The organism is Rhodococcus sp. IEGM 27, from assembly GCF_033142305.1.
Classification (GTDB): Bacteria; Actinomycetota; Actinomycetes; order Mycobacteriales; family Mycobacteriaceae; genus Rhodococcus_F; species Rhodococcus_F oxybenzonivorans.
In genome coordinates this window covers 744,958-846,885 of record NZ_JAWLSG010000003.1, presented here as the reverse complement: position 1 = coordinate 846,885, position 101,928 = coordinate 744,958, and the positions used below count along the sequence as shown (strand labels likewise).

Below are 101,928 nucleotides of genomic sequence, written 5' to 3'. Positions count from 1 at the left end.
ACAACTTCAACCCGTCTAAAATCTGTCTCGCATCTACGTAGACACCCGTGTCTCACATCAACGTAGACAGCACAAACCGCGAGGGGTTAAGAAGTACTCACAGGGGTGTCCTCTCCCAGCAGCGGCGGCGCGCTGCGGTACCTCGCCGGAGTGGCACTGAGCCGGATCGGGTTCGCCACCTGTCGTACCGGTGTGTCCCGGCGTGGATCGTCGATCTCGACCACCGGATTCAGGCCGAGCCGCTCGGCCAGCGCGACGGCATCGGCGATGTCGTTGAGCGGCCCGCACGGGATACCCTGCGCGGTCAGCTTCTCGAACCATTCATCGGCAGATCCTGCGGACAGCGCTTCGGTGAGGTCCCGGACCAATTCTTTGCGGTGCGCCACCCGTTGCGTGTTGGTGGCGTACCGCTCGTCGTCGGCGAGGTGCGGAACTCCGAGAACCTGTACCAAAGAGGTGAATTGGCGGTTGTTGCCCACCGCGAGCACGAGCGGGCGGTCTCCGGTGTCGAAGACCTCGTACGGCGCGATGCTGGGATGCCGGTTGCCCATGGCCTGCGGAACGACACCCGCGCCCACATACCCGGACGTCTGGTTCACGAGGGCGGACAGCAACGACGACAGCAGGTTCACCTCGACCCGCTGTCCCTCGCCGGTCCGGTCACGGTGACGCAACGCAGCCAGGATCCCGACCGCGGCGTGCAGCCCGGTGATGACGTCGACGACGGCCACCCCAACCTTGGTCGGGACGCCGGGTTCGGGACCGGTGATGCTCATCAACCCGCCGACTGCCTGGATGAGCAGGTCGTAGCCGGGCAGGTTGTTGTGCCCACCGAACCCCGTCACCGAGCAGTAGACGACGTCGGGATTGGAATCCCGCACCGCGTCGTAGCCGAGGCCGAGGCGGTCCATCGTGCCGGGCAGGAAGTTCTCCACCACGACATCCGCTCGGGCGACGAGTTCCCGCGCCTGCTGCAGGTCGGTGGGGTTGCGCAAGTCCCACGCGACGGACTGCTTGTTGCGGTTCACCGATTGAAAGTAGGTCGACTCCTCACCCACCCACGGCGGCCCCCACTGCCGGGTGTCGTCCCCGACGCCCGCACGCTCGACCTTCACCACCTCGGCGCCGAGATCGGCGAGAAGCATCGTGGCGTACGGTCCGGCCAGCACCCGGCCGAAATCGGCGATCAGCAGACCGTCCAGCGAAGCACGCCGACCCGACTCGAGCGACCCGCTCACCTGAACGCGGCCTCGCCCGTCAACGCCTTCCCGATGGTGAGTTGGTGCACCTCGGACGTACCCTCGTAGGTGAGTACGGACTCGAGGTTGTTGGCATGCCGAATGACGGGGTACTCCAACGTGATTCCATTGGCACCGAGAATGGTGCGGCATTCGCGGGCGATGGCGATGGCCTCGCGGACGCTGTTCAGCTTGCCGGTGCTCACCTGTTCGGGCCGGACCTCGCCGCGGTCCTTGAGACGTCCGAGATGGTAAGCGAGCAGGTGACCCTTGCCGACCTCGAGCGCCATGTCCGCGATCTTCACCTGAGTGATCTGATAGGCGGCCAACGACTTGTCGAACACCTGACGGTCCTGGGCGTAGGAGATGGCGGTCTCGAGGCAGTCGCGGGCGGCACCCATCGCACCGAAGATGATGCCGAATCGGGCCTCGTTGAGGCAGCCGAGCGGACCGGACAGCCCCTTGGCCTCCAGCAGCATTGCGGAAGCGGGCAGCCGGACGTCCTCGAGCACGAGTTCCGAGGTGACGGACGCCCGCAGCGACATCTTGTGCTTGATCTCCGGCGCCGAGAAGCCGGGGGTATCGGTGGGCACGACGAATCCGCGAATGCCGTCGTCGGTGCGCGCCCACACGACCGCGACGTCCGCGACGGACCCGTTGGTGATCCACATCTTCGTGCCGTTGAGAATCCAGTCCTCACCGTCCCGCTTGGCATTGGTGCGCATGCCTGCGGGGTTGGAGCCGAAGTCGGGCTCGGTGAGGCCGAAGCAACCGATCGCCTGGCCGGCGGCCATGCGGGGCAGCCACTCCTGCTTCTGGTCCTCGCTGCCGTAGTGGTGAATCGCGTACATCGCCAGCGAGCCCTGCACCGATACCAGGCTCCGGATTCCGGAGTCGACGGCCTCGAGTTCGAGGCAGGCCAGACCGTAGGCGGTGGCGCTCATACCGGCGCAGCCGTACCCCTCGAGGTGCATACCCAGCACGCCGAGCTCACCGAGGCCTTCCGCCAGCTCGCGCACCGGCAGCGCCCCGGCCTCGAACCACTCCCCGATGTGGGGGCGGATGCGCTCGTCGGCGAAGCGGCGCACGGTGTCGCGGATCACGATCTCCTCGGTGTCGAGGAGGGAGTCGAGAGCGAAGAGCTGGGACAGGGACTGCGGGTCGGACATGGTTCCTCCACGGGGCCGGTGGGGCTGGTGTGCAAACGTTCGCGAGAACGATTGCACAAACGATTTCGTCACGTAGACTAGGGCGCGTTCCCGCTTGCCGTCAACCACGCGGCAGGCCGTAGCCCCACCCCCGAGCGCGAGGATTGCCTGTGAACTTGCCGGACCGCCCGACACGCACGTCCGGGCGTCCGCCGACCCTGCGAGAGATCGCGGAACGCGCCGGGGTCCACGTATCGACGGCGTCCCGCGTGCTCAGGCAGCCCGAACCCGCGGACGGCTGGTCGGAGGCCGCGCTACGGGTCCGCGAGGTGGCGGTCGAACTCGGCTACCAGCCGAATTTGTGGGCCGCCAGCCTGCGGACGCGCAAGACCACCACCCTCGGGGTCGTCATGCCGCGACTCACCGACGGCGTGGTCGCGACCATGTTCCAGGGCATCGAGGAGACTGCTACGGCCGCAGGATATTCGGTGCTGTTGTCCAGCCCGCCGGACGATCTCGATGCCCAGCGCAAAGCCATCGAGTTCCTCGTCAGCAGGCAGGTGGACGGGCTGCTGCTCAGCAGCCTGCACAGCCCCGGACAGGAGTTCGTCGAATCGCTGTCGGTGGGTGCTCTGCCGATGCTCCAACTCAACCGGCATGCCGACGTCGGCCTGCCGTTCGTGGCCGGTGACGACCACCGGGGCGGATACCTCGCCGGCCGGCACCTCCTCGATCGGGGTTTCACCGACGTCGCCGTCATCGCGGGGCCCGAACACGCCAGCACCTCCCGCGGCCGGGTGGCAGGGTTCCGCGACGCGCTGGCCGAAGACGGGATCACACTGCCCGCGAACCGCCTCGTCCGCTCGGACTTCGACGTGTCGGGTGGCGTCGAAGCCGCCGGCATCCTACTCGACCGCGACGCACGTCCCGACGCGATTTTCACCGTCAGCGACACCATCGCCATCGGTGTTCTGGGTGTCGCCCGCGACCTCGGTCTGCGCATACCGGACGACCTCGCACTGGTCGGCTACAACGACATTCCGGTGGTCGCCCAGCTACCGGTGCCGCTGACGACGGTGCGATCACCGGCCCGTCTCATCGGGGCGACAGGCGTGCGTCACCTGCTGTCGCTGATCGCCGGTCACGACGTGGAGTCGGTGCAACTTCCCGTCGAACTCGTCGAGAGGGCGTCGACCAGGCGGTGATCAGAGTGCCGCTCTCAGTTCCCTTTTGAGCAACTTGCCGCTTTGATTGCGAGGCAGTTCGTCGACGAAGACCACCTGCTTCGGCACCTTGAACGGCGCGATGCGCTCCTTGACGTGCGCGATGAGCCCGTCGGGTGTCACTCCGGCAGCGTTCTCCCGCAGCACCACCACCGCGGTGATCGCCTCGATCCATTTGTCGTCCGGCGTCCCGATGACGGCCACCTCCGCCACGTCCGGATGCGTGTAGACGGCGTCCTCGACCTCCCGTGAGGCCACGAGAATGCCGCCGGTGTTGATGACATCCTTGATGCGGTCGACCACGGTGATATAGCCGTCCGCGTCGCGCGTGACCAGGTCACCCGAGTGAAACCAGCCGTCGCGGAACGCCTCCGCGGTGGCGTCGGGGTTGTCCCAGTACCCCAGGCACAGCTGGGGTGAACGGTAGAGCACCTCACCGGGGGTGCCGTCCGGGACGTCGTTGCCGTCCGGATCCACCACCCGCGTCTCGACGAAGAACACCGCCTTGCCACACGACGACGGCCGATCCTCATGTTCCTCCGGTTGCAGCACCGTGGCCAGCGGACCGATCTCGGACTGCCCGAAACAGTTGTAGAAGCCGAGGTCGGGGTAGCGTTCACGCAGCCTGTTCAGCACCGTCACCGGCATGATCGACGCGCCGTACTGCGCCTTCTTCAGCGAGGACAGGTCGCGTGTCTCGAGATCCGGATGTCCGGCGAGCGGCACCCACACCGTCGGGGCGAGAAACAGCGATCCGATGCGATCGGCCTCGATTCGCCGCAGAATCTCCGGGATGTCCGGAGCCTGCATGAGATTCACCGAAGCTCCCACCGACAGGTAGGGCAACATGAAGACGTGCATGCCCGCCGAGTGATAGAGCGGCATGCAGATCAACGGATTGTCGCGGTCGTTCAGCGCGAGCGCGATCACGGAAGACACGTACTCGCACACGAGGCCACCATGAGTCATCATGGCGCCCTTCGGCTTCGATGTCGTGCCCGACGTGTACAGCAATTGGGCCAGGTCGGTAGAGGCGACCGGCTCCGCGAGGACGGGTACGTCACCGGAACTGCTGTGGGACAGCAAGGAACCCTCGGCGTCGCGCAGGGGTACGACGTGGCGCAGGTCGAGCCCATCGCGGACGGAGTCGAGTGTTCCTGCCAGCGCCGGGTCCACCAGTGCCGCACTGCTGCCGGACTGCGACACCAGGTAGGTCAGCTCGTCACCCTTCAGTGCGTAGTTGACGGGTACGTGCACCAGACCGGCACGCGAACAGGCGAGAAACCCGATGACGTAGGCATCCGAATTGGTGCCGTACGCGGCGACGCGGTCCCCCGTCCGAAGCCCGAGGGACCGCAGGTACGCGGCGGCCCTGCTCACCGCGTCGTCGAGTTCGCGGTACGTCCATGTTCGCTCCTCGAAGAGCAGAGCCGTTCGGTCGGGGAACTTGGCCGCCGAGCGCCGGAGCACTCCGTCGACGGTATCGGTACGCGGATCCAGACTCATGCCCGAAGGTTATAGGACGTCCAACTATGCCGCCAGAGGTTTCACCATGCCGACGCCTACTTCTCCTGCCACTGCGGCGCCCGCTTCTCCACGAACGCCTGCATGCCTTCCTGCGCGTCACACGTGACGGCATTGGCCGCCATCGTGTCGGCCATCGCCTCGTACGCCTGATTCTGCGGCAATTCGATCTGCCGGTAGAAGGCCTGCTTGCCGATTTTCACCGTCAGTGGACTGGCCTGCGTGATCTTCCGGGCGAGGGCAGTGGTCTCGTCCGCGAGCTTCGCGGCGGGGACAACGATATTGACCAACCCCCAGTCGGCGGCCGTCGCCGCGTCGATCGTGTCGCCGGTGAGGAGCATTTGCAGCGCCCGCTTCCGCCCGATCGTGCGGCTGAGCGCCACCATCGGAGTCGAGCAGAACAGCCCGATCTTCACACCCGGAGTCCCGAACACAGCGTCCGACGACGCCACCACGAGGTCGCACGACGCGGCCAGCTGACAGCCCGCCGCGACAGCGGCGCCCTGCACCGACGCGATCACCGGCTGCGGGATGTCCTGAACCGTCTGCATCATTTCCACGCAGGTGTCGAAAATGGCCTGCTCATCCTCGAGGGTGCGACCGATCATCTCCTTCAGGTCGTGTCCCGCGGAGAAGACCGGTCCTTCAGCCCTGATGACGACGACACGGGTGGTGTCGTCGCCGCCCAGTTTCCGGAGCGCTGCGGTGACCTCCCGCATCGCCTCGGACGACAGCGGATTGCGCTGTTCGGGCCGATTCAGGGTGAGGAACGCGACGCCGGTGTCCGGCTCGACGGTGGTGTCCACGAAGTTCTGGGTCATGCCTACTGCCTACCACCTGCCGGCAGAATACGACCGCGGACGTCACCGAAGCCGATGCGACTGCCGTTCGGACCCGGTGCGGTGGCGGAGATGACGATCTCGTCGCCGTCCTCGAGGAAGGTACGGGTCTCGTCGCCGACCTGGACCGGTTCCTTGCCACCCCAGGTGAGTTCGATGAAGGCACCGCGCTGATTCTTCTCGGGACCCGAGATGGTGCCCGACGCGAACAGATCACCGGTACTGGCGGCGGCACCGTTGACAGTGGTGTGTGCGAGCATCTGCGCAGGCGACCAGTACATCTGCGCGTACGGCGGCCGCGACACGACGTGCCCGTTCCACTCGACGGTCAGATTGATGTCGAGGCCCCACTTCTCCTCGCCGCGCAGGTACGGTAGCGGCTCGGGATCCTGGGTCGGGGTGTCGATGCGAGCGGCCTCGAGGGCGAGCAGCGGCACCACCCACGGCGAGATGGAGGTGGCGAAGCTCTTGCCGAGAAACGGGCCGAGCGGCACGTACTCCCACGCCTGGATGTCGCGGGCCGACCAGTCGTTGACGACCACGGCGCCGAACACGTGCTGCGCGAACTGGTCCGGGGTGATGGTCTCCCCCAGCTTCGTCGGGACGCCGACGAGGAAACCCATCTCCGCCTCGATATCGAGGCGGAGGGACGGACCGAAGTCGGGGGCGTCCTGAGCCGGGGCTTTGCGTTGCCCGCACGGCCGGATGACGTCGGTGCCCGACACGACGACGGTGCTCGACCGACCGTGGTAGCCGACCGGCAGGTGCTTCCAGTTGGGCATCAGCGGCTCGGAGTCGGGCCGGAACAGCCGTCCGAGATTCGTGGCATGGTTCTCGGACGCGTAGAAGTCGACGTAGTCCGCCACGTCCACCGGCAGATGCATGGTGACCTCGTCGACCGCGAACACGGCAGCCGCGTCGACGTCTCCCTGCGCCAGTTCGGTGATCTGCCGGCGGACCTCTACCCAACGGTCCCTGCCCTGCGCCATGAAGGAATTGAGGGTCGGCTGCGCGAAGACGTCGTCGCCGAGCGCGACGGCGAGATCCACGACGGAATCCCCCACCCGCACGCCGACCCGTGGGGCCGAGCCGGCGGTCGAGAACACGCCGTACGGCAGGTTGTCGATCCCGAAAAGCGAATCGTCGGGGATGTCGAGCGTGGTCATGCGGAGGTTCCCTGTTCTGTGGAGAGGACGGATGACGGAACGAGCTGCAGCTCGACGAGGTCTTCGAGCGGCTCGAGGACGCTGCAGGTTCCGAAGGAACGGAACGAGGAGCGCACGGCTTCGACCACGTCGTCGGAGAGGTCACCGAGCTCCTGCGCGAGAAGTGCGCCGTCGCGTTCGGCGAGTGTCGCGGCGAGTTGGGTGACCGTGGCGCCGCCGAGTGCGTGCCTGGTGGCGAGTAGCACGTTGAGGAAGCCGTGCTGCTCGAACCCAGTGTCCGGGTCCGTGTTCCGCACGGCATGGTGCAGTCCGGCCGTCGCTTTGAAAGGGACCCCGGTCGCGACCACGGTGTGGATGGCGGCGGCGAGTTCACCTTCGTCCGGGTAGGCCTCCGCAACGACACCGCCTGTACGGAACTTGGCCGAGACCGCCGTACCCACGAGTGCGGCCAGCACTTCACGACGCCTCTCGTCGCGTGGAATCTCGACGAACACATCGAGTCCGGCCGTCAAGGTCTCGAGGGCCTGCACTGCGGTCATGAAGTCCGCGGCCGACTGCTCCGCCGGAACCGCGATTTCGAGGGCGACTGGGGTGACTCCCTCCACCGCGGCAATGCGCGTGAGCGCGGCCTCGAGAGTGGCAGGGCCGCCCGGCAGAGTAAGACTCACGTCGAGCTCGGCCGGGGAGAGTTCGTTCACCCGGGACGCCGGAAAGACGAACGGGCCGACCAGGTCTGCGTACGGTGATGTCCGGTGACGTGCGTGCGCGGGGATGGCATCGGGCAAGGGCGCATTGCCGGGGGGAAACAGGGCGGCGTCGTCGCACAGACCAGTGAAGAGCGCGGGAATGCCGGTCACTGCGCCGGCCCCCGTCCCGCCCAGGTCCAGGCGTAGCCCGAATCCTCGCACGCCAGCGCTCCTTCACCGAGCTCGAGGGGCCGGAAGGTGTCCACCATGACCGCGAGTTCGTCGAAGAACTCGGCCCCGATGCTGCGTTCGTAAGCACCGGGTTGCGGACCGTGGGCATGCCCGCCGGGATGGACTGAGATGGAACCCTGTCCGATGCCGGAACCCTTGCGGGCCTCGTAGTCGCCGCCGCAGTAGAACATGATTTCGTCCGAGTCCACGTTGGAGTGGTAGTACGGCACCGGAATCGACAGGGGGTGATAGTCGACCTTGCGGGGCACGAAGTTACAGATGACGAAGTTGTTGCCCTCGAACGCCTGATGCGCCGGCGGCGGCTGGTGCACGCGCCCGGTGATGGGTTCGTAGTCGGAGATGTTGAAGGTGTACGGGTAGAGGCAACCGTCCCACCCGATCACGTCGAACGGATGTTTGGCGTACACCATCCGGGTGCCGACGATGCCGTGCGAGGTGCGGTGCTTGACGAGCACCTCGACGTCGGTGCCCTCGGCCTGCAATGTCTCGCCGGGACCGTGGAGGTCGCGTTCACAATATGGTGCGTGCTCGAGCAGCTGCCCGAACCGAGACAGGTACCGCTTCGGCGGGACGATGTGACTGTTGGCCTCGATTGCGTAGGCGCGCAACGGGTCCGGACCGGTCGGAATCCACCGATGGGTGGTCGACATCGGGATCAGGACGTAGTCGCCCTGCTTCGCCTCGAGCGCACCGAAAACTGTTTCCACTGTGGCCGCGCCGGATTCGACGTACACCATCTCGTCGCCGAGAGCGTTGCGGTAGAGCGGCGATTCCTTGCCGGCGACGACATACGAGATGCGCACGTCACCGTTGCCGAGGATCAACCGACGTCCGGTTACGGCGTCGGTTCCCGCCCATACCGACTCCGGGAAGAGGTCGTGAAGCTTCAGGTGCCTCGGCGAGAGCGGATGGTTGGGCGTGGTTGTCTGGTCTGGCAGCTCCCACACCGTGGCGTCGACGATCGCCGAGGGAATGTGCCGGTGGTACAGCAGCGACGAATCGGAGGAGAAACCCTCCTCACCCATCAACTCCTCGAAGTAGAGCTGACCGTCCTCGTCACGGTGCTGCGTGTGCCGCTTCGGCGGGATGTTGCCCGCCTGCCGATAGAACGCCATGACCGGCCTCCTCGATGTGTCGTCGCTTAGTAAACACATTAACTAGTTTGAGGGCGTGATGGCAAGCACAGACCGATAACGACGCCGGGAAGGATCTAGTTGCGTCCGCGAACGTCGAACTGGCTACGGTTGGTGATCAGCTTGTCGAGCAGCATGACAAGGATGCGCTGCTCAGGTTCGGTGAGCACGCTCGCCCACGCATGTTCGCGCTCGTTCTGCTCACGATAGATCTCCCCGATCTCCCGGCGACCGCGCTCGGTGAGCGACAGCTGCACCGATCGGCCGTCCCGCTCATCGGGTGTTCGTTCCATCAGACCGGCGCCGACCAGGGACTTCGTGAGATTGGAGACCGCAGCCCGACTCATGCCGGTGAGCTCGGCCGCACTCTTCGCATCGATCGGCCCGGCCAGCCAGGTGACGAACATCAGCCGGAACGACGACCACGACAGCCCTCGCGGACGGTGGATCGACGACTCGAGGTCGTAGGTCACCACATTGGACGCTCGGTTCAGCGTGAGCAGAACCTGCGTCGCCAGTTGGTGCGTCGAACCGTACTCGGTGCTCAGACGTCGGTTGGCCAGCTCGATGAACGACCAGAAGTCGAGGCGCTCGGGCACCTCGACAGGCACCGGCGCAGCGTCATCGGTCATAAGGAAACCCTATCGCGACCGGGTGGCGGGCCGACTGCCTGCCACCTCACATTTAGTATATCTATTAACCAACTGCGCCCGTGAGTACTTATTAACACTCGGTGGTTAAGAAGTACTCACAGGCGGCGGAGCCGCAGCACTCAGCGCTGGTAGCCCCTACGCATGTCGTCGACGATGCGCGGCCTGTCAAGCGTGGAGGGCTCGAGTTCGCGCGGGGGTCGGTCGCGGGAAAAGACCGCGGACGCCGCGAGAGTGGGGCCGTCCAGGAATCGCAGTTCGGGCGCGTCCGACGGGAGGCGTAGCGACGGCGCCTCGGACTCCGGGGAGGCGAGGACGAACCCCCAGTCGCCGAAGCTGGGCACCAGTACGTGGTACGGCGTGACACTCAGGCCCGCCGACGCGACCGTAGAGGTGGTCCGCCAGAACGCGTCCGGTGTCGAATAGGGGCTCCCCGCTTGCACGACCATCAGGCCGCCGGGTTCGAGCGCTCGGGCCGCGAGCCCGTAGAACTCGGTGGAGTACAGGCGTCCGAGTGCCGGGGTGTCGGGATCCGGAAGATCGACGATGACGGCGTCGAAGCCGGTGACGGGTGGATCCCGCAGCCACCGGAAGGCGTCGTCGATCACGACGTGCACGCGGGGATCCTGCAGTGCACCCTTGTTGAGGTCGGCGAGGCGGGTGGTGGCGAGTTCGATTACGGCGGGGTCGAGTTCTACTTGCACGATCTCTCGCACACCGTTCAGCCGCAATACTTCGCGGGCGGCGAGACCGTCACCCCCGCCGAGGATCAGCACCCTCTCCGGGTTGCGGGCCATCGCCGGGTAGACGAGGGATTCGGTGTAGCGGTGCTCGTCGGCGCTCGAGAATTGGAGGTCGCCGTCGAGGAACAGACGCACGTCGCCGCCGCGTTCGGTGATGACGATTTCCTGGTACTGCGACCGTTCGGCAGCCACCACCGGGTCGGTGTACAGCCGTTGCCGTGATGTGGTTTCGATATTGTCGGCGCGCATCAGCAACACGGCGATACCTGCGGCCGCCACGAGCAGCGCGACCACCGCGAGCAGTCGAGTGCGCACGCTCAGCTGCCACCTCAACAGGATCAGCGCCACGACCGCAGCCGCCACGAGATTGATGATCCCGGTGATGGCGGCGCCGCGGATCATGCCGGCGATCGGAAGTAGGACGAACGGCCACAGCAATCCCCCGACGAGTGCGCCCGCGTAGTCGGCGGCGTTCAGGTCGGCCAGCACCTTGCCCGTCGTTTCGGCGTCGTTGTCGCTCCGCCCCGACTGCAGCAGAGTCATCAGCAGCGGCACTTCGGCGCCCACCAGGACACCGATGATCGCTGTGGCGAGGACGAGAACCACTGCGCTGGAACCGAAGAACGTGAACGTCACATACAGCGTGACTGCGCTGAATCCCCCGGCGAGGCCCAACACGATCTCCACGGCGACGAACGACACGGCGGCGTGGGAGAGCAGAGGTTTGGCCGCGAGAGCGCCCACACCCAGGGCTGCCACGAATCCGGCAACGATCAGGGAGGTCTGGGTGATGCCGCCGCCGGTGAGGCTGATCGAGAGGGTGAGCAATGCCAGTTCGTAGATCAAACCGCAGGCTGCACAGGCGGCGACCGCCGCGAGCAGGAGGACGCGGGAACGTCCGTCGAGCGCCCGCTTCGCTTCGGACTGTGCCGCCACCGTGGTCATCGGTTCAGGTGAGCGCGGCGGCGTTGACGAGCCCGATGGCGACGAGCGACGTTCCGACCGCCCACGCGGCACCACACATCTTCGGGTTGCCGACCAGTTCGACGAGCTGCCCCGGCAGTAGACGGTTCATGAGACGCAGCGCGATCACCTGCAGGAGTACCCCGAACAGACCGTAGACCGCGGAATCGGCGAGACCCTGGGCGAACCCGTCGTCGCTCGTGAGGATGGCCGCGACGACGATGACGGTGAGAGCAAGGTGGTTGGACGCGAGCAGGATGGCCGCATTCGGGTTCTTGTCGATGTACACCTGGTGCCGGAGGTTGCCGGGTGTCGCCAGGTCGAGAACCAGGAAGCCGACCCCGAGGACGGCGATCCCGACCACGAAGTACGCCAGGGTTCCGAGCATCCCGACTACGAGGAGCCCGGCGTCGACGGTGCCGATTTCGGTGGCTGCGGCCGTATAGGTGATGTTCACGCACTACTCCCGAGTTGTAAGTCGATGGTCATTTGGCATCGCCGGATCCGCCACTGCCGCCCGCGCCGCCGGCCGGTGAGCCGGGGTTGAATCCCGGCCCCAGGTAGGCGAATCCACCGCTTCGGTATCGGCCGTCGATGTCTTCGACGCGGATGAGGCTGCCGCCGCCCGGAGCCCCGCTGACGGTGACGATGTCGTCGTCGTAGCGCAGGTACTCGCTGCCACCGTCGGCTTTGCGGGCGGCCGGCGCTTCTTCGCTGACAATTTTCGACACCGTAGTTCCGATGGGATCCTTGGACGTGTACGTCCTGGCGTCGCCGGAGGTGTTCTGGAGCGCGTACGTGTCTCCGATGAAATCGCGGATGTTGCCGCCGCAAGCGGTGAGCACCAGCATCACGAGTAGGAGCGGGGCGATCAGCGCCCGCCTGGCGTTGCGTGTCATGGCTGCCACCTGCTCCGCGTCTCCACGATTACCCCGTCCTTCTCGCCCGGATACAGGTGCCAGGTCTGCCAGGCCCACCCGCCCGCGTGCCCGGACTGTGCGGTCAGGGCCGTCAACGCGGTGGGGTCGCCGGGGAACGATCCGCAGATCCACCCGTCCGCCTCGGTGGCCTGACGGCGCAACCAGTCTGCAGTTTCTTCGAGGTGGACGCGGTCGACCGTCCGGGTGTCGGACCTGAAGTGGTATCCACTCGCCCTCTCGGACACGGGCAGCGGCTGCCCACCGGCCCGCACCGCATCACACGACACCTGCTCGGTGATGTGGTGCCCGCCGAGAGAGGCTCTGACCGCGTGTGACGCACCGAGCACACCGAGGACGACGGAGTCGTCGCCGTTCACGACGGTGAGTTGTGCCAGCGGAACCGGTATTTCGGCGTTCACGACGAGACCGAGTGCGCGGGCCGTCACATCCCGTGACTCGACGTCCAGGATGTGCAACGTCATTGCGGTGGACCCGAATGGATGACGGTGAGCTCACTGCGGGTGACGGCGCGGCCTGTGGATACCTCCCACGACTGCGTCCGGGCCCAGCGCTCGAACGACAGCAGTCCGGTCTTGTCGGCGGTCTCGTAGTCCGCGTAGTCGACGATGCCGCTGGGCGCCGTCCCGGTAGTGCCTTCCGCGGTGAACGAGGCAGTACCCCGCTCGATCTGCCGGTGCACCCGGTCGTCGAGGATGACGTCACCGTTCGGCTCGAGTCCGGTGCCTTCACGCCGCATCCACAGCGTCATCTCGAGGTTGCCCTCGTCGTTCTCGACGGTCAGCCACCGCTGCCCGGTCGAGCCGTCGAGAAGGTGTTCGTGCCAGATGTATCCCTCTTCGTCGAGGGTGATCGTGCCGCGCACCACGTGGTCGATGCCGGCGTACGTGATGATGTCGCCGACACCGATCTTGTACGGGTCGTACACCTCGGGGTAGTCGGCGAGCGGATCGACGCGGGCTGGGGGCGCAGACTTCTTGCCTGTCCGGCTCCGCAGAATCAGCACGATGCCGACGATCACGACAACGATCAGCAGCAACAACAGCAGCTTGGTCAACGGTCTCTCCTGGCTCGGCGGCTCCGGCACGTGAGGCCCGTGACCGGCCCCCACCGGTGTGTCACCTTACTGTGCGACGCCTCCTCCGGTCTTCCCCCAGCGCAGGACGTACCGATTGCACAAGCGATCGAGCAAAGGTTAGCCTAACCGAATGTCCGAGGGGTTCTTCCAAGGCTCGACCGACAGTGAGGGAATACATGGCCATCCCGCCGATTGCGACGTACCCGATTCCGGATGTTTCCGAAGTACCCGAATCGAAAGCCTCCTGGCGTCTCGACCCTCGACGGTCCGCACTGCTCATCCACGACATGCAGAACTACTTCATCGACGCCTACGACGTGCACGCGGAGCCGATGTCGACCGCGCTCGCCAACATGATCCGGATTCGCGAAGCCTGCTCGCTTGCAGGGATTCCCGTCGTCTACACGATGCAACCGGGCGACCAGCACCCCTCACGACGTGGCATTCTCGCCGATTTCTGGGGCCCCGGACTTTCGTCGGGCCGCGACACCGAGGTGATCGAACCGCTGGCACCACGCGCCGGCGACATCCAGGTGACGAAGTGGCGGTATTCGGCATTTCAGCGCACCGACCTCCGGCAGTTGCTGGGCCACCACGGTCGTGATCAGCTGATCGTCACCGGCGTCTACACGCACATGGGGTGCATGCTCAGTGCGGCCGAGGCTTTCATGTCGGACGTCCAACCCTTCCTCGTTTCCGACGCGACCGCGGATTTCAGTCGCGAAGAGCATCTGATGGCATTGACGTACGCGTCCAAGCGATGCGGCTCGGTGCTCACCACCGACGCCCTGGTATCCGCGCTCGCCCCCCTCGAAGTCGGCTGACCACCGCAGAGGTCGCAATCCGGAAATACCACGCCGACAACTACCAGGAGCACCGTCAGATGTCCCTCTCGATATCGTCGCCGTCCGCCGCGGAAACTGCGGAGGGCAGTACAGCACTGTGCCTGACCGCTGCTCAATGTGAGTTGTGGGTCGGGCATCAGCTCGACGAGACCGGATCGGCCTACACCACAGCCGAGTACGTCGACATCGACGGAACCGTGGACATCGGGGCGCTGACGAGGGCCGTACGCACGGTGATCGACGAAGCCGAGGTGCTGTCGGTTCGGTTCGACGCCGAGCCGGATGCCGAACCCGTCGACGTACTGCAGCTGCACGATCACAGTCCCGAGGTCGAAACCTTGGAGCTGAGCCGGGACGCCGCCCTCGAGTGGATGCGGGCGGATGTCCGCCGACCGCTCGACCTCCTCTCGGCCCGTCCGCTGTTGCGCACTGCCGTCATCCGCGTGGACACCGGTGCTCTCTGGTATCTGCGGGCCCCACACGTTCTTCTCGACGCGTACGGCTATTCGCTTCTCACGCGACGGGTCGCGGCCCTCTACACCGCTTTCCACCAGGGCACCGATCCACGGCCGGCCCGATTTCCCACACTGCGTGATCACGTCGAGCAGGCCCGGCAACTCGACTCCGCACTACCCGAACCGCAGCCGCGAGCAAGCACTTCCGTCACCTTCACCGACACCACCCGCCGCCCGACTGCGGATCCGCACCGCGTCGCACTCACACTCGGGCCGGACGTGTCGACCGGCTTGCGCGACTCCGCCTCTGCGCACGGCGCCACGTGGGCGGACGCGGTCTACGCTGCGGCCGCCGGCTACCTCGCCGCCCACACCGGCGCCGACGAGGTGACTCTCCGGGTCCCGTTGCTCGCGCGCACAGGCGTGGAACTCGCGTCGCCGGTCACCGCGACGAACGTCGTGCCGCTCCGCGTCTCACTCGGCGGGCGCCCTACCTTCGGCGACGTGATCGCCAGGACGACGGCCGAGCTGACGAAAGCGCGCCCGTTCCAGCGGGTCCGGAACACCCATCGGAGTGCAGTCGGCGGGCCGGTGGTCAACGTCAAACCCTTCGACGCGACACTACGTTTCGGCCCGTCGCGCGGTGTGATCCATCAGGTGGCCACCGGGCCGGTGGACGACGTGGTGATCTCGGTGACCGGCGCAGGTGACCACCTCGCCCTCGAATGGGCCGGAAATCCGCTGGTATACAGCGCAGACGAGATACGGGTCCACCTGCACCGGTTCGCGCAGTACCTCGAGCGACTCTCGTCCGCGCCCGGGCCGGTAGTGACAGTAGACCTCTGCGCCGACGACGAGTGGGCGCTGTGGCAGTCGTCGGCCGGACTGCACCGGACTCAGCAGGCCGATGCCGATGCCGATGCCGATGCCGAAACGATCGTCTCCACGTTCCTTGCGCAGGCCGGCCGTCACGCGGATCGTCGGGCGGTGAACGAGCTGACCTACCGGGCACTCGCCTGCCGCAGTGGGATTCTCGCGCGTCGACTTCAGGACGCAGGCGCCGGCCGCGGCACCGTGGTGGCCGTCAGCCTGCCGATGGGCACCGAACTGATCGTCGCGATCCTTGCTGTCCTGCGGTGCGGTGCGACCTACCTGCCCATCGATCCCTCGTCACCGGCAGAACGCGTCCGCTTCATCCTCGAAGACGCCGAACCGACTCTGGCCATCGGCTCCACCGAACTGCTGGGCCACCTCCCCCGTATCGACCACCACGTCACCGAGACCGAACCTTCGACCTACCCGGACAGCAGGGTTCGCGCCGGCGACATCGCGTACATCATCTACACGTCCGGCTCCACCGGTGTGCCCAAGGGAGTTCCCATCCCGCACCGCAACGTGATGCGCCTGTTCGCGGCCTCCCGTGAGTGGTTCACCTTCACCGCCGACGACTGCTGGCCACTGCTGCACTCGTATGCCTTCGACTTCTCCGTGTGGGAGATGTGGGGAGCCCTGCTCCACGGCGGGCGTCTCGTCACCGTCCCGGAGGATGTCGTCACCTCGCCCGCGGACCTCGCGGCGCTGCTGGTCGACGAGGGTGTCACCGTGCTGAACCAGACACCGTCGGCCTTCGGCCATCTGGTCGATGCACTGGACGCCGAGGGTGCGCGGGAGCGACTTCGCCTGCGCTACGTCGTCTTCGGCGGGGAGGCACTCGATCCCGCCGTACTGCGTTCCTGGTTCGCCGCGGGTTCGCCTGGTGACACCGAACTGATAAACATGTACGGCATCACCGAGACCACAGTGCATGTCACGGCAGCTCGGGTCACCACTCCAGATTCCCTCGACATCGGGGTTCCCCTCCGTGATCTGCGCACCTACGTCCTCGGACCGGGGCTGCGTCCGGTACCGCCGGGCATCACCGGAGAAATCTATGTGTCGGGGCCCGGTGTGTCGCCGGGGTATCTCGGCCGTCGCGGGCTGACCGCGAGCAGGTTCGTCGCCGACCCGTTCGTGCCGGGCGGGGAACGGATGTACCGCACAGGCGATCTCGCGCGCTACGACGCCACCGGCTCCCTCGACTACCGCGGCCGGATCGACGACCAGATCCAATTGCGTGGGTACCGCGTCGAACTCGGCGAGATCACGGCCGCGATGACCGCGGTGTCCGGGGTGCGTGCCGCCGTCGCCACGGTCTATGCACCGAAGGCCGGGGACGACAGGATCGTCGGGTATGTCGTGCCCGAACCCGGGACCGATCCGGACGACATCGAGGACGTGGTGCGGGGGCACCTGATACGCACGCTCCCCGGGTACATGACACCGTCCACGTTGATGCTTCTCGATCGGTTGCCGCTGACGTCCCACGGCAAGGTCGACAAGGCAGCACTGCCCGTCCCGCGCTGGCGTGGGGCATCCGCCGACGGTCCCCGCACGGACACCGAACACCGCATCCTTCCCCTGTTCACCGCTGTGCTCGGGGCCGAGCAGATCGGCATTCACGACGACTTCTTCACGCTGGGCGGCAACTCCCTGCTGGCGGCCGCGCTGGTGTCGTCGATCGGTGCGGAACTCGGTGTCGCGCTGCGTGTCGCGACGATCTTCGACAATCCCACCGTGGCCGCAGTGGCCGCGCGCGTCGACGAGACCGGGAGAACGGGCACCGCTTCCGGCCCTTTCGCGCGGACCATTCCCGAGGGCACGGCTGTGCCGTTGTCTCCTGCCCAGGAACGGCTCTGGTTCCTCGACAGCGCCGCGGGCGGCGGAACGTATCTTCTCGGCCTGGCAGTGGACTTCGACGTCGCGCCGGACTCCGACGCGCTCACCCTTGCACTCGCTGACGTCGTCACGAGGCATCAGTCGCTGCGTACGGTCTTTCCCCTCGTCGACTCCGTTCCGCATCAGGTTGTGCTGCCCGCCGAGCAGTCACAGGTCCGCCTCGAACGCGTCGGCAACATCGGCAACATCGAAGCCCACATCTCGGCAATCACCACGGTGGGCCTCGGACTGGCCGAGCAACCGCCGCTGCGTGCCGTCCTATACGAACCGCAGCACACCCTCGTCCTGTTGATCCATCACATCATCGGGGACGAGTGGTCGCAGTCGAAACTGCTCGGCGACCTGGCCTTCGCCTACAACGCCCGCCGCGCCGGCCGCCCGCCGGTGTTCGAACCTCTCCCCCTGCAGTATCCGGATGTCGCGGTCTGGCAGCGAGAACGTGCCTCCGGCGGCCGGCTCGACTACTGGGAGAAGCAACTGGCAGGGCTGCCACTGGAGCTCGGTTGGCGCACGGACCGTCCGCGCCCAGCGCTGCCGACCCATCGCGGCGCCAGCGTGCACCGCACCTTGCCGCCGTCGCTGCATGCCGCGATCGAAGCGCTCGCGACGGAACGGCGCGCCAGTTTCTTCATGATCGTCCACGCCGCCGTCGCGGTGCTGCTGGAGCGGCTCGGTGCCGGTGAAGACATCGCCCTGGGCGTCCCCGTCGCCGGCCGCAGCCACCCCGACCTCGACGGCATGGTGGGCTGCTTCGTCAACACCGTCGTCCTTCGCACCGATGTGTCGGGGGCTCCCACATTCGACGAGCTGCTCGACCGCGTGCGGAGGGTCGACCTCGAGGCGGTCGACCACTCCGACGTCCCCTTCAACCGCATCGTCGAACTGGTCAACCCGCCGCGGTCCAGCGCCCGCCATCCGCTCTTCCAGGTGATGCTGTCGCACTGGAAGGACGACGGTTCACCGCAGCGGTTCGACGGCACGGAATCGTCGGTGCGGATGCTCGACGCCACGTCCGCGAAATTCGACCTGGCACTTCGCTTCCAGGAACACGCCGGTCAGGGTGGGGTCGACGTGACCATCGAGTACTCCACCGAACTGTTCGACGACGCCACCGTCGATTCGCTGGCCGATCGCCTCGTCGTGGTGATCGAGCGACTCGTTGCCCGTCATGACGAATCCATCGCCAGACTCGACATCCTCACCGACGTCGAGCGTGCGCAGGTGCTCGGTACGTGGTCACACCGGGGCCACAGCATCGAGCCCCGCACGTTCGACGAGTACTTCTCCGCGCAGGTGGCCCGCACGCCGGACGCCGAGGCTCTCGCCGTGGGACGCGGTGTCCGGCCGGCGACGTCCCTTTCGTACGGCGAGCTCGACGCGCGCGCGAATATGCTTGCACGCCTTCTCATTGCGAGGGGCGCCGGACCGGGAGACGTGGTCGCCCTCGCGCTCGACCGATCAGCCGAGTTGATCGTCGCCGTTCTCGCCGTGCTGAAGAGCGGTGCCGCCTACCTACCGATCGACCCCACGTATCCGGCGGACCGGATCGCGCACATGCTCGCCGACGGCTCCCCGGTCGCCGTCGTCACCTCGTCCGTCGGGGTACCGGATCGCGGCGCGCTGGGCACCGGCGTTCCGCTGATCGACCTGGACGACCCCGAGGTTCGGACGCTTCTGTCCGCGCACCCCGCCGTACCTGTCACAGACCGTGATCGCATCCGGCCACTGCGACTCGATGATGCGGCATACCTGATCTATACGTCCGGTTCGACCGGTGTTCCGAAGGGCGTCGTGGTTCCGCATCGCGGTATCGCGGACCTGTTGTCGTTGCAGTCGGACGTGATCGGGATGGACTCCACTACCCGGGCACTGCACTTCTCCTCGATCAGTTTCGATCTCGCGTTCTGGCAGATCATGTGGGGTCTGCTGTCGGGCGGAACCCTGGTGGTCGCCACAGACGCAGACCGGGTCCCGGGTGAACCGCTCGCGCGCGTCATCCGCGACCACCGCGTGAACTTCGTGGGCGTCCCCCCATCTTTCGCGGCCGCGTTCCCGCCCGAGCATTCGATCCCCGACGGAGTCGACCTGATGCTCGGTGCCGAGAAACTCCCTGCCCAGCTGATCGAGCGGTATGCGCCCGGTCGGCGGCTGTTCAACGCCTACGGTCCCACCGAATGCACGGTCAATGCCACGCTGGCCCTGGTGCGGCCGGGACACGAGGGCCCGGTGCCGATCGGCGTCATCGATCCGGGTAAGCATGCGTACGTATTGGATTCCGGCTTGCGGCCGGTGCCACCCGGGGTATCCGGTGAGCTGTATCTTGCCGGAGCCAGCGTCACCCAGGGCTATCGTCACCAGAGCACCAGAACCGCCGAACGATTCGTCGCCGACCCGTTCGGAGACCCCGGCACCCGCATGTACCGGACATCGGACGTGGTGTGGTGGGGCCGGGACGGGCAGATCTACTTCACCGGCCGCGCCGACACGCAGGTCAAGGTGCGAGGGTTCCGCATCGAACTCAACGAGATCGAGTCCGTGCTCGCCGGCGACCCGGACGTCGAGCACGTCGTGGTCGTGGTGCGTGAGGACCGGCCCGGTGATCAACGTCTGGTCGCGTATGCCACGTCGGTTCCCGGCGGCCGCATCGACCCCGACCAACTGCACCGCCGTGCCGCCAGCCGCCTGCCCGACTACATGATTCCCGCGGCATTCATTGCGGTCGAGGAGTTTCCGACCCTCCCTAACGGCAAGCTCGACCAGTCGTCGCTGCCCGTCCCGCACCTGTCGTTGCAGGTGTCCGAACGCGGTCCCCGCACGGCACGCGAGGAAGTGCTGTGCCAGTTGTTCGCCGAGGCGCTCGGTCTCGAGCGAGTCGGTATCGACGACAGCTTCTTCGACCTCGGTGGCCACTCGCTGATGGCCGCGGGGCTGATGAGTGAGATCTCGAAACGGCTGTCCGTGACCGCGACGGTGGCGTCATTGTTCGCCGCGCCGACCGTCGCGCAACTCGCGGGCCGCCTCGACGACGATTCCGACGCCGACGCGCTCGCCGTCCTGCTGCCGTTCCGCACCGAGGGCTCGCGGCCGCCCGTGTTCTGCTTCCACCCGGCAGGCGGGATCAGCTGGGGGTATTCGGGACTGCTGCGGCACATCGACTCCGACTACCCGCTGTACGGGGTGCAGGCGTCGAACCTGTCGACCTCTTCACGCCCACCCGAGACCCTTCAGGACATGGCCGCCGAGTACCTCGAGCACATGCGCGCGGTGCGACCGACCGGGCCGTACCACCTCCTCGGTTGGTCGCTCGGTGGCGTGGTGGCACACGCCATCGCAGGCGCGCTTCAGGAGCAGGGTGACGAGCTGGGCATGCTGGTGATGCTCGACTCCTTCCCGTCCGACGCGTGGGCGTCCATGCCGACGGAGCAGGACGCGCTGGCCGCACTGCTGTACATGGTCGGGTACGACCCGGAACCGCTGCTCGCGGAGGGACTGACGAGGCAGCGGGTGATCGACATCCTTCGCGGCGAGGGCAGCGCACTCGCCGGCATCAACGAGCACACGCCCGCTGCGATGATCGACAACTTCGCCAACGCCGTGCGCCTCGAGTCCGAGCCCTCGCAGATCGTCGTCAATTCCGACCTGCTCTTCTTCACGGCAGCACGCAATCCCGCCACTGCGGCCACGCACCGACTCTGGGAGCCCTTCGTGAACGGCACGATCGTCAATCACGACCTCGACTGTGAGCACAAGGACATGACCCAACCCCGCTGGATCGGGGAGGTCGGCACGGTGGTGAACGAGGCACTGGCCGCGTTCCGCTCACACACCCCACAGACCCATCAAGTAAGAGAACAGGGAGATCGATGACAACGTCCGGAAGATATTGGCGCAGAGCCGGGATCGTGATGCTCGCGGCAACCGCTCTGCTCGCCGGTGCCTGCAGCGAGTCGACATCCGACTCGACCGACTCGGCGGCATCCGCCACCGGACAGGCCGATGCGTCGGCCTTCCCGGTGTCGATTTCGTCGGCACTGGGCACCGCCGAGATCACGGAAGCCCCCGAGCGTGTGATCACGCTCGGCTGGGGCAGCGAAGATGCCGCACTCTCGCTCGGCGTCGTTCCCGTCGCCGTCCAGAACATGAAGTCCGATACCGGAACCGATGACGGCCTCCTGCCGTGGTCGCGCGCACGCCTCGAGGAACTCGACCCGAACGCCGAGCCCACCCTGCTGACGGCGTCGAGCAAGGAGATGCCGTACGAGCAGATTGCATCGCTCGATCCCGATGTCATCCTCGCCGTGCACTCGGGACTGAACCAGGAGCAGTTCGACAAGCTGTCGGCCATCGCACCCACGGTGGCATATCCGGAACGGCGCTGGGCGACCAGCTGGGAAGACCAGATCACCACCGTCGGAAAGGCTCTCGGACGGTCCGCGCAGGCCGAGGAACTGGTCACGAAGACGCAGGAGACGCTGGCCGAGCAGAAGTCGCAGCATCCCGAGTTCGCCGGCAAGACCGTGACGTTCGGTAGCGGCACCGAGCCGGGCTCGTACAACTTCTATTTCGACACCGATCCGCGGCTCAAGATGCTCGCGAGCCTCGGGTTCACCGTCGACCCGCTCGCGCAGCAGCTTCGGGAGAAAAGCGATCAGACCAAGTTCGCGGCTCCGGTCAGCCTCGAACTGCTGCCCACGTACAACCCGGATGTTCTGCTCGCGTGGTATCTGTCGCCGGAGTTGCAGAACGAGGTGCAGTCGAACCCGCTGTTCGCCGGTCTGAAGTCGGTGCGCACCAACTCCTACATCGGTCTGACCGACCCGCCGCTGGTGTTCGCGTCGAGCTCCCCGAATGTCCTGAGCATGCCGTGGCTGCTCGAGAAGCTGGTTCCGCAGCTCTCGCAGGCCGCGAACAACGTCTCGACCAGCTAGTTTCTGCCCAGCGTCACTGTGCCGCCGCCGAGAGGTCTTCGGCGGCGGCACCGCTGTAGGTGCGCAGCCCTTTCAGGACGAGCGCCAGCACGGCGAGCACGGCGATGCCACCGGCTCCGTAGAGCAGGAACGCTTCCCGCGGCCCGACTGCGGCACCGACGGCACCGGCGACGAGTGCTCCGGCTGCCGAACCGGTGGAGATCTGCGCACCCCACACACCGGCGACGCGGCCCCGGTATTCCTCCGGCGTCTCGGTCTGGATCACGGCGTATCGAAGAATGTCGCCGACTACCCGCCCGAATCCGTGTGCTGCCAGGCCGAGGAACGTGACGGCGAACATCGGCACGGCGCCCACCCCAACCAGGCCTCCCGCTGCGATCATCGCGGCCGAGAACACCACGAGCCCGCCTCGACGGGCCGTCCCGGTCCAGCCGCTGGTGAGCGATCCGGTGAGAGCGCCCACGGCGGGGGCGCTGTAGAGGAATCCGGTTGCGGCGGGGCCGGTGTGGAGCACCTCGCTCGCATAGGCGGGTAGCAGAACGTTCCAACCCGTCAGCATCATCGCGCAGAAGCCCACGAGCAGCGTGCCGCCCACCACGGAATCCTTGGCGGCGTATGTGAACCCGCTGGCGATCGAACGCAGGGGACCCTCGGTGTTCTTGACAGGTGGTGGCAGCGAAGGCAACCGGGCGATGCAGTAGGCCGTGATCGCCGACGAGACAGCGGCGAGCACGTAATTGGTGCCCACCGACGTGGTCGCGATGATCACGCCACCGATCGCCGGCGACGCGACGGTGCCGAGGTCGGCCATGACCGTCATCAGTGCCCCAGCGGCCGCCATCTTGTCCTTCGGCAGCAGCGATGGGATCACGGCCATCAAAGCCGTCGACGAGATTCCGCCTGCCAGTCCCTCGATCACGCCACACAGGTAGATCACCCACAGCTGCGGCGTCGGCAGAAACGCGTTGACCGCCAGGATCGCGAAGGCGATACCCGCGCTGGCTCGCGCGAGGGCAATCACGGGTCGTCGGTCGTACCTGTCCGCGATCACTCCACCGAACAACGTTCCGATGAACACCGACGACCCCACGACGATGCTGGCCGCGCCGACCGAGAGTGTGGAACCGGTCATGTCGTACACCTGCAGCGGCACCGCCACGAGCAGCAGTCCGAGGCCGAAGATCGAAATGGTACGGGCAACGAAGATGTACCGGAATTCGCGACTCGTCCGTAGCGGTGTCAAGTCGATTGCGTACCTCGAGAATCCAGCCATCGTCATCCATTCACACTCGGTCGCAGCAGTTCGCCATTCCCGCTCGCGGACGCGACGAACTATGCTTAGGCTTCACTAACCCAGCAACCTACCCCATGTCGCCGAAGACGCTCAACGAGTCGAGTTCCGAGCGACGAACCGGAGGGAAACCCGTGAGCTCTGCCCCGAAGACCGCACTCAGCCGGAACCGAATTCGCGAGGACGTCGCCGACGTGCTCGGCGTTCCGGTGACCGAACTGGACGATTCGGCGAACCTCCTCGACGAGGGCATGGACTCGGTGCGCGTCATGGCGCTGGTGGAGCGGTGGCGGACGGCCGGGGCCTCCGTCGATCTCGTGGACCTCGTCGGCGAGCCGACCCTCGACGCCTGGTTCGACGTCACTGCGGCCCGATGAGTGCGCCCCGCCTCCCACTTGTTCTGCGGGTCGCCGACATTCGACCGGTCACCCCACGGATGACCTGCGTCCGGTTCGCCGGGACGGAGGTACTCGACTACGCCGCGGGATCGTGTGTACCCAACATCAAGTTGTGCTTTCCGCATCCCGTGCACGGACTACTGCTTCCCGATCCCGACGTGGACGGCCGCTACCAGTGGCCGGAGCCCGAGGGACGGCAACTGGTACGCACGTACACGGTGCGGCGGCTCAGCCAGGAGAACGCCGAGCTGGACGTGCATTTCGTCGACCACGGCGACGACGGTGTCGCGGCGCAATGGCTCCGGAGCGCCGCGCCCGGTGATCGACTGGGTGTCCTCGGCGGCGGCGGTAAATCGATCCGTCCCGCGCAGTGGTACCTGCTGGCGGGCGACGAGTCGGCACTTCCCGCCATCGCGGCCATCCTCGAGGAGCTGCCCGCCGATGCGTCGGGGCGGGTGCTGATCGACGTCGCCGACGAGCACGAGCGCCAGGATCTACGTCATCCGGCCGGAGTCGAGGTGGAATGGCTGTACCGCCGCGGCGGTGCCAGTCGCCTCGCCGACACCGTCCGTGCCGCTGTCCTGCCCGCCGACCGGTCCGCGATGTTCGCGTGGGTGGGTGCCGAATCCGCGACGGTCCGCGAACTCCGCCGATACCTGCGCACCGAGGTCGGGCTCGATCGGTCTCAGGTGCTGCTCATCGGGTACTGGCACCGCGGTATGTCCGAATCGGCGTACAAGGCGGCCGCCGACAACGACCGGGATCCGGCCGAGTCCTCGAGTCGGCCCGGCATTTCCCGGACGACCGCCTAGGCTTGACCCGGCTGGTCGGGTGTGCGGGTCGACCGGTGTCGACACGGGAGGACGCGAGGGGCAATGGCACACGAGACGAGCGGGTCCGGCAAGACGAGCGTGCTTCGGACACCACGCTTCTGGATCGCCCCACTGCTGCTGGTGTCGATCGTCATGTCGCTGTTGGCCGCGCTGTACATGGGCGGCATGCTCGACCCCACCAAGAACCTCGACCATTTCCCGATCGCGCTGGTCAACCAGGACGAGGGTGACACGCTGCCCGGCTCGACTCCGCCCGAGCAGCAGAACCTCGGCGACCAGATCGAGGCGGGGCTGATCGAGGGTGTCGACCCCGAGAAGGTGGAACTCCGGCGAATCGGAATCGCCGAGGCGCAGTCGAAACTCGACAACGGTGACCTCTACGGTGCCATCGTCATTCCGAGCGACTTCACGAAACGCACGTTCATCCTGGCTCAGGCGAGTGTGATTCCCGGTGACGTGGAGCGGCCCGTCATCACCATCTACACCAATCCGCGTGCAGGAACGATCAGCGCCAATCTGGTGTCGAACATCGGTCAGATGGCGATGGACAAAGCCAATCAGACGATGGGCGAGCAACTCACCGCCCAGGTGACGCAGCAACTCGCTGCCACCGCACCCGATGCCCAGCTGTCGGGCGCCAGCCGGCTCGTCCTCACCGACCCCATCGACGTCCGGACCGTCGCCCACAACCCGCTGCCCGAAGGCACCGGATACGGTCTGGCGGCGTTCTACTACGCCCTGCTCCTCGTCCTCGCAGGATTCACCGGCGCCACCATCGCGAGCACTCTCGTCGACGGCATGCTGGGATTCACCCCCACGGAGGTCGGGCCGCTGTACCTGCACAACGAGGCGGTGCCGATTTCGCGTTTCAATACCTTGCTGGTCAAGTGGGCCCTCATGACACTGCTCGCGGGAATCGTTTCCGGGCTGTACTTGTGGATCAGCTCGGCCCTGGGACTGCCGATCACGGACCCGCTGGCCCTGTGGGAGTACGGCGCTTTCGCCATCGCCGCTGTGGGTATCACGGCAATGTCGGTGATGGCCGCGTTCGGCAATCTCGGGCTACTCATCAATCTGATGATCTTCGTCGTCCTCGCGCTGCCCTCCTCGGGAGGAACCATCCCGCTCGAGGCTGCACCACGCTTGTACACCTGGCTCGGCGAATTCGAGCCGATGCACCAGATCTACATCGGGGTGCGCGCCATCCTGTTCTTCGGTGCGAAGGGCGACGCAGGACTCATCCATGCAGTGTGGATGACTGCCGGAGGTCTGCTCATCGGCCTGATCTTCGGGGCCGTCGTCACCCGTTTCTACGACCGTAAGGGACTGCATCGCCGCCACAAGGCACCGAACGCACCCGAAACGGTGGACGTGGCCGGATCATGATCAGGCGGACGAACTCGACCAATACGTTCCGAACTGTTCGTACCAGGGATGCAGGGCCGGCGCGGCCGCCAGGATCCTTTCGACGAACTGATCGGGATCGCCGAGTTCGGACACTCTGACTCCCCGAGCCTTGTAGTCGGCGAATGTGGAGTGAAGTCCGGCGATCACCTTGTCGGTTACCGACCGCTCGAACTCCTCGATGGTTGCCATCGGATGCGCCTCCTTCCGGCGAGAAGCATCTTGCCTCAGTGTACTGCCCTACCTGCGGGTTTCCTCGCTGCCGACGGGGGCGTCCCGGCCTGTCGGAGGTGGGGAGCAGACTGGGCCCGTGAGAGTGGTGATGGTTCCGGACGCCGACGGTGGTGCGACGACGATCCGCACCGATCCGGCCGGGGTTCCGCTCGAGTCGCCACGACATCACTCCGACGCCGCGACTGCGGTGGCCGACATCGAAGCCGCCGATCATCCCCGCTGGATCTGGGTCGGCACCGCGGCCGTCTACCCGTCGTTGCTACGGGCCGGAATACGGGTGGGGCGTTGTCACGACCTCGCCCTCACCCACGCGATCCTGAGCATGCGCGACGGGGTTCCGGCGCCGCCCGCCGAGGAACCGCTGACCGACGATCGTCTCGGCCTGTTCGACACCACACCGGTCGCCGATCCTGAACAGGTGGTCGCCGATTTCGCTGCACAACGGAAAACGATCGGCAGCGATTCCCGGCTGGATCTTCTGGTGGCGGCGGAGTCGGCGGGCGCGCTCGCCGCCGCGGAGATGGGCTTCGACGGATTACCCTTCTCTGCTCCCGCCCACGAGGCGTTCCTCGAAGCCGCGCTGGGACCGCGCCCCGTGGGGTACGACCTTCCCCAGCGCATCCAGACAGTGTCCGCCGAGATCGGTGCGGCGTTCGGCCGCAGCATCAACCCGGCGTCCCATGTGGAGGTAATCGACGCCTTCCGCCGCGAGGGCATCGAACTGGTGTCGACGCGCAAGCATCTGCTGCGCGAGATCGACCATCCCGCCGTGCCCCTTCTCCTGCATCACCGCGACCTGTCGAAGTTGTTCAGCACCAACGGCTGGCAGTGGCTCGACAGCTGGGTCCGCGACAACCGCTTCCGGCCGGTCTACGTGCCTGGTGGTGTGGTGTCCGGCCGCTGGGCGACTCGTGGTGGCGGGGCGCTGCAGATTCCGAAGCCGCTCCGGTCGAGCGTGATCGCCGACCCGGGTCACACCTTCGTCATCGCCGACGCCGGTCAGCTGGAGCCCCGCATTCTGGCGGCCATGTCGGGTGACCCGCGCATGGTGGCTGCGGCGGGCGCGGACGACCTGTATGCCCCGGTAGCCGCAGAGACGTTCGACGGTGACCGCGCCAAGGCCAAGGTGGCGATCCTCGGTGTTCTGTACGGTGCCACGGCCGGTGAGGCCCGTTCGCTACTCACCCTGCTGCGCACACGTTTCCCTGTCGCAGTCGAGTACGTGGAGAAGGCTGCCCGGGCAGGCGAACGGGGTGAGGTGGTGCATTCGTGGCTCGGCCGGGCCTGCCCACCGCCGGCACCCGATTTCTGGTCACACGGTGACGCCCGTTCGCGTGGGCGGTTCACGCGCAATTTCGTCGTGCAGGCCACCGCCGCCGAATGGGCGCTCTGTGTGCTGGCCGATCTGCGACGCCGGCTCGCCGACGATTCCGACAGCGAACTCGTCTTCTTCCAGCACGACGAGGTGATGGTGCACACCCGGAACCCGGAGACGGCTACCCGGCACGTTCTCGGAGCCGTCGAGGTGGCCACCCGCCTTCTCTTCGGTGACACCCGGGTGCGGTTCCCCATGGACGTGGCGGTGCGGGACTGCTACGGCGAGAGTTCTATCGAGCCCTGACCACACCAATTTCCGGTGTCGCCGACGGGCTACGCGTGGTGTACTGGGACCCATTGCTGGTGGGGGCGGCGAAGGAGAACCCATGACCAAGTTGGATTCGACGGGCGCGAGCACAAGCGGTGAGGCGCCGCGCAAATTTCGCTGGCCCGCGTTCACCATCGTGGCCATCGCGATCATCGCCTTCTTCGCGGGGGGATTCGGTGGGTCGTTCCAGGGAAAGCTGACCGAGGTTCAGAAGAACGACAACGCCGCCTACCTGTCGAGTACCGCAGAGTCGACCGTCGTCACCAACGAGTCGTCGAAGTTCCTCACAGTGGAGACGATCCCCGGCTTCGTGCTGTTTCATCGCGACTCGGCACTCACCGATCAGGACAAGGCTGCCATCGCGCAGGCCCGCGAGGACATCGCCACCGTCGAGGGCGTCGATGCGGAGGGGATGTCGCAACCCCAGTACTCCGAGGACGGCACCACAGCGTCGATTTTCGTTCCCCTCGTCGCAAAGGAGAACGGCACTGCCGTCGCCGGTGACGTGCTCGCCACCACGGAACAGGAGGTGCTCACCGCAGCCGAGAACGCGGCCGGCGGGCTCGAGGTGCTCCCCGCGGGACCCGGTGGTCTCCTCGTGGCCTTCATCGACGCGTTCGCCGGGCTCGACGGCGCCCTACTCGGTGCCGCCCTGCTCGTCGTCGTCCTGATCTTGCTGGTGGTGTATCGGTCCCCGGTGCTGTGGTTCTTCCCGCTCTTCTCGGCGCTACTCGCCCTGGGCATGGCGTCGATGGTGATCTACTTCCTCGCGAAGGCGGAGGTGCTCACGCTCACCGGTCAGAGCCAGGGCATTCTCTTCGTCCTGGTGATCGGTGCGGGCACCGACTATGCCCTGCTCTTGATCTCCCGGTATCGGGAGGAGCTCCATTTCTATCCCAGCCGCTTCGACGCGATGGCCAAGGCCTGGCGGGAGTCGGCTCCCGCCATCACGGCGTCCGCGGTCACCGTCATCCTGGGCCTGCTGTGCCTCACATTCTCAGAGCTCAATTCCAACAAGAGCCTCGGTCCCGTGGCTGCCATCGGCATCGTCTGCACGTATCTGGTGATGATGAGCTTCCTGCCGGTGGCTCTGGCCACCGCGGGTCGGTGGGTGTTCTGGCCACGCAAGCCTCGGGTGGACGAGGCAGCGGATCTCACCACGCACGGTCTGTGGGGCAAGATCGCCGCCCAGGTCGGCAGCAAGGACCGGCCGTTCTGGATCGGTACGACAGTGCTGTTGGCCGCACTGTTCCTGGTGGGCATCGGCAGTTTGAAGACGGAGGGGCTGACGTCCTCGGAGAGCTTCACCAACCGCCCGGACGCCGTCGTCGGACAGGAACTCTACGACTCCAAGTTCGATCCGGGCGCCGGCGCTCCGGCCGTCATCCTGACCAACGCCGCACAGACGCAGGCAGTCATCGACGCGGTCAGCGCTGTCGACGGGGTATCGAAGGAGCCCGGCGCCGTGTGTCCACAGGTCGACGTGGAGAAGCTGTCCGCATTGGTCAAGGCGAACCCCGAGGCGGTGGCGTCGGCCGCAGCAGGACAGACGGGCTGCCCGCCCGACTTCCTCACCGCGGCGCCGATCGACGGCCGCATGGTGGTCAACGCGACTCTCGCCGACTCGTACGATTCCCCGGAAGCCCTGGCGACCGTGGAGCGACTACGTGAGACGGTGCACGCCGTTCCCGGCGCCGACGGCTTGGTCGGTGGAGGCACCGCAACCACCCTCGACGTGCAGACGGCGTCCGTGCACGACCGGAACCTGATCATCCCCATCGTGCTCGTCGTCATCTTCCTGGTGCTGGCCGTGCTCCTGCGCGCACTGCTGGCACCGGTCATCCTCATCGCCACGGTGGTGTTGTCCTTCGCCGCGACTCTGGGCGTGTGCGGATTCTTCTTCACACACGTCTTCCACTTCGCCAACGCCGATCCGGCGTTCCCGCTGTTCGCGTTCGTGTTCCTCGTGGCACTGGGCATCGACTACAACATCTTCCTGATGACCCGTGTGCGCGAGGAAACCCAGGAGCACGGCACACGGTCGGGCGTGTTGCGCGGACTGGCGGTCACCGGTGGTGTGATCACCTCGGCCGGTGTCGTCCTCGCAGCAACGTTCGCGGTGCTGGGTGTGCTACCTCTGGTGTTCCTCGCCGAGGTCGGTTTCGCGGTGGCCTTCGGCGTCCTCCTCGACACGATCATCGTGCGCAGCATCCTCGTTCCCGCCCTCTCACACCACATCGGCAAGAAGATCTGGTGGCCGTCCGATTTGGCAAAGGCAAAGGACTAGGTTCCCGAAAGCGAAGGGCTAGAACGCCTCTGCGGTCCAGAGGTGGAAGAGGGCATACGCGCGCCACGGCCGCCACGCCTCGGCGAGAGCGGCAGCTTCGCTGCCCTTACCCACCCCGAGTGCCCGCCTGAGAACGAGATCGTCGGCAGGAAACGCGTCCGGGTCGCCGAGCACTCGCACCGTCAGATAGTCCGCCGTCCACGGTCCGATTCCGGGCAGCGCGAGTACACCGGCCCGGAACTTCGCCGGTTCGGTGTCGGCGTCGAGTGGCAACCCGTCCGCGGCGGCGTCCGCAAGCGCGTGCACGGTGCGTGCCCGGGCTCCGGTCAGACCGATCGCGGAACGCAACTCCTCCGGCGATCGATCGGCCAGTACCTCGGGTGCGGGAAACGCACGGAACTCGCCGTGCACCGGCCGCCCGTAGGCAGCGACCAACCGGGCACCGAACGTCCGCGCCGCGGCGAGCGACACCTGCTGGCCCAGCACGGTGAGGACTGCGGTCTCGAAGCCGTCGACGCTGCCCAGCCGCCGCAGCCCCGGTCGCGACGCCACCAGCGAAGCAAGTTCCGGGTGCCGGCTGAGTGCGGCGTCGATCGCGAGCGGGTCTGCGTCCAGATCGAGCCAGCGGCGCACGATATCGGTCAACTCCCCGACATCGGCGGAATGCGCCGGGACGATGCGGGTCTCGACATGCCGTTTCTCGGGGCGGACGACGACGGTGACCAGGGCGGGTCCGTGTGCGGCGTTCACCACGCGCGTGTGGGCGCCGGTGTCGGTATCGTGCCGCTCGAGACCGGCGATGGTGTGGGCCCGCAGTGCACTCCACAGCGGAGCGTGGGTGAAGGGGTCGCGGTAGGGCAGGAGAACCCTCACGCTGCAGCTTCCAACGTCAGTAGCAGGGACTTCGCTGCGGCCCCGCCCACGTACTGACCGAGGCTGCCGTCGCTGCGTACCACTCGGTGGCAGGGCACAACCACCGGCAGAGGGTTTGTCGCGCAGGCGGTTCCGACGGCCCGCACGGCCCGGGGACTGCCCGCAGCGGCCGCCACGGTGGCATAGCTCCACGTCTGGCCATAGTGGATCTCGGGTAGGTGGGTGAGCACCTCCCGCCGGAAGCCCTTGGCCAGGCGGAAGTCGAGCGGGACGTCGAACGACGTGCGTTGCCCCCGGAAGTACTCCTCGAGTTCGCGGGCCACCGCGTCCAGCCGGGCCGGCGCGCGGAGTATCCGGGGACTGATGCGCTCGGCGAGTCTCTGCAACACGGCATCGTGGCCCTCGCCGGCGAAGGCGACACGTACCAGGCCACGGTCGGTCGCCGCCAGGAGCAACGAACCGACAGGACTGTCCACGGTCCGGTACGCGACGTCGAGGAGTCCGGCGTCGGCGGCGGCGGCGGTGAGCCGGGTGCGGAGTCTTCGCTCGACATCGGAATCCGATACCGACAAGGCGTCGATGATGTCCGGAATGGTGTTCATCCTCTTTCTCCACTCACTCTGTCTCCCAGCATCGAGATCGAGCGGGACCTACGCAGGGCCGCAATACCGTCGGCCGCGGCGCGTCTGGCAGCGTCCGGCGAGTTGCCGAGGATCACTGCGATGTCGGCGTAGGGCAATCCTGCCAAGTAGCGGTAGGCCACGGCGGCGCGTTGTTTCATGGGCAAGGCGCCCACCGCCTCCCACAATTCGGGGTCGCTGCTTCCGGGCAGCCCGCGGTCGGTGGTCTGCTCGGGAACGTGATCTGTCGGAACGGCCCGGCGTTCCCGGGCCCGAATGTGATCGAGCGCCTTGCGGTGCGCGATGGTCACGAGCCAGGCCTCGACGTTACTTCCAGGCCGCAGATCCGGATACGCGCGCATGGCGGCGAGAAACGTGTCCGACCAGGCGTCTTCGGCGTCTATCGGCCCGACCACCGCCCGGCAGACCCGCAACACCGTGGGGCCGTGCTCGGCCACGATCTGCTCGAACGGAATCAGGCCCATCGGCTCAGCCGGATTCCCGCCCGTTCCGCCTCCTGGTTCAGCAGGAAACGCTTGCGGTCGAGCCCTCCCGCATACCCCGTGAGGCTGCCGTCGGTTCCGACGACCCGGTGGCACGGAACGATGATGCTGATCGGATTCTTGCCGTTCGCCGCGGCCACCGCCCGGATGGCCGTGGGACTGCCGAGCGCCTCCGCCAATTCGCGGTACGTCCACGTCTCCCCGTACGGGATGGTCCGCAGCGTGTCCCATACCCGCTGTTGAAACGGTGTGCCGCGGGCGGCGAGGGGCAGCGTGAACTCGGTGCGTCCACCGTCGAAGTACTCGGTGAGTTGTGTCGCGGCGGCTTCGAAACCGCCGTCGCCGCGCTCACCGAAAGTCGCGACTTCGGGCTGATGCCGATGTTCGGCCATGTAGATGCCGCTGAGAACCCCTTCCACGCTGACCAGCGTGAGGGGACCGATCGGGGAGTCGATGACGGTGTGCGCTGCTCGTTCGGCATTCACGGGAACAATCCTTCCAGGTGTGCTGACCTCTGACAGGTAGACGCCTGGGAACGCCGAAACGTGAGATTGTCCCGATGCCCCGTTCTCGCGGGCCCGTCGTGAGACGGCCCCGCGAGGGCATCAGGCAGGATGTGGGAATGGCTCTCGCATTCCCCAGCCCTGACGACCTCGTGCGCACCGCCACGGGTGTGGCCCGCTGGTCGATGGACACTGCTGGTTTCGCTGCCTCACTCCCCGATCGGGTCGCCGCGCTGCTCGACCGAGTGGAGGTGCTCATCACCCGGATCGAGACAATCAGCGAACGCGCCGAAATGGCCGTCGCCAAGGCGAACGAGGTAGCCGACCGAGCCGCGACCGTGGTCACCTCGAGCACGGAGTTGTCCACCTCGGCTCAGACCCTGATCGGCCTGTACGAGCCGCTCGCAACCAAGGCGGCGCCGATGGCTGCCCGGTTCGTCGAGGACCTGTCGGAGGACGAGATTCATGCGGCGATCGGGTTGGTGAATCATCTTCCCGAGCTGACACTGCGTATGGAGGGGTTGCTGCCCATCCTGGCCAGCCTCGACACGGTGTCCCCCGAGATCCACCTACTCCTCGAAGAAGTGCAGGGTGTGCGTCAGGCGATCCAGGGCGTTCCCGGCTTCAAGTTCTTCCGTAAGCGCGGCGAAGCGAAAGGGGACGACGAGGTCTGACGTCCGCTCAGGCTCGGTACCCGTCCGTTCCCGCGCGCCCGACGACGATCTTGGGCACCACCGCGCGGGACGACAGTCGCAGCAGCGCATCGACCAGTTCGACGATGTCGTTTACCTCGATCATCGACTCCGGCGGAATCTTGTCGTGGGTCCACGCGGACATATCGGTGTCGACGAACGCGGGAGCAAGGGCCGTAGCGGACACTCCGTTGCCCGACTCCTCCACGTTCAGTGTCTCGACCAGTGACATCAGGGCGGCCTTGGTGGCCCCGTAGACGGCCAGTCCCGCTTCGGCGTAGACGCCGGTGATCGAGGCCAGGGCGATGACCTTGGCGCCTTTCGCCGGATTCTCGGTCGCGGCGGTCCGGAGCATCGGCAGCGCCTGCTGCAGCAAGCTGAACGGGGCCCGCAGATTCACATCGACGCTCTTGGCGAAGCGGCGCATCGGAAACTCGCCGATCGGCCCGGCCGTCCCCACACCTGCGTTGAGCACCAACGCATTCAGTGAACCGAAGGTGTCGGCATGCGCCGTTACCACGCGGCCGGCAGAGGCGTCATCGGCGAGGTCGCCGGCCACGACGACCACCTCCTTCGCGCCGGCCGCGCGCAGCTCGTCTGCCACCACTTCGAGACGCTCGGCGTCACGAGCACTGAGGGTCAGACCGTAGCCTGCTTCGGCGAGGCGGGTGGCGATACCGCGACCGATTCCGCGCGACGCTCCCGTGATGAGTGCAGACCTGCTCATGCGGACTTCCCCTTCAGTGCGCGCAGTCCGGCGTCGACGAGCGCGGGCACCGCCTCACCAGCCTTGTCGAATCCCTCGGCTGCCGTGGCACCCGCGCGGTACCGGTGGTGGATACCCTGGGCAATGACAGCCAGTTTGAAATTGGCCAACGCCAGGTAAAAATTCCAATTCTTCAGTTCCCGACCGGACGCCACGGTGTACCGGTGGGCAAGGTCGTCAGCGGACGGCATCCGCGGACTCGTCCACGCCGCTGCTTCACCCAGCACGAGGTCGAAGGCTGGTGCGCGATAGACGCACATCAGCGCCACGTCGGTGAGAGGGTCGCCGAGAGTCGACAGTTCCCAGTCCACTACCGCCGCAACCTTGGTCACGTCCGCCGCCGACAGGATGGTGTTGTCGATCCGGTAGTCGCCATGCACGATCGACGACTCCGACCGATCGGGCACGGATTCCGCGAGAGCGGCGTGCAGACGATCGACGTCGGCCGAATCCTCGGTCTTGACCCTGGCCCACTGCCCCGCCCACAGCTTCACCTGCCGGGCGACATATCCGTCCGGGCGCCCGAACTCTCCCAGGCCGACGGCCTGATAGTCCACGTTGTGCAGGTCACCGATCACCCGGACCAACTCGTCCACACAGGAATCGATTTCGTTGTCGGACAGCGCATCGAACTCCGACTGGGTGCGGATCACCTGCCCCGTGACATGTTCGACAACGGTGAAAGGGGCCCCCATCACGCTGTTGTCCTCACACAGCGCCACCGTAGCTGCGACGGGAACGCTCGTGCCCTGCAGCGCCGACGTGACCCGGTATTCGCGGGCCACGTCGTGCGCGGACGGTGTGAGCCCCGCGGTGGGCGGCCTTCGCAGCACCCACCGCGAGGAGTCGTCGAAAATTGTGTAGGTGAGGTTGGATTTTCCGCCGGAGATCAGTTCGGCCCGCAGTTCGCCGTCGAGCGGAACCTGCATCTCTGTCAGGAACTTCTCCAGAGCAACGAGGTCGAGCCCGCGATGCTCGGTCATGCCCCCGCCTCCCGCGCCGCTTTCTTGGCAGCACCGATGACACGCTTGGCGATCGCCCAGCGATGCACCTCGGACGGGCCGTCGTACACCCGGAAGGGACGCACCTCACGAGAGAGCCGTGCGAGAGGCAGATCGCCGGATACTCCGAGACCGCCACACATCTGGATCGAGCGGTCGACGATCCGGAAGATCGCCTCTGCGGCATAGGTCTTGGCGATGGAAGTGGCGTTGCTCGCGTGCCCGCCCTGATCGAGTTCCCAGCACGCCTGTGTCAGCAACGCCCGAGTAGCGGCGATGTCGATCTCGTTGTCCGCGACCATCTTCTGGACCATGCCCAGATCGCCCAGCTTGCCGCCGAACCCTTCACGCCGAGCGACGTGGGCCACCGCGACATCGTGACCGCGCCGCGCCGCACCGAGCCAGCGCATGACGTGCGTCATCCGCGCCGGGCCGAGCCGCACCTGCGCGTAAGCGAATCCCTCGTCCACCTCACCGAGCACACCGCTGTCGGGTATGAACAGATCGTCGAAGAACACCTCGCAGTGGCCTCCGATCATGGACTTGTCGAGCGTGTCGATGTGCCGGCCCACTTTCAGACCGGGCACGTCGGCTGGGGTGAGGAACATGGTGGCACCACCGCGGTCGCCGGGCTGCCCCGACGTGCGCGCGAAAATGATGAAGAATCCGGCACCGTCGGCGCCGGTGATGAAGTACTTGTGCCCGTTGATCTTCCACCCACCGGGCACCTTCTCGGCCCTCGTGGTCAAAGCCGACGGATCGGACCCGGCGCCCGGGGAGGGCTCGGTCATGGCGAAAGCCGACCGCACGTCACCGTGGGCGAGGGGAGCGAGGAACTGCTCCTTCTGCTCCGCACTGGCGATATGCGCGAGCATGTGGACATTGCCCTCGTCGGGCGCGCCGATGTTGAGGGCGATAGGGCCGAACAGCGAGTAGCCGGCTTCCTCGAAGACCGGGGCGCGGTCCGTCATGTTCAACCCGTGTCCGCCGTATTCGACGGGAGCGTGCGGGGCGAAGACACCGGCCTCCTTGGCGGCCTTCTGCAGCTCGACTCGCAGGGTGTCGCCACCTGCCGCGGTGATGTCGCCGCCGTGTTCGTCCTCGACAGGCAGCACCACCTCACGGGTGAACGCCCTGGTCTTCTCGACCAGCACCGTCACCTCCGGCGCATAAGACAGATCGATCGCCACCACTACCTCCAGTCAAAACGAACACCGGGACCGACCGATCACTCGCTCGGTCGCACTGGCGTCGACCATCCCACAAGAACGCGACGTGGTCAAGACGTCAGTCGATGGCCCCTACCGTGCTACGAGCAATCACCAGATACCGTTCGACGATTTCGTCGGGCGACAACGGCCCGTCCTCGCGGTACCAGGTGGCGACCGAGACACACATCGTCACGACAGCGCGGCTCGCGTCCTCCGGGAAGGGTGTCCGGAACAGGCCGGCCGCGACGCCGTCGCGCACGATGTCGTCGACCAGTTGCTGCTGCTCGTCCCGCAGGGCAATGTAAGCCTGCCTGCTGTCGGGCTCCATGCTCCGCGTCTCCCGGGACGCAACGAAGGACTGTTCACGCCGATACATGTGAAAACGCAGCAGTGATTCGATCACCGCGTCGAATCGCTCGCCAGGAGTCGGCCCTGCCTCGGCGACGGCCGCGCGACTGCGGTCGAGCAGGTCACGCATCACCGCGTTGGTCAACCCCACGAGCAGTGCCTGCTTCGAGGGGTAGTGATGGTAAAGACCGGGTACGGACAGTCCGGCACGGGCCGCGATCTCACGAATCGAGGCGCCGTCGTACCCCTTCTCGACGAACGCAGCCAGGGCGGCCGCCAGAACCTTGGACAACCCCTGGTCCGTGTATTCGCGCCACGAACTACCGGCCTCCGTGCCGTTAACCGTCATGGGTCATACGGTAGAGCGTCCCCTCAGTAGTCGTCGTCCGAGTACACGATCAGCCCACGCAGGTTCTTCCCGTCGAGCATGTCCCGGTATCCGTCGTTGACCTGCTCGAGGCGATATGTCCGGGTTACCAACTCGTCGAGCTTCAGCGTTCCGTTGCGATAGAGGTCGAGGAGCGCCGGGATCTGCGACCTCGGGCCGACGCCGCCGAAGATGGCGCCCTGCAACCGCTTCTGCAGCAAGGTGAGCTCGAAGAGACTGAGGGTGACCTGCGTGTCTGCCGCGCTACCCATTCCCGTCACCACCACTTGGCCGCCCTTGCCGGTGATGCTCATCGCCGGCTGAATCATGTCGCCTTCGATCTCACCGACCGTGATGATCGTGACCTCGGCCATCCGCCCCCAGGTGATCTCGCCGATCGTCGGAGCCGCCTCTTCGAGCGACGCAAAGACGTGGGTGGCACCGAATTCCTTCGCCTTCTGCCGCTTGAACTCCACCGGATCGATGGCGACGACGAAACGCGCACCGGCACTGGCCGCGCCCTGCACCGAATTGATGCCGACACCACCGACGCCGATCACCACGACGGTGTCACCGACCTGCGTTCCACCGATCTGCGTGGCCGAGCCCCATCCGGTCGAGACGCCGCAGCCGAGGAGCGCCGCCTTGTCGAGAGGGATGTCGTTCTCGATCTTGATGACCGACGCCTCGCTCACCGTCACGTAGGGGCAGAAGGTGCCGAGCAGGCACATCTGCAGAACAGGCTCACCGCCCAGGGTGACCCGGAAGGTCTTGTCGGCGATCGCCTGCCCGGTGAGGAGACCGGCACCTTCGTCGCAGATGTTCTGCATGCCCTTCGCACAAGAACGGCACCGTCCGCACGCCGGGACGAAGGCGAGGACCACGTGGTCCCCTTCGGCAAGATTCGACACTCCTGGGCCCACCTTGGTCACCACGCCTGCGCCCTCGTGGCCGCCCAGGACCGGAAAGAAGGGCAGGGGGGTGGCCAAGCAAAATCAGCCGCGCATCGACGGCCCAGAAGGAAGGGGGGACCCGGCGACGCCCTGCTTCGGTACCGGGAGTTCACTAGACTCGAGCGAGGTCGCCCAGATCGACAGTCATTTCCGACAGAGAGCCAGGGACCACCCGATGATCCACGTCCGTCATTCCGCGGTAGCCGCCGTCCCCATCGACGTGGCGTTCACGTACATCGACGACTACAGGACGGTCCCCGACTGGATGTTCGGCGTGTCTGATTTCCGTCCCATCGGCGGTTTCGATCAGGGATTGGGCTCGACGTTCGATGCGGCGATCCACATCGGCCCGACCACGCTGCGGTCCCGCCTCGAGGTCACCGCCTGGGAGAAGGATCGGGTGATCACGTTGGCATCGCTCGACGGCGCGGCCAACTCGTCTACGTGGACGTTCGTGGCGCTCGGCCCGGACAAGACCGAACTCGGCGTCGACTTCGCGTACAAGCTCCCCGGAGGTTTGGCCGGCAAGGCCCTCGGGCTCATCGTCGAACCGTTCGTCGAGACGGCCGTGAAGAACACCGAGGCGACCTTGCGGCACAACCTCGAGGAGCTGTACGAGAAACGCGACGCCGACGGCAGCTAGCGGCCCGGCAGGAAAGCGAGCCGGCCGACCGTCGTTCCCTCGCCGAGTCGGGCGAGTCCGTCCGCTACCTCGCTGAGTCCGAGGCGTTCACTGATCATCGGCTTGATGTCACCGGCATCGGCCAACCGTGTCAGCTCTGCGTGGCACTCCCTGATCGCCGCGGGATCGTAGGCGTTGTAGAGACCCCAATGCAGTCCGATGATCGAGTAGTTCTTGATCAGCGCATGGTTGAGGCCGGGCGAGGGAATGGTGCCACTGGCGAAACCGATCACGACGATTCGCCCCTCGAACGCGATGCACTTCGTGGACTTGGCGTACGAGTCGCCACCCACCGGATCGAACACGACGTCCGCGCCCCGCCCCCCGGTGAAGTCCTTCACCGCGGCGACGAAGTCCTCACTGTGCCGGTCCACGACCAGATCGGCGCCGAGAGCCCGGGTGTACTCGGCCTTCTGAGGGCCGCCCACCACACCGATCACCTTTGCGCCGGCCGCCTTGCCCAACTGGACGGCCGCGCTACCCACTCCACCGGCTGCCGCCTGCACGAGAAGTGTCTCGCCCGCCCGCAGCTGTGTCCTGCGGTGCAGCGCGAACCACCCCGTCTGATACCCGATCGACAACGCCGACGCCTCCGCGTCGTCCAATGTGGCCGGTGCCGGGAAGGTCGTGGCCACCGACATCACGGCGAGCTCCGCGAAACCGCCGTTCGGCAGGCTGGGCATGCCGATCACCCGGTCACCGACCGCGAACTCGGTGACACCCTCGCCGAGCGCCACCACCTCGCCGCACAATTCCACCCCGGGAGTGAAAGGCAGCGGCGGCTTGATCTGGTACTCGCCGCGGCACAACAGCACGTCCGGGAAGTTGGCGGGAGCTGCAAGAACCTTGACCAGCAGCTCCCCGGACTTCGGCTCGAGGTCGGCGACGTCCTCGAAAGTGAGGACCTCCCTGGGTTGTCCTACTTCGTGCACACGCCATGCCTTCATCGATCAGTCCTTCGGTCCGCCGGCGACGTAGACGACCTGCCCGGAGACGAATCCGGCGCCTTCACTCGCGAAGAACGACGCGGTGTGGGCGATGTCCTCGGGCTGACCGACACGAGCGACAGGAATCTGTGACGCCGCGGCGGCTTTGAAATCCTCGAAGCTCATACCGACGCGCTCGGCCGTGGCGGCGGTCATCTCCGTCTCGATGAATCCGGGTGCAATCGCGTTCGCGGTGACGCCGAATTTGCCGAGCTCGAATGCCAGCGTCTTGGTGAAGCCCTGCATGCCTGCCTTGGCGGCAGAGTAGTTGGCCTGGCCACGGTTGCCGAGCGCCGACGTGCTGGACAGGTTGACGATGCGGCCGAACTTGGCGTCCACCATGTATTTCTGGACGGCACGTGACATCAGGAAGGCGCCACGCAGATGCACGTTCATCACGGCGTCCCAGTCGTCGACCGACATCTTGAACAGCAGGTTGTCGCGGGTGATCCCGGCGTTGTTGATCAGGATCGTCGGTGCGCCCAGTTCGGATGCCACGCGCTCGACCGCCGCCGTGACCGAGGCCTCGTCCGCCACATTGGCACCCACGGCGAGGGCCTCGCCGCCGGCCGACGTGATCGCGTCGACCGTCCCGGCACAGGCGGACTCGTCGAGGTCGAGGACGGCGACTGCATGTCCGTCGCTCGCCAGCCGCTGTGCGACGGCGGTGCCGATACCGCGGGCCGATCCGGTGACGATGGCGGTTCTACGGTCCTGGCTCACTTGTTTCCTCCATGGTGGTTGTTGCCGGTTGTCGAACGGTATTTACGCAGTTCTCGTCTTGCGATGGAAAGTTTGTGCACTTCGTCCGGACCGTCCGCGAGGCGCAGCGTCCGCATATGGGCATACATCATCGCCAAGGGGAAGTCATCGGTGACACCCGCGCCGCCGTGCACCTGGATCGACCGATCGATGATTTTCAGCGCAATATTTGGTGCCGCCACCTTGATCGCCGCGATCTCCGTGCGCGCCTCCTTGTTCCCGACGGTGTCCATCAAGTAGGCCGCCTTGAGCGTCAACAGGCGCACCATCTCGATCTCGATCCGGGCCTCGGCGATCCAGTCCTGAATATTGGCGTTGTCGCTGACCGGTTTCCCGAACGTCACCCGCGACGACGCCCGCCGGCACATCAGCTCGAGCGCCCGCTCGGCCATCCCGATCGCCCGCATGCAGTGGTGAATGCGTCCCGGGCCCAACCGGGCCTGGGCGATCGCGAAACCCTCCCCCTCCCCTTTCAGCACGTCCTTGCCCGGAACCCGCACGTCGGCGAAGTCGATTTCCGCATGCCCCTCCCGGTCCTGATATCCGAACACCGGCAGGCCCCGCATCACCGTGACACCGGGCGCATCGATCGGAACCACCATCATCGACTGCTGCCGGTGCGGCGCCGCCGACGGATCGGTCTTGCCCATCACGATCATTACCTTGCAGTTGCGATGCAAGGCATTGGACGCGAACCACTTCCGGCCGTTGAGCACGTAGTCGTCGCCGTCGCGGACCATCGACATCTCGATGTTCGTCGCATCCGAACTCGCCACCGCGGGCTCCGTCATCGCGAACGCGGACGCCATCGTCCCGTCCAGCAACGGCTTCAGATACTTCTCCTTGTGCTCATCGGTGCCGAACAGCGTGAGCACTTCCATGTTCCCGGTGTCGGGTGCGTTGCAATTGCACGCCTCAGACGCGAGATGGCTGCGGCCCATGATCTCCGCCAACGGTGCATACTCGAGGTTCGTCAGGCCCGGACCCCACTCCGGATGCGGATGAAATAGATTCCACAAACCCTGGCTACGCGCCTCCGCCTTCAACTCCTCGAGGATCGGCGGCTGGAAGTGCGGATCACCCGCGTCGCGCATCTGCTCGTCGTACACCCTCTCCGCGGGATACACGTGCGAGTCCATGAACTCCAGTAGATCGGTCTGATACTTCTTCGCGCGGTCGGATACGTCGAACACAGACATGCGAACTCCTCGTGGAGGTGGGTCAGGAAGTCTGGCCGAGTAGTGCGGCCTGATAGCGGCGCATTCCCCGGATCCATCGGTCGTAGTCGGCGCCCTTGTGTCGATACATCTCCAGCACCTCGGGGTGCGGAAGGATCAGGAACTGCTCCGCTTCGATTGCCGCGAGAGCACATTCGGCCACGTGTGCCGGTTCGAGTACCGCTCCGGCACTGGTGACAGCACGTGCAGCCGTGGCCGACAACGCAGCGTCGTCCGTCAACAACTTGGTGTTGACACCCATCGGGCACAGGCAACTGACGCGCACACCTTGATCGCCGTAGGTGACGGACAGCCACTCGGCGAAGCCCACGGCCGCATGTTTGCTCACCGAATAGGGCGCCGAGCCGATCTGCGTCAGGAGTCCGGCCGCCGAGGCCGTACTGACGAAGTATCCTTCGCCGCGCTCGACCCAGCCCGGTACCAGCAGACGCGCGGCCCGAATGTGCGCGCGGACGTTGACGTCCAGCGCGAGGTCCCACACTGCGTCGTCGAATTCGAGGTCGCTGCCTGCCGCCACACCTGCGTTCGCGAAGTAGAGGTCGACGGGACCGAATTCGCTTTCCGCTGCCGAGATGAGCGATGCGATCTGCGTCGTGTCCGATGCGTCGGCTCCCACCGCGATAGCGGCACCCGGACTGGTGGCGGTGATCCGGTCGACGACGGACTGCGCCGCCGCGGCGTCGAGGTCGGATACGACCACGCGGGCGCCTTCCGCGGCCAGCCGCTCCGCCAGAGCACCACCGATTCCGCCTCCGCCTCCGGTGACGATGGCAACTTTCTGCGCGATCTGCACGAGATTCCTCCCTCGGGGGACACGCTGATGAGCCCCAGTCTTCCACAGAACATATCTGAATCCGGTGTCGGATTCAGCTTTGCGGACCTGGTGTTGCCGTCACCGAGCCACGGTGTTCAGTCCCGATCGGGGAACCGCAGGCCGTTCGCCCAGATTCGGGTAGTGGTGAAGACGACGTCGTCGAATTCGATGGGGGTGCCTCCCGAGCCGTGCTCGTTTGCCACGAAGGCGCTGTAGGCCAGGCGGCTGACCATCCCGGACAGCGCCCGAGACGCCAGCATCGGATCCAGCTTCGTGTCGGCAATTCCGCGCGCCTGCAGTTCGGCGATGCCCCTGGCATTGCGGGCAATGAAGGCGTCGGCACGCTGCCGGCGCAGATCCGCGAATGCCGGGTCGATGTGAGCTACCTGCTCGAGGAGTCCCATGAGCTTGGCATTGCGACGATAAGCCTCGAGGTACGCACGATTACTGGCCTCGAGCACCGCGTACGGATCATCGGTGTCCTGCACCCGCTTCATTCCCGGGTGCATCATGTCTTCCTGCGCCGCCTCCAGGACAGCGGCGAACACCTGCTCCTTGTTGTCGAAGTAGGTGTAGAACGACCCCGTCGAGCACTGCGCTTCCTTGGTGATGTCGGTGAGCCGCGCGTCGAGGTACCCGGACCGCTCGAACACCGTGCGCGCTGCCGCCACCAGAGCCGCACGAGTACGTGCACCCCGAGGGGTCGCGGGCGGCTCCCGCAGCAGAGCGGTGGCCGCCATCGACGGGGCGGGTTGATCGTCCCAGTCTTCGTGGGCGGTGCGCGTGGTCATTTCCTACTTATACGCCAGCGCACCGACCCCGCCCAATCCGACGGTCAGGTGATCGTGATGCCGCCGTCCACCGCGATCGTTTGTCCCGTGACGTACGCGGCAGCGTCCGACGCCAGCCAGACCACGGTCGCAGCCAGCTCCTGCGGGTCACCGAGTCGGCCGAGCACCAGCCGCGGCCGCATCGATTCGAGGTACCCGTCCTGGTACTGGTCTGTCATCTCCGTCTCGAAAAATCCGGGGGCGATCGCGTTGACGCGGATCCCCTTGCGGGCACCCCACTGCTGCGCGAGGTCGCGAGTCAAACCGATCACCCCGGCCTTGCTCGCGGCGTACGCGGCCTGGGGCAGCCCCGCGGTGGTCAACCCGAGCACGCTCGCAATGTTGACGATGGCACTGCCCGGCTTCATTACCTTGCCGGCCGCCTGAGCCGCCCAATAGGAGCCGTTCAGGTTGATGTCGACGACCTGCCGGAACTGCTCGGGGGTTTCCCTCGTCGCGGGCACGGCGGTACCGACGCCTGCGTTGTTGATGAGCACGTCGACTCGACCGAACTGCTCCATGGCCTTGTCGATCATGTTCTGCGCTTGCGCCGGGTCCGCGATGTCCGTCGCCACACTGAGCGGCGTCCTCCCCGCAGCCCGCACCAGCTCCGCAGTCTTCTCCAGACGGTCCGTGCGCCGGGCGGCGAGCACCACATCGGCGCCCGCCTCCGCCGCAGCCTGCGCGAACGCAACCCCGAGACCCGAAGACGCACCTGTCACGACGACCACCCGGTCGGTCAAGCTGAACTTGTCGAGAACGGACATACGAAGCGACTCCTTTGTCGTCGGACTACGGGGTACGGGCTCAGAGGCCGAGGTCGCGGCCGATCAGTTCCTTCATGATCTCGTTGGAACCGGCCCAGATCTTGGTGACACGCGCATCCATCCACGCGCGGGCGGCGCGGTATTCCGTCATGAAGCCGTAGCCACCATGGAGCTGGACACAGTGGTCGAGGACCTCGTTCTGCACCTGTGCAGTCCACCACTTCGCCTTGGCCGCGTCCACGGCAGTCAGTTCGCCGGCGGCGTGGGCGGCGACACAGTTGTCGACGAAAGCCTGGGTCACCTCGACGCGCGTCACCAGATCGGCAAGAAGGAACTTGTTCCACTGCAACGATCCGATGGACTGACCGAACGCCTTGCGCTCCTTGGCGTACTGGATCGTCTCCTCGAGGATCGGCGCTGCGTGCGCAATGTTCGAGATGGCGGCACCGACGCGTTCCTGGGGAAGCATCTCCATCATGTGGATGAAGCCGCGGTCGATCTCGCCGATGATGTTGGTGGCCGGCACCCGAACGTTCTCGAAGAACAGCTCCGCCGTATCGGCCTCGTGCTGGCCGACCTTGTCGAGCTTGCGGCCGCGCTCGAAGCCCGCCATCCCGGTCTCGACAGCGAACAGGGTGATCCCCTTGGACTTCTTCTCCGGGCTCGTGCGTGCCGCGACGATCACCAGGTCGGCGTTGTAGCCGTTGGTAATGAAGGTCTTGGAACCGTTGATGATCCAGTCGTCGCCGTCCTTGACCGCGGTGGTCTTCAGCGCAGCCAAATCGGAACCGCCGGACGGCTCGGTCATCCCGATTGCGGTGAGTAGCTCGCCGGTGCAGAACTTCGGCAGCCAGCGCTGCTTCTGCTCCTCCGTGGTGAGCTGAACAAGGTAGGGCGCGACGACGTCGGCGTGAATCCCGAAGCTCGACGACACAGCAGCACTCGCACGTGAGAGCTCCTCGGCGAGAACAGCGTTGAACCGGTAGTCGCCGGCTTCGCTTCCGCCGTAGGCCTCGGGGACTTCGAGTCCCAGGAGGCCGTTACGGCCGGCCTCGAGCCAGATTTCGCGGTCGATGAAGCGCTGCTCGATGAGCTTGTCTGCTACCGGCAAGATGTTGCGGTTCACGAATTCGCGGGCGGACTCGCGGAACGCCTCGTGATCGGGGCCGTACAGGGTGCGTCGCATGACCAATCCTTCTGGGTTCGAACTCTTCGCTGTGTGACACTTCGGGCATGTAAGCGTCTGCTTATTTTCTAAGCGCTTGCTTATAGTGATACTGCGACACGGTATTGTCAACCGCCGCAGAGCCGAGGATGGAGAGAGTCATGAGCGAATCACCGAGTCAGGTGATCAGCCCCTCCAAGGCTGCCGCGCGCATCCGCGCTGCTGCTGTCGACGCCTTCGCCACCAATGGGTACGGCGGGACCACTACCCGCGAGATCGCGGCCCGGCTCGACATGAGCCCGGCAGCCATGTACCCGCATTACCGGTCCAAGGAAGAATTACTGTTCGCCATCAGCTACGAGGGGCACACCGCGGCCCTCGACGTCGTGACCGGTGCCGATCTACCGGACGAGCCGCCGTCGACCCGACTGAAGGCGCTGATCGGAGCCTTCGCCAGTTGGCAGGCCACCCATCACGCCCAGGCCCGTGTCGTCCAGTACGAACTCAACGCCCTCACCCCCGAGCACTATCGCGACGTCGTCAAACTTCGACGGGACATCACCCGCATCGTCCGGGCCGTCGTCGATGCCGGTGCCGCCACCGGCGAGTTCACCGTTCCGGACGGCGAAGGCGTCACTCTCGCACTCATGTCCCTGTGCGTCGATATCTGCCGATGGTTTCCGGCCGGCGCCTATACCGAACCCCACGTCGTAGCCGACCTCTACGCAGACCTTGCCATGCGCATGGTGGCAGCCAACTGACCCTTGCTCTCGCCTCACCCGGCGAGTACTATCGAACATAGGTTCGATTCGGGGGATTCGACGGTGGGGGCTTTCGGTGGATTCAGCAGCTGTGTCTACATTTCTGGCCGAGTTGCCGGAACTGGGCAGCGATATCGGTGATGCTGCGCGAATCGACCTACTCCGCACGTTGGAAGAACTGAAGGCCGCATGCGCGGGGGCACAGGCCCGTGTGACGGCCGACCTCGATGCCTCCATCCGCGCGTCCCGCGCCGATCAGGGAGTGCCCAGGAATCAGCAAGGGCGGGGCATCGCCAACCAAGTGGCGTTGGCACGGCGCGACTCCCCCTTTCGCGGTGGGCGCCATCTCGGAATGGCCACCGCGCTGGTCCACGAGATGCCTCGCACGCTCAGGCTGCTCGAGCAAGGAATCCTCAGTGAGTGGCGGGCCACCATCCTCGTCCGCGAAACCGCCTGTCTCACGCGGGAAGATCGCACTGCCCTCGACTTCCTGCTCTGTGCCGATTCCTCGACGCTCGACGGACTCGGCGACCAAGCCGTGTGCGCCAAGGTCCGGGCTGCCGCCGCGCGGATCGATGCGGAGGCGGTAGTTCGTCGAGCGCGGAAGGCCGTCTCCGATCGGCGCGTCACCTCACGACCGGCACCCGACACCATGGCCTACGTCAGCGCCCTCCTGCCAGTGGCGCAGGGAGTAGCCGTACATGCCACCCTCGCCCGCGATGCCGACGCGATCCTGGCCGCAGGCGATGCGCGAACCAGGTCGCAGATCATGGCCGACCTCCTGGTCTCCCGCGTCACCGGCAGCACCACCGCTGCCGAACGGCCCGTCATCACAGTGAACCTGGTGATCTCCGACCAAGCCCTTCTCGGCGGCGGATGCGAACCCGCTCACGTGCAAGGGTACGGTCCTGTTCCCGCAGCGCTTGCCAGGCAATGGGTTTCGGACGCCGCCCCCGCCGTGCCCGACTCGGAAGCGTTGTTGCGACGGGTGTACGCCAACCCGCAGTCGGGGGCGTTGACCGCCACGGAGTCGCAGGCACGGCGCTTCCCGACGGGACTGGCCAGGCTGATCGATCTCCGCGACAAAACTTGTCGAACGCCATGGTGTGACGCGCCGATACGACACCACGACCACATCCAGTCCCGGCATACCGGAGGCCCCACCACCGCACACAACGGTGCCGGGCTGTGTGCTGCGTGCAACTACGCCAAACAGGGGGTCGGGTGGAACGCCAGTGCGCACCAGCAACCCGGCAAGGCACACGAAATCGAACTGCGCACGCCCACCGGACACCTATACCGGTCAACGGCACCCCCGCTGCCCAGGCCGCTCCGAATCCGCGGAACCGAGGTCACCTCCCCGATCGAGCGCCTCATCATCCACTACCTTCACGCTGCCTGAACATCAGCAAGATTTGCAATCCGACCCCAACACACGCGTGCGGTAGCATCACCGCACGCGACCGTGGGGGTCCAGTCGAGCAGGGGGATGGGGAATGAGCAACACACTGCGTCTGGAAGATGACGCGATCGAAAGATGTGTGGGAATTTGCAACGCAATGGTCGAGCAGGTGGACCAGGCGATCAAGAACGCCGACCAGTTGAGGTTTGTTTCGGGCTTCGGGGGATTCGACTCCGCTCAACAGCTTCAAGCTCGCTACGACGAAAAGTTCAACGGTGGGGATGGCTCCGGTTCCGTGCGTGCACGGCTGAACGAATTCCGACTCGTCATCGAAACAATGCGGGACACATTCGCGGCAGGAGGCGAGGCCTTCGCTGAGACTGACTCGGCAATCGGACGCGCCTTGGCTGGAATTCAGGGAGAAATTGCTCTATGAAACTCGCCGCTCTCGCCTCGGCCGCACTCACGGCAACTCTTCTGTCAGGGTGCAGTGAGCCGCACGCCGACAGCCAAACGAACTCGGACACTCCTACTATGACGCGGGTTCCTAGGCACATCGACAAGTCGGATCGCCCGCAGGTCATCTTCGACCCCTGCCTCGATATCCCCGACTCTGCTCTCGTCCAAGCCGGATACGACCCGCAGAGTGAGTCGAACGCCGACTTCACGCCCGATTCTTACACATTCCTCGGTTGCGGCTACGACACTCAACAACGCCTGTACGTGATGAACGTTCTTTCGGGAAATATTACGTTCGCGGAGGAGCTCGAGAAAAAGCAAGGCCATTCCACGCCGATCGACATCAACGGACGTCGAGCGATCTTGATTTTCGATCCGAAGGTCAGCGATGCCTGCGACCTGAGCATGGAAACCTCATACGGCGTTGTGGGACTTACCCGCAGCGTGTTCAAAGGCAACGGTCAGCATGCTCCCGAATCCGAGTGGTGCGCCGGCCTCGAGGACACCGCCCGGATTTTTGAGCCGTTCATCCCGAAGGGGGACTGACCGATGGCGCCGCAGGATCCGCTCGCTTCTCTTTTCGATGCTCTCTTGCCGTCGGGTCCAGGGGCGGAGCACCGCACCAAGCTGCAGCATTCGGCGGATCAGCTCGGGTCGGAGGAGATCGATCCCCCGTACATCACCATGATGGAGAGCTTCGAGGGTTGGCAGCACGCGGAGATGTACGCGAAGACGCAGGAGATGGATCCGAGCGTCATAGGCGATCTCGCGCAGGCTTGTCACGCCATCGTCGGCTCTCTGCCTATCGGGTTCGGCTTCGCGCTTATCAAAAGCACGATTACCGAGAAGTGGGAGGGCGCAGCCGCCGACGCCGCCCTCGCCGCGACTGAGACCCTCGCGGGCGCGAGCGACAAACTCACCGCGGGTGTGCAGGCAATAGGGGTGAAGCTCGACATTCTGAGCAGCGCCGCGCAGGACGTGAAGAACTCGATTCCGGCACCGACGTCCGACCAACCTCTCAGCCTTCTTCCCTTGACACCAACTGTGGCGGCTACCCAGGAAGAAGCACGGGAAGCGGCGCGCGAAGAAGCTGTACGTAAGCTGCAGAACATCTACGTCCCCAACTATCAGGACGTAGGCACCAACGTGCCGGTGCTTCCTGCGCCGCACTCCCCATCAGGCGCAGCTGCTGACGGTGCGCGAATCCTCGGCGTGGACGGCGCGGGTTCTCCGGGTGCGACTGACCGATCTGTGCTGAATGGCGACGGAGGGTTCACGTCCGGCACCGGCGACTCCCCCGCGATCGGTGATGCCGCGACGGACGGACAACATAACGCCAATGACCCGGCGGCTACGTCTGCCGCCAGTGCCGAGGGTGCCGGACAGGGCGGAGGTACTGGATCCGGATCAGCAGGTACTGCGGCCCCGACTACCGCCGCGAACAGCCAGAACGCCGGGGCGGCCGGTTCGGGTGTGGGTGGTTCCGCAAATTCCGGCGGTGTCGGCGGCTACGGCGGAGGTTCGCGGTCGGGCAGCTCCGGACCGGGTAGTGGTGGCAGTGGCGCTGGCGGATCGAACACCCGCAAGCGCAATGACAAGCGGGACAACGAATCACAGGGAAGCTCCGTGGTATCGGGAAGCCCGATACCCCCTGGTGGTGCAGCGGCAGGAGCTGGTGCTGCGGCCGCCGCAGCTACGGCGACACCGGTGAAGCCGAGCATGAGCCGACCCGGAATGGGCATGGGTCCAGGCATGATGGGTGCCCCCGGACGGGTAGGCGGCAACGGTGATGGTGACACAGAACACCAAACCCCCAGCTACCTGATCAACGTCGACAACGGCAACGAATTGATTGGCAAACTCGATCCCGTAGCCCCGCCGGTCATCGGCGCATGAACTGGCAGCTGTCCTCGGCGCAGTTCATGTCTCTCTGGGAGGCAACGAATCTCGACAGAATGCCGTACCCGTTGTTGTATCGTTCGGCGGCTGCGACCGCGGACGGGTACGCCCGCCAACAGCGCGAACTGGACGAGTGGCGGCTCACCCTCCGCGAGCCGGAACTCGACGCCGCGATAGCTTCCCTACGGAACCCCGACATGTCGGTTACCGTCGTCGCCCCCTCCACCGAAGCCGACTCTGGGGTGCGGCGGAGGGGCAGCATCCGCGGCCGGGTTGCGGTCGTCGCCGAACAGTTGTGTGGTGCCCCCGGGCGCGGAGACATACGACTCGACTTGAACACCGCCACGGACAGCGCAAACCTCGACTGGCTCACTACCCGGTTGCTGCTCGACCTTCCCGACTGCACACCCGGACGAACTCCCTCGCTGACGGCACACCCCGACGACCTCGGCACCGGTGGCCACCGTTCCTCGGTGCTCCAGAATGCTCAGGCTTCGGACGGCGCATTACTGAGGCGACTGGTCACTCGACCACGGACGGGAATCGGATACATCTGCATCCGGGGACCACGTCGGGAGCTCGACGAGCCGGTGCTCGGTGAACTGACGTGGATCGATGTGGAAGCCGACGGACGATACCTCTACCACCAGCATCACGGCGTCCATCTGCGATCGGCGACCGTTGAGACCGTCCGCGAAGAGCTTGGGAAACGTCTGGGCAGTGCGCTGGCCGCACCTTCGCCGAGACGGCGCTGAGCGTTACTCTGGTCGCATGGCCGATCGGGACAGGGACGGAACAGGCAAACCCGTCAATGCGCGCCCCCGCGACGAACTCGGCCGCCCGCTGCCGCACGACGCCGAGGGTGTGCCCCGAATCCCGGATGACTTGCGGTTACCACCCGACGAGTCGATCACCGAAGCGCAACGCCTCCTGGACCACGGTATGCCCTTCCACGCCCATGAAGTTCTGGAAGGCACGTGGAAAATCGCGCCCGAGGATGAGCGGGAACTGTGGCAGGGACTGGCCCAGCTCGCCGTCGGATTGACGCATCTGATGCGCGGCAACAAGACCGGCGCCCGCTCACTTCTGCGCCAAGGTCACGACCGTATCCGGCATTACGAGGTCGAGGCACCGCACGGCCTCGACATCTCCGGGCTGCTGACGTGGTCCGAACACCTCACCGATGAGATCGATCGCGTCGACCCGCTGCCGGCGACGCCCGTCCCCCGATTGCGAATCCCCTGATGCCACTGCTCCCCATGTTCCCGCTGGGATCGGCGATACTGCCCGGCCAGCAGCTGCCGTTGCACGTCTTCGAACCGCGGTACCAGGAGTTGGTTCGCGACTGCCTCGCTTCACCTGACGGGCCCCGCTTCGGTGTCGTTCTGATCGCCCGCGGCCACGAGGTGGGTGGTGGTGACGTGCGCCATGATGTCGGGACCATCGCCCGCATCGAATCCCATGCCGTTGTCGGCGACGGGCGTTACGAGCTGTTCTGCCGGACCGAAGATCGCATCAAGGTGTCGAAGTGGCTGCCCGACAATCCTTATCCGATCGCCGAGGTCGATCTGTGGCCAGACGAGAACACCGGCACACAGACCGCCGACTACGAATTTCCGGCCCTCGTCGAGCGACTCGAGTTCCTGTACGGCCTGTTGCGACGGCTGGCGATCGCCACCGACAACGTCCCACCCGAGGTTCCCGTGGTCAGCGGTTTCCGAGGTGACCTGGGTGCGCGGCTCTACGAGCTGGCCACCTACATCCCGATGGGCGACGCCGATCGCCTCGAAATTCTCGCCGCTGCCGGCGCCGACGAACGGACAAGGGTGGTGTCCGAGGCCATCGAGAACGCCATCGAGATGGTGCAGTTCCGGCTGCTGTGATCCACCCCTCCCCGAGGGTGGTCAAGAGTGGTCCGGAGAGCGTGTACACTAGGAAATGCAACGCGGGGTGGAGCAGCTCGGTAGCTCGCTGGGCTCATAACCCAGAGGTCGCAGGTTCAAATCCTGTCCCCGCTACCACAGAGAACGGCCCCGGAGATTTCGATCTCCGGGGCCGTTTTTGCATGCGTACGCTCATGCCGCCCCATCCTCCCGAACTAGAACGTATTCTCGACGGGGAGACTCAGGAGGCGGCGTGCAGCTCGAAGACGTGGATCTTTACGACCCGGACACGTATGTGAACGGCGTGCCGCACGAGATGTTCGCCGCGCTTCGACGAGATGCACCGATCTATCGGCATTACGACCACAGCGGTCAACCGTTCTGGTGCGTCACCCGCCACGCAGACATCGTGGCAGTGAACCGGGATGCCACCACCTACTCGTCCTGGCGAGGCGCCACCTACATCGACGACCTCGACCCAGCGGATCTGGCCGGCCAGCAGTTGATGATGCTGAACATGGATCCGCCCGACCACACGGCATTGCGCAAAATCGTCAGCAAGGGCTTCACACCGCGGCGGATCGGTGAACTCCACGACATCCTCGCGCGCCGGGCCACCACGATCGTCGATGCGGTGATCGAACGGGGCGAATGCGACTTCGTCGTCGATGTGGCGTCAGAACTTCCGTTGCAGGCGATTGCCGACTTCCTGGGTGTACCGCAGGAGGATCGTAAGCTCATCTTCGACCTGACCAACCAGATGATCGGTTCGAGCGACCCGGAGTTCCATGGGGAGGCAGGTCAGGAGCGCGACGCCGCCGCTCAGATGTTCGCGTACAGCCAGTCGATGTTCGAGGACCGTCAGCAGCATCCGCGCGACGACATCGCGACCGCGTTGATCAAGGCCGACGTCCACGGTGAGAAACTCAGCGAACTCGATTTCAACATGTTCTTCATGCTGCTCGCGGTCGCCGGCAACGAGACGACCCGCAACGCCATCTCGCACACGCAGTTGGCCCTGATGGAACACCCCGACCAGCGCCGGAAGGTGCTCGACGACCCAGCCAAGCTCGACTCCCTCATCGAGGAGGGTCTGCGCTGGGCCACCCCGGTCATGCAGTTCCGGCGCACCGCGACCACCGACACCGTGCTCGGTGGTGTGGAGATCGCCGAGGGTGATCGAGTGGTGATCTGGCACATGTCCGGCAATCGCGACGAAGCGGTATTCGATGACCCCTATGCGTTCGACATCGACCGCTCCCCCAACCACCACGTTGCGTTCGGCGGCGGCGGTCACCATTTCTGTCTGGGCGCCAATCTCGCACGGGCCGAGATGAAGGTGATGCTCGCGGAAATTCTGCGTCGTATGCCCGACATGGAGCAGACCGAGCCCGCCCAGCGACTGCGATCCAACTTCATCAACGGCCTGAAACACCTGCCCGTCCAGTTCACGCCGGCAGCTCCTTCGTGACGGGGCACCGCGAAAACACCGCCCAGCCATAGCTATTCGACGGGCAGGCTGCGGCCTACCGGTTTTTCTGTCAGGCTGAGAGAGTGAACAACGTCGACGCAGTGGTCATCGGATCCGGCCCCAACGGCCTCGTCGCTGCCGCGACTCTGGCGGACGCAGGGTGGGATGTCGCAGTTGTCGAGGCACAGCCCACAGCTGGTGGCGCCGTGCGATCCGCGGAGCTCGTGCCCGGATACTGTTCCGACCTGTTCAGCGCCTTCTATCCGCTGTCCGCGGTCTCCCCTGCGATCCGCGGGCTCGACCTCGAGGCGCACGGGCTGCGGTGGAGTTACGCGCCCAAAGCCCTCGGACACGCCCGATCAGCGGACGACGAGGATGCGCCCGTCATTCATCCGGATCCCGCGGACACCGCCGCGGATCTCGAGCGCAGGCAGCCCGGTGACGGTGACGCGTGGATGCAGCTGGTCGCGCAATGGCACGACATCAAGGACCCGTTGATCAACACCTTGTTCAGCCCGTTTCCGCCCGTGCGTGGCCCGGGTCGTCTGCTGCGGCAGCTGGGCACTGCGGACACTCTGCGGCTGGCTCGGTTCCTCCTCCTTCCTGCCCGGCGGATGGCTCACGAGCTGTTCCGCAGCGAGGCTGCCCGCGTGCTGCTGCTCGGCAACGCGATGCACGCCGACGTTCCGCCCGACTCGGCCGGCAGCGGCGTCATGGGCTACATCCTGACGATGCTCGCCCAGGACCACGGCTACCCCGTGCCGATGGGTGGGGCGGGTGAGCTGGCAGCCGCCATGGTGCGGCGAGGAGAACGCGCCGGGGCGCAGTATCACTACAACGACGCCGTCACCGCCATCGACGTGCGCGCCGGGCGCGCCGTCGGCGTGCGAACGGCGTCGGGTGCACACTTCCTCGCACGCCGGGCTGTGGTCGCCGATGTCTCGGCACCGGCCCTCTACGGATCACTGCTCCCGGACGCCGCCGTCTCGTCTCGGCTGCGCGACGATCTCCGGCACTTCGAATGGGACACACCGGTTGTCAAGGTGAATTATGCTCTCTCACAAAAGATTCCTTGGCGTTCCGCCAGCCTTGCCGGGGCGGGCACCGTCCATCTCGGGGCCGGCGACGACGGACTCGTGCATTGGATGGCCGATCTGACCACCGGAATCGTTCCCGAGATTCCGTTCCTGCTGTTCGGTCAGATGACCACCTCGGATCCGACGAGATCACCAGAGGGCACCGAAAGTGCGTGGGCATATACGCATCTTCCGCGCGGCGTCAGCGACGACGCGTCCGCGGAATTGCTGGCACAGCGGGTGGACGACGTGCTCGAGGCGCACGCGCCCGGGTTCAAGGACATCGTCGTCGGGCGCGTCGTACAGAGACCCTCCGATCTGGAGGCGTCCAATGCCAACCTCGTCGGGGGCGCCGTGAACGGCGGGACTGCGCAGCTCCACCAGCAGCTGGTGTTTCGGCCAGGACCGGGCAATGCCCGCGCAGAGACGCCGATCAGCGGTCTCTACCTGGGCAGTTCCTCGGCTCACCCGGGCGGTGGCGTCCACGGCGTCTGCGGGCTGAATGCCGCCCACGCCGCGCTGAGTGCGGACGGTCCGCGCGGTTGGCTGCGACGGCGCACCTCGACCAGTGTCATCGACCTCTTGTCGAAGGGACCGAAAGGGAAACCCTTCGAGAAATGATCCCGCGCGTCCCGTGATTCACGCCTTGCCGAGCCCCCTTACCGTGCGATGATCTGAGTCGTCGAACTGGGACAACGAAGGGGCGTCATGCACCATCGAGAATCATCCTTCGCCGGTGTCGGTGGAGTCCGCATCGCCTACGACGTGTGGCTCCCGGACCGTCGCCCTCGCGGCGTGCTGGTCCTCTGCCACGGATTCGGCGAGCATGCCCGACGCTACGACCACGTGATCGAGCGGCTCGGCGAACTCGACCTCGCGATCTACACCCCCGATCATCGTGGACACGGACGATCGGGTGGCAAGCGAGTTCATCTGCGAGATTGGACCGAGTTCACCGACGACCTGCACCAGTTGTTCGGTATTGCATCCACCGACTGGCCCGGCACCGATCGTTTCCTCCTGGGCCACAGCATGGGAGGTGCCATCGCCCTGTCCTACGCGCTCGATCATCAGCAGGACTTGAAGGCCTTGATGCTGTCGGGGCCCGCCGTCGACATCACCAGCGGGACGCCGCGGGTGGTCGTCGAGATAGGCAAACTCGTGGGCCGGTTCCTTCCCGGGCTGCCGGTGGAGTCACTCGACGCGAAGCTCATTTCCCGCAATCCGGCTGTCGTGTCGGCCTACGAGGATGATCCGCTGGTGCATCACGGGAAGGTTCCTGCCGGCATCGCCCGCGGCATGATCGTCACCGCCGAGAAGCTGCCCGAGCGGCTGCCATCGTTGACCATTCCGCTCCTGCTCCAGCACGGCAAGGAGGACGGACTCGCCAGCGTCCGTGGTACCGAACTGATCGCCGAGTACGCCGGTTCCCCGGATCTGACGGTCGAGATCTACGAAAACCTCTACCACGAGGTGTACAACGAACCTGAGAACGAAGAGGTTCTCGACGACCTCGTGAACTGGTTGCGTCCCCGCGTTCAGAGCTGATCGCGCGCGTCCGCGGCAGGGGTGCACTGCACACCCGTTCGGGGGATGTCAGGATGGGCGGATGAAACGTCACGTCTCCGCCACTCTCGACATCGAGGTCACCGACGCCACCAGTCTCGAGTTCAAAATTGCGGTGGCGCGGAATCCGGCCTCCGAATTGTCGGAGTCGCTGACGTTCACTCTCGACGGCGACCGTATCGATGCACGGGAGATCTTGGCAGAGCACGGTACTCGCGTGCACCTGCTCGAGGTAGCGCCGGGATCACTGCACGTCGAGTACTCGGCTTCCGTTGCGGGCAAGGGTGACCCGCCGCCGGTCACCGACTACGACATCTCGAAGTACCTGCGGCCCAGTCGATATGCCGAGGCGGACAAGTTCTTCGGATTCACCGGTGGCGAGTTCGATCTATCCAAGCCGAGGGCCGAACTCGTGCAGGACATCACGAACTGGGTGGGGTCACGGTTGCTGTACCAAGGTGGATCGAGCAGATCCACCGACAGCGCGGTAGACACCATGCTTTCCGGCGCTGGGGTATGCCGTGACTTCGCACACCTCACCGTGGCGCTTCTGCGCGCCGTCACCATTCCTGCCCGCCTCGTGGCGGTGTACGCACCGGGGTGTGATCCGATGGATTTTCATGCCGTGGTCGAGGCGTTCGTCGACGAGCAATGGCGGGTGGTCGACCCAACGCAACTTGCCCCACGCGAGTCCCTGATGCGGATCGCGACGGGTCGCGACGCCGCCGACACGGCGTTTCTCGACAATCACGGCGGGGCCATCACTCTCGAGAACACGGTTGTCACCGCCGTGGTGGACGGCGAATTCCCCTCCGACGACTACCGCACTCCGACGTCACTCACCTGACGGTCAGGTTGCGTCCGAGAGCTTTTCGTTGAGAACGGCCAACTGAATCTTCTTGGCGTCGGCGTGCACCTGACGCCCGTGTTCGGTGACGTCCACGAACACGCCCCTCCGATCTGCTTCACACAAGGAACGGGCGACGAGGCCGGCTTTCTCGAGTCTGGCCACGCTGCGGGACAACGCGCTGGCGCTGAGGTACATCTCTGCGGCCAGGTCCTGCATGCGCGGCCGGTCACATGTGGCGTCCATGAGGCGGTCGAGCGTCTCGAAATCACTCATGCTCAAGCTGTGAGCGTGTTGCATCTCACGGTCCAACTCGCAGGCTATGTCGTTGTACCTGCTTGCAAGCAGCCTCCACGTGTCGCGCAGGTCTGCATTCGATCCCATGTCCGCATCCTAGCGCGCCACCGAATTAGATGCAAAGGAATTAAATGCAGACGAAATTAGTGCTTGCGCATTGATTGCATGTGCATCTACATTCCCTTCTGTGACTATCCTCGAGACCACCCCGCCGACCGAGCAGACCTGGACTCCCCGCCTCTGGGGCATCCTCGCCGTGCTGTGCCTCGTAATGTTTCTCGACGGTCTGGACGTGTCGATGGTGGGCGTCGCGCTGCCCTCCATCGGCACCGAACTAGGACTGTCGACCACCTCGCTGCAATGGATCATCAACGGCTACGTCCTGGGATTCGGCGGACTGCTCTTACTCGGTGGCCGCACCGCCGACCTGCTCGGGCGGCGTCGGGTGTTCCTGATCGCCCTCACCGTGTTCGCCATCGCGTCCCTGGTCGGCGGTCTCGTCGACAACGGCACGCTGCTCATCGCCAGCCGCTTCGTCAAGGGACTCGCCGCGGCGTTCACCGCGCCTACCGCGATGTCGATCCTCACGACGACGTTCAAGGAGGGCCCGGCGCGCAACCGGGCATTGTCGATCTTCTCGGTGTTCGGAGCAAGCGGCTACTCGTCCGGGCTGATCCTGGGTGGCCTCCTGACCAGCGCCGGCTGGCGTTGGACCTTCCTCATGCCCGTGCCGTTCGCAGTTCTCGCACTGGTGGCCGGCACCATCCTGATTCCACGCGACCGAGCAGCCGACACGGGCGGGCACGACGTGATCGGAGCAGCGACACTGGTGTCCGGGATGCTGCTCACCGTGTACACCGTCGTGTCGGCGCCGGCGCGCGGATGGTCGGAACCGCTCATTCTGGGGTCCTTCGCGCTGGCCGCAGCACTTCTCGCATCGTTCTTCGTGGTGGAGCAGCGGGTGGCACATCCACTGGTGCGGCTGAGCATCCTGCGGGTGGGAACGATCGTTCGGGCCAACCTCAGCATCGTCGCGCTGTTCGGCTCCTACCTGAGCTTCCAGTTCATGATGACGATCTTCCTGCAGTCGGTACTGGGCTGGTCGCCCCTGGAAATGGCCCTGGGCCTGCTCCCCGCCGGCGTGATCGTGGCCTTCGGATCGCCGTTCGTCGGACGGCTCATCGATGCGTTCGGCACGGCACGCATGATCATCGCCGCGCTGACGTCCCTGAGCCTGGGCTACCTGTGGTTCCTCTTCGCCGGTAGTGACGATCCGAACTACGTTTTCGCCATTCTGCCCAGTGTGATTCTGCTGGGGGTGGGATTCGCCTTCGGATTCACGTCGATCATGGCCCAGGCCACGTCGGGCGTCGACGACTCCGAGCAGGGCCTGGCGTCGGGACTGGTGCAGACCTCTGCACAGGTGGGTGCCGCACTCGTTCTGGCACTCACGACTGCGCTGGTCACCGCCGGCTCACATGCCGCGACCAGCATCAGCGGTACCGGCTTCCACCAGTTCCATTCGGGTCTGGTACTTGTCACCGGGGTCGCGCTGGCCGGCCTCCTGGTCACTGTCTCACCGTTGCTTCGCCGAGTAATCAACCCGGCGTAGCGGATTGGAGGCGGCGTTCGGCTCAGGCCGAGCGCTGCCCTCGATCGCGACAGTGCCCGGGCCGCAAAGTCGGTCGAGTCCGTTCGGCTGTTCAGCTCTCCAAACGGCGCTCGAGCTGCGCAATGATGTCGGCGGCGACCTCGGTGGGCGAACCACCCACGTCGACGACGATGGCGTTCTCGTCCGGTTCGATCGGCTCGAGCGTCGAAATCTGCGTGTCGAGGAGCGAAGCCGGCATGAAATGGTCGAGCCGGGTGGTCAGTCGCTGCCCGATCTGTTCTCTCGATCCGGCGAGATGGACGAACACGACCTGATCGCCGCGCAGCACGTCACGATAGCTGCGCTTGAGGGCCGAGCACGTGATGATTCCCGGGAGACCCTTGTCGGTGTGGTCCTTGATCCAGGCCGCGATCAGGTCGAGCCACGGCCACCGGTCTTCGTCGGTCAACGGCTGCCCGGACGCCATCTTCGCGACATTCGCCTGCGGATGCAGGGCGTCACCCTCCTGCAGGTCCCATCCCATGGCGCCGGCGATAATTCCGGCCACCGTGGACTTCCCCGACCCGGACACACCCATCAGTACCAGTACCGGAGTTGTCTTGTCGTTACGCGTCATTGGTCTGTCCCTCAGATGAATGCGCTCAGCGCGAGGACACCGGCCAGGCCGGTCACGGAAATGATGCACTCCATCACCGTCCATGTCTTCAGGTTCTGAACCACGGTGACTCCCAGATACTCCTTGACGAGCCAGAAGCCGGCGTCGTTGACGTGGGAAAGGAAGAGTGATCCGGAGCCGATGGCGAGAACCATCAACGACACGTGGGTGGACGTCAGTTCGGCAGCGACCGGGGCGAGAATCCCGGATGCGGTGACGGTCGCGACGGTGGCCGAGCCCGTGGCGACACGGATCAATACCGCGACCAGCCAGGCGAGGAACAGCACCGGAAGGGCGCTGCCCTTGATGGCCTCGGCGATCACATCGGCGATACCCGTGTCGATGAGAACCTGCTTGAATCCGCCGCCCGCTCCGACGATGAGGAGGATTCCCGCGATCGGGGGCAGCGAACTTTCGAGCGACGACGCAATGGCCTTGCGGTCCATACCGCCACCGCGGCCGAGCAGCGCCATCCCGGCGAGCACGGCCAGACCGAGGGCGACGACCGGGGTTCCGAGGAAGTCGAGCAGGTTCTTGGCGGCGGCCTCCGAATCGGGGGCGATGACGTCGGCGATGGCCTTACCCAGCATCAGGACGACGGGCAGCAGGATGGCGGCGAGGGTCGCTGCGAAACCGGGGCGTTGACGCTCGGCGGCTGCCTCGGCACCCTCGAGGTCCTCGGTGGTGACATACAGCTCGGGTACCGGCACGTCCACCCAGCGCGCCGCCAGCTTGCTGAAAAGCGGGCCGGCCACGATCACGGTCGGAATGGCCACGACAACACCGAGCGCGAGGGTGAGCCCCAGATTGGCGTTGAGGGCCGACACCGCGACGAGTGGTCCGGGGTGCGGTGGGACGAGGCCGTGCATGGCCGACAAACCGGCGAGGGTGGGGATGGCGATGCGCATCAACGACAGGCCCGACCGTCGAGCTACCAAGATGATCACCGGCATCAGCAGCACGAGGCCGATTTCGAAGAACATCGGTAATCCGATGACCGCGCCGACCAGAGCCATCATCCAGGGCAGTGTGCGTGGTCCGGAACGTCCGACGAGCGTGTCGACCACCCGATCTGCGCCACCGGAGTCGGCAAGCAATTTTCCGAACATTGCGCCGAACCCGATGAGGATGCCGACGCTTCCCATCGTCGCGCCGAAGCCCTCCACGAAGGCGGCCACCGAGTCCGTGGCTCCGAGCCCGGCGGCGATACCGACACCGACGGCACCGATCGCCAACGCGAGAAAGGGATGCAGCTTGAGCCAGGTGATCATCGCGATGATGGCGGCGACGCCGACGACGGCGGCCGTGATCAAGCGCGCGTCATGACCGGCGCTGTCCGCGGCGGCGAGTAGTGAAGCGGTACCCATCTGTTGCTCCCGGGTTATCGGTGGTGGACTCGACCCATGTTCGTGATGCCCGTCACTTTGCCTCATAAATCCTACGATTACAAGATGTCTAGCTATTACGTAGTACTTAGAAGCGAAGTTGGGCGTCAATGTGTGTTCAGGGCGGGCGACCATGGGAGCATCGGCGAATGACCAACTCAGACGCCGTCGAGTACCGGCAGTTGCACGAGACGGTGCTCGACCGGTTGGGAAGCGACATCGTGGCGGGTGTCGTCGCGCCCGGCACCCGCATCTCGGCCGACGACGTGGTGACGCAGTACTCCGTCTCCCGCACCGTGGTCCGGGAAGTGGTGCGCGTCCTCGAATCTCTGGGACTTCTCGCGGTGCGGCGCAGAGTAGGCATCACCGTCCTCGGTGAGGACCACTGGAACTCCCTCGACCCCAGCGTCATTCGATGGAAGCTGGCCGGGCCGCAGCGCTTCGAGCAACTGTCCAGCCTGAGCGAGTTGCGGTCGGGTATCGAGCCTCTCGCGGCCCGTCTCGCAGCAGAGCGCGCCACACCGGAACAGTGTGGCGCGCTGACAGCGGCAGTAATCGGCATGGCGTCCACCGCCCGGGCTGCGGACACCGACGCCTATCTCGGCCACGACTCCGACTTTCACCGGACGTTGCTGGCCGCCTCGGGCAATCCCTTACTGAGGGCGATGTCGCAGATCGTGGTGGAGGTTCTCGAGGGCAGGACCCGGCATTCGCTCATGCCGCACGTCGCCGAAGACGAGGCCATTGCACTCCACGGCGTCGTCGCTTCGTCCGTTCAGAGGGGCGATGCGGCTGCCGCGGAGGCGGCCATGCGGGCGATCGTCACCGAATCCGCCACCGCGATCGAAGAACTGAAGGACGACACCGAGCGCTGAATATCTACACCACCGGATCCGATTGCATGGCTTCGAGTTCCACACCCTTGGTCTCTTTGACCCAGCGGAGGACGAAGACGAGCGACAGCACCGCACACACGGCGTAGAAGCCGTAGGAGATGCCGAGCGAGAAGTCCTTCATCGACGGGAAGCTCACGGTGATCAGCCAGTTCGCCGCCCATTGTGCACCGGCAGCCAGGGACAGGGCCGCCGCCCGGATGCGGTTGGGGAAGGCCTCTCCGAGCAGGACCCAGACCACGGGTCCCCACGACATTCCGAAGGCCACCACGAAGAGGTTGGCGGCGATCAGCGCGATCGGCCCCTGCAGACCTGTGAGCTGGGGAGTTGTCACCCCGTTCACGACGGTGGTGGAGGCGGTGCCGAAGATGACGGCCATGGTCGCGAGTGTCACGGCCATGCCGGCCGAGCCGATGATGAGAAGCGGTCGACGGCCCACCCGGTCGATGTACGCGATCGCGATGAGAGTGGTCGCAATGTTGACCACCGAGGTGATGACGGTGATCTGCAGCGAACTGCCCTCGTCGAAACCGACCGCCTGCCACAGCACGCTCGAGTAGTAGAAGATCACGTTGATGCCGACGAACTGTTGAAAGACCGACAGACCGATCCCTATCCACACGATCGGCAGGAGACCGAACGCCGGCCCCTGCAGGTCCTTGATGGAGGGTTCGTTCTCGCGAGCAAGAGTGGCACGAATGCTCTCGACTTTGAGGTCGAGACCCTTCTCCCCGAGAAGCACTGCGAGAACGCCACGGGCCTCACCGAGACGACCCTGGGCAATCAGGTAGCGGGGCGATTCAGGGATGGTCAGCGACAGCAGTCCGTACGCGAGCGCGGGAATGCACATGGCGAGGAACATCCATCGCCAGGCTTCGAGTCCGAACCACAATTCCTCCTGGGACCCGCCGGCAAGGGCGGCCAGTGCGTAGTCGACGAGGAGCGAGACGAAGATGCCGGTGACGATCGCGAGCTGCTGCAGTGAACCCAGGCGTCCCCGCACTCGAGCCGGAGAAATTTCCGCGATGTATGCGGGGGCGATCACCGAGGCCAAGCCGACACCGAGGCCGCCCACGATGCGGAACACCACCAGGACTTCGACATCAGGGGCGAACCCCGTCCCCAGCGCGCTGAGCAGGAACATCACCGCGGCAGCCTGCATCGTGACGAGCCGTCCGTACCGGTCGGCGATGCGGCCGGCCACCATGGCGCCCGCGGCAGCACCCAGCAGGGCCGAAGCGATGGCGAAGCCGAGCAAGGCCGACTCGACCTGGAACTTGCCTTCGATCGCCGAGACCGCGCCGTTGATCACCGCGCTGTCGTATCCGAACAAGAGGCCGCCCAGGGCAGCGACAGCCGCGATCCGGAAGGGCACAGCCGTGCCCTCCCCTGTGTCGCCGGGCGGCACCGTTGCGCCGGGTGACAGAACGTTTTCGGTCATGGGACTCCTCGGGAGGAAGGGGGGTATGCGAGGCCGAGACCCGCCGCGCGGCGAAGGCGCACGCAGTAAATGTGGTGTGGACCACAGTAGGCAAGAAAGGCGCGAATCGTCAACCTATGAACATAGGAACCCGAAAATATCGAGCGTGATGTTCGGAAATGAATACTTCGAGTCAGGCAGGTAGTGCAGAACGCAAGCCCAGCGCGACGGCACCGAGCACCTGAGCCCGGGAGCCCAACTCGGCGACACGCACCTCGAGCGATCGCACTGCGCTGGGCACGGCGTAACGCGCCAGCACCTCACGAAGGGGACCAAGCAACAAATCGCCCGCAAGGGCGAGTTCCCCGCCGATGACGAGACGCTCAGGGTTGAGGAGGTTGCAGAGGCTCGCGGCGGCGACGCCGACATGCCTGCCGGTGTCGGCGAGCACCCTGACGCAGGCGGCATCACCGTTCTCAGCCATGGCGACGACGTCGGCGATGCTCAGGCCGGTGCCGCGGCTCGGCTCGAGCAGGGCGATGACGACGTGGGAGGCGACGAGCGTCTCGAGGCATCCTCGGTTGCCGCAACGGCATACCTGACCGAACTCGTCGAGAGTAACGTGGCCGATTTCGCCTGCGGTGCCGCCTCTTCCACGGTAGAGCCGGCCGTCGAGGACGAGGCCGGCGCCCACACCGTCGGACAGTTTGATGTATGCGAGATCGGTGGTTCCCCGGCCTGCGCCCCACATGTGCTCGGCCAATACACCGAGGTTGGCATCGTTGTCGACGTGGACGGCGATACCGAGATGATCGGACGCGATGGCGGCGGCGTCGACACCCACCCAGCCGGGGAGGATCGACGGGCCACCGACCTCACCGGTGTCGGTTTCGAGCGGCGCGGGCAGGCCCATGCCGACGGCCAGGACGGACGTGCGGCCGCAACCGAGACGATCGAGGGCAGCGTCGAGAAGGGTGCCCGCCTGCACCACGCCTTCTTCGGCGCGATGTCCGGCTGCGAGTTCGACTCTCTCCTCGGCCAGGACATCATGTGCCATGTCGGCGACTGCGACGGTGAGGTGCCGGTGGCCGAAGTCGATCCCGACCGCGAGCCCCATCTTCCGCGTCAGTCGCACCGCCCGACCGCGCTGGCCGGGGTGGTCGCCGTCAGGCACGGTGACCATTCCGGCCGCGGTCAGTTCCTTGACCATTCCGGCCGCGGTCAGTTCCTTGACCATGTTGGAGACGGTGGCGGGAGCTAAACCGGTGCGCCGGGCGATCTCGGCCTGGGTCAGCTCGCCCGACATCTGCAGGGCGCGCACCACTCGGTGCTGATTGGCGGACTTCAGCGAAGACTGCGAGCCCGGCCGTCCTGGATCACCGTTTTCCTTGTCTCGCACGACCTCACCGTACCGCGCGCGTTCTCGGCCTAACGAGCGAGTGCTGCCGCCTCACTGGCCAGCGCGCTGATCCGGTCCCAGTCCTTCTGCTTCACGGCGTCGGAAGGCGTGAGCCAGGATCCACCGACGCACCCGACGTTGGGCAGTGCCAGGTAGTCCCGCACATTCGAGGTCGACACCCCGCCGGTGGGGCAGAACCTGGCCGCGGGAACGGGCGAATGGATCGAGCCGAGGAACTTGGCACCCCCGGACGCCTCGGCCGGGAAGAACTTGAGTTCCCGGTAGCCGTGTTCGAGGAGGAACAACACCTCGGACACGGTCGCGGCACCGGGGAGGTGCGGCAGACCGGTGTCGGTCATCGCCTTCAGCAGCGACTCGGTGCTACCCGGCGACACCAGGAACTGGGCACCGGCTTCTGCTGCACGCGCCGCCTGGTCCGGTCCCACAATGGTGCCTGCACCCACGCAGATGTCCGGCACCTCGGTCGCGATCGCCTTGATGGCGTCGAGTGCACAGGATGTGCGCAGGGTCAGTTCGATCATGGGGATGCCGCCGGCCACCAGCGCGCGCGCCACCGGAACGGCATGTGCAACGTCGTCGATCACGACGACAGGGATGACCGGGACACGGTCGAGGAGAGAAGGACTAACAGTCACTGGAGTTGCTCCTTAAGCGGGTTGGGGATGAAAGACGCTGGCGCCCTGGGTGGCCGGCCCGACGGCGGCGCGGAGTCCTGCGAAGAGTTCACGCCCCGTGCCGACCCATTCGTCGACACCGAGCGCACGACCGGTCGCCGGACGGGCGGCCAGTTCTTCGTCGTCGAGATGCACGTTCACAGTTCCGGTCACGGCATCGACGGTCAGGAGGTCGCCGTCACGCACACGCGCGAGCGGTCCGTCTGCGGCCGCCTCCGGGGTGAGGTGAATAGCTGCCGGCACCTTTCCCGAAGCGCCGGACATCCGGCCGTCGGTGACTAATGCGACCCTCCGGCCCTGGTCCTGCAGGACACCGAGTACAGGTGTGAGCTTGTGCAACTCGGGCATGCCGTTGGCGCGTGGGCCCTGGTACCGGAGCACGGCCACGAAATCGCCCGTCAGCGTGCCCGCCTCGAACGCGGCGAGGAAGTCGAGCTGGTCGTCGAAGACCCTCGCCGGGGCGGTCACTACGCGGTGGTCCGGGTGGACGGCCGACGTCTTCATCACGCACGAGCCCAGATTTCCGGTGAGCATCTTGAGTCCACCGTTGACGTCGAACGGGTCTTCCGGTCCGCGCAACACGCTGGTGTCGAGGCTGATTCGCGTACCCGGCTGCCATTCGACGCCGTCCCCGGACAGCTTCGGCTCTTCCGTGTAACGGCGGAGTCCGGAACCGGCAACGGTCTTGACGTTCTCGTGCAGCAGGCCCGCATCGAGCATGGAGGAGACCACGTAGCCGAGGCCGCCGGCGGCGTGGAAGTGGTTCACGTCCGCCGAGCCGTTGGGGTAGATGCGGGCGAGCAAGGGCACGACCGCGGACAGCTCCGCCAGATCGTCCCAGGTCAGCGTGATTCCCGCGGCCCGGGCGATCGCGACGAGGTGCATGGTGTGGTTGGTCGATCCGCCGGTCGCGAGCAACGCGACGCAGCCGTTGACCACGGCACGCTCGTCCACGACCTCGCCGACCGGCGTGTAATCGTCGCCGAGTGCGGTGAGCCCGGTGACGCGCTTCCCCGCTTCGGACGTGAGGGCATCACGCAGCGGGGTACCGGGGTTCACGAAGCTCGATCCGGGCAGGTGCAGGCCCATGACCTCCATGAGGAGCTGGTTGGAGTTGGCCGTGCCGAAGAACGTGCAGGTGCCTGCGCCGTGGTAGCTGGCCGCCTCCGCGTCGAGCAGTTCCTCGCGTTCGGCCTTGCCCTCCGCGTAGAGCTGGCGAACGCGGGACTTCTCGTTGTTCGGCAGACCGGATGTCATCGGTCCGGCCGGAACGAAAATCGTTGGTAGATGCCCGAATCCCAGTGCGCCGATGAGCATTCCCGGCACGATCTTGTCGCACACGCCCAACATCAGCGCGCCGTCGAACATGTCGTGTGACAGTCCGATCGCCGTCGCCATCGCGATCACGTCACGGCTGAACAACGACAACTGCATGCCGTCGCGGCCCTGGGTGATGCCGTCGCACATCGCGGGAACACCACCGGCGAACTGGGCGATGCCACCGGCCTCCATGACCGCGGCCTTCAGCTGTCGCGGGAAATGCTCGAACGGCTGATGCGCCGACAGCATGTCGTTGTACGACGAGACGATCGCGATGTTGGGCTTGACGAAGCTGCGCAGCGCCTTCTTGTCGGCCGGGCCGGACGCGGCGAAGCCGTGCGCGAGGTTCGCGCAGGCCAGTTTGCCGCGCGCCGGTCCCTGGTCGCCCGCCTGCCGGATCCGGTTCAGGTAAGTCGTGCGCTCGGACCTGCTGCGTTCGATGATTCGCTCGGTGACGGCGGCGAGGACGGGGTGCACGTCGGCGGTCGGTGTGGGTGCGTCGGTCATGCGGGAACTCCTTCGTGCCAGGCGCGGCCGTCGCGCTCGATCAGGGTGGTCGCGTCGGTGGGTCCGTTGGTGCCGGCCGGGTAGCGGCGCGGGGCGCGCTCGGACTTCTCCCAGCCGACGAGGATCTGCTCGACCCACTCCCAGGCGGCCTCGACCTCGTCGCGGCGCATGAACAGGGTCGGGTTACCCCGGACCACGTCCATCAGCAGCCGCTCGTAGGCGTCGGGTGACGGACGCTTGAACGTTTCGATGTAGTTGAGGTCCAACGACACCGGCCGCAGGCGGATACCGCCGGGGCCGGGTTCCTTCGCCGTCATGTGCAGCCGCATGCCCTCGTGGGGCTGGAGCTGGATCACGAGACGGTTGGGTTCGCTGTGGCCTTCACTGCCGGGAAACATCGGGTGCGGGACGGGCTTGAACTGCACCACGATCTCCGAGCATCTGCGGTCCATCCGCTTGCCGGTGCGCAGGTAGAACGGCACACCGGCCCACCGCCAGTTCTGGATCTCGGCCTTCACGGCAATGAACGTCTCGGTGCGACTGTGGGGGTTCTCGACCTCGTCTCGGTAGCCGGGAACGGCCACACCCTCGGCCAGTCCGGGACCGTACTGTCCTGCGACGGTGCACCGTTCGACGTCGTCCGGGCTCATGGGCTTGAGAGCTTGCAGCACCTTCAGCTTTTCGTCGCGCACAGTCTCACGATCGACGTAGGTGGGGGGTTCCATCGCGACGAGGCACAGCAGCTGCAGCAGGTGGTTCTGCAGCATGTCGCGCAGCGCTCCGGCCGACTCGTAGTACCCCCCGCGACTCCCGACACCCAGCGATTCCGCGACATTGATCTGCACGTGGTCCACCGACGTGGAATTCCACAACGGCTCGAGAAACGTATTGGCGAAGCGAGTGACGAGGAGGTTCTGCACACTCTCCTTGCCGAGGTAGTGATCGATGCGGAAGATTTGCGATTCGTCGAATACGGCGCCGACCGCGTCGTTGACGGCGCGTGCCGAGGCAAGGTCGTGTCCGATCGGCTTCTCGAGTACCGCCCGGGACTGCGCACTCGCAAGGCCGTGCAACTGCAGGTTCTCGCAGATCGGCCCGAAGAGTCCCGGTGCGCATGCTAGATAGAAGACTCGGATGAACTCCTCCCGCCCCGCGAGACATTCGGTGATGCCCGTCCAGGTGTCGGGATCGGCGAGGTCGACGCTCACGTACTCGAGCCGACGGAGAAATCGGTCACACGTCTGCGCATCCAGTTGATCATTCGGGACGAACCGCGCGAGTTCCCCCCGGACCTTGTCCCGATAGCCCTCGGTGTCGAGGCCCGCTCGCGAGGCGCCGATCACCCGGGTCTCCGGTGGTAGCTGTCCGTCGCGATCGCGCAGGTAGAGCGCCGGAAGCAGCTTTCGGACGGCGAGGTCGCCTGTTCCGCCGAAGACGACGAAGTCGCAGGGATCCACCGTCTTGGCTGGAAAGACCGTGTTCGCAGGTGGCATGTCATTCTCCCTCTGAAAGCCGATGTGTGGGCCGTCACAGATGAGAGTAAGGCAACTTCGGCGCTCAATCAATACAGACTTAGGTCTTTTTAAGAACAAAGGCGCATCGCTTACGTTGTCAGTCGAGCGACCGGGTTGGTTGAATGGCCATATGCGGACGACGCCACGATCGACTACTTCCCCGGCGACGGGCGGCGACGTCTTCGCGCTCATCCGCGACGGCCAAGCAACCACCCGAACCGAGATCGGGAATCTCACCGGCCTGTCCCGCACGGCGGTGGCGGCCCGCGTCTCGACACTGCAGGCGTCCGGACTCGTCGTGGAACGAGAAGAAGGCGTCTCGACCGGCGGCCGGCCACCGGTCAAGCTCTCCTTCCACGTTCAGGCAGGGGTGGTGCTGTCCGCCGCGATCGGCCGGAGTCGCACCCAGCTCGCGATCTGCGACCTGGCCGGGGACGTCCTCGTCGTCGAGGACGTCGAGCAGGAAATCGGCACGAGCCCAGCGGAATTGATGCCGGTCATTGCGCAACGCCTGATCGCGCTCCGCGAGAGCCTGGGCGAGACGGCCCGCCGCGCCGTGGGAGTCGGGATCAGCCTGCCCGGCACCGTCGACATCGAGCGCGGGTGCAGCCTCAACTCACCGATGATGTCGGGGTGGGACGGGGTGCCGTTGCAACCATTTCTCGCCGAGGTGACCGATGCGCCCGTCTTCGTCGACAACGACGCCAACGTCATGGTTCTGGCGGAGCGGCGTGGAGAGCGCCGCGACTTCGCCGACATGCTCCTGATCAAGGCATCCACCGGCCTCGGCGCCGGGATCGTGTCCGGAGGAGCCCTTCAGCGGGGCGCTCTCGGCGCTGCCGGTGAAATCGGGCATACGAAAACCGCAGCGGCACAAGGTGTGGTGTGCCGCTGCGGCGACGTGGGATGTGTCGAGGCCGTTGCGGGTGGGTGGGCCTTGGTCCGTAACCTTCAGGGACAGGGACGCAACGTCACCCACATCCGTGACGTAATCACGCTGGCGCTCGCGGGCGACGCGGAGGCGCGGCGGATGATTCGGGAGAGCGGGCGTCAGATCGGCGAAGTGTTGTCCGGCGTGGTCAATCTCCTCAACCCGGAGGTCGTCATCGTCGGCGGCGACATGGCACAGGCCTACGACACTTTCGTCGCCGGACTTCGGGAAACCCTGTACGGCAACGCTATTGCCGTGGCCACCCAGCAGCTACAGATTCTGCCCTGGACGCACGGGGAGCTGTCCGGGGTGGTCGGTAGCGCCACCATGGCGCTCGACCACGTCCTCAGCGTGCGGGCCGTCGACCGGCTCCTCGCGCAACAACGATAGGGCGCTCCGCGCCTCGTGAGTGGTTGACGAGTCCCTGGACTCGTTAACCACTCACGGGCGGCGGAGCCGCCTACTTGACGTCGGAACCGTGCCGGGTGAGCGCGGTGATCTCGATGTTCATGTAGGGGAACAGCGGCAGATTCCACAGTATTTCGTGGAGTTCGTCGGCCGAATCGACGTCGAAGATGCTGATGTTGCTGTACTTTCCGACGATTCGCCAGATCTCCGGCCACTTACCGGAGCGCTGCAGCTCCTGAGAGTAGGCCTTCTCCTTGGCGATGGTCTCGTCCCGGATGTCCGGGTCGAGGTCGCGGGGAATGTTGACGTCCATCCGGACGTGAAAGAGTGCCATCGGGTGGTGTTCTCCTCAGTTCCTGGTCCAAGTCTTGACGGCATCCATGTTGAGCTCGACTCCGAGCCCGGGACCTTCGGGCAGATGCACCTTGCCGTCGCCGTACCGCAGTGGTTGCTGCAGCAGTTCTTCACTGAACAGCAGGGGTCCGAACAGTTCGGAACCGAAGTCGATGCCGGGTTCCGAGCAGGCGAAGTGAATGGACGCCGCTGTGCCGATCGGCCCCTCGATGGACGTGGCTCCGTGGCAGGCGATGCCGGCCGCCTTGGCGATGGCCACCACCTCGCGACTGCGCCTGAGGCCACCGCATTTGGTGGTTTTCACGGCGATGACGTCGGCCGCGCCGCGCCGCGCGACCTCGAGAGCATCGTGCGGCGTCTGGACGCTTTCGTCCGCCATCACGGGGACGGGGACGAGCCGGTTGAGTTCGGCGAGGACCTCGAGCTGTTGACCGGGGGTGGGCTGCTCGATCAGTTCGACGCCGCCTTCGACGAGGAGGGGCACGTACTTCAGCGCGGTGAGCCGGTCCCAGCGGGCATTGACGTCGATACGGACGCCGGCCTTGCCCTGCAGTGCCTGGGCGATCCGGACGACCCGGGCAGTGTCGACCTCCGGGTCGAGGGCGCCCATCTTGAGTTTGAAACTGAAGTGCCGCTTCGACTCGACGAGGCCGAGGGCCTCCTCGACGATCTCGTCGGCGGGAGCGGCGCCGAGAGCCCACGTGACCTCGACGCTGTCCCGGAAGGCTCCGCCGAGCAGCGTATGCACCGGCACACCGAGGCTGCGCGCCCAGGCGTCGTGCAATGCGACGTCGACGGCGGCCTTCGCGAAACGCGCGTTCGCGACCACCCTTTCGATGTCCGACATGATGCCCGTGATCTCGTCGACGCCCCGGCCCAGCAGGACCGGGACGAGGTAACGCTCGACGATCGCCTGCATCGTCTCCACCGATTCGCCGCCCCACCACGGGCCGCCCGGAACGACACCTTCGCCGTAGCCGGTCACGCCGCCCGCGGTGGTGACGGCGACGAGCAGCAGCGGCTGCGCCGTCATCGATGTGGTGGCGAACTTGTGGGGACGCACCAGCGGCACATCGAGGATCGTCGTTTCGACGGAAACGATAGACAGGTCGGTCATCGAATCACTCTCTCTACGGGTGGAACAGCTCACGCGGGGTCGAGCACGAAGTTGTAGGTGACGTAGTTCTTGCCGTCGTCACCGGTCTTCGGGTCGAGGATGAGCTCGGGCTTGGTGGCGGACGCGACGTCGCTGTCGATCCACTCGCCGCCCTTGAAATACAGCTGCGTGGTCACCGACTCCTTACCGGGAGCCGACACGATGAGATGCAGGTGCGCGGGACGCCACGGGTGACCGTTCTGCGCCTCGATGAACTGACCGGTCGGGCCGTCGGTCGGAATCTTGTAGGGCGCCGGCTGGATCGTGGTGATCTCGTAGCGGCCCTCCTCGTCGGCGATGATCGTGCCGCGCAGGTTCCACTCGGGCAGGTGCGGGGCGAACTGCGAGTAGTAGCCGTCGTTGTCGGCGTGCCACAGCTCGACCTTCGCGCCGGCGAGCCCGTTCCCCTCGAGGTCGGTGACCTGGCCGGAGAAGACCAGCGGGGTGATCTTCCTGTCTTCCTCGCGCATGGGCAGGGTGCAGGTGGCGGGCAGTTCCGGCGCACCGGCGATGTAGTACGGGCCCTCGATGCTGCCCTTGGTTCCCTTGCGGGTGCGGGCGAGAACCTCTTCGACGGAGTGCTCGATGAACACGTCGAGGAACAGCGGCCACTCCCCGCCCTCACCGACGTCGATGAGCCACTGCTTGAACACGCGGTACTCGGGGTAGGTGACGCCGTGCTTCAGGATCACGTCGTTGAGCGCGCCGAGGGCATCCTTGGCGATCGCCGCGAGCCGCTCCGGTGAGGTGTCGGCGCTGACGCGTTCGGACTTGAATTTGCCGGTGGCTGCGGAGCCGGAACCGGCGGCGGTGGGGCTCTCGGTGGTGGTCATCTGTTTCTCCTTGGGCTGGGAGGGAAGCGGATAAGGCTGATATCGAGTTGTGGGCGACACGGTGGGTGTTCACGCGCCGAGGTCTTGCGTTATGTACGCTGTGCGTACTAGTATCACGCTGTGCGTACACATCTACTGTGCGCGCAGTCACATTGAAATGTCAACCCCGACTTCCGTGCACCCTGACGAAACCGCTGGTGGAGGCCGCAATGCCCGAGAACGATCGCGACTACATCCAGAGCATCGAGCGTGGCTTCGCGGTGCTTCTGGCCTTCGATGCGCAGCGCCCCAACCCGACACTGGCCGAGCTCGCCACCGAAGCGGGGCTTTCGCGTCCCGCGGTCCGTCGAATCCTGCTCACCTTGCAGAAGCTCGGTTACGTCGCCGGCTCGGGAGGCCGGTGGTCGCTCACCCCCCGCGTGCTCAGCATCGGGCAGCACTACTCGGAGTCGCACGCCCTCATCGAGGCGGCGATGCCCCGACTGCTCGAGGTGGCGGAGAAGACTCAGGAGTCGGCCTCGCTGGGAGTGCTCGACGGGGCCGACGTGGTCTACGCAGCGCGCGTTCCCGTCCGCCGGATCATGAGCATCAACGTCTCGGTAGGCACCCGGGTCCCCGCGTACGCCACGTCGATGGGGCGCGCACTGCTCGCGTGGGCTCCCGCCGACGTCGTCGAACGCGTGGTCAGCGAGTCGACCTTCGCCAAACTCGGACCCGACACCATCGGCAGCGCCGCAGAGCTCGAACGTGAACTCACCAAGGTGCGTGAGCAAGGATTCGCGTTGACGTCCGAGGAGCTCGAAAAGGGACTCATCTCGCTGGCCGCCCCGGTCCGCGACGCGGCGGGCTCCGTCGTGGGCGTGGTGGCCTGCTCCACCTCCACTGCACGCAATACGCCCGCACAATTCCGGGAACAGGCCGTGCCGTGCGTCCTCGCCGCCGCGGCCGCCCTCAGCGCCGACATGGGGTTCGCGGGCTGACAGCTGCGGTCCGGCTACAGCGGGTCGAGCACGAATTCGCACGACATCTGGTGCGTTGCACCGGGCGGCGGCACCACCCGCGTCCCGAGCGAGCGGTAACCGCGCGCATGCACGATCACGTTGATGTGACCCACCTCGTTACCGCTTGGGACGCTGGAGAATTCGCACGGCGCGGGCTTGATGGTGGAGATGTCGAAGCGACCCCCGGCGCAGGTGACGACGATGCCGCGCAGGTTGTTGCGCAGAATCTCCACGGAGTACCCGGAATAGCATCCGTCGGCGTCCGCGTGCCACACCTCGAGCTCTGCCCCCGACAACGTTTCGCCGTCGCGCGACCGCACCACTCCCGTGATGCGCAGCGGAGTTCCGGGTTCACCGGGGAGTGCCGCGAGGTTTGCCTTCCAGGGCAGCACTCGCTGGGCGGGGAGGTAGAACTCCAGGTCGACGTGGTCGAGGCTTGCCCGGTCCACGTGCGGTGCGGACGTGGTCGACGTCGAGGTCATTATTAGATCCGATCACTCTCGTACGCTATGCGTACCACGAGAACGCTGTGCGGTCGCTTCCGAGTGTGCTTGTAGTCACACGGTTCGTCAACCCGCGGCCCGTTCACATCGGGGACGGGTGGGTCCGGTACATCCGTGGGATAATTACCCCGCCATCGGCGGACAACGACGTTTCGCCGCCCCGGTTCGCGCTTTGTGCCGGCCACGTCGCATCCTCGAGGATTACATCGATGAACACCCCTCCCCGCAGCATCACACTCCGCTTCCTCGCGGCCCCCACGGAGGTAGCAACCCTGGGCGGATCGATCCAGGGCGGACGCATCCTCGAGTGGATCGACAAGGCCGCCTACGCGTGCGCGGTCGGCTGGAGTGGCGGCTACTGCGTCACCGCCTATGTGGGAAACATCCGCTTCACCCGATCGATCGAGTCCGGTCACCTGGTGGAAGTTGAGGCGAGGCTGGTGCACACGGGCCGCTCGAGCATGCACATCCAGTGCACGGTGTCCTCCGCCGACCCGCGGACCGGTGAGTTCACCGAGGCCAGTAACTGTCTGGTGATCTTCGTGGCCGTCGATGATTCCGGTAAGCCGAAAAACGTCCCGGCGTGGCTGCCCGTCACCGCCGAGGACCACGCCGAAGCCGACGAGGCGATCATGCGGATCGGACTCCGCGCCGACATCGAAGAGGCGATGAGCAGGCAGGAATACACGGACAAGGGCACGGCACCCGTGTCGGTCATGAGATTTCTCGCAGCCCCCACCGACGTCAACTGGGGCGGCAAGACCCACGGTGGCACGGTGATGCGCTGGATCGACGAGGCCGCCTACCTCTGCGGTACCGCCTGGAGCGGCGGTCCGTGCGTCTCGGTGTACGCCGGTGGGGTCCGGTTCTACCGGCCGATCCAGATCGGTCACGTCGTCGAGGTCGATGCCCGACTGCTCCATACCGGGGCGCAGACCATGCACATCTCGGTGCACGTGCGATCAGGCGATCCGCGCACGGGTGAGATGAATCTGACCACCCACTGCCTCACCGTGGTCGCCGCGATCGGCGAGGTGGGCGCCGCAACCGCAGTGCGGCAATGGATTCCGCAATCCGATGAGGATCGCGGGCTCGAGGCCCACGCCCGGGAACTCATCGCGCTGCGGGCGCGCGCCCGGATCGGCGCCCTGTCGTAGCCAGGCCGAACGGCGACCGACCGGACGACGTCAGCCGCGCAGCACGTCCGACGGCGCCGCCCCGTACTTCTTCCGGAACGCCGCCGCGAACCGGCCGGTGTGGGTGAACCCCCACCGCATCGCGACATCGGACACCGTGGCCGAGGGGTCGGCGCAGAGCAGGTCGGCGTGGACACGATCGAGTCGCACGTCGAGCAGGTAGTCGCGGGGGCTCACCCCGACGTACTCCTGGAATCCCTCTTGAAGGCGGCGGACCCCGACACCCGCGATCTCGGCCATCTCGGCCGCCGTCCACGCCCGCGCGGGGTCGGCGTGGATCTCGTCGATGACCCGCTTGACGATGCGCGGCCGGGTACCGGCACCGGCCGTCTCGTCGTCCGGGATCGCTGCCAGGACGAGTGCCGTGGTGACCGCCCCCGACAGCTGCTCGGCGACGAGGGGGTTGGCGTAGACACCGTCCGAACGCAACATCTGATCGAGGAGTGAACGCACCAACGCCAGCCAACTGGCACCGTTCGCGCTGGTCAGATCGAATTGCGGGGGAAGTCGCAGCCCTGGTCGCGCCAGAATCCGCGCCATCTCCCTGTGGAGGTAGTCGCGGTCGACCCGCACCCCGATGATCGAGCAGTCCTTGCTCCAGTCGGTGATGAGCGTCGTGGTGTCGGGTGGACAAATGGTCCCCGACCCGGGTGCCGACGACACCTCGGTTTTCCCGGTCACCGACTCCAGGTGTCCCGACAACGGCACGTTCACCGCGTACGCACCCGGGTGATCCGACTGGATCGATACGTCGGCTCCCCACCCGATGTGGGTGATCTTCACCGGGCCCAGCTCCACGGCTTCCGCGACTGTATTGCCGGCGGTCTCTCTGCTCAGCGGGGTCAGGCGGTGCGGGAAGTAGACGTCCGACACCACGTGCGACGCCTCGTCCCAATCATCGGAACGGACGAACCTGGACGTGGTCGACATGGCACAAGTGTGACTGCGGACACCATCGATTGCAATTTCCGCCGTGATCCGAGTCACTGCGCAAAGTGGATCGGCACCTCGCACAGCGGATCGACGCGCGGTGGACCTGGTCGTACCTTCGTGTTCACCGCACCAGCGCCCCGACACGAAGGGAGGCTTCCGATCATGGAACAGCGCGAACTCCGGAACATTTTCGGACAGTTCGCCAGCGGAGTCACTGTCATCACATGCAGCAACTCCGACGGCGAACCGCACGGGGCCACCGTCACCGCCTTCACCGCCGTCTCCCTCGAGCCACGGCTGTGCCAGGTGACGCTGACCCGTAAGTCGAAGGCGTGCCGCTACCTCAGCAACGCGCCCTTCGCGGTGAACATCCTGGCCGCCGACCAGGTCGACACAGCACTGCATTTCGCCGGCCGGCCGCAGGAGCCGCAGCCGACGTGGACGGACGGCCCCACCGCCCCCGTCCTCTGCGGCTCGGCCGCCACGCTGTCGTGCGTGCCGTGGGCCGAGTACGACGGCGGCGACCATCTCATCTTCATCGGCGAGATCGTCGACGCTCAGACCACCGGAAAGGATCCGTTGCTGTTCTACCGCAGCACATTCCACGACCTCGGCGCCCCGTCGGCTTCGGCCGCCTGGAACGGTTCCATGGACGACCCGCACAGTGGCTGGTTCGACGCCACCACCTCGTTCACCCCGTTCCATCTCCACACCGTCTCCTGATTCCGATTCCCGAAGAAAGGCCATCTCGATGACCACCACCGAATCCGCCCCCGAGACCGCCGTCGACCGCACCAAGGTCAACGTCGCCGCCGACAGCGAGGTGAATCGCACGAAGAACTTCGCGTCGCGGCCGATGACCGGCGACGAGTACATCGAATCGTTGCGTGACGATCGTGAGATCTGGTTACACGGCGAGCGTGTCGAGGACGTCACCACACACCCGGCGTTCCGGAACCCCATTCGCATGACTGCCCGTCTCTACGACTCGATGCACACCGGTGAGCACGTCGACAAGGTCACCACCCCCACCGATACCGGCAACGGCGGCGTCACCATGCCGTTTTTCAAGGCGCCGACCTCGTCCGACGACCTCCTGAAGGAGCGCGACGCCATCGCTACCTGGGCGCGGATGACCTACGGATGGATGGGCCGCAGCCCCGACTACAAGGCGTCCTTCCTCGGAACCCTCCACGCGAACAAGGAGCTGTACTCGCCGTTCCAGGACAACGCCGAGCGCTGGTACAAGGAGTCGCAGGAGAAGGTCCTGTATTGGAACCACGCCATCATCAATCCTCCCGTGGACCGGCAGCTGCCTCCGGACGAGGTCGGCGACGTGTTCATGAAGGTGGAGAAGGAAACCGACGCAGGCATCATCGTCTCCGGTGCCAAGGTGGTCGCGACCGGTTCGGCTATCACCAACTACAACTTCATCGCCCACTACGGTCTGCCGATCAAGAAGAAGGAATTCGCGCTCATCTGCACGGTGCCGATGGACGCACCGGGCGTGAAGCTGATCTGCCGGTCCTCGTTCACCCAGAACGCCGCGGTGATGGGCACCCCGTTCGACTACCCGCTGTCGAGCCGGATGGACGAGAACGACACCATCTTCATCTTCGACAAGGTCCTCGTGCCGTGGGAAAACGTTTTCATGTACGGCGACGTCGACAAGATCAACGGCTTCTTCCCGCAGTCGGGCTTCCTGCCCCGCTTCACCTTTCAGGGCTGTACCCGCCTCGCCGTCAAGCTCGACTTCATCGCCGGCATGTTGATGAAGGCACTCGACGCCACGGGAGCGGGCGGCTTCAGAGGCGTGCAGACCCGCGTCGGTGAAGTGATCGGCTGGCGCAACCTGTTCTGGTCCCTCACCGAATCGATGGCACGCAACCCGGAGCCCTGGATCGGCGACACCGTCATCCCCAAGCTCGAATACGGCCTCACCTACCGCATGTTCATGATCCAGGGTTACCCCCGCATCAAGGAGATCATCGAGCAGGATGTGGCATCCGGGCTGATCTATCTGCCGTCGTCGGCCGCCGACTTCAAGAGTCCCGACGTGCGTCCGTACCTCGACAAGTACGTTCGCGGCTCGGACGGCATGACCGCGGTCGACCGCGTGAAAATCATGAAGGCGCTGTGGGATTCGATCGGCACCGAGTTCGGTGGCCGCCACGAACTCTACGAGCGGAATTACTCCGGCAACCACGAGAACGTCAAGGCGGAGCTGCTTTTCGCCGCCGAGAACCGTGGTGACGTCGCCTCCATGAAGGGCCTGGCCGAGCAGTGCCTGGCCGAGTACGACCTCGACGGCTGGACGGTGCCGGACCTCATCGGTAACGACGACGTCTCGTACTTCGGCAACAAGTAACTACACACGCGCGATCCCCGTCAGAAGCGCACGAGCTCTGACGGGGATTTGCCGTACCTGCGACGGTATGCAGCGGAGAACCGGCCGGCGTGGGTAAACCCCCACCGCGCAGCGATGTCGGAAACCGTGACACCTGGCTCCCGCGCCCTCAGATCGGCGTCGGCGCGGCTCAAGCGGATGTCGAGGAGGCATTCGGACGGGCTGCGCCCGACGTACTCGCGAAACCCTTCCTGCAGCCGGCGAACGCTGGTGCCCGCCAGCTGGGCCATGTCTGCCGCCGTCCACGCGCGGGCCGGGTCGTCGTTCAGGCCGTCGAGTACGCGCTTGACGATGCGGGGACGCGGCGCCGTCCTGTGCACGTCCTGATCCGGTGTGACTGCCAGGACGAAAGCTGCGGTGATGGCGCCGGCGAGCTGCGGTCCCACTACCGGATTGGCGAGCAGGTCGGATGGTTCACGCAGTTGCGCGGTCAGCGACCTCAACAGTCGGAACCAGCTGTTGCCCGAGGCGTCGGTGAGGTCGATCTGGGAGGGCAGCAGCAATTTCGGGCGCACGTCGGTGCCGAGTATCCGATCCGCTTCCCGTTCGAGGTATTCGCTGTCGAACTTGACGCCGAGCACCGAGCAATCCCCGCTCCACCGGCTGATCAAAGTGGGTTCGTTCGCCCGGAACACCGTCGCCTGGCCGGGCCGTGACACCACGTCGCCCACCGGGGAGCGCGACTCCAGGGAGCCGGAGAGCGGGATGTTGACCTCGTACGCGCCCGGGTAGTCGCAGGCGATCGATACGTCCGCACCCCAGCCCAGTCTGCCGAGGGTGACCGGCCCGAAATCGACGGTACGCATCGAGAGTTTCAGGGAGCCGTCCGGAGACAGGTCCGTCAACGTGTGCGGGAAGTACGCACCGGCCACCGCCCTCGACGCCGCGTCCCAGTCATGCGTCTCGGTAATCGTCGATGCCATCGCCTACACCTGCCTCGTCCACACGTCGTTCCGACCTCCATTGAAGCTGTGCCGTCCCGCTGAGTCGAGGATAACTGAGATACCAATCACAACTAGTCGCGCACATCGTCCAGCCGTCGCGCGAATCGGCTAGACGCGCCCGAGAGCCGGCCCCTACATTCTCCTTAACCCGCCGTTGCAGCGAAAGTTGTTATCGAACAAAGAGAATCACATGACTGCGACCCTTTCCTGGATCGACGAGATCACCATGACGGAACTCGAACGCAACCCTTACCCCGTGTACGAGCGGTTGCGTACCGAGGCTCCACTGGCGTACCTCCCGGTTCTCGGCTCCTACGTGGCGACCACTGCGGAGCTGTGCCGAGCCATCGCCACCAGCCCCGACTTCGAGGGGATCATCACCAAGGCAGGCGGCCGCACGTTCGGCCACCCCGCGGTGATCGGGGTCAACGGCGATATCCACCGCGACCTCCGCTCGATGGTCGACCCCGCTCTGCAGCCGTCGGAGGTGGACCGCTGGGTCGATTCACTCGTCCGCCCCATTGCCCGGCGTTACGTGGAGCAGTTCGAGAACCACGGGAAGGCCGACCTGGTGTCGCAGTACTGCGAGCCGGTGAGCGTGCGGGCATTGGGCGACCTGCTCGGCCTGAACGACGTCAGCTCGGACACGCTACGCGACTGGTTCCACCGGCTGTCGAACTCCTTCACGAATGCCGGCGTGGACGAGAACGGTGAGTTCACCAACCCGGAGGGCTTCATCCAGGGCGATGACGCGAAGGCCGAGATCCGGGCCATCGTGGACCCCCTGATCGACAACTGGATCGTCAATCCCGATGACAGCGCCATCTCCCACTGGCTGCACGACGGGATGCCCGAGGGACAGGTACGCGAGCGGGACTACATCTATCCCACACTCTTCGTCTTCCTGCTCGGCGCGATGCAGGAGCCCGGGCACGCAATGGCGTCGACCCTCGTCGGCCTGTTCAGCCGTCCGGAGCAGCTCGAGGCGGTGATCGACGAACCCGCGTTGATCCCGCGGGCCATCTCCGAGGGCATGCGCTGGACTTCCCCGATCTGGTCGGCGACGGCCCGCATCAGCACGAAGGACGTCACAGTCGGCGACGTCTTCCTGCCCGAGGGTTCGGTCGTTCTGATGTCCTACGGCTCCGCCAACCACGACGCCGAGGTGTACGACGCTCCGACGGAGTACGACATGACGCGCCCACCGCTGCCCCATCTGGCGTTCGGCGCCGGACAGCACGCCTGCGCCGGTATCTACTTCGCCAATCACGTGTGCCGCATCGGGCTCGAGGAGCTCTTCGAGGCAATCCCCAACCTCGAACGGGACACCGGCGCCGACGTCGAATTCTGGGGCTGGGGTTTCCGCGGCCCGACAGCACTGCACGCCACCTGGGAGGTATGACCATGACCCGCACCGAGACACACACCGTGTCCGTCGGCACCGACACAGTCCAGTGCGGTCCCGATCAGGCCATCCTCGACGCCTTTCTCCGCGGCGGCGTCTGGATGCCCAACTCGTGCAACCAGGGCACGTGCGGGACCTGCAAACTTCGGGTCGTGTCGGGTTCGGTGGATCATCGCCGATCTCCCGACAGCACACTGAGTGCGGCCGAGCGCGACGCCGGGTTCGCGCTGGCCTGCCAGGCTGCTCCCTGCGGTGACACGGTGGTGGAGCGGCTGGACTCGGCACCCGCGACGACCGTTCATGCCCTGCGGGATCTGGTAGGCACGGTCAGCGGAATCGAGGACATCGCCCGCGACACCCGGCGCTTACTCGTCACTCTCGACAGTCCGCTCGAGTTCTCGGCCGGGCAGTACGTGGAGTTACGGGTGCCGAGCTCGGATCAGGGGCGCCAGTACTCGATGGCGAACTCCCCCAGTGAGTCGAAAGTGCTCGAATTTCACATTCGCCGCCAAACCGGCGGGCTGGCCACCGACAACTGGATCTTCGGACCGTTGAGTGTGGGCGATCGGGTCGACATGGTGGGCCCGCTCGGCGACTTCTGCCTCGACACCGACGACGACGGGCCGATGATCCTGCTCGGCGGCGGAACCGGGCTCGCGCCGCTCAAATCGATAGCAGCCCAGGCACTCAGGGCTATACCCGACCGCACGGTTCATCTGTATCACGGCGTGCGCGAAAAAGCCGACCTCTACGACGTGGACCTGTTCCAGGAGTGGGAACGCGCGCACCCCGGCTTCCGCTACCGGCCATGCCTGAGTGACCAGACGTGGCCCGGTCGGACCGGCTACGTCACCGATGCATTCGTCGACGATTTCGATACCTGTCGCGGCTATTCCGGTTACCTGTGCGGGCCACCCGCCATGGTCGACGCCGGCGTCAAGGCGTTCAAGCGTCGGCGTATGGCTCCGCGGCGGATCTTCCGAGAGAAGTTCACCCCGGCCGTCTGATCGTCGCGCACACCGGGGTTGCCGGCCCCGGTGTGCGCATCGCGAACATGTCCTAGGCAGTACTCGGTAAATGCCTAGTGTGATGCAGCGCACAGGCTGCAAGAGTGGAATCCATTGCCGGACCCGGGCGCCCTCGCAGGGCGCAAGCCCCCGGAGATCTTGGAGGATCCCATGACTGAAACCCTGTACACAGCGCCGTCCGACGACGTTCGCGCCAAGCTGGCCGACGCACTGATCGAGGACGCGGAAACCGGACGCTACCAGGTGCGACGCAGCGTCTTCACCGACGAGGACCTGTTCGAACTCGAGATGAAGCACATCTTCGAGGGCAACTGGATCTACCTGGCCCACGAAAGCCAGATCCCGAACGTCGGCGACTACTTCACCACGTACATGGGCCGCCAGCCGATCGTCATCTCCCGGAACAAGGAGGGCGAACTCAACGCCCTGGTGAACGCGTGCAGCCACCGCGGCGCCATGCTCTGCCGGCGGAAGACGGACAACCGGACCACGTTCACCTGCCCGTTCCACGGCTGGACGTTCAACAACTCCGGCAAGCTCCTCAAGGTCAAGGACCCGCGTGAGGCCGGCTACCCGGAACAGTTCAACAAGGACGGTTCCCACGACCTCACCAAGGTTGCGCGGTTCGAGAACTACCGCGGATTCCTGTTCGGCAGCCTGAACCCCGATGTCCCGCCGCTCGAGGAACACCTCGGTGACACCACGAAGATCATCGACATGATCGTCGACCAGTCACCCGAGGGCCTCGAGGTGCTGCGCGGTGCGTCCACCTACACCTATGACGGCAACTGGAAACTGCAGACCGAGAACGGCGCCGACGGCTACCACGTGTCCGCCACCCACTGGAACTACGCCGCGACCACCTCGCGTCGTGAGTCGGGCGAATCCACCAACGCCACCAAGGCGATGGACGCCGGCAAGTGGTCGAAGCAGCAGGGCGGGTACTACTCGTTCGACAACGGTCACCTGCTGCTGTGGACCAAGTGGGCCGACCCCGCCAACCGGCCCCTCAACGAGCGTCGTGACGAACTCGTCGCCGAGTACGGCGAGGACCGCGCCGACTGGATGATCGGGGTGTCCCGCAACCTGTGCCTGTACCCGAATGTGTACCTGATGGACCAGTTCGGTTCGCAGATCCGGCATTTCCGTCCGATCTCCGTCGACAAGACCGAGGTCACCATCTACTGCATCGCCCCCAAGGGTGAGAGCCGGGCGGCACGTGCCGCCCGCATCCGCCAGTACGAAGACTTTTTCAACGCCACCGGCATGGCCACCCCGGACGATCTCGAGGAGTTCCGCTCCTGTCAGAAGACGTACCAGGCCGGTGCCGCACCGTTCAACGATCTCAGCCGCGGTGTCACCCACCAACTGCGGGGCCCCGACGAGGATGCAAAGAAGATCGGTATCAACCCCATCTCCAGTGGTGTGAAGACCGAGGACGAGGGCCTCTACCCGATCCAGCACGGCTACTGGGTGCAGGCGCTCACCAAGGCACTCGACGCCGACGCTGCCGCTGCTGCGAACAACCGCTGAGGGAGAAAAGTTACATGACTGCAGTAGCCGAAAACACCGTCACCCAGCACGATATCGAGCAGTTCCTCTACCGTGAGGCCCGCTACCTCGACGACCGTGAATTCGAGAAGTGGATCGAGTGTTATCACCCCGACTCCGAGTTCTGGATGCCGGCATGGGCCGACGACGGTGAACTGACCACCGACCCGATGACCGAAATCTCCCTGATCTACTACGCCAACCGCGGCGGCATCGAGGATCGGGTGTTCCGCATCAAGACGGACAGGTCGAGCGCGACGAGCCTGCCGGAACCGCGTACCGGTCACAACATCTCGAACGTCGAGGTGACCGAGCGCCGCGGCGAGGTCGTGGACGTCCGGTTCAACTGGTTCACCCTCTATTTCCGGTACAACACGGTCGACACGTACTTCGGGAATTCGTTCTACACCATCGACTTCTCCGGTGAGCAGCCTCTGATCCTGAAGAAGAAGGTCGTGCTCAAGAACGATTACATCCACCACGTGGTCGACATCTACCACATCTGACTTCTTCCCCATTCTTCGCGAATCGAGCTGTTCTTCATGACTTTCCAAGTTGCACTGAGTTTCGAGGACGGGATCACCCGCTTCATCAAGTGTGACGGCGACGAAACGGTCGCCGACGCGTCCTACCGCGCGCGCATCAACATCCCCCTCGACTGTCGAGACGGGGCGTGCGGCACCTGCAAGTCGCTCTGCGAATCCGGCACGTACGACGGCGGCGACTACATCGAGGAAGCACTCACCGACGACGAGGCGGAGCAGGGCTACTGCCTTCCGTGCCAGATGATGCCGGAAAGCGATCTGGTGCTGCAGATCCCGACGACCTCCGACGTCGCCAAGACCGCCGCAGGAACGTTCTCGTCGACGATCACGGAGATCCGCAGGTTCTCCGACACCACCATCGGGTTCACGATCGAGATCGCGAACCGCGAAGATCTGGTGTTCCTTCCCGGGCAGTACGTCAACATCACCGTGCCCGGGACCGAGGCAACGCGCTCGTACTCGTTCAGCACCGGGCCCACGTCCGAGGAACTGTCGTTTCTGGTCAAGATCACCGACGGCGGCCTGATGTCGGAATACCTGCGCGACCGCGCACAGGTCGGCGACACGCTCGAGTTCACCGGCCCGATGGGAAGCTTCTTCCTCCGCGAGCAGAAGCGTCGCGCCCTGTTACTCGCCGGCGGCACCGGGCTGGCCCCGCTGCTGTCGATCCTCGACAAGATGCGCACCGACGCCGCCGACCACCCCGTGCACCTGGTCTACGGAGTCTCGTCCGACGCGGACCTCGTGGAACTGGACAAGCTCGAGGCATACACGAAGTCGCTGCCGCAGTTCACATTCGACTACTGCGTATCGGATCCGGCGAGCAGCGCGCCGAACAAGGGATACGTCACCGGGCTGTTCGAGCCGGCGCATCTGAACGACGGTGATGTCGACGTGTACCTGTGCGGGCCGCCGCCCATGGTCGAAGCCGTCCGCGACCACCTGAAGTCGGAGGGGATCACGCCGGCAAACTTCTACTTCGAGAAGTTCAACAACGCGGCGACGCCCCACGGATCCGAGACACCCGCGCCGCGCCCGGCCGACACGCCCGAATCCGCTGTGCCCGGGTACGAGATCGGCGAGGAGCACCAGCCGCTGTCCGAGTCGGATGCGCAGTTCGACGCCCGCATGGCACTCGAGCTGGGCGCGCTCGAACTCACCATCGGCAGACTGACTCCGGAACAGCTGGGCGAGTACCGCATCCTCGCCGAAGCGTCCGGCGCCTCGATCGACCGGGACCACTTCACCGACGCCGACGCGTTCACCGACGCCAACTTCCGATTCCACGAGTTCCTGTTCCGCTGCACCGGCAACGAGGTGCTGCTCGAGGCGTACAACCGGCTCGAGGTCACCCAGCTGATGCGCAAGGTCCTCCGGAACTCCGGCTGGGTCGACGAGCACATCCCGCAAGAGCATCTCGACATCGTCGCCGCATTCGACAGGAGCGACCGCGACTCCGCGCGGAAACTGATCGTCGCGCACAGCGCACACGCGAAGGCCACCATGTGCCGCGCCATCGAGAACAGCACAGTCGCATGAGGCCGGCGTTCTACGCGAATCGGTTCGACGGCAGGGCCGTCACCGTCACCGGCGCCGCACAGGGAATCGGGCTGGCCGTCGCAACCCGGCTCGCCGACGAGGGCGCGTCCGTCGTCCTCGTCGACCGCGCCGAACTCGTCCACGACGTCGCCAAGGAACTGCGGGAGAAAGGGGCCGAGGCACACAGCATCACCGCGGACCTCGAACAGTTCACCGACGCGCAGGACGCGATCGACGAGGCCCGCGCCCAGCACGGCCGGATCGACGTGCTGATCAACAACGTCGGCGGAACGATCTGGGCCAAACCGTACGAGCACTACACGCCGGAACAGATCGCCGCGGAGGTGCAGCGGTCACTGTTCCCGACGCTGTGGACGTGCCGCGCGGCACTGCCGCACCTCATCGCGCAGCACAGCGGCACGATCGTCAACGTGTCGTCGGTTGCAACCCGCGGAGTCAATCGCGTGCCCTACGCAGCCGCGAAAGGCGGGGTCAACGCTCTCACCGCGTCGCTCGCGCTCGAGGCGGCACAGTACGGAATTCGCGTGGTGGCCACCGCTCCCGGAGGGACCGAGGCACCGGCGCGCCGCGTCCCACGCGGTCCCGGTACCGAATCCGAGCAAGAGAAGGCGTGGTACCAGCACATCGTCGACCAGACCGTCTCTTCGTCGCTGATGAAGCGGTACGGCACCCTCGACGAACAGGCCGCTGCGATCCTCTTCCTCGCCTCCGACGAGGCCTCCTACATCACCGGCTCGGTACTGCCCGTCGCCGGTGGCGATCTCGGCTAGCAGCCCCACATATCTCCACCGCCTCATCGGCGGGCAATCCGGCTCGCCGTCACACTTCCCGAGCGGAGATCATCATGAACCCGTCCACGACCGACAGCTGGGCAAGCCCTCGCCATCGCAGGGCCGTCACCTGGATCGTCACACTCGCGTCCATCGCCATCGTCTTCGACGGCTACGACCTCGTCGTCTACGGCACCATCCTCCCGATGTTGCTCGACGACCCCAGTCAACTCGGGGCGATCTCGCCGGCCCAGGCCGGCGCGCTCGGTTCCTACGCCCTCGTCGGTGTGATGGTCGGCGCGCTGGCGTCGGGCGCCATCGGCGACTATCTCGGCCGCCGCCGGATGATGCTGATCAACATCGTGTGGTTCTCCGTGGGTATGGGGCTCGCGGCGCTTGCCACGAGCATCACCACCTTCGGACTGCTCCGATTCTTCACCGGGATCGGTGTCGGTGGACTCGTCGCCACCGTGGGCGCGATGGTCGCCGAATTCGCGCCTCCCGGAAAACGCAATCTGTACAACGCCATCGTCTACAGCGGAGTACCCGCCGGCGGTGTACTCGCATCTCTGCTGGCCATAGTGCTCCGCGACGCGATCGGCTGGCGCGGCCTGTTCTGGATCGGCGCACTCCCGCTCGTCACGCTGCTGCCCCTGGCCCTCATGAAGCTGCCGGAGTCCCCGAAGTGGCTCGTCGCACGCGGGCACGAGGACAAGGCCCGCCGCATCTCCGAACACACGGGTATCCCCATGCCCGACGCAGAGGAGATCGCCCTCGAACACGCTTCGGTCGAGAAGGTCGGATTTGCGGCCCTCGCGACCCGACGGTATGCCTGGGCGACAGGACTTCTCGGTGTGATGAGCTTCTCCGGTCTCCTCCTCACCTACGGACTCAACACCTGGTTGCCGAAAATCATGGGAGACGCTGGCTTCAACGCCAAGGGGTCACTGTCCTTCCTGCTGGTCCTCAACGGCGGCGCCATCATCGGCGGTCTGATCGCCTCCAAGATCGCCGACGGTATCGGCCCTCAGCGCGTCGTGGCTACCACGTTCTTCCTCGCTGCGGTCGCGCTGGTGGTGCTCACCCTGGGATTCCCGCTCCCGGTGCTGCTCGCCTCGGTTGCGGTCGCCGGAGTGGGCACGATCGGAACTCAGGTGCTGATCTACGGTTTCGTGTCCAACTACTATTCGACCTCTGCCCGCGCTGCGGGAGTGGCATGGTGCGCCGGATTCGGCCGGTTGGGCGGGATCTTCGGACCCCTCATCGGCGGCGCACTCATCAGTGCAGGGATCAGCAGCCAGGTCGCATTCTCCGTGTTCGCGGGCATTGCCGTACTGGGCGCCTTCGTCACGTTCTTCGTACCGCGCGCACGAGTCGCCCTCCGCGCCGAGGTTGCGCCCGTCACCGCCTAAACGGTCCAGGTGTCGTGACCGGTCAGAAGCCGCTGGAGCGAGCCCTCGTCTACGGGATCCCTCTCGCGGGCGAGGTCGTTCTGCCTGCGTACCGCATCGTCGTAGGTGTCGCGCACAACGCTGCGGAATACGCCGGTCACCGTGTGGGTGAGGTCCTGGTCGGACAGCCGCGAGAGGGCGTACGCGTAGTCGGGATCATCGGCATGGGCGTCGTGCACGACGATCTCGTCACGGTCGACGTCGGCGGTCTCGACCACCTTCAGACCGAAACCGGCACGCACGACGCAGTATTCGCCAGCGTTCCCGAACACTATCGGTTCTCCGTGGGTCAATGGAATCAGCCGCTGCTCCGCACCCTCCTTGCGGAGCACGTCGAACGAGCCGTCGTTGAAAATCGGGCAGTCCTGAAAGATCTCCACGAACGACGTGCCCCGGTGCGCCGCGGCCGCACGCAGCACCTCGGTGAGGCCCTTGCGGTCGGAGTCCAGGGCGCGGGCCGCGAACGTCGCCTCGGCACCGAGCGCCAGGGACAACGTGTTGAACGGGTGGTCCACCGACCCCAGCGGGGTGGACTTGGTGACCTTCCCGACCTCCGAGGTCGGTGAGTACTGGCCCTTCGTGAGGCCATAGATCCGGTTGTTGAACAACAAGATCGTCAGATTCACGTTGCGCCGCAACGCGTGGATCAGGTGGTTGCCACCGATGGAGAGGGCGTCACCGTCACCGGTGACCACCCAAACCGACAGGTCCGGACGCGTAACCGCCAGCCCGGTCGCGATGGCCGGGGCACGGCCGTGGATCGAGTGCACGCCGTACGTGTCGAGGTAGTAGGGGAACCGGCTCGAACATCCGATGCCGGAGACGAACATCATGTTCTCGCGCTTCAGGCCGAGCTCCGGCAGGAAACTGCGGATCGTGGCCAGGATGACGTAGTCGCCACAGCCCGGACACCACCGCACCTCCTGGTCCGTGGTGAAGTCCTTGGCTTTCTGCGCTACATCGGTGTGTGGGACGTGCGCGGTCGCGCTGAGCCCGAGAGTCCTCCCGATGCGATTGATCATCTGGGTCACGCCGGTTCCTCCTGCCGGGGGCGGTTCGTCCGATAGGTGGCCGAAGCGAGCGCGTCGGAGGTCTTGGCCAGCTCCTGCTCGCGCAACGTTCCCGCCAGCGCCGCGTCGATCACCTTGTGTATTTCGTCGCTGAGGAACGCGAGACCCTGCACCTTGGTGACCGACTGCACATCGACGAGGTACCTCGACCGAAGAATCATCGCCAGCTGCCCCAGGTTCATTTCGGGTGCCACCACTGTGGGATAACTGCGAAGCACCGCACCGAGATTCGACGGCAAGGGGTTGAGGTGTCGCAGGTGCACCCGGGCAACCTTCTTCCCCTCCCGCCGGGCCCGGCGGCACGCCTCACCGATGGGACCGTACGAACTACCCCACCCGATCAACAGCAACTCCGCCTGACCGGACGGATCGTCGACCACCACATCCGGGACGGTGATGCCGTCGATCTTCGCCTGCCGCAGCCGGACCATGAGGTCGTGGTTGGCGGGATCGTAGGAGATGTCACCGCTGCCGTCGGCCTTCTCGAGCCCACCGATCCGGTGCTCGAGCCCGGTGGTGCCCGGCACCGCCATGGCGCGGGCCAGCGTCTCCGGGTCGCGCGCGTAGGGCGCGAACACCCCCTCCGGCGGAGGCACCTTCTCGTAGTCCACGTCGATAGGGTCCATGTCCGCCACATTCGGAACAGCCCACGGTTCACTGCCGTTCGCGATGGCACCGTCGGACAGCAGAAGCACCGGCGTGCGATAGGTGAGAGCTATCCGCGCGGCCTCGACGGCGGTGTCGAAGCAGTCGGCGGGTGACCGGGGCGCCAGCACCGCGACGGGCGATTCACCGTTGCGCCCGTACATCGCCTGCAGCAGATCCGACTGTTCCGTCTTGGTCGGCAGACCGGTCGACGGCCCACCGCGCTGCACGTCGATCACCAGCAACGGCACCTCCGTCATCACCGCCAGCCCGATCGCCTCACTCTTCAGCGCCAGGCCCGGCCCGGACGTGCTCGTCACCCCCAGCGCCCCGCCGATCGACGCCCCGAGGGCCGCCCCGATACCGGCGATCTCGTCCTCCGCCTGGAAGGTGGTGACACCCAGGTTTCGATGCTTGCTCAGCTCGTGCAGGATGTCCGACGCCGGAGTGATCGGGTACGTACCCAGGAACACCTCGCGCGAGGCCAGCTGCGCTGCCGTCACCACTCCGTAGGCCAGCGCGGTGTTGCCGGTCACCTGACGGTAGGTGCCCCGCGGCAGGGTCGCGGCCGAGACTTCGTAGGTGGTGGCGAAGGTTTCCGTCGTCTCCCCGTAATTCCACCCCGCCGTGAAGGCGAGGAGGTTACCCTCCGCAACCTGGGGTTTCGCCGCGAACTTGGTGCGCAGGAACTGCTCGATACTGCGTGTGGGCCGGTTGTACATCCACGAGAGCAATCCGAGCGCGAACATGTTTTTGGCCCGCTCACCGTCTTTTCGGCTCAGGCCCGCAGGTTGCACCGCGCCCACCGTCAGCGTCGTCATCGGGACCGGGTGCACCGTGTAGTCCGCGAGGGAATCGTCCTCGAGCGGACTGGCCGCATACCCGACCTTCGACAGGTTCCGCTTGGTGAACCCGTCCATGTCGACGATGATCATCCCGCCGCGCGGCAGGTCGGGCAGATTCGCCTTCAACGCGGCCGGGTTCATTGCCACCAGCACATCGGGGCGATCACCGGCGGTGAGAATGTCGTAGTCGGCGATCTGGATCTGGAACGACGACACCCCGGGCAATGTGCCCTGCGGAGCACGAATCTCGGCGGGGAAGTTCGGTTGCGTGGCGAGATCGTTGCCGAACGCCGCCGCCTCCGAGGTGAACCGGTCCCCGGTCAGCTGCATGCCGTCACCCGAATCGCCGGCAAAGCGGATGACCACCCGCTCCAGCTTGGTGGAGTTCGCGTCCGTCGTCATAAGTGCACCGGATCTCTCGACTGCTGCGTCCGTGTCGATCAGCTGCTTCTCACCTCACGTTACAAGCGTTCCGCCGTTCTGCCAGGCACCCGCCCGAAATCGCGTCGCGATACGGTGAGCCTTGTGAGTGACCCAGCCAACAGCGAACTCGTCGGCCGTTCGCGTGAGCTCGCAAGTCTCGAGGCTTTCCTGCACGGGGCGACTCCCGACATGCCGGCCGTCGTGCTGGTCGAAGGGGCCGCCGGCATCGGCAAGACCACCCTCGTCGAGGCGTTCCTTTCAGCGCACTCCGAGGTACCGACGCTTGCCGCAGTGTCTACGCCCTGGGCGACGGGGCACCCGTTCGGCGTGGTCGAGCAATTGCTGGGGTCCGCAGGTACCGCACGACATCCTCTGGGCGTCGCCCACGAGCTCGCCGCCGCGGTGACCGCACTTCCCGGGGGGAAGGTCGTGGTCGTGGTCGACGACGCACACTGGGCCGACCTCGAATCTTTGCAGGCCGTCACGTCGGCGACTCCTCTTCTCGACCGCCCTGCCATGCTGGTTCTGATCACGACGTCGGAACCGACCGCCGACGTCTCGCCCGACGTGCTCGAGCTCCTCGACAGACTTCACCGTCACCGGCTGTGCGTCCCGCCCCTCGATGCGTCCGACATTCGAACACTCGCGAACCGTATTGCGCACGTGGACCTTCCAGCTCCCGTAGCGCACCAGCTCACGCAGCACACGGCCGGAAATCCCCGACACGTCACGCAACTCCTGCACGAAGTGGATCCGGACGCCTGGTCCCACTGGCAACCCGTGCTGCCCGTCCCCCGGGCGGTCACCGCGTCGGTGCGCTCGCGGCTCACGGCGTGCTCGGCGCCCGCGCGCGCCCTGGTCGAATCGGCCTCCGTCCTCGTCGGTGATCCGCGTTTCGCCGATGCCGCCGAACTTGCGGACATCGCGAATCCCGTCGAAGCACTCGACGAGGCGCACCGAGCGGGACTGCTGACGATGGGCGAGCATCGCGGCGTCACCGTGCTGGTGTTCCCGTCGGCACTCACTCGGGCCGCCGTCTACCGGGACCTCGGCCCGATCCGTCTGCGCGACCTGCACGAGCACGCAGCACGCATCGTCGACGACGACAGTCAGCGCCTCGACCATCTGGCCGCCGCGTCGCCGTTTCCCGACCCCGATCTCGCCGATGAACTCGACCGCCACGCCGTCCACCGGGCCACGGTCGGGGCCTGGTCCGCCGTCGCGGACGCCCTGATCAAGTCGAGCCGTCTCAGCGCAGACCGACGAATGCGAGAGCAACGCCTCATCCGCGCCGTCGACGCCCTGGTCGGGACCGGAAATTTGCCGCAGGCGATCGCGTTCGCACCCGAGATCGAAAGCTTCCCCGCAAGCCCGCTCCGTGACGCCGTCCTCGGCTATCTGGCCATCCAGCGAGGCCGCCCCGCGGAGGCCGACCTGCTGCTCACGCAGTCGTGGTCTGCCTGCGACCCCGCCACGGATCCGGCGACCGCCGCACTGATCTGTCAGCGCCGGGTCCTCGACTCCCTGGCCCGGTGGCACGGGCCCGACCTCGTCCAGTGGGGTTCGCGGGCAGTGTCACTCGTCGACCCGAGCGATCCTTCGGCCGTGGAATCCGCGGCGATCATGGGCCTAGGACTGGCAGCTACGGGCAAGACAACCGAGGCGCGGGCCGCGTACGACCACCTGTCGGCCACAGTCGCACTGGGCGCCCAGTCCCAACGCTTCGAGATGGCCCGAGGGTGGCTCGACCTGGCGTTGGACGAACCGGAGGCCGCGCGGCAGGAACTCGAAAGTGCCGTGCCGACGGCATTCCGGATGGGGTCGGCCCGTATTTCGCTGTGGGCGCAGGCCTGGTTGGCACGCACCCAGTTCGCCCTCGGTGACTGGAGTGGGGCTGTGACCACCGTCGAACGTGCCGCGCGTCAGCTGGAGGATGTCGGGCTGGACCTACTTCGGCCACTCGTGCACTGGACGGGAGCGCAGACGCAGGCGCTGCGTGGCAATCGCGATGCCGCACAGCACCACCTCCGGCGGGCGGCCGCGAGCCTCCACGACTACCCGATCATGTTCCTACCTTCCTCACTGGCACGAGCCCAGTGCGCCGAAGTGGAAGCCGACTACCCCACGGTGATTCGCGCACTCGAACCCCTCACCCGGCTCCAGCCGCGGGAGGGCGTCGACGAACCCGGGTTCTGGCACTGGCCGGACGTCTACGCGAATGCGCTCGTCATGGTCGGGAGGGTGGACGACGCCGACACCTTCCTCATCCCCCACGAGGAACGGGCCGCAGCGCGACAGCACCGTTCCGCCCAGGCGCGGCTCGGCTATGCCCGCGGACGCATACTCGGTGCCCGCGGCGATATCGACGCCGCCCGAGCCGTCTTCGAGCAAGCACTGCAGCATCTCGACACGCTGCCCCTGCCCTACGACCGCGCCCGGGTCAACTTCGCGTACGGCCAGACCCTGCGACGGGCCGGTAAACGCCGTGAGGCCGATGCGGTGATCCAAGCCGCGCGGGAGGGATACTCGGCCCTCGGCGCAACGTCGTACGTGTTGCGGTGCGACCGCGAGATCAAGGCGGGCGGACTCAACCTCGAGCGCAGTCGTGTCTCACTCGCGGACCTGACGCCTCAGGAACAGGCGGTGACGGAACTCGTCGCAGGTGGTGCCAGCAACAAGGAGGCAGCGGGAGAACTGTTCCTGTCGGTCAAGACGGTGCAGTACCACCTGACACGGGTCTACGCGAAGCTCGGCGTTCGCTCCCGCAGCGAACTCGCGGCGCAGTTCCGCAACGACGGCTGAGGTCGGGCGGGAGCCGGAAACCACCCCAGGGTGCCTTTTCCCGGGCACCCGTTGCGCGAAGGCTGGCACCTGAGCGTCCTGACAGCCAGGCGCCCATCCGACCACAGGAGGTCTTCGAGATGAAGGACACGATCGACGCGGTCGAGGCCGACCGCGAGCTGAAAACCCGGCACCGCGCCATGTGGGCGCTCGGCGACTACCCGTCGCTGGCCGGCGAGGTGATCCCGGACCTCGGACCGGTGCTGGTGGCAGCGTGCGAGGTGCGGGCGGGCGACCACGTTCTGGATGTCGCAGCGGGATCGGGAAACGCCGCTATTCCTGCCGCGCTCGCAGGGGGACACGTCGTCGCCAGCGACCTCACCCCGGAACTTTTCGATGTGGGACGCCGGGAGGCTGCTGCGGCGGGGGCTGCTGTCGAATGGCAGCAAGCGGACGCCGAGGCACTGCCCTTCGACGACGAGGAGTTCGACGTCGTCATGTCCTGTGTGGGTGTCATGTTCGCGCCGCACCACCAGCAGAGCGCCGACGAGATCGTCCGTGTCTGTCGTCCGGGTGGAAGGATCGGACTGCTCAGCTGGACGCCGGAGGGTTTCATCGGTCAGATGTTCGCGACGATGAAACCGTATGCCCCTGCTCCCCCACCCGGCGCGCAACCCCCACCGCTCTGGGGTCGCGAGGAACACGTCCGGGCGTTGTTCGGCGACAGAGTCACCGATCTGACGTCGACGCGGCAGACATTGCACGTCGAGAAGTTTCCGACGCCCGAGGAGTTCCGCGACTATTTCAAGGAGCGTTACGGCCCCACGATCGCCGTGTACCGCAACATTGCCGGTGACCCGGAGCGGGTGGCCGCACTGGACGGTGAACTCGCCGACCTCGCGCGACGCCACTTCGACGGGACCGCCATGGAATGGGAGTACCTCCTGGTGACCGCGCGCAGACGGTGACCACCCCGGGACGGTAGGGTCGTCAACGGTGCGCCGGGAAGTCTGGTCGGCAAGTATTTTGTCGACCCGATTTCCAGGAGTGTGCCGTGAACGAATCCCAGACCCGATCGACGCTGTTTTCCCGCGGATCGTGGGCGGAGACCGCACGGATCTCGGACATCCTCCGCAAGGAAACGGTGGGCGGAGCGCTGCTCCTGATCGGCTCGGTCATCGCTCTGGTCTGGGCGAACTCGCCGTGGTCCGACGGGTACACGGCGCTGCGCGACACCACCGTGGGGCCGGCCTCACTGCACCTGAACCTCACGCTCGGGACGTGGGCCGCCGACGGTCTGCTCGCGATCTTCTTTTTCGTCGTGGGCCTCGAACTCAAGCGGGAGTTCGTGGCCGGCGACCTGCGTGATCCTCGCCGCGCCGCTCTTCCCATCGCCGCAGCCGTCGGTGGCATGGCCGTCCCCGCGCTGGTCTTCGTTCTGGTCAACGCCCGCACCGGCGAGGGGGCGCTCGCCGGCTGGGCGATTCCGACGGCCACCGACATCGCGTTCGCGGTGGCCGTCCTCGCCATCGTGAGCACTCACCTTCCGGCAGCCCTGCGCACCTTCCTCCTCACCCTCGCAGTCGTAGACGACCTGCTGGCCGTCACCGTGATCGCCGTCTTCTACACCGACGAGCTCGCGTTCGGTCCATTGCTTCTCGCGCTGATCCCACTGGCACTGTTCACCGTTGCCGTGCAACGACGCGTTCGCTCCTGGTGGATCCTGCTGCCCCTCGCCGCGGCCACGTGGATCCTCGTGCACGAGTCGGGGATTCACGCGACCGTGGCAGGCGTCCTCCTCGGCTTCGCCGTTCCCGTGATGCGCAGTGAGAAGGGCGGCGGTCCCGAGGCCGGACCCGGTCTGGCCGAACACTTCGAGCATCGAATTCGGCCCATCTCGGCGGGATTCGCAGTGCCACTGTTCGCCTTCTTCGCCGCAGGGGTCACCATCGGCGGATTCTCCGGACTGAGCACCTCGCTACGCGACCCGGTCGCGCTCGGTATCGTCGCCGGCCTGGTGATCGGCAAGGCGGTCGGAATCTTCGGCACCACCTACCTCATGTCGCGGTTCACCCGGGCGACCCTCGACTCCGGCCTCGCCTGGCTCGACGTCCTCGGAGTCGCCCTGCTCGGCGGCATCGGGTTCACCGTCTCCCTCCTCGTCGGCGACCTTGCCTTCGGCATGGACTCCCTGCGGGGTGATCACGTCAAGGTGGGCGTACTGACCGGATCGTTGACCGCCGCGGTCCTGGCCGCGGCGGTCCTGCGAATGCGCAACGGCGCTTACCGCACCATCGCGCTTGCGGAGAGCCGGGACGACGACGGCGACGGCATCCCCGACGTGTATCAGCGGTGACCGTCTGCCCCGGTAGTTCCGGTGGCCCCGGTAGTTCCGGGCTTCGTCTGCGCGTCGGATGAGCCGGTCTCCCCGACCGGACCAGCCGCGTATTCGGCCATCAGCCGGGTGATCTCGTCGCGATCGGCGAGTCCCGGAAGTCCCCACCCGTCCCGGTAACCGTAGAGCTCGGCGAGAGTAGTCGCGCGGCGGTTGCCGTCCGCGACCTCCACATCCGAAGCCGTGATCAGTCCGGGATGAGCGACTCCGCACGCCTCGGCCACCTTGAACACGTCCCGCCGCAGCGATCGGATGTAGTTGTCGGCCCGCACCGACTTCGCCTGGGCGTCGAGGCCGTGTTCCAGCCAGCTGCTCTGGGTGGCCACTCCCGTGGGGCATCGATCGGTGTGACATTTCTGGGCCTGGATGCAGCCGATTGCGAGCATCGGCTCGCGGGCAACGTTGATCATGTCGCAGCCCAGAGCCATCGCCACCACAGCGTTGTCGGGCAAGCCGAGTTTCCCGGAGCCGATGAACGTGACGCCGTCGGTGAGTCCCGCCTCGGCGAACATCGAGTACACCCGGGCGAATCCACTGCGGAACGGCAACGAGACCGCGTCGGAGAACACCAGCGGCGCCGCCCCCGTGCCTCCCTCGCCGCCGTCGATCGTCACGAAGTCGACGCCCCGGTCGGAGTGGGCCATCTCCTCGATCAGCGATTCCCAGAACCGGGAGTCTCCGACGGCCGACTTGATGCCCACCGGCAGTCCCGTCTCGGCGGCGACGAGTTCCACCCAGTCGAGCATGCTGTCGACGTCGTGGAACGCGGTGTGCCGTGAAGGACTGACACAGTCGCTGCCTTCCCGGACGCCGCGGATCTCGGCGATCTCGGCCGTGACCTTCGCGCCGGGCAACAGGCCACCGAGGCCCGGCTTCGCACCCTGGCTGAGTTTGATCTCGATGGCCCGTACCGGGGCGGAGTCGACGAGGGACATCAGTCGATCGAGATCGAACCGGCCGTCCTCGTCCCGGCACCCGAAGTAGGCGGTACCGATCTGGAACACCAGATCCGCACCGTTCCGGTGGTACCGAGACAGCCCGCCCTCACCGGTGTTCTGCAGGCAGTCCGCCGCCGTGGCACCGCGATTCAAGGCGGTGATCGCCGCCGACGACAGCGAGCCGAAACTCATCGCCGAGATGTTGACGAGTGAGTGTGGACGAAAGGCCTTGGCCCGGCCGCGTGCCGCACCCAGAACCTTGGCCGACGGAAGCTGAAGTGTGTCACCACCCCCGGGAACGGCTGACGGGGCGATGTCGGAAAACGTGCGGTGCTTGATGATGGTGTAGCCGTCGGTGAACTCGATGTCGTTGTCCGTGCCGAACCCGAACGTGTTGGTTTCCTTCTTCGACGACGCGTACACCCAGCGACGCTGATCGCGGGTGAAGGGACGCTCCTCGTCGTTGTTGGTCGTGATGTACTGCCGAAGCTCCGGCCCGAGCGACTCCAGCAGATATCTGCCGTGGCCCAGGACGGGAAAATTGCGCAGCAGAGCGTGCCGTCGCTGGAGCAGGTCATACGAGGCCACGGCGGCCAGCGCGGCGGCCGGGATCCCGAGGGCGTTCGACCACTTCATGAAGCCACCGTACGTCGCGGTCCGGGGGCTCCGTTGGCGATTTCGGTGTGGTCGCCGGCTTGCGGTGCCACCCTTGTCGGTATGAAACCTATTCGCCCCAGGAGTGATCGATACAGGAGTGATCGATAATGGCCCGGCCGGTACGCGTCGTCGTTCTCGGAGCGGGCTCGTGGGGAACTACTGTGGCCGGACTGGCGGCGCGGAACACACCGACCCTCTTGTGGGCGCGGAGCTCGGACACCGCCGACGAGATCAACACCGTCCACAGGAACTCCCGGTACCTCGGTGACCGCGTCCTCCCCGACTCGATGCGCGCCACCGCCGACCTCGTCGAGGCAGCGCAGGAGGCAGACGTCCTCGTCGTCGGGGTGCCCTCACATGCCGTCCGCGGCACCCTCTCGCAGATCGCCAACGAGGTGCGCGCGTGGGTACCGGTGCTGTCGCTGGCCAAGGGACTCGAGCCCGGCACCCGGTTGCGTCCCACCGAGGTGATTGCGGAATGCCTCCCCGGCCATCCCGTCGGGCTCCTCGCGGGGCCGAACATCGCTCGCGAGATCGTCGACGGACTTGCCGCTGCTTCCGTCGTGGCTACCCAGGACGTTCGAGTGGCCACCGCCCTGCAGCCACTGTTCGCGTCCCCCGTCTTCCGCGTCTACCGCAACACCGACGTGCTCGGGTGCGAGCTCGGTGGCGTGCTCAAGAACATCGTGGCCATCGCGTCGGGCATGGCCGACGGACTCGACGTCGGCGACAACACGCGGGCCATGGTGCTCGCCCGAGGGCTGGCCGAGATGACGAGGCTCGGCGAGGCGATGGGCGCCAACCCGCGAACCTTCGCCGGCCTCACCGGTGTCGGTGACCTGATCGCGACGTGCATGAGCCCCAGTTCCCGTAACCGCCGGGTGGGCGAAGCGCTGGCCCGCGGGCTGACCGTGGAGGAGGCCGTCGCCCAACTCGGCCAGGTCGCGGAGGGTGTCAAGACCGCACCGACCGTCATGGAACTCGCCCGTGACCACGGCGTGGACATGCCTATCGCCGCCGAGGTGGAAGCCGTGGTGGCGGGGCGACAGACGGCGGAAGGTGCCTACCGCGGCCTGCGCAAGGTCGCCGCGGGCAGTGAGCACGAGGTCGCGTGACGAGCGGGGCACCCGATCACGCCCCGACCGGACGGAGAATCCACCAGCCCCCGAGCAGGAGACATCCGATGTTGACCAGCAGGAAGAGACCCACCCAGACGATGCCGGGAACGCGGGTGAGCCGCGCCAGCTGATCGGCGTCGGAGTCGGGGGCGGCCCGCCGTGCCCGACTCCGCTGTAGCTCGATGACCGGCCGCGGCGACGCCACCAGCATGAAGGACGTGATCAGGTAGGCAGCCGCCACTTGTTGTTGCTCCGTGCCGAGCCAGACCAATCCGAACAGGAGGGCCCCGACGACGGTGAGGGAGAACAGCCCGTAGAGGTTCCGAACCAGGATCAGCATGGCGGCGAGTGCCACCACCCCGATCCAGAGCACCGCGACGGCATGACGGGTACCGAGCACCCAAGCTGCGCCGAGGCCGAGGACCGCGGGACCCACATACCCCGCAAAGGTCATGAGAACGACGCCGAGTCCTGTGGGCTTGCCCGACGAGATCGCGACCCCGGACGTATCCGAGTGCAGCCGGACACCTTTCAGTCGTCTACCGAAAAGCAGCGCGACCACGAGATGCGCACCCTCGTGGATGATCGTCACCACGTTGCGCGTGATGCGCCAGGCGTGGGGCTCGAGAACGAGCACCACAGCGACCACTGCCACCACCTGGACGATCCATGTCGCCGGGGTGGGGCTGATCGCGCTCACGCGCTCCCACAGCGATCGAATACCGTCTACACCCGCCGCGTCGTATGCGGCGGCCCCGCTCACTCGAGTCATCGGCGCCGAGTGTACGGAGGAGCGGCGTGGCCCGAGGCGCAGGATCGTTCGCAAGGCTACGGTCACGAGTAGGTAAACATGCGGAGACCTGCGGTAGGGCTGGCCTAGGCTCGATAGTTGCCCGCGATCGACCCGGCGGGTACGAGTGCGGATGGATCGGGGTGTCCAGATGCGGATCGCGGATGTATTGCGGAGCAAGGGTACGGCGGTAGCGACGGTCGACGCCGATACGTCGGTGAGCAGCGTCGTCGACGAGCTCGCCCAGCACAATGTCGGCGCGCTGGTGGTGCTCGAGAAGGGCTCGCTGGTCGGCATCGTGACCGAGCGCGACGTCGTGCGCAAGATTCACGAACGTGGACCCGACGTGCTGAAGGCACGGGTCGCGGACATCATGAGCACCTCGGTGTTCACCTGTCTGCCCACCGACAGTGTGGACAGCCTCGCCGAGACCATGACCGAGCGCCGGATCCGGCACCTGCCCGTGGTGGTGGAGGGGCAGCTCGTAGGCATCGTCAGCATCGGTGACGTGGTGAAGAGCCGGATCGGCGAGCTGCAGAGCGAACGCGACCAGCTCGAGCACTACATCGATCAGGGCTGACCTCTCCAACTCCCGCTAGCGTCGTATTCGACTCTCTAGCGATGAGCCTAGAAACCGGTAGATTGCACTACCGATCTCTCAGTCGCTCTGGCCGCGCAGATACCGGCCGAAATGCGGGACGGTGAACCCGATCGATCCGCGCTCGGCCGAATAGATCAGTCCCTTCTTGATCAGCCCGTCCCGGGCGGGTGACAACGAGGCCGGTTTACGACCGAGTTCGGCGGCGATCGCCGCTGTCGCGACGGGGCCGTCGTCGCCGGCGAGATCCGCCATCGCCCGCATGTACTCGCGTTCGGCCGGGGTCGCGCGCTCGTAGCGGGAACCGAAGAACCCCACCGCGAGTTCCTCTTCCGCGGTCGGTGCCGCCACCCGCACGTCTTCCTCGGTGATCGGGCTGGCCGCAGCCACATCCCAGGTGGCCTTCCCGTACGCCTGCACGAAATAGGGATAACCGTCGGCGGCCGCGTACAACGCATCCAAGGCCTCGTCGGCGAACTTCACATCTTCCCGCTCTGCGGGCGCGATGAGCGCGCGATCCGCCGACGCCCGGTCCAGCCGGTCGATGCGGTGGTAACTGAAAAGGCGCTCCGAGTAACTCTTCGATGCCGACAACACCGCAGGGAGGTGCGGGAGACCGGCACCGACCACGATGAGCGGCGCCGCGTCCTGGCTGAGTTCGTGGCACGCGCCGCAGATCGCGGAGACGTCCGCGGCACCGAGGTCCTGCATCTCGTCGATGAACAGCGCGATCCCGACGCCCACATCTCGCGCCAGCGAGGAGGCGTCGAGCAACAACTCCACCAGATCGATCTCGATGTCTCCCGAATCCGCCCGACCCTTCACGGCCGGGGCGTCGATCCCGGGTTGCCATCTCTCCCGCATGCCCTTGTCCGCCGTCGCCCGCAACGCAAACGACTTCAGCACGCCCAGGAACTCCTCGACCCGATCGGGGTTGCGGTGTGCCCCCGCGATCTCGCGCACAGCCATGTGCAGCGCCGACGACAGCGGTCGGCGCACGTCCTGGTCAGGGCGGGCCTCGATCTTGCCGGTTCCCCAGCTGCGGGAGATGGCCGCCGACCGCAGATGATTGAGCAGCACCGTCTTCCCGACTCCGCGGAGTCCGGTGAGCACCACACTGCGTTCCGGACGGCCGCGGGCGATCCGCTCGAGCACCACGTCGAACGCGTCGAGCTGTCTGCTTCGGCCCGCGAGCTCCGGTGGACGCTGGCCTGCACCGGGGGCGTAGGGATTACGGACGGGGTCCATGGCCTCGAAGGTAACAACCTCGATAGCCGAATCTGCGGACATCTAGCGCGTGTCCTAGATCCCGCTATGAAGTCCACGACGCGCACGAGGGGGTGGGTGTTCGTCACCCTTCGGTGCCTATCGACGGGCGCCCGTTCCGCCGAGGCTGGAAGCAGTCACACGGAACGGGAGAACACCATGATCGAGACGGACGTCAGAGCGCAGCTCGAGCGCCTCGCACCCCTCGCCGCCGTCGGGGACGAGGAGGCCGTGGAAGAGATTCTCCGCATCGCCCACCCGGTGGTGCATCGCTACTGCACGTCCCGACTCGAATCGGTGGAACACCCGCACGCCTCGGCCGACGACGTCACCCAAGACGTCTCCCTCGCATTGATGAGCGCACTGCGCACCTACCGCGACGAAGGTAAATCCCTGCTGTCGTTCATCTTCGGTATCGCCGCACACAAGGTGTCCGATGCCCGTCGGCGCGCCAATCGCCTGTCGGTGCCCACCGCACGATCGGAGACCGCGCATCACACCGTGGATATCGACGAGGGGCCCGAGCACCACGTGCTGCGCGCCGAACTTCGGGGGGAGATGGACGAACTGGTGCAGACGCTCCCGGTCCGGCACCAGCAGATCGTGTT

General features: G+C 66.0%; 93 protein-coding genes and 1 tRNA gene (1 of these 94 only partly in view). 44 read left to right on the top strand and 50 right to left on the bottom strand.

Annotated elements, in window-relative coordinates:
* Positions 1-86: 86 nt before the first annotated feature.
* Positions 87-1,238 (bottom strand): CoA transferase, encoded by a 1,152-nt coding sequence (locus R4P95_RS14850; protein WP_317743958.1) that lies wholly within the window; start codon positions 1,236-1,238, stop codon positions 87-89.
* Entirely contained in the window at positions 1,235-2,407 is a 1,173-nt protein-coding gene (locus tag R4P95_RS14845; protein ID WP_317743959.1) for an acyl-CoA dehydrogenase family protein, read from the bottom strand. The genes R4P95_RS14850 and R4P95_RS14845 overlap by 4 nt, the downstream gene beginning before the upstream one ends.
* A 149-nt stretch (positions 2,408-2,556) precedes the next feature.
* Between R4P95_RS14845 and R4P95_RS14840 the strand changes: the two genes are divergently transcribed.
* Positions 2,557-3,591, top strand: a complete 1,035-nt coding sequence (locus R4P95_RS14840; protein ID WP_213576250.1) for a LacI family DNA-binding transcriptional regulator — start codon at positions 2,557-2,559, stop codon at positions 3,589-3,591.
* Here R4P95_RS14840 and R4P95_RS14835 read toward each other — a convergent pair whose 3' ends face one another.
* From R4P95_RS14835 to R4P95_RS14785, 11 genes are all read right to left on the bottom strand, one after another.
* Positions 3,592-5,115, bottom strand: coding sequence for an acyl-CoA synthetase (locus R4P95_RS14835; RefSeq protein WP_317743962.1), 1,524 nt, complete (start codon positions 5,113-5,115; stop codon positions 3,592-3,594). It abuts the gene before it with no gap.
* A gap of 56 nt (positions 5,116-5,171) precedes the next feature.
* Positions 5,172-5,954, bottom strand: coding sequence for an enoyl-CoA hydratase (locus R4P95_RS14830; protein WP_317743964.1), 783 nt, complete (start codon positions 5,952-5,954; stop codon positions 5,172-5,174).
* A gap of 2 nt (positions 5,955-5,956) precedes the next feature.
* Entirely contained in the window at positions 5,957-7,138 is a 1,182-nt protein-coding gene (gene fahA / locus R4P95_RS14825) for a fumarylacetoacetase (protein WP_317743965.1), read from the bottom strand.
* A complete protein-coding gene (locus R4P95_RS14820; protein ID WP_397517687.1) occupies positions 7,135-8,025 on the bottom strand; it encodes a hypothetical protein in 891 nt (296 codons plus the stop codon). Before R4P95_RS14820 ends, fahA begins: the two co-directional genes overlap by 4 nt.
* Positions 7,992-9,191 (bottom strand): homogentisate 1,2-dioxygenase, encoded by a 1,200-nt coding sequence (locus R4P95_RS14815; protein ID WP_213576246.1) that lies wholly within the window; start codon positions 9,189-9,191, stop codon positions 7,992-7,994. Before R4P95_RS14815 ends, R4P95_RS14820 begins: the two co-directional genes overlap by 34 nt.
* A 95-nt stretch (positions 9,192-9,286) precedes the next feature.
* Positions 9,287-9,841, bottom strand: a complete 555-nt coding sequence (locus R4P95_RS14810; RefSeq protein ID WP_159923716.1) for a MarR family winged helix-turn-helix transcriptional regulator — start codon at positions 9,839-9,841, stop codon at positions 9,287-9,289.
* 140 nt (positions 9,842-9,981) lie between these two features.
* A complete protein-coding gene (locus tag R4P95_RS14805) occupies positions 9,982-11,547 on the bottom strand; it encodes a polyamine aminopropyltransferase (protein ID WP_317743966.1) in 1,566 nt (521 codons plus the stop codon).
* A 4-nt stretch (positions 11,548-11,551) separates the two neighbouring features.
* On the bottom strand, positions 11,552-12,022 hold the full coding sequence (locus tag R4P95_RS14800) for a DUF350 domain-containing protein (RefSeq protein WP_317743967.1): 471 nt from the start codon (positions 12,020-12,022) through the stop codon (positions 11,552-11,554).
* A gap of 28 nt (positions 12,023-12,050) precedes the next feature.
* Positions 12,051-12,464: a DUF4247 domain-containing protein gene (locus tag R4P95_RS14795; protein WP_201453403.1), complete on the bottom strand. Its 414-nt coding sequence runs from the start codon at positions 12,462-12,464 to the stop codon at positions 12,051-12,053.
* Entirely contained in the window at positions 12,461-12,967 is a 507-nt protein-coding gene (locus R4P95_RS14790) for a DUF2617 family protein (RefSeq protein ID WP_317743968.1), read from the bottom strand. Before R4P95_RS14790 ends, R4P95_RS14795 begins: the two co-directional genes overlap by 4 nt.
* The gene (locus tag R4P95_RS14785) at positions 12,964-13,560 is read right to left on the bottom strand and encodes a DUF4178 domain-containing protein (protein ID WP_109333725.1); all 597 of its coding nucleotides are present in this window, start codon (positions 13,558-13,560) and stop codon (positions 12,964-12,966) included. Before R4P95_RS14785 ends, R4P95_RS14790 begins: the two co-directional genes overlap by 4 nt.
* 197 nt (positions 13,561-13,757) lie before the next feature.
* Between R4P95_RS14785 and R4P95_RS14780 the strand changes: the two genes are divergently transcribed.
* From R4P95_RS14780 to R4P95_RS14770, 3 genes are read left to right on the top strand one after another with little or no spacing between them, the layout of a single operon-like run.
* Positions 13,758-14,405: an isochorismatase family protein gene (locus R4P95_RS14780; protein WP_213576242.1), complete on the top strand. Its 648-nt coding sequence runs from the start codon at positions 13,758-13,760 to the stop codon at positions 14,403-14,405.
* A gap of 59 nt (positions 14,406-14,464) precedes the next feature.
* Complete coding sequence (locus R4P95_RS14775) at positions 14,465-21,523, top strand: non-ribosomal peptide synthetase (RefSeq protein ID WP_317743969.1); 7,059 nt, start codon at positions 14,465-14,467, stop codon at positions 21,521-21,523.
* Entirely contained in the window at positions 21,520-22,584 is a 1,065-nt protein-coding gene (locus tag R4P95_RS14770; protein WP_317743970.1) for an iron-siderophore ABC transporter substrate-binding protein, read from the top strand. The genes R4P95_RS14775 and R4P95_RS14770 overlap by 4 nt, the downstream gene beginning before the upstream one ends.
* A gap of 13 nt (positions 22,585-22,597) precedes the next feature.
* Here R4P95_RS14770 and entS read toward each other — a convergent pair whose 3' ends face one another.
* Positions 22,598-23,857, bottom strand: coding sequence for an enterobactin transporter EntS (gene entS, locus R4P95_RS14765; protein ID WP_317744603.1), 1,260 nt, complete (start codon positions 23,855-23,857; stop codon positions 22,598-22,600).
* Between the two features lie 152 nt (positions 23,858-24,009).
* On the opposite strand from entS, the gene R4P95_RS14760 reads away from it, so the two are divergent.
* The 3 genes from R4P95_RS14760 to R4P95_RS14750 all read left to right on the top strand — a co-directional run bounded on the left by R4P95_RS14760 (position 24,010) and on the right by R4P95_RS14750 (position 26,492).
* The gene (locus R4P95_RS14760) at positions 24,010-24,252 is read left to right on the top strand and encodes a phosphopantetheine-binding protein (RefSeq protein WP_109333732.1); all 243 of its coding nucleotides are present in this window, start codon (positions 24,010-24,012) and stop codon (positions 24,250-24,252) included.
* A complete protein-coding gene (locus R4P95_RS14755; protein WP_213576239.1) occupies positions 24,249-25,085 on the top strand; it encodes a siderophore-interacting protein in 837 nt (278 codons plus the stop codon). Before R4P95_RS14760 ends, R4P95_RS14755 begins: the two co-directional genes overlap by 4 nt.
* Before the next feature lie 63 nt (positions 25,086-25,148).
* Positions 25,149-26,492 (top strand): YhgE/Pip domain-containing protein, encoded by a 1,344-nt coding sequence (locus tag R4P95_RS14750; RefSeq protein WP_213576238.1) that lies wholly within the window; start codon positions 25,149-25,151, stop codon positions 26,490-26,492.
* On the opposite strand, the gene R4P95_RS14745 is transcribed toward R4P95_RS14750, so the two are convergent.
* Positions 26,493-26,702 carry a hypothetical protein gene (locus tag R4P95_RS14745; protein ID WP_159923704.1) on the bottom strand — a complete coding sequence of 70 codons (210 nt, stop codon included), beginning with the start codon at positions 26,700-26,702 and terminating at the stop codon, positions 26,493-26,495. It abuts the gene before it with no gap.
* 118 nt (positions 26,703-26,820) lie between these two features.
* Here R4P95_RS14745 and R4P95_RS14740 point away from each other — a divergent pair, with 118 nt between their 5' ends.
* Together R4P95_RS14740 and R4P95_RS14735 are read left to right on the top strand one after the other, a co-directional pair.
* Positions 26,821-28,365: a bifunctional 3'-5' exonuclease/DNA polymerase gene (locus R4P95_RS14740; RefSeq protein WP_317743971.1), complete on the top strand. Its 1,545-nt coding sequence runs from the start codon at positions 26,821-26,823 to the stop codon at positions 28,363-28,365.
* Between the two features lie 82 nt (positions 28,366-28,447).
* Positions 28,448-30,676, top strand: a complete 2,229-nt coding sequence (locus R4P95_RS14735) for an MMPL family transporter (protein WP_317743972.1) — start codon at positions 28,448-28,450, stop codon at positions 30,674-30,676.
* A gap of 18 nt (positions 30,677-30,694) precedes the next feature.
* On the opposite strand, the gene R4P95_RS14730 is transcribed toward R4P95_RS14735, so the two are convergent.
* The 4 genes from R4P95_RS14730 to R4P95_RS14715 are packed head-to-tail and all read right to left on the bottom strand — an operon-like array spanning position 30,695 to position 33,157.
* Complete coding sequence (locus tag R4P95_RS14730) at positions 30,695-31,549, bottom strand: DNA-3-methyladenine glycosylase family protein (RefSeq protein WP_317743973.1); 855 nt, start codon at positions 31,547-31,549, stop codon at positions 30,695-30,697.
* The gene (locus tag R4P95_RS14725) at positions 31,546-32,151 is read right to left on the bottom strand and encodes a methylated-DNA--[protein]-cysteine S-methyltransferase (RefSeq protein ID WP_317743974.1); all 606 of its coding nucleotides are present in this window, start codon (positions 32,149-32,151) and stop codon (positions 31,546-31,548) included. Before R4P95_RS14725 ends, R4P95_RS14730 begins: the two co-directional genes overlap by 4 nt.
* The gene (locus R4P95_RS14720) at positions 32,148-32,654 is read right to left on the bottom strand and encodes an RNA polymerase sigma factor (RefSeq protein ID WP_213576234.1); all 507 of its coding nucleotides are present in this window, start codon (positions 32,652-32,654) and stop codon (positions 32,148-32,150) included. Before R4P95_RS14720 ends, R4P95_RS14725 begins: the two co-directional genes overlap by 4 nt.
* Positions 32,645-33,157 (bottom strand): methylated-DNA--[protein]-cysteine S-methyltransferase, encoded by a 513-nt coding sequence (locus tag R4P95_RS14715; RefSeq protein WP_317743976.1) that lies wholly within the window; start codon positions 33,155-33,157, stop codon positions 32,645-32,647. Before R4P95_RS14715 ends, R4P95_RS14720 begins: the two co-directional genes overlap by 10 nt.
* A 137-nt stretch (positions 33,158-33,294) precedes the next feature.
* Between R4P95_RS14715 and R4P95_RS14710 the strand changes: the two genes are divergently transcribed.
* Positions 33,295-33,849, top strand: coding sequence for a ribulose 1,5-bisphosphate carboxylase large subunit (locus tag R4P95_RS14710; RefSeq protein WP_213576232.1), 555 nt, complete (start codon positions 33,295-33,297; stop codon positions 33,847-33,849).
* Positions 33,850-33,856: 7 nt separating this feature from the next.
* Here R4P95_RS14710 and R4P95_RS14705 read toward each other — a convergent pair whose 3' ends face one another.
* From R4P95_RS14705 to R4P95_RS14685, 5 genes are all read right to left on the bottom strand, one after another.
* Entirely contained in the window at positions 33,857-34,594 is a 738-nt protein-coding gene (locus tag R4P95_RS14705) for an SDR family oxidoreductase (RefSeq protein WP_317743977.1), read from the bottom strand.
* Entirely contained in the window at positions 34,591-35,616 is a 1,026-nt protein-coding gene (locus R4P95_RS14700) for a phosphotransferase family protein (RefSeq protein WP_317743978.1), read from the bottom strand. Before R4P95_RS14700 ends, R4P95_RS14705 begins: the two co-directional genes overlap by 4 nt.
* Positions 35,613-36,824, bottom strand: a complete 1,212-nt coding sequence (locus tag R4P95_RS14695) for an acyl-CoA dehydrogenase family protein (RefSeq protein WP_213576229.1) — start codon at positions 36,822-36,824, stop codon at positions 35,613-35,615. Before R4P95_RS14695 ends, R4P95_RS14700 begins: the two co-directional genes overlap by 4 nt.
* A gap of 97 nt (positions 36,825-36,921) precedes the next feature.
* Positions 36,922-37,542: a TetR/AcrR family transcriptional regulator gene (locus tag R4P95_RS14690; RefSeq protein ID WP_317743979.1), complete on the bottom strand. Its 621-nt coding sequence runs from the start codon at positions 37,540-37,542 to the stop codon at positions 36,922-36,924.
* Between the two features lie 23 nt (positions 37,543-37,565).
* Positions 37,566-38,549, bottom strand: a complete 984-nt coding sequence (locus R4P95_RS14685) for an NDMA-dependent alcohol dehydrogenase (protein WP_317743981.1) — start codon at positions 38,547-38,549, stop codon at positions 37,566-37,568.
* A gap of 139 nt (positions 38,550-38,688) precedes the next feature.
* On the opposite strand from R4P95_RS14685, the gene R4P95_RS14680 reads away from it, so the two are divergent.
* The gene (locus tag R4P95_RS14680; protein ID WP_317743983.1) at positions 38,689-39,156 is read left to right on the top strand and encodes an SRPBCC family protein; all 468 of its coding nucleotides are present in this window, start codon (positions 38,689-38,691) and stop codon (positions 39,154-39,156) included.
* Here R4P95_RS14680 and R4P95_RS14675 read toward each other — a convergent pair.
* From R4P95_RS14675 to R4P95_RS14645, 7 genes are all read right to left on the bottom strand, one after another.
* Positions 39,153-40,142: an NADPH:quinone oxidoreductase family protein gene (locus tag R4P95_RS14675; protein WP_213576226.1), complete on the bottom strand. Its 990-nt coding sequence runs from the start codon at positions 40,140-40,142 to the stop codon at positions 39,153-39,155. The genes R4P95_RS14680 and R4P95_RS14675 overlap by 4 nt on opposite strands.
* Before the next feature lie 3 nt (positions 40,143-40,145).
* Positions 40,146-40,904, bottom strand: coding sequence for a 3-oxoacyl-ACP reductase FabG (gene fabG / locus R4P95_RS14670; protein ID WP_213576225.1), 759 nt, complete (start codon positions 40,902-40,904; stop codon positions 40,146-40,148).
* Positions 40,901-42,142: an acyl-CoA dehydrogenase family protein gene (locus R4P95_RS14665; RefSeq protein WP_317743985.1), complete on the bottom strand. Its 1,242-nt coding sequence runs from the start codon at positions 42,140-42,142 to the stop codon at positions 40,901-40,903. The genes fabG and R4P95_RS14665 overlap by 4 nt, the downstream gene beginning before the upstream one ends.
* 22 nt (positions 42,143-42,164) lie before the next feature.
* Positions 42,165-42,974, bottom strand: a complete 810-nt coding sequence (locus R4P95_RS14660) for an SDR family oxidoreductase (protein WP_317743986.1) — start codon at positions 42,972-42,974, stop codon at positions 42,165-42,167.
* A gap of 116 nt (positions 42,975-43,090) precedes the next feature.
* Positions 43,091-43,786: a TetR/AcrR family transcriptional regulator gene (locus R4P95_RS14655; protein WP_109333772.1), complete on the bottom strand. Its 696-nt coding sequence runs from the start codon at positions 43,784-43,786 to the stop codon at positions 43,091-43,093.
* Positions 43,787-43,830: 44 nt separating this feature from the next.
* A complete protein-coding gene (locus tag R4P95_RS14650) occupies positions 43,831-44,592 on the bottom strand; it encodes an SDR family NAD(P)-dependent oxidoreductase (protein WP_109333774.1) in 762 nt (253 codons plus the stop codon).
* Positions 44,593-44,632: 40 nt separating this feature from the next.
* Positions 44,633-45,778 (bottom strand): acyl-CoA dehydrogenase family protein, encoded by a 1,146-nt coding sequence (locus R4P95_RS14645; RefSeq protein ID WP_213576220.1) that lies wholly within the window; start codon positions 45,776-45,778, stop codon positions 44,633-44,635.
* A gap of 140 nt (positions 45,779-45,918) precedes the next feature.
* Here R4P95_RS14645 and R4P95_RS14640 point away from each other — a divergent pair, with 140 nt between their 5' ends.
* The 13 genes from R4P95_RS14640 (at position 45,919) to R4P95_RS14580 (ending at position 57,121) form a co-directional block, all read left to right on the top strand.
* Positions 45,919-46,518, top strand: coding sequence for a TetR/AcrR family transcriptional regulator (locus R4P95_RS14640; protein WP_213576219.1), 600 nt, complete (start codon positions 45,919-45,921; stop codon positions 46,516-46,518).
* A gap of 76 nt (positions 46,519-46,594) precedes the next feature.
* Positions 46,595-47,920, top strand: a complete 1,326-nt coding sequence (locus R4P95_RS14635; RefSeq protein ID WP_317743989.1) for a DUF222 domain-containing protein — start codon at positions 46,595-46,597, stop codon at positions 47,918-47,920.
* A gap of 94 nt (positions 47,921-48,014) precedes the next feature.
* Positions 48,015-48,356 carry a hypothetical protein gene (locus R4P95_RS14630; protein ID WP_317743994.1) on the top strand — a complete coding sequence of 114 codons (342 nt, stop codon included), beginning with the start codon at positions 48,015-48,017 and terminating at the stop codon, positions 48,354-48,356.
* A complete protein-coding gene (locus R4P95_RS14625; RefSeq protein WP_317743995.1) occupies positions 48,353-48,925 on the top strand; it encodes a DUF3558 domain-containing protein in 573 nt (190 codons plus the stop codon). Before R4P95_RS14630 ends, R4P95_RS14625 begins: the two co-directional genes overlap by 4 nt.
* A 3-nt stretch (positions 48,926-48,928) precedes the next feature.
* Positions 48,929-50,275: a hypothetical protein gene (locus R4P95_RS14620; protein WP_317743997.1), complete on the top strand. Its 1,347-nt coding sequence runs from the start codon at positions 48,929-48,931 to the stop codon at positions 50,273-50,275.
* Positions 50,272-51,033, top strand: a complete 762-nt coding sequence (locus tag R4P95_RS14615; RefSeq protein WP_317744002.1) for an ESX secretion-associated protein EspG — start codon at positions 50,272-50,274, stop codon at positions 51,031-51,033. The genes R4P95_RS14620 and R4P95_RS14615 overlap by 4 nt, the downstream gene beginning before the upstream one ends.
* A 16-nt stretch (positions 51,034-51,049) precedes the next feature.
* Positions 51,050-51,523, top strand: coding sequence for a DUF309 domain-containing protein (locus tag R4P95_RS14610; RefSeq protein ID WP_159923662.1), 474 nt, complete (start codon positions 51,050-51,052; stop codon positions 51,521-51,523).
* Positions 51,523-52,161, top strand: a complete 639-nt coding sequence (locus tag R4P95_RS14605) for an LON peptidase substrate-binding domain-containing protein (RefSeq protein WP_213576213.1) — start codon at positions 51,523-51,525, stop codon at positions 52,159-52,161. The genes R4P95_RS14610 and R4P95_RS14605 overlap by 1 nt, the downstream gene beginning before the upstream one ends.
* A 61-nt stretch (positions 52,162-52,222) precedes the next feature.
* Positions 52,223-52,299 (top strand) — tRNA-Met (locus tag R4P95_RS14600).
* Between the two features lie 115 nt (positions 52,300-52,414).
* A complete protein-coding gene (locus R4P95_RS14595) occupies positions 52,415-53,632 on the top strand; it encodes a cytochrome P450 (RefSeq protein WP_213576212.1) in 1,218 nt (405 codons plus the stop codon).
* Between the two features lie 83 nt (positions 53,633-53,715).
* Complete coding sequence (locus tag R4P95_RS14590) at positions 53,716-55,329, top strand: NAD(P)/FAD-dependent oxidoreductase (protein WP_317744004.1); 1,614 nt, start codon at positions 53,716-53,718, stop codon at positions 55,327-55,329.
* An 87-nt stretch (positions 55,330-55,416) separates the two neighbouring features.
* Positions 55,417-56,256, top strand: a complete 840-nt coding sequence (locus tag R4P95_RS14585; RefSeq protein ID WP_213576210.1) for an alpha/beta hydrolase — start codon at positions 55,417-55,419, stop codon at positions 56,254-56,256.
* Positions 56,257-56,317: 61 nt separating this feature from the next.
* Positions 56,318-57,121 carry a transglutaminase-like domain-containing protein gene (locus tag R4P95_RS14580; protein WP_213576209.1) on the top strand — a complete coding sequence of 268 codons (804 nt, stop codon included), beginning with the start codon at positions 56,318-56,320 and terminating at the stop codon, positions 57,119-57,121.
* Positions 57,122-57,124: 3 nt separating this feature from the next.
* Here R4P95_RS14580 and R4P95_RS14575 read toward each other — a convergent pair whose 3' ends face one another.
* A complete protein-coding gene (locus R4P95_RS14575) occupies positions 57,125-57,397 on the bottom strand; it encodes a MarR family transcriptional regulator (RefSeq protein WP_249354343.1) in 273 nt (90 codons plus the stop codon).
* Between the two features lie 208 nt (positions 57,398-57,605).
* Here R4P95_RS14575 and R4P95_RS14570 point away from each other — a divergent pair, with 208 nt between their 5' ends.
* Complete coding sequence (locus R4P95_RS14570; protein WP_317744005.1) at positions 57,606-59,030, top strand: MFS transporter; 1,425 nt, start codon at positions 57,606-57,608, stop codon at positions 59,028-59,030.
* Between the two features lie 91 nt (positions 59,031-59,121).
* On the opposite strand, the gene R4P95_RS14565 is transcribed toward R4P95_RS14570, so the two are convergent.
* Both R4P95_RS14565 and R4P95_RS14560 read right to left on the bottom strand, forming a co-directional pair.
* The gene (locus tag R4P95_RS14565; RefSeq protein ID WP_317744006.1) at positions 59,122-59,646 is read right to left on the bottom strand and encodes a gluconokinase; all 525 of its coding nucleotides are present in this window, start codon (positions 59,644-59,646) and stop codon (positions 59,122-59,124) included.
* Between the two features lie 11 nt (positions 59,647-59,657).
* Positions 59,658-61,052, bottom strand: coding sequence for a GntP family permease (locus R4P95_RS14560; RefSeq protein ID WP_213576205.1), 1,395 nt, complete (start codon positions 61,050-61,052; stop codon positions 59,658-59,660).
* Positions 61,053-61,219: 167 nt separating this feature from the next.
* On the opposite strand from R4P95_RS14560, the gene R4P95_RS14555 reads away from it, so the two are divergent.
* Positions 61,220-61,945, top strand: a complete 726-nt coding sequence (locus R4P95_RS14555; RefSeq protein WP_317744008.1) for a FadR/GntR family transcriptional regulator — start codon at positions 61,220-61,222, stop codon at positions 61,943-61,945.
* A gap of 4 nt (positions 61,946-61,949) precedes the next feature.
* On the opposite strand, the gene R4P95_RS14550 is transcribed toward R4P95_RS14555, so the two are convergent.
* The 5 genes from R4P95_RS14550 to zwf form a co-directional block, all read right to left on the bottom strand.
* Positions 61,950-63,404 (bottom strand): sugar porter family MFS transporter, encoded by a 1,455-nt coding sequence (locus tag R4P95_RS14550; RefSeq protein WP_317744015.1) that lies wholly within the window; start codon positions 63,402-63,404, stop codon positions 61,950-61,952.
* A gap of 172 nt (positions 63,405-63,576) precedes the next feature.
* Positions 63,577-64,782: an ROK family transcriptional regulator gene (locus R4P95_RS14545; RefSeq protein ID WP_317840477.1), complete on the bottom strand. Its 1,206-nt coding sequence runs from the start codon at positions 64,780-64,782 to the stop codon at positions 63,577-63,579.
* A 29-nt stretch (positions 64,783-64,811) separates the two neighbouring features.
* A complete protein-coding gene (eda, locus tag R4P95_RS14540; RefSeq protein ID WP_213576201.1) occupies positions 64,812-65,438 on the bottom strand; it encodes a bifunctional 4-hydroxy-2-oxoglutarate aldolase/2-dehydro-3-deoxy-phosphogluconate aldolase in 627 nt (208 codons plus the stop codon).
* Between the two features lie 12 nt (positions 65,439-65,450).
* A complete protein-coding gene (edd, locus tag R4P95_RS14535; protein ID WP_317744023.1) occupies positions 65,451-67,304 on the bottom strand; it encodes a phosphogluconate dehydratase in 1,854 nt (617 codons plus the stop codon).
* Positions 67,301-68,797 carry a glucose-6-phosphate dehydrogenase gene (zwf, locus tag R4P95_RS14530; RefSeq protein WP_317744025.1) on the bottom strand — a complete coding sequence of 499 codons (1,497 nt, stop codon included), beginning with the start codon at positions 68,795-68,797 and terminating at the stop codon, positions 67,301-67,303. The genes edd and zwf overlap by 4 nt, the downstream gene beginning before the upstream one ends.
* A 151-nt stretch (positions 68,798-68,948) precedes the next feature.
* Between zwf and R4P95_RS14525 the strand changes: the two genes are divergently transcribed.
* Positions 68,949-70,139, top strand: a complete 1,191-nt coding sequence (locus R4P95_RS14525; protein ID WP_213576198.1) for an ROK family transcriptional regulator — start codon at positions 68,949-68,951, stop codon at positions 70,137-70,139.
* A gap of 70 nt (positions 70,140-70,209) precedes the next feature.
* On the opposite strand, the gene catC is transcribed toward R4P95_RS14525, so the two are convergent.
* The 3 genes from catC to catA are packed head-to-tail and all read right to left on the bottom strand — an operon-like array spanning position 70,210 to position 72,500.
* Entirely contained in the window at positions 70,210-70,491 is a 282-nt protein-coding gene (gene catC / locus R4P95_RS14520) for a muconolactone Delta-isomerase (RefSeq protein WP_317744028.1), read from the bottom strand.
* A 15-nt stretch (positions 70,492-70,506) separates the two neighbouring features.
* Positions 70,507-71,628, bottom strand: a complete 1,122-nt coding sequence (locus tag R4P95_RS14515) for a muconate/chloromuconate family cycloisomerase (RefSeq protein WP_317744031.1) — start codon at positions 71,626-71,628, stop codon at positions 70,507-70,509.
* Between the two features lie 29 nt (positions 71,629-71,657).
* Entirely contained in the window at positions 71,658-72,500 is an 843-nt protein-coding gene (gene catA, locus R4P95_RS14510) for a catechol 1,2-dioxygenase (protein ID WP_317744034.1), read from the bottom strand.
* Between the two features lie 209 nt (positions 72,501-72,709).
* Between catA and R4P95_RS14505 the strand changes: the two genes are divergently transcribed.
* On the top strand, positions 72,710-73,480 hold the full coding sequence (locus R4P95_RS14505; protein ID WP_213576196.1) for an IclR family transcriptional regulator C-terminal domain-containing protein: 771 nt from the start codon (positions 72,710-72,712) through the stop codon (positions 73,478-73,480).
* Between the two features lie 14 nt (positions 73,481-73,494).
* Here the strand turns inward: R4P95_RS14505 and R4P95_RS14500 are convergent, their stop codons facing one another.
* The gene (locus tag R4P95_RS14500) at positions 73,495-73,983 is read right to left on the bottom strand and encodes an intradiol ring-cleavage dioxygenase (protein ID WP_317744038.1); all 489 of its coding nucleotides are present in this window, start codon (positions 73,981-73,983) and stop codon (positions 73,495-73,497) included.
* A 230-nt stretch (positions 73,984-74,213) separates the two neighbouring features.
* Between R4P95_RS14500 and R4P95_RS14495 the strand changes: the two genes are divergently transcribed.
* The gene (locus R4P95_RS14495; protein ID WP_317744040.1) at positions 74,214-75,161 is read left to right on the top strand and encodes an acyl-CoA thioesterase; all 948 of its coding nucleotides are present in this window, start codon (positions 74,214-74,216) and stop codon (positions 75,159-75,161) included.
* Between the two features lie 30 nt (positions 75,162-75,191).
* Here the strand turns inward: R4P95_RS14495 and R4P95_RS14490 are convergent, their stop codons facing one another.
* Positions 75,192-76,130 (bottom strand): AraC family transcriptional regulator, encoded by a 939-nt coding sequence (locus R4P95_RS14490; protein ID WP_317744041.1) that lies wholly within the window; start codon positions 76,128-76,130, stop codon positions 75,192-75,194.
* Between the two features lie 165 nt (positions 76,131-76,295).
* Between R4P95_RS14490 and R4P95_RS14485 the strand changes: the two genes are divergently transcribed.
* The gene (locus tag R4P95_RS14485; RefSeq protein WP_159923621.1) at positions 76,296-76,856 is read left to right on the top strand and encodes a flavin reductase family protein; all 561 of its coding nucleotides are present in this window, start codon (positions 76,296-76,298) and stop codon (positions 76,854-76,856) included.
* 28 nt (positions 76,857-76,884) lie between these two features.
* Positions 76,885-78,501: a 4-hydroxyphenylacetate 3-hydroxylase family protein gene (locus R4P95_RS14480; protein ID WP_317744044.1), complete on the top strand. Its 1,617-nt coding sequence runs from the start codon at positions 76,885-76,887 to the stop codon at positions 78,499-78,501.
* Positions 78,502-78,521: 20 nt separating this feature from the next.
* Here R4P95_RS14480 and R4P95_RS14475 read toward each other — a convergent pair whose 3' ends face one another.
* The gene (locus tag R4P95_RS14475) at positions 78,522-79,463 is read right to left on the bottom strand and encodes an AraC family transcriptional regulator (protein ID WP_317744046.1); all 942 of its coding nucleotides are present in this window, start codon (positions 79,461-79,463) and stop codon (positions 78,522-78,524) included.
* 211 nt (positions 79,464-79,674) lie between these two features.
* Here R4P95_RS14475 and R4P95_RS14470 point away from each other — a divergent pair, with 211 nt between their 5' ends.
* The 7 genes from R4P95_RS14470 (at position 79,675) to R4P95_RS14440 (ending at position 87,755) form a co-directional block, all read left to right on the top strand.
* Complete coding sequence (locus R4P95_RS14470; RefSeq protein ID WP_213576190.1) at positions 79,675-80,886, top strand: cytochrome P450; 1,212 nt, start codon at positions 79,675-79,677, stop codon at positions 80,884-80,886.
* Positions 80,887-80,888: 2 nt separating this feature from the next.
* A complete protein-coding gene (locus tag R4P95_RS14465) occupies positions 80,889-81,896 on the top strand; it encodes a 2Fe-2S iron-sulfur cluster-binding protein (protein ID WP_213576189.1) in 1,008 nt (335 codons plus the stop codon).
* A gap of 171 nt (positions 81,897-82,067) precedes the next feature.
* Positions 82,068-83,450, top strand: coding sequence for a benzoate 1,2-dioxygenase large subunit (gene benA, locus R4P95_RS14460; protein ID WP_317744047.1), 1,383 nt, complete (start codon positions 82,068-82,070; stop codon positions 83,448-83,450).
* Positions 83,451-83,464: 14 nt separating this feature from the next.
* A complete protein-coding gene (benB, locus tag R4P95_RS14455; RefSeq protein WP_317744049.1) occupies positions 83,465-83,974 on the top strand; it encodes a benzoate 1,2-dioxygenase small subunit in 510 nt (169 codons plus the stop codon).
* A gap of 36 nt (positions 83,975-84,010) precedes the next feature.
* Entirely contained in the window at positions 84,011-85,552 is a 1,542-nt protein-coding gene (gene benC, locus R4P95_RS14450) for a benzoate 1,2-dioxygenase electron transfer component BenC (protein WP_317744053.1), read from the top strand.
* Positions 85,549-86,343 carry a 1,6-dihydroxycyclohexa-2,4-diene-1-carboxylate dehydrogenase gene (locus R4P95_RS14445; RefSeq protein WP_317744058.1) on the top strand — a complete coding sequence of 265 codons (795 nt, stop codon included), beginning with the start codon at positions 85,549-85,551 and terminating at the stop codon, positions 86,341-86,343. The genes benC and R4P95_RS14445 overlap by 4 nt, the downstream gene beginning before the upstream one ends.
* Before the next feature lie 74 nt (positions 86,344-86,417).
* Positions 86,418-87,755, top strand: coding sequence for an aromatic acid/H+ symport family MFS transporter (locus R4P95_RS14440; RefSeq protein WP_317744060.1), 1,338 nt, complete (start codon positions 86,418-86,420; stop codon positions 87,753-87,755).
* Here R4P95_RS14440 and R4P95_RS14435 read toward each other — a convergent pair.
* Together R4P95_RS14435 and R4P95_RS14430 are read right to left on the bottom strand one after the other, a co-directional pair.
* Positions 87,752-88,816 carry a 2-oxoacid:ferredoxin oxidoreductase subunit beta gene (locus R4P95_RS14435; RefSeq protein WP_317744604.1) on the bottom strand — a complete coding sequence of 355 codons (1,065 nt, stop codon included), beginning with the start codon at positions 88,814-88,816 and terminating at the stop codon, positions 87,752-87,754. The genes R4P95_RS14440 and R4P95_RS14435 overlap by 4 nt on opposite strands.
* Positions 88,817-88,821: 5 nt before the next feature.
* Positions 88,822-90,756 carry a 2-oxoacid:acceptor oxidoreductase subunit alpha gene (locus R4P95_RS14430; protein ID WP_317744062.1) on the bottom strand — a complete coding sequence of 645 codons (1,935 nt, stop codon included), beginning with the start codon at positions 90,754-90,756 and terminating at the stop codon, positions 88,822-88,824.
* A 123-nt stretch (positions 90,757-90,879) separates the two neighbouring features.
* On the opposite strand from R4P95_RS14430, the gene R4P95_RS14425 reads away from it, so the two are divergent.
* The 3 genes from R4P95_RS14425 to nhaA all read left to right on the top strand — a co-directional run bounded on the left by R4P95_RS14425 (position 90,880) and on the right by nhaA (position 95,914).
* Complete coding sequence (locus R4P95_RS14425) at positions 90,880-93,579, top strand: helix-turn-helix transcriptional regulator (protein ID WP_317744063.1); 2,700 nt, start codon at positions 90,880-90,882, stop codon at positions 93,577-93,579.
* A 119-nt stretch (positions 93,580-93,698) separates the two neighbouring features.
* Positions 93,699-94,526: a class I SAM-dependent methyltransferase gene (locus tag R4P95_RS14420; protein WP_317744065.1), complete on the top strand. Its 828-nt coding sequence runs from the start codon at positions 93,699-93,701 to the stop codon at positions 94,524-94,526.
* A gap of 86 nt (positions 94,527-94,612) precedes the next feature.
* On the top strand, positions 94,613-95,914 hold the full coding sequence (nhaA, locus tag R4P95_RS14415; protein ID WP_317744067.1) for a Na+/H+ antiporter NhaA: 1,302 nt from the start codon (positions 94,613-94,615) through the stop codon (positions 95,912-95,914).
* On the opposite strand, the gene R4P95_RS14410 is transcribed toward nhaA, so the two are convergent.
* The gene (locus R4P95_RS14410) at positions 95,905-97,527 is read right to left on the bottom strand and encodes an FMN-binding glutamate synthase family protein (protein WP_317744068.1); all 1,623 of its coding nucleotides are present in this window, start codon (positions 97,525-97,527) and stop codon (positions 95,905-95,907) included. The genes nhaA and R4P95_RS14410 overlap by 10 nt on opposite strands.
* Positions 97,528-97,655: 128 nt before the next feature.
* Between R4P95_RS14410 and R4P95_RS14405 the strand changes: the two genes are divergently transcribed.
* A complete protein-coding gene (locus tag R4P95_RS14405; RefSeq protein WP_109333855.1) occupies positions 97,656-98,663 on the top strand; it encodes an NAD(P)H-dependent glycerol-3-phosphate dehydrogenase in 1,008 nt (335 codons plus the stop codon).
* A gap of 16 nt (positions 98,664-98,679) precedes the next feature.
* On the opposite strand, the gene R4P95_RS14400 is transcribed toward R4P95_RS14405, so the two are convergent.
* Complete coding sequence (locus tag R4P95_RS14400) at positions 98,680-99,366, bottom strand: M50 family metallopeptidase (protein WP_317744605.1); 687 nt, start codon at positions 99,364-99,366, stop codon at positions 98,680-98,682.
* Positions 99,367-99,607: 241 nt separating this feature from the next.
* On the opposite strand from R4P95_RS14400, the gene R4P95_RS14395 reads away from it, so the two are divergent.
* On the top strand, positions 99,608-100,036 hold the full coding sequence (locus tag R4P95_RS14395) for a CBS domain-containing protein (protein WP_159927347.1): 429 nt from the start codon (positions 99,608-99,610) through the stop codon (positions 100,034-100,036).
* Positions 100,037-100,114: 78 nt separating this feature from the next.
* Here the strand turns inward: R4P95_RS14395 and R4P95_RS14390 are convergent, their stop codons facing one another.
* Entirely contained in the window at positions 100,115-101,302 is a 1,188-nt protein-coding gene (locus tag R4P95_RS14390) for an ATP-binding protein (protein ID WP_159927345.1), read from the bottom strand.
* A gap of 177 nt (positions 101,303-101,479) precedes the next feature.
* Between R4P95_RS14390 and shbA the strand changes: the two genes are divergently transcribed.
* Positions 101,480-101,928 carry the 5' portion of an RNA polymerase sigma factor ShbA gene (gene shbA / locus R4P95_RS14385; protein ID WP_317744069.1) on the top strand. The gene runs 142 nt beyond the window's last position, so only the first 449 of its 591 coding nucleotides appear in the window; its start codon is at positions 101,480-101,482; its stop codon lies off the right edge, out of view.

Excerpts from the sequence above, each read along its gene's own strand:
- R4P95_RS14845 (WP_317743959.1), bottom strand. The coding sequence starts at position 2,407 with ATGTCCGACCCGCAGTCCCTGTCCCAGCTCTTCGCTCTCGACTCCCTC.
- R4P95_RS14835 (WP_317743962.1), bottom strand. The coding sequence starts at position 5,115 with ATGAGTCTGGATCCGCGTACCGATACCGTCGACGGAGTGCTCCGGCGC.
- R4P95_RS14830 (WP_317743964.1), bottom strand. The coding sequence starts at position 5,954 with ATGACCCAGAACTTCGTGGACACCACCGTCGAGCCGGACACCGGCGTC.
- fahA (WP_317743965.1), bottom strand. The coding sequence starts at position 7,138 with ATGACCACGCTCGACATCCCCGACGATTCGCTTTTCGGGATCGACAAC.
- R4P95_RS14815 (WP_213576246.1), bottom strand. The coding sequence starts at position 9,191 with ATGGCGTTCTATCGGCAGGCGGGCAACATCCCGCCGAAGCGGCACACG.
- R4P95_RS14810 (WP_159923716.1), bottom strand. The coding sequence starts at position 9,841 with ATGACCGATGACGCTGCGCCGGTGCCTGTCGAGGTGCCCGAGCGCCTC.
- R4P95_RS14805 (WP_317743966.1), bottom strand. The coding sequence starts at position 11,547 with ATGACCACGGTGGCGGCACAGTCCGAAGCGAAGCGGGCGCTCGACGGA.
- R4P95_RS14795 (WP_201453403.1), bottom strand. The coding sequence starts at position 12,464 with ATGACACGCAACGCCAGGCGGGCGCTGATCGCCCCGCTCCTACTCGTG.
- R4P95_RS14790 (WP_317743968.1), bottom strand. The coding sequence starts at position 12,967 with ATGACGTTGCACATCCTGGACGTCGAGTCACGGGATGTGACGGCCCGC.
- R4P95_RS14780 (WP_213576242.1), top strand. The coding sequence starts at position 13,758 with ATGGCCATCCCGCCGATTGCGACGTACCCGATTCCGGATGTTTCCGAA.
- R4P95_RS14775 (WP_317743969.1), top strand. The coding sequence starts at position 14,465 with ATGTCCCTCTCGATATCGTCGCCGTCCGCCGCGGAAACTGCGGAGGGC.
- R4P95_RS14770 (WP_317743970.1), top strand. The coding sequence starts at position 21,520 with ATGACAACGTCCGGAAGATATTGGCGCAGAGCCGGGATCGTGATGCTC.
- entS (WP_317744603.1), bottom strand. The coding sequence starts at position 23,857 with ATGGCTGGATTCTCGAGGTACGCAATCGACTTGACACCGCTACGGACG.
- R4P95_RS14755 (WP_213576239.1), top strand. The coding sequence starts at position 24,249 with ATGAGTGCGCCCCGCCTCCCACTTGTTCTGCGGGTCGCCGACATTCGA.
- R4P95_RS14750 (WP_213576238.1), top strand. The coding sequence starts at position 25,149 with ATGGCACACGAGACGAGCGGGTCCGGCAAGACGAGCGTGCTTCGGACA.
- R4P95_RS14745 (WP_159923704.1), bottom strand. The coding sequence starts at position 26,702 with ATGGCAACCATCGAGGAGTTCGAGCGGTCGGTAACCGACAAGGTGATC.
- R4P95_RS14735 (WP_317743972.1), top strand. The coding sequence starts at position 28,448 with ATGACCAAGTTGGATTCGACGGGCGCGAGCACAAGCGGTGAGGCGCCG.
- R4P95_RS14725 (WP_317743974.1), bottom strand. The coding sequence starts at position 32,151 with ATGAACACCATTCCGGACATCATCGACGCCTTGTCGGTATCGGATTCC.
- R4P95_RS14720 (WP_213576234.1), bottom strand. The coding sequence starts at position 32,654 with ATGGGCCTGATTCCGTTCGAGCAGATCGTGGCCGAGCACGGCCCCACG.
- R4P95_RS14710 (WP_213576232.1), top strand. The coding sequence starts at position 33,295 with ATGGCTCTCGCATTCCCCAGCCCTGACGACCTCGTGCGCACCGCCACG.
- R4P95_RS14705 (WP_317743977.1), bottom strand. The coding sequence starts at position 34,594 with ATGAGCAGGTCTGCACTCATCACGGGAGCGTCGCGCGGAATCGGTCGC.
- R4P95_RS14700 (WP_317743978.1), bottom strand. The coding sequence starts at position 35,616 with ATGACCGAGCATCGCGGGCTCGACCTCGTTGCTCTGGAGAAGTTCCTG.
- R4P95_RS14690 (WP_317743979.1), bottom strand. The coding sequence starts at position 37,542 with ATGACGGTTAACGGCACGGAGGCCGGTAGTTCGTGGCGCGAATACACG.
- R4P95_RS14680 (WP_317743983.1), top strand. The coding sequence starts at position 38,689 with ATGATCCACGTCCGTCATTCCGCGGTAGCCGCCGTCCCCATCGACGTG.
- R4P95_RS14675 (WP_213576226.1), bottom strand. The coding sequence starts at position 40,142 with ATGAAGGCATGGCGTGTGCACGAAGTAGGACAACCCAGGGAGGTCCTC.
- R4P95_RS14665 (WP_317743985.1), bottom strand. The coding sequence starts at position 42,142 with ATGTCTGTGTTCGACGTATCCGACCGCGCGAAGAAGTATCAGACCGAT.
- R4P95_RS14655 (WP_109333772.1), bottom strand. The coding sequence starts at position 43,786 with ATGACCACGCGCACCGCCCACGAAGACTGGGACGATCAACCCGCCCCG.
- R4P95_RS14650 (WP_109333774.1), bottom strand. The coding sequence starts at position 44,592 with ATGTCCGTTCTCGACAAGTTCAGCTTGACCGACCGGGTGGTCGTCGTG.
- R4P95_RS14645 (WP_213576220.1), bottom strand. The coding sequence starts at position 45,778 with ATGCGACGCACCCTGTACGGCCCCGATCACGAGGCGTTCCGCGAGTCC.
- R4P95_RS14640 (WP_213576219.1), top strand. The coding sequence starts at position 45,919 with ATGAGCGAATCACCGAGTCAGGTGATCAGCCCCTCCAAGGCTGCCGCG.
- R4P95_RS14630 (WP_317743994.1), top strand. The coding sequence starts at position 48,015 with ATGAGCAACACACTGCGTCTGGAAGATGACGCGATCGAAAGATGTGTG.
- R4P95_RS14625 (WP_317743995.1), top strand. The coding sequence starts at position 48,353 with ATGAAACTCGCCGCTCTCGCCTCGGCCGCACTCACGGCAACTCTTCTG.
- R4P95_RS14620 (WP_317743997.1), top strand. The coding sequence starts at position 48,929 with ATGGCGCCGCAGGATCCGCTCGCTTCTCTTTTCGATGCTCTCTTGCCG.
- R4P95_RS14615 (WP_317744002.1), top strand. The coding sequence starts at position 50,272 with ATGAACTGGCAGCTGTCCTCGGCGCAGTTCATGTCTCTCTGGGAGGCA.
- R4P95_RS14610 (WP_159923662.1), top strand. The coding sequence starts at position 51,050 with ATGGCCGATCGGGACAGGGACGGAACAGGCAAACCCGTCAATGCGCGC.
- R4P95_RS14605 (WP_213576213.1), top strand. The coding sequence starts at position 51,523 with ATGCCACTGCTCCCCATGTTCCCGCTGGGATCGGCGATACTGCCCGGC.
- R4P95_RS14585 (WP_213576210.1), top strand. The coding sequence starts at position 55,417 with ATGCACCATCGAGAATCATCCTTCGCCGGTGTCGGTGGAGTCCGCATC.
- R4P95_RS14580 (WP_213576209.1), top strand. The coding sequence starts at position 56,318 with ATGAAACGTCACGTCTCCGCCACTCTCGACATCGAGGTCACCGACGCC.
- R4P95_RS14575 (WP_249354343.1), bottom strand. The coding sequence starts at position 57,397 with ATGAGTGATTTCGAGACGCTCGACCGCCTCATGGACGCCACATGTGAC.
- R4P95_RS14565 (WP_317744006.1), bottom strand. The coding sequence starts at position 59,646 with ATGACGCGTAACGACAAGACAACTCCGGTACTGGTACTGATGGGTGTG.
- R4P95_RS14560 (WP_213576205.1), bottom strand. The coding sequence starts at position 61,052 with ATGGGTACCGCTTCACTACTCGCCGCCGCGGACAGCGCCGGTCATGAC.
- R4P95_RS14555 (WP_317744008.1), top strand. The coding sequence starts at position 61,220 with ATGACCAACTCAGACGCCGTCGAGTACCGGCAGTTGCACGAGACGGTG.
- R4P95_RS14550 (WP_317744015.1), bottom strand. The coding sequence starts at position 63,404 with ATGACCGAAAACGTTCTGTCACCCGGCGCAACGGTGCCGCCCGGCGAC.
- edd (WP_317744023.1), bottom strand. The coding sequence starts at position 67,304 with ATGACCGACGCACCCACACCGACCGCCGACGTGCACCCCGTCCTCGCC.
- zwf (WP_317744025.1), bottom strand. The coding sequence starts at position 68,797 with ATGCCACCTGCGAACACGGTCTTTCCAGCCAAGACGGTGGATCCCTGC.
- R4P95_RS14525 (WP_213576198.1), top strand. The coding sequence starts at position 68,949 with ATGCGGACGACGCCACGATCGACTACTTCCCCGGCGACGGGCGGCGAC.
- catC (WP_317744028.1), bottom strand. The coding sequence starts at position 70,491 with ATGGCACTCTTTCACGTCCGGATGGACGTCAACATTCCCCGCGACCTC.
- R4P95_RS14515 (WP_317744031.1), bottom strand. The coding sequence starts at position 71,628 with ATGACCGACCTGTCTATCGTTTCCGTCGAAACGACGATCCTCGATGTG.
- catA (WP_317744034.1), bottom strand. The coding sequence starts at position 72,500 with ATGACCACCACCGAGAGCCCCACCGCCGCCGGTTCCGGCTCCGCAGCC.
- R4P95_RS14505 (WP_213576196.1), top strand. The coding sequence starts at position 72,710 with ATGCCCGAGAACGATCGCGACTACATCCAGAGCATCGAGCGTGGCTTC.
- R4P95_RS14500 (WP_317744038.1), bottom strand. The coding sequence starts at position 73,983 with ATGACCTCGACGTCGACCACGTCCGCACCGCACGTGGACCGGGCAAGC.
- R4P95_RS14495 (WP_317744040.1), top strand. The coding sequence starts at position 74,214 with ATGAACACCCCTCCCCGCAGCATCACACTCCGCTTCCTCGCGGCCCCC.
- R4P95_RS14490 (WP_317744041.1), bottom strand. The coding sequence starts at position 76,130 with ATGTCGACCACGTCCAGGTTCGTCCGTTCCGATGATTGGGACGAGGCG.
- R4P95_RS14485 (WP_159923621.1), top strand. The coding sequence starts at position 76,296 with ATGGAACAGCGCGAACTCCGGAACATTTTCGGACAGTTCGCCAGCGGA.
- R4P95_RS14480 (WP_317744044.1), top strand. The coding sequence starts at position 76,885 with ATGACCACCACCGAATCCGCCCCCGAGACCGCCGTCGACCGCACCAAG.
- R4P95_RS14475 (WP_317744046.1), bottom strand. The coding sequence starts at position 79,463 with ATGGCATCGACGATTACCGAGACGCATGACTGGGACGCGGCGTCGAGG.
- R4P95_RS14470 (WP_213576190.1), top strand. The coding sequence starts at position 79,675 with ATGACTGCGACCCTTTCCTGGATCGACGAGATCACCATGACGGAACTC.
- R4P95_RS14465 (WP_213576189.1), top strand. The coding sequence starts at position 80,889 with ATGACCCGCACCGAGACACACACCGTGTCCGTCGGCACCGACACAGTC.
- benA (WP_317744047.1), top strand. The coding sequence starts at position 82,068 with ATGACTGAAACCCTGTACACAGCGCCGTCCGACGACGTTCGCGCCAAG.
- benB (WP_317744049.1), top strand. The coding sequence starts at position 83,465 with ATGACTGCAGTAGCCGAAAACACCGTCACCCAGCACGATATCGAGCAG.
- benC (WP_317744053.1), top strand. The coding sequence starts at position 84,011 with ATGACTTTCCAAGTTGCACTGAGTTTCGAGGACGGGATCACCCGCTTC.
- R4P95_RS14445 (WP_317744058.1), top strand. The coding sequence starts at position 85,549 with ATGAGGCCGGCGTTCTACGCGAATCGGTTCGACGGCAGGGCCGTCACC.
- R4P95_RS14440 (WP_317744060.1), top strand. The coding sequence starts at position 86,418 with ATGAACCCGTCCACGACCGACAGCTGGGCAAGCCCTCGCCATCGCAGG.
- R4P95_RS14435 (WP_317744604.1), bottom strand. The coding sequence starts at position 88,816 with ATGATCAATCGCATCGGGAGGACTCTCGGGCTCAGCGCGACCGCGCAC.
- R4P95_RS14430 (WP_317744062.1), bottom strand. The coding sequence starts at position 90,756 with ATGACGACGGACGCGAACTCCACCAAGCTGGAGCGGGTGGTCATCCGC.
- R4P95_RS14420 (WP_317744065.1), top strand. The coding sequence starts at position 93,699 with ATGAAGGACACGATCGACGCGGTCGAGGCCGACCGCGAGCTGAAAACC.
- R4P95_RS14410 (WP_317744068.1), bottom strand. The coding sequence starts at position 97,527 with ATGAAGTGGTCGAACGCCCTCGGGATCCCGGCCGCCGCGCTGGCCGCC.
- R4P95_RS14405 (WP_109333855.1), top strand. The coding sequence starts at position 97,656 with ATGGCCCGGCCGGTACGCGTCGTCGTTCTCGGAGCGGGCTCGTGGGGA.
- R4P95_RS14395 (WP_159927347.1), top strand. The coding sequence starts at position 99,608 with ATGCGGATCGCGGATGTATTGCGGAGCAAGGGTACGGCGGTAGCGACG.
- R4P95_RS14390 (WP_159927345.1), bottom strand. The coding sequence starts at position 101,302 with ATGGACCCCGTCCGTAATCCCTACGCCCCCGGTGCAGGCCAGCGTCCA.